Annotated in this window: 96 protein-coding genes and 6 tRNA genes (2 of these 102 only partly in view); 35 read left to right on the top strand and 67 right to left on the bottom strand. The window is 66.4% G+C overall.

Features of this window, described 5'->3' with window-relative positions; all coding sequences use genetic code 11:
- The 3 genes from ACQPZ2_RS13270 to ACQPZ2_RS13260 form a co-directional block, all read right to left on the bottom strand.
- Positions 1-13,245, bottom strand: the 5' portion of a protein-coding gene (locus ACQPZ2_RS13270) for an amino acid adenylation domain-containing protein (RefSeq protein WP_433525795.1). The gene continues 765 nt to the left of window position 1, outside the view; 13,245 of the gene's 14,010 nt are visible here — the first part of the coding sequence; the start codon lies at positions 13,243-13,245; the stop codon falls past the left edge of the window.
- A 462-nt stretch (positions 13,246-13,707) separates the two neighbouring features.
- Positions 13,708-14,412, bottom strand: coding sequence for a PIG-L deacetylase family protein (locus ACQPZ2_RS13265; protein ID WP_433525794.1), 705 nt, complete (start codon positions 14,410-14,412; stop codon positions 13,708-13,710).
- Positions 14,413-14,530: 118 nt separating this feature from the next.
- Positions 14,531-14,701, bottom strand: coding sequence for a hypothetical protein (locus ACQPZ2_RS13260; RefSeq protein ID WP_040692895.1), 171 nt, complete (start codon positions 14,699-14,701; stop codon positions 14,531-14,533).
- Positions 14,702-14,970: 269 nt separating this feature from the next.
- Between ACQPZ2_RS13260 and ACQPZ2_RS13255 the strand changes: the two genes are divergently transcribed.
- From ACQPZ2_RS13255 to ACQPZ2_RS13235, 5 genes are all read left to right on the top strand, one after another.
- Positions 14,971-16,086, top strand: a complete 1,116-nt coding sequence (locus ACQPZ2_RS13255) for a hypothetical protein (RefSeq protein WP_433525793.1) — start codon at positions 14,971-14,973, stop codon at positions 16,084-16,086.
- 613 nt (positions 16,087-16,699) lie between these two features.
- Positions 16,700-18,187 carry an NAD(P)/FAD-dependent oxidoreductase gene (locus ACQPZ2_RS13250; RefSeq protein ID WP_433525792.1) on the top strand — a complete coding sequence of 496 codons (1,488 nt, stop codon included), beginning with the start codon at positions 16,700-16,702 and terminating at the stop codon, positions 18,185-18,187.
- A 40-nt stretch (positions 18,188-18,227) separates the two neighbouring features.
- A complete protein-coding gene (locus ACQPZ2_RS13245; protein WP_433525791.1) occupies positions 18,228-19,955 on the top strand; it encodes a 3-deoxy-7-phosphoheptulonate synthase in 1,728 nt (575 codons plus the stop codon).
- Positions 19,956-19,990: 35 nt separating this feature from the next.
- Positions 19,991-21,226, top strand: a complete 1,236-nt coding sequence (locus ACQPZ2_RS13240) for a cation:proton antiporter (RefSeq protein WP_433525790.1) — start codon at positions 19,991-19,993, stop codon at positions 21,224-21,226.
- A gap of 232 nt (positions 21,227-21,458) precedes the next feature.
- Entirely contained in the window at positions 21,459-22,748 is a 1,290-nt protein-coding gene (locus tag ACQPZ2_RS13235) for a cytochrome P450 (RefSeq protein ID WP_433525789.1), read from the top strand.
- Between the two features lie 58 nt (positions 22,749-22,806).
- Here ACQPZ2_RS13235 and ACQPZ2_RS13230 read toward each other — a convergent pair whose 3' ends face one another.
- The 4 genes from ACQPZ2_RS13230 to ACQPZ2_RS13215 form a co-directional block, all read right to left on the bottom strand.
- Positions 22,807-24,081: a cytochrome P450 gene (locus ACQPZ2_RS13230; protein WP_433525788.1), complete on the bottom strand. Its 1,275-nt coding sequence runs from the start codon at positions 24,079-24,081 to the stop codon at positions 22,807-22,809.
- Between the two features lie 343 nt (positions 24,082-24,424).
- Complete coding sequence (locus tag ACQPZ2_RS13225; RefSeq protein ID WP_433525787.1) at positions 24,425-25,297, bottom strand: hypothetical protein; 873 nt, start codon at positions 25,295-25,297, stop codon at positions 24,425-24,427.
- Between the two features lie 93 nt (positions 25,298-25,390).
- Complete coding sequence (locus ACQPZ2_RS13220; protein WP_433525786.1) at positions 25,391-26,152, bottom strand: DUF4239 domain-containing protein; 762 nt, start codon at positions 26,150-26,152, stop codon at positions 25,391-25,393.
- Between the two features lie 283 nt (positions 26,153-26,435).
- Entirely contained in the window at positions 26,436-27,812 is a 1,377-nt protein-coding gene (locus ACQPZ2_RS13215; RefSeq protein WP_433525785.1) for an MFS transporter, read from the bottom strand.
- A 262-nt stretch (positions 27,813-28,074) separates the two neighbouring features.
- Between ACQPZ2_RS13215 and kdgD the strand changes: the two genes are divergently transcribed.
- A complete protein-coding gene (kdgD, locus tag ACQPZ2_RS13210; protein ID WP_433525784.1) occupies positions 28,075-28,989 on the top strand; it encodes a 5-dehydro-4-deoxyglucarate dehydratase in 915 nt (304 codons plus the stop codon).
- A 17-nt stretch (positions 28,990-29,006) separates the two neighbouring features.
- Positions 29,007-30,140 carry an L-talarate/galactarate dehydratase gene (locus ACQPZ2_RS13205; protein ID WP_433525783.1) on the top strand — a complete coding sequence of 378 codons (1,134 nt, stop codon included), beginning with the start codon at positions 29,007-29,009 and terminating at the stop codon, positions 30,138-30,140.
- Positions 30,141-30,250: 110 nt separating this feature from the next.
- On the opposite strand, the gene ACQPZ2_RS13200 is transcribed toward ACQPZ2_RS13205, so the two are convergent.
- The 9 genes from ACQPZ2_RS13200 to pgsA form a co-directional block, all read right to left on the bottom strand.
- Positions 30,251-30,694, bottom strand: coding sequence for an SRPBCC family protein (locus tag ACQPZ2_RS13200; RefSeq protein ID WP_433525782.1), 444 nt, complete (start codon positions 30,692-30,694; stop codon positions 30,251-30,253).
- Between the two features lie 29 nt (positions 30,695-30,723).
- On the bottom strand, positions 30,724-31,071 hold the full coding sequence (locus ACQPZ2_RS13195; protein WP_387296643.1) for an ArsR/SmtB family transcription factor: 348 nt from the start codon (positions 31,069-31,071) through the stop codon (positions 30,724-30,726).
- On the bottom strand, positions 31,068-31,517 hold the full coding sequence (locus ACQPZ2_RS13190) for an SRPBCC family protein (protein WP_433525781.1): 450 nt from the start codon (positions 31,515-31,517) through the stop codon (positions 31,068-31,070). The genes ACQPZ2_RS13195 and ACQPZ2_RS13190 overlap by 4 nt, the downstream gene beginning before the upstream one ends.
- Before the next feature lie 157 nt (positions 31,518-31,674).
- Complete coding sequence (locus tag ACQPZ2_RS13185; protein ID WP_433525780.1) at positions 31,675-31,806, bottom strand: hypothetical protein; 132 nt, start codon at positions 31,804-31,806, stop codon at positions 31,675-31,677.
- A gap of 676 nt (positions 31,807-32,482) precedes the next feature.
- Positions 32,483-33,373 (bottom strand): phage shock envelope stress response protein PspM, encoded by an 891-nt coding sequence (gene pspM / locus ACQPZ2_RS13180; RefSeq protein WP_433525779.1) that lies wholly within the window; start codon positions 33,371-33,373, stop codon positions 32,483-32,485.
- 166 nt (positions 33,374-33,539) lie between these two features.
- Positions 33,540-34,373, bottom strand: a complete 834-nt coding sequence (locus ACQPZ2_RS13175) for a PspA/IM30 family protein (RefSeq protein WP_063044552.1) — start codon at positions 34,371-34,373, stop codon at positions 33,540-33,542.
- A gap of 202 nt (positions 34,374-34,575) precedes the next feature.
- Complete coding sequence (locus ACQPZ2_RS13170; RefSeq protein WP_433525778.1) at positions 34,576-35,013, bottom strand: helix-turn-helix domain-containing protein; 438 nt, start codon at positions 35,011-35,013, stop codon at positions 34,576-34,578.
- Between the two features lie 129 nt (positions 35,014-35,142).
- Complete coding sequence (locus ACQPZ2_RS13165) at positions 35,143-35,637, bottom strand: CinA family protein (protein WP_433525777.1); 495 nt, start codon at positions 35,635-35,637, stop codon at positions 35,143-35,145.
- The gene (gene pgsA / locus ACQPZ2_RS13160) at positions 35,634-36,290 is read right to left on the bottom strand and encodes a CDP-diacylglycerol--glycerol-3-phosphate 3-phosphatidyltransferase (protein WP_433525776.1); all 657 of its coding nucleotides are present in this window, start codon (positions 36,288-36,290) and stop codon (positions 35,634-35,636) included. The genes ACQPZ2_RS13165 and pgsA overlap by 4 nt, the downstream gene beginning before the upstream one ends.
- A gap of 311 nt (positions 36,291-36,601) precedes the next feature.
- On the opposite strand from pgsA, the gene ACQPZ2_RS13155 reads away from it, so the two are divergent.
- The 3 genes from ACQPZ2_RS13155 to ACQPZ2_RS13145 all read left to right on the top strand — a co-directional run bounded on the left by ACQPZ2_RS13155 (position 36,602) and on the right by ACQPZ2_RS13145 (position 38,123).
- The gene (locus ACQPZ2_RS13155; RefSeq protein WP_433525775.1) at positions 36,602-37,168 is read left to right on the top strand and encodes an amino-acid N-acetyltransferase; all 567 of its coding nucleotides are present in this window, start codon (positions 36,602-36,604) and stop codon (positions 37,166-37,168) included.
- Between the two features lie 16 nt (positions 37,169-37,184).
- Entirely contained in the window at positions 37,185-37,469 is a 285-nt protein-coding gene (locus ACQPZ2_RS13150; protein WP_433525774.1) for a YciI family protein, read from the top strand.
- A gap of 114 nt (positions 37,470-37,583) precedes the next feature.
- On the top strand, positions 37,584-38,123 hold the full coding sequence (locus tag ACQPZ2_RS13145; RefSeq protein ID WP_433525773.1) for a hypothetical protein: 540 nt from the start codon (positions 37,584-37,586) through the stop codon (positions 38,121-38,123).
- Here ACQPZ2_RS13145 and ACQPZ2_RS13140 read toward each other — a convergent pair.
- Positions 38,120-39,121, bottom strand: coding sequence for a TerC family protein (locus tag ACQPZ2_RS13140; protein ID WP_433525772.1), 1,002 nt, complete (start codon positions 39,119-39,121; stop codon positions 38,120-38,122). The genes ACQPZ2_RS13145 and ACQPZ2_RS13140 overlap by 4 nt on opposite strands.
- A 262-nt stretch (positions 39,122-39,383) precedes the next feature.
- Here ACQPZ2_RS13140 and ACQPZ2_RS13135 point away from each other — a divergent pair, with 262 nt between their 5' ends.
- The 9 genes from ACQPZ2_RS13135 to ACQPZ2_RS13095 all read left to right on the top strand — a co-directional run bounded on the left by ACQPZ2_RS13135 (position 39,384) and on the right by ACQPZ2_RS13095 (position 41,757).
- Entirely contained in the window at positions 39,384-39,542 is a 159-nt protein-coding gene (locus tag ACQPZ2_RS13135) for a hypothetical protein (protein WP_433525771.1), read from the top strand.
- Positions 39,539-39,727: a hypothetical protein gene (locus tag ACQPZ2_RS13130; RefSeq protein WP_433525770.1), complete on the top strand. Its 189-nt coding sequence runs from the start codon at positions 39,539-39,541 to the stop codon at positions 39,725-39,727. Before ACQPZ2_RS13135 ends, ACQPZ2_RS13130 begins: the two co-directional genes overlap by 4 nt.
- A gap of 277 nt (positions 39,728-40,004) precedes the next feature.
- A tRNA-Trp gene (locus ACQPZ2_RS13125) sits at positions 40,005-40,080 on the top strand.
- A 77-nt stretch (positions 40,081-40,157) separates the two neighbouring features.
- Positions 40,158-40,233, top strand: a tRNA-Arg gene (locus ACQPZ2_RS13120).
- 7 nt (positions 40,234-40,240) lie between these two features.
- Positions 40,241-40,317: transfer RNA gene (locus ACQPZ2_RS13115), tRNA-Leu, on the top strand.
- A 23-nt stretch (positions 40,318-40,340) separates the two neighbouring features.
- Positions 40,341-40,413, top strand: a tRNA-Arg gene (locus ACQPZ2_RS13110).
- 4 nt (positions 40,414-40,417) lie between these two features.
- Positions 40,418-40,492, top strand: a tRNA-Lys gene (locus ACQPZ2_RS13105).
- A 153-nt stretch (positions 40,493-40,645) separates the two neighbouring features.
- Positions 40,646-41,221, top strand: coding sequence for a hypothetical protein (locus tag ACQPZ2_RS13100; protein ID WP_433525769.1), 576 nt, complete (start codon positions 40,646-40,648; stop codon positions 41,219-41,221).
- A 176-nt stretch (positions 41,222-41,397) separates the two neighbouring features.
- Positions 41,398-41,757 (top strand): hypothetical protein, encoded by a 360-nt coding sequence (locus ACQPZ2_RS13095; protein WP_433525768.1) that lies wholly within the window; start codon positions 41,398-41,400, stop codon positions 41,755-41,757.
- A gap of 220 nt (positions 41,758-41,977) precedes the next feature.
- On the opposite strand, the gene ACQPZ2_RS13090 is transcribed toward ACQPZ2_RS13095, so the two are convergent.
- From ACQPZ2_RS13090 to dapA, 5 genes are all read right to left on the bottom strand, one after another.
- Positions 41,978-43,672: a carbamoyltransferase N-terminal domain-containing protein gene (locus ACQPZ2_RS13090; protein ID WP_433527414.1), complete on the bottom strand. Its 1,695-nt coding sequence runs from the start codon at positions 43,670-43,672 to the stop codon at positions 41,978-41,980.
- A 69-nt stretch (positions 43,673-43,741) separates the two neighbouring features.
- Positions 43,742-46,327: a DNA translocase FtsK gene (locus ACQPZ2_RS13085; protein WP_433525767.1), complete on the bottom strand. Its 2,586-nt coding sequence runs from the start codon at positions 46,325-46,327 to the stop codon at positions 43,742-43,744.
- Positions 46,328-46,553: 226 nt separating this feature from the next.
- Entirely contained in the window at positions 46,554-47,180 is a 627-nt protein-coding gene (locus ACQPZ2_RS13080) for a TIGR03085 family metal-binding protein (protein ID WP_433525766.1), read from the bottom strand.
- A 59-nt stretch (positions 47,181-47,239) separates the two neighbouring features.
- The gene (locus ACQPZ2_RS13075; RefSeq protein WP_433525765.1) at positions 47,240-49,219 is read right to left on the bottom strand and encodes a ribonuclease J; all 1,980 of its coding nucleotides are present in this window, start codon (positions 49,217-49,219) and stop codon (positions 47,240-47,242) included.
- A gap of 67 nt (positions 49,220-49,286) precedes the next feature.
- Entirely contained in the window at positions 49,287-50,195 is a 909-nt protein-coding gene (gene dapA / locus ACQPZ2_RS13070; RefSeq protein WP_433525764.1) for a 4-hydroxy-tetrahydrodipicolinate synthase, read from the bottom strand.
- 147 nt (positions 50,196-50,342) lie between these two features.
- Here dapA and ACQPZ2_RS13065 point away from each other — a divergent pair, with 147 nt between their 5' ends.
- Positions 50,343-50,789 (top strand): toxin-antitoxin system HicB family antitoxin, encoded by a 447-nt coding sequence (locus ACQPZ2_RS13065; protein WP_433525763.1) that lies wholly within the window; start codon positions 50,343-50,345, stop codon positions 50,787-50,789.
- 223 nt (positions 50,790-51,012) lie between these two features.
- On the opposite strand, the gene ACQPZ2_RS13060 is transcribed toward ACQPZ2_RS13065, so the two are convergent.
- The 8 genes from ACQPZ2_RS13060 to ACQPZ2_RS13025 form a co-directional block, all read right to left on the bottom strand.
- Complete coding sequence (locus ACQPZ2_RS13060) at positions 51,013-52,212, bottom strand: winged helix-turn-helix domain-containing protein (RefSeq protein WP_433525762.1); 1,200 nt, start codon at positions 52,210-52,212, stop codon at positions 51,013-51,015.
- Positions 52,213-52,243: 31 nt separating this feature from the next.
- Positions 52,244-53,257, bottom strand: coding sequence for a hypothetical protein (locus ACQPZ2_RS13055; RefSeq protein WP_387288880.1), 1,014 nt, complete (start codon positions 53,255-53,257; stop codon positions 52,244-52,246).
- Positions 53,250-54,443, bottom strand: coding sequence for an ATP-binding protein (locus ACQPZ2_RS13050; RefSeq protein ID WP_245721134.1), 1,194 nt, complete (start codon positions 54,441-54,443; stop codon positions 53,250-53,252). The genes ACQPZ2_RS13055 and ACQPZ2_RS13050 overlap by 8 nt, the downstream gene beginning before the upstream one ends.
- 89 nt (positions 54,444-54,532) lie before the next feature.
- Positions 54,533-55,216: a response regulator transcription factor gene (locus ACQPZ2_RS13045; protein ID WP_040692955.1), complete on the bottom strand. Its 684-nt coding sequence runs from the start codon at positions 55,214-55,216 to the stop codon at positions 54,533-54,535.
- A 117-nt stretch (positions 55,217-55,333) separates the two neighbouring features.
- On the bottom strand, positions 55,334-55,786 hold the full coding sequence (locus tag ACQPZ2_RS13040) for a flavodoxin family protein (RefSeq protein ID WP_157124579.1): 453 nt from the start codon (positions 55,784-55,786) through the stop codon (positions 55,334-55,336).
- 433 nt (positions 55,787-56,219) lie between these two features.
- Positions 56,220-56,645, bottom strand: a complete 426-nt coding sequence (locus ACQPZ2_RS13035; protein WP_433527413.1) for a hypothetical protein — start codon at positions 56,643-56,645, stop codon at positions 56,220-56,222.
- A gap of 89 nt (positions 56,646-56,734) precedes the next feature.
- Complete coding sequence (dapB, locus tag ACQPZ2_RS13030; RefSeq protein ID WP_433525761.1) at positions 56,735-57,481, bottom strand: 4-hydroxy-tetrahydrodipicolinate reductase; 747 nt, start codon at positions 57,479-57,481, stop codon at positions 56,735-56,737.
- A 91-nt stretch (positions 57,482-57,572) separates the two neighbouring features.
- Entirely contained in the window at positions 57,573-57,983 is a 411-nt protein-coding gene (locus ACQPZ2_RS13025) for a MarR family winged helix-turn-helix transcriptional regulator (RefSeq protein ID WP_433525760.1), read from the bottom strand.
- A 59-nt stretch (positions 57,984-58,042) separates the two neighbouring features.
- On the opposite strand from ACQPZ2_RS13025, the gene ACQPZ2_RS13020 reads away from it, so the two are divergent.
- Positions 58,043-58,489 (top strand): MarR family winged helix-turn-helix transcriptional regulator, encoded by a 447-nt coding sequence (locus ACQPZ2_RS13020; protein WP_433525759.1) that lies wholly within the window; start codon positions 58,043-58,045, stop codon positions 58,487-58,489.
- Positions 58,490-58,531: 42 nt separating this feature from the next.
- Here the strand turns inward: ACQPZ2_RS13020 and ACQPZ2_RS13015 are convergent, their stop codons facing one another.
- A complete protein-coding gene (locus ACQPZ2_RS13015) occupies positions 58,532-59,638 on the bottom strand; it encodes a zinc-binding dehydrogenase (RefSeq protein WP_433525758.1) in 1,107 nt (368 codons plus the stop codon).
- A gap of 168 nt (positions 59,639-59,806) precedes the next feature.
- On the opposite strand from ACQPZ2_RS13015, the gene ACQPZ2_RS13010 reads away from it, so the two are divergent.
- The gene (locus ACQPZ2_RS13010) at positions 59,807-60,202 is read left to right on the top strand and encodes a VOC family protein (protein ID WP_433527412.1); all 396 of its coding nucleotides are present in this window, start codon (positions 59,807-59,809) and stop codon (positions 60,200-60,202) included.
- Between the two features lie 92 nt (positions 60,203-60,294).
- Here the strand turns inward: ACQPZ2_RS13010 and ACQPZ2_RS13005 are convergent, their stop codons facing one another.
- From ACQPZ2_RS13005 to ACQPZ2_RS12995, 3 genes are all read right to left on the bottom strand, one after another.
- The gene (locus ACQPZ2_RS13005; protein WP_433525757.1) at positions 60,295-61,698 is read right to left on the bottom strand and encodes a pentapeptide repeat-containing protein; all 1,404 of its coding nucleotides are present in this window, start codon (positions 61,696-61,698) and stop codon (positions 60,295-60,297) included.
- A gap of 46 nt (positions 61,699-61,744) precedes the next feature.
- Positions 61,745-62,944, bottom strand: a complete 1,200-nt coding sequence (locus ACQPZ2_RS13000; protein WP_433525756.1) for an RNA-guided endonuclease InsQ/TnpB family protein — start codon at positions 62,942-62,944, stop codon at positions 61,745-61,747.
- A 204-nt stretch (positions 62,945-63,148) separates the two neighbouring features.
- On the bottom strand, positions 63,149-64,384 hold the full coding sequence (locus tag ACQPZ2_RS12995) for an MFS transporter (protein WP_433527411.1): 1,236 nt from the start codon (positions 64,382-64,384) through the stop codon (positions 63,149-63,151).
- Positions 64,385-64,463: 79 nt separating this feature from the next.
- Here ACQPZ2_RS12995 and ACQPZ2_RS12990 point away from each other — a divergent pair, with 79 nt between their 5' ends.
- Positions 64,464-64,793: an ArsR/SmtB family transcription factor gene (locus ACQPZ2_RS12990; protein WP_433525755.1), complete on the top strand. Its 330-nt coding sequence runs from the start codon at positions 64,464-64,466 to the stop codon at positions 64,791-64,793.
- Position 64,794: 1 nt separating this feature from the next.
- Here the strand turns inward: ACQPZ2_RS12990 and ACQPZ2_RS12985 are convergent, their stop codons facing one another.
- From ACQPZ2_RS12985 to ACQPZ2_RS12965, 5 genes are all read right to left on the bottom strand, one after another.
- Positions 64,795-66,333: a tetratricopeptide repeat protein gene (locus tag ACQPZ2_RS12985; RefSeq protein ID WP_433525754.1), complete on the bottom strand. Its 1,539-nt coding sequence runs from the start codon at positions 66,331-66,333 to the stop codon at positions 64,795-64,797.
- Positions 66,334-66,354: 21 nt separating this feature from the next.
- Positions 66,355-67,665, bottom strand: a complete 1,311-nt coding sequence (locus ACQPZ2_RS12980) for a M16 family metallopeptidase (protein WP_433525753.1) — start codon at positions 67,663-67,665, stop codon at positions 66,355-66,357.
- 80 nt (positions 67,666-67,745) lie between these two features.
- Positions 67,746-70,019: a polyribonucleotide nucleotidyltransferase gene (locus ACQPZ2_RS12975; protein ID WP_433525752.1), complete on the bottom strand. Its 2,274-nt coding sequence runs from the start codon at positions 70,017-70,019 to the stop codon at positions 67,746-67,748.
- Positions 70,020-70,551: 532 nt separating this feature from the next.
- A complete protein-coding gene (gene rpsO, locus ACQPZ2_RS12970; protein ID WP_063044519.1) occupies positions 70,552-70,821 on the bottom strand; it encodes a 30S ribosomal protein S15 in 270 nt (89 codons plus the stop codon).
- Between the two features lie 127 nt (positions 70,822-70,948).
- Positions 70,949-71,917 (bottom strand): bifunctional riboflavin kinase/FAD synthetase, encoded by a 969-nt coding sequence (locus tag ACQPZ2_RS12965; protein WP_084509053.1) that lies wholly within the window; start codon positions 71,915-71,917, stop codon positions 70,949-70,951.
- A 149-nt stretch (positions 71,918-72,066) separates the two neighbouring features.
- On the opposite strand from ACQPZ2_RS12965, the gene ACQPZ2_RS12960 reads away from it, so the two are divergent.
- A complete protein-coding gene (locus ACQPZ2_RS12960; protein WP_433525751.1) occupies positions 72,067-72,843 on the top strand; it encodes a metal-dependent transcriptional regulator in 777 nt (258 codons plus the stop codon).
- A 159-nt stretch (positions 72,844-73,002) separates the two neighbouring features.
- Here ACQPZ2_RS12960 and ACQPZ2_RS12955 read toward each other — a convergent pair whose 3' ends face one another.
- Both ACQPZ2_RS12955 and ACQPZ2_RS12950 read right to left on the bottom strand, forming a co-directional pair.
- On the bottom strand, positions 73,003-73,410 hold the full coding sequence (locus ACQPZ2_RS12955; protein ID WP_433525750.1) for an EF-hand domain-containing protein: 408 nt from the start codon (positions 73,408-73,410) through the stop codon (positions 73,003-73,005).
- A gap of 86 nt (positions 73,411-73,496) precedes the next feature.
- The gene (locus tag ACQPZ2_RS12950; protein ID WP_433525749.1) at positions 73,497-73,910 is read right to left on the bottom strand and encodes a DUF4345 domain-containing protein; all 414 of its coding nucleotides are present in this window, start codon (positions 73,908-73,910) and stop codon (positions 73,497-73,499) included.
- An 85-nt stretch (positions 73,911-73,995) separates the two neighbouring features.
- Between ACQPZ2_RS12950 and ACQPZ2_RS12945 the strand changes: the two genes are divergently transcribed.
- Positions 73,996-74,598 carry a TetR/AcrR family transcriptional regulator gene (locus ACQPZ2_RS12945; protein ID WP_433525748.1) on the top strand — a complete coding sequence of 201 codons (603 nt, stop codon included), beginning with the start codon at positions 73,996-73,998 and terminating at the stop codon, positions 74,596-74,598.
- Here ACQPZ2_RS12945 and truB read toward each other — a convergent pair.
- The 7 genes from truB to ACQPZ2_RS12910 form a co-directional block, all read right to left on the bottom strand.
- Positions 74,570-75,475, bottom strand: a complete 906-nt coding sequence (truB, locus tag ACQPZ2_RS12940) for a tRNA pseudouridine(55) synthase TruB (protein ID WP_433525747.1) — start codon at positions 75,473-75,475, stop codon at positions 74,570-74,572. The two genes, ACQPZ2_RS12945 and truB, sit on opposite strands and share 29 nt — an antisense overlap.
- Entirely contained in the window at positions 75,475-76,146 is a 672-nt protein-coding gene (gene npt / locus ACQPZ2_RS12935) for a 4'-phosphopantetheinyl transferase Npt (RefSeq protein WP_433525746.1), read from the bottom strand. The genes truB and npt overlap by 1 nt, the downstream gene beginning before the upstream one ends.
- 35 nt (positions 76,147-76,181) lie before the next feature.
- The gene (locus ACQPZ2_RS12930) at positions 76,182-77,138 is read right to left on the bottom strand and encodes a metallophosphoesterase family protein (protein WP_433527410.1); all 957 of its coding nucleotides are present in this window, start codon (positions 77,136-77,138) and stop codon (positions 76,182-76,184) included.
- 80 nt (positions 77,139-77,218) lie between these two features.
- On the bottom strand, positions 77,219-78,217 hold the full coding sequence (locus tag ACQPZ2_RS12925) for a TIGR03943 family putative permease subunit (RefSeq protein ID WP_433525745.1): 999 nt from the start codon (positions 78,215-78,217) through the stop codon (positions 77,219-77,221).
- Positions 78,214-79,218 carry a permease gene (locus ACQPZ2_RS12920; RefSeq protein ID WP_433525744.1) on the bottom strand — a complete coding sequence of 335 codons (1,005 nt, stop codon included), beginning with the start codon at positions 79,216-79,218 and terminating at the stop codon, positions 78,214-78,216. The genes ACQPZ2_RS12925 and ACQPZ2_RS12920 overlap by 4 nt, the downstream gene beginning before the upstream one ends.
- A 255-nt stretch (positions 79,219-79,473) precedes the next feature.
- Entirely contained in the window at positions 79,474-81,564 is a 2,091-nt protein-coding gene (locus tag ACQPZ2_RS12915) for an Ig-like domain repeat protein (RefSeq protein ID WP_433527409.1), read from the bottom strand.
- A gap of 9 nt (positions 81,565-81,573) precedes the next feature.
- Complete coding sequence (locus ACQPZ2_RS12910; protein WP_433527408.1) at positions 81,574-83,388, bottom strand: Hsp70 family protein; 1,815 nt, start codon at positions 83,386-83,388, stop codon at positions 81,574-81,576.
- 111 nt (positions 83,389-83,499) lie between these two features.
- Between ACQPZ2_RS12910 and ACQPZ2_RS12905 the strand changes: the two genes are divergently transcribed.
- Complete coding sequence (locus ACQPZ2_RS12905) at positions 83,500-84,318, top strand: hypothetical protein (RefSeq protein WP_433525743.1); 819 nt, start codon at positions 83,500-83,502, stop codon at positions 84,316-84,318.
- A 258-nt stretch (positions 84,319-84,576) separates the two neighbouring features.
- Here the strand turns inward: ACQPZ2_RS12905 and ACQPZ2_RS12900 are convergent, their stop codons facing one another.
- The 8 genes from ACQPZ2_RS12900 to rimP form a co-directional block, all read right to left on the bottom strand.
- Positions 84,577-85,938 (bottom strand): MATE family efflux transporter, encoded by a 1,362-nt coding sequence (locus tag ACQPZ2_RS12900; RefSeq protein WP_433525742.1) that lies wholly within the window; start codon positions 85,936-85,938, stop codon positions 84,577-84,579.
- Positions 85,935-86,954, bottom strand: a complete 1,020-nt coding sequence (locus ACQPZ2_RS12895) for a DHH family phosphoesterase (protein WP_433525741.1) — start codon at positions 86,952-86,954, stop codon at positions 85,935-85,937. The genes ACQPZ2_RS12900 and ACQPZ2_RS12895 overlap by 4 nt, the downstream gene beginning before the upstream one ends.
- A 22-nt stretch (positions 86,955-86,976) precedes the next feature.
- Positions 86,977-87,420, bottom strand: coding sequence for a 30S ribosome-binding factor RbfA (gene rbfA / locus ACQPZ2_RS12890; protein WP_433525740.1), 444 nt, complete (start codon positions 87,418-87,420; stop codon positions 86,977-86,979).
- A gap of 101 nt (positions 87,421-87,521) precedes the next feature.
- Positions 87,522-87,812, bottom strand: coding sequence for a DUF503 domain-containing protein (locus ACQPZ2_RS12885; protein WP_063044509.1), 291 nt, complete (start codon positions 87,810-87,812; stop codon positions 87,522-87,524).
- Between the two features lie 87 nt (positions 87,813-87,899).
- Entirely contained in the window at positions 87,900-90,926 is a 3,027-nt protein-coding gene (gene infB, locus ACQPZ2_RS12880; RefSeq protein WP_433525739.1) for a translation initiation factor IF-2, read from the bottom strand.
- Positions 90,927-91,034: 108 nt separating this feature from the next.
- Positions 91,035-91,313: a YlxR family protein gene (locus ACQPZ2_RS12875; RefSeq protein ID WP_063045557.1), complete on the bottom strand. Its 279-nt coding sequence runs from the start codon at positions 91,311-91,313 to the stop codon at positions 91,035-91,037.
- Between the two features lie 176 nt (positions 91,314-91,489).
- Positions 91,490-92,521 (bottom strand): transcription termination factor NusA, encoded by a 1,032-nt coding sequence (gene nusA / locus ACQPZ2_RS12870; protein ID WP_062992797.1) that lies wholly within the window; start codon positions 92,519-92,521, stop codon positions 91,490-91,492.
- Entirely contained in the window at positions 92,518-93,186 is a 669-nt protein-coding gene (gene rimP, locus ACQPZ2_RS12865; protein WP_433525738.1) for a ribosome maturation factor RimP, read from the bottom strand. Before rimP ends, nusA begins: the two co-directional genes overlap by 4 nt.
- Positions 93,187-93,391: 205 nt before the next feature.
- Here rimP and ACQPZ2_RS12860 point away from each other — a divergent pair, with 205 nt between their 5' ends.
- Together ACQPZ2_RS12860 and ACQPZ2_RS12855 are read left to right on the top strand one after the other, a co-directional pair.
- Positions 93,392-94,018, top strand: a complete 627-nt coding sequence (locus tag ACQPZ2_RS12860; protein WP_433525737.1) for a hypothetical protein — start codon at positions 93,392-93,394, stop codon at positions 94,016-94,018.
- Positions 94,019-94,091: 73 nt separating this feature from the next.
- Positions 94,092-94,526: a ferritin-like domain-containing protein gene (locus tag ACQPZ2_RS12855; RefSeq protein WP_433525736.1), complete on the top strand. Its 435-nt coding sequence runs from the start codon at positions 94,092-94,094 to the stop codon at positions 94,524-94,526.
- A gap of 188 nt (positions 94,527-94,714) precedes the next feature.
- Here the strand turns inward: ACQPZ2_RS12855 and ACQPZ2_RS12850 are convergent, their stop codons facing one another.
- A complete protein-coding gene (locus ACQPZ2_RS12850) occupies positions 94,715-96,466 on the bottom strand; it encodes an acyl-CoA dehydrogenase family protein (protein ID WP_433525735.1) in 1,752 nt (583 codons plus the stop codon).
- 159 nt (positions 96,467-96,625) lie between these two features.
- Positions 96,626-98,380: a proline--tRNA ligase gene (locus tag ACQPZ2_RS12845; protein WP_433525734.1), complete on the bottom strand. Its 1,755-nt coding sequence runs from the start codon at positions 98,378-98,380 to the stop codon at positions 96,626-96,628.
- Between the two features lie 212 nt (positions 98,381-98,592).
- On the opposite strand from ACQPZ2_RS12845, the gene yaaA reads away from it, so the two are divergent.
- On the top strand, positions 98,593-99,339 hold the full coding sequence (gene yaaA, locus ACQPZ2_RS12840) for a peroxide stress protein YaaA (RefSeq protein ID WP_433525733.1): 747 nt from the start codon (positions 98,593-98,595) through the stop codon (positions 99,337-99,339).
- A gap of 90 nt (positions 99,340-99,429) precedes the next feature.
- Here yaaA and ACQPZ2_RS12835 read toward each other — a convergent pair whose 3' ends face one another.
- The 3 genes from ACQPZ2_RS12835 to ACQPZ2_RS12825 all read right to left on the bottom strand — a co-directional run bounded on the left by ACQPZ2_RS12835 (position 99,430) and on the right by ACQPZ2_RS12825 (position 101,615).
- Positions 99,430-100,245, bottom strand: coding sequence for a hypothetical protein (locus ACQPZ2_RS12835; protein ID WP_433525732.1), 816 nt, complete (start codon positions 100,243-100,245; stop codon positions 99,430-99,432).
- 366 nt (positions 100,246-100,611) lie between these two features.
- Positions 100,612-101,289: an NADPH-dependent F420 reductase gene (locus ACQPZ2_RS12830; RefSeq protein WP_433525731.1), complete on the bottom strand. Its 678-nt coding sequence runs from the start codon at positions 101,287-101,289 to the stop codon at positions 100,612-100,614.
- A gap of 74 nt (positions 101,290-101,363) precedes the next feature.
- Complete coding sequence (locus ACQPZ2_RS12825) at positions 101,364-101,615, bottom strand: hypothetical protein (protein ID WP_433525730.1); 252 nt, start codon at positions 101,613-101,615, stop codon at positions 101,364-101,366.
- A gap of 140 nt (positions 101,616-101,755) precedes the next feature.
- Here ACQPZ2_RS12825 and ACQPZ2_RS12820 point away from each other — a divergent pair, with 140 nt between their 5' ends.
- Positions 101,756-102,487, top strand: coding sequence for a hypothetical protein (locus ACQPZ2_RS12820; protein WP_433525729.1), 732 nt, complete (start codon positions 101,756-101,758; stop codon positions 102,485-102,487).
- Positions 102,488-102,631: 144 nt separating this feature from the next.
- A tRNA-OTHER gene (locus tag ACQPZ2_RS12815) sits at positions 102,632-102,766 on the top strand.
- A 135-nt stretch (positions 102,767-102,901) separates the two neighbouring features.
- On the opposite strand, the gene ACQPZ2_RS12810 is transcribed toward ACQPZ2_RS12815, so the two are convergent.
- Positions 102,902-104,269, bottom strand: a complete 1,368-nt coding sequence (locus ACQPZ2_RS12810; protein ID WP_433525728.1) for an aspartate aminotransferase family protein — start codon at positions 104,267-104,269, stop codon at positions 102,902-102,904.
- A 17-nt stretch (positions 104,270-104,286) separates the two neighbouring features.
- Positions 104,287-105,777 (bottom strand): CoA-acylating methylmalonate-semialdehyde dehydrogenase, encoded by a 1,491-nt coding sequence (locus tag ACQPZ2_RS12805; protein ID WP_433525727.1) that lies wholly within the window; start codon positions 105,775-105,777, stop codon positions 104,287-104,289.
- 120 nt (positions 105,778-105,897) lie between these two features.
- Between ACQPZ2_RS12805 and ACQPZ2_RS12800 the strand changes: the two genes are divergently transcribed.
- Together ACQPZ2_RS12800 and ACQPZ2_RS12795 are read left to right on the top strand one after the other, a co-directional pair.
- A complete protein-coding gene (locus tag ACQPZ2_RS12800; protein WP_433525726.1) occupies positions 105,898-107,514 on the top strand; it encodes a PucR family transcriptional regulator in 1,617 nt (538 codons plus the stop codon).
- A gap of 50 nt (positions 107,515-107,564) precedes the next feature.
- Positions 107,565-107,972 (top strand): PPOX class F420-dependent oxidoreductase, encoded by a 408-nt coding sequence (locus ACQPZ2_RS12795; RefSeq protein WP_433525725.1) that lies wholly within the window; start codon positions 107,565-107,567, stop codon positions 107,970-107,972.
- Positions 107,973-107,989: 17 nt separating this feature from the next.
- Here ACQPZ2_RS12795 and ACQPZ2_RS12790 read toward each other — a convergent pair whose 3' ends face one another.
- The 3 genes from ACQPZ2_RS12790 to cobA form a co-directional block, all read right to left on the bottom strand.
- Positions 107,990-109,471, bottom strand: coding sequence for an MFS transporter (locus ACQPZ2_RS12790; protein WP_433525724.1), 1,482 nt, complete (start codon positions 109,469-109,471; stop codon positions 107,990-107,992).
- A 2-nt stretch (positions 109,472-109,473) separates the two neighbouring features.
- Positions 109,474-111,024 (bottom strand): MFS transporter, encoded by a 1,551-nt coding sequence (locus ACQPZ2_RS12785; RefSeq protein WP_433525723.1) that lies wholly within the window; start codon positions 111,022-111,024, stop codon positions 109,474-109,476.
- A gap of 128 nt (positions 111,025-111,152) precedes the next feature.
- Positions 111,153-112,412, bottom strand: coding sequence for a uroporphyrinogen-III C-methyltransferase (cobA, locus tag ACQPZ2_RS12780; protein WP_433527407.1), 1,260 nt, complete (start codon positions 112,410-112,412; stop codon positions 111,153-111,155).
- 212 nt (positions 112,413-112,624) lie between these two features.
- Here cobA and ACQPZ2_RS12775 point away from each other — a divergent pair, with 212 nt between their 5' ends.
- Positions 112,625-113,077 (top strand): nucleoside deaminase, encoded by a 453-nt coding sequence (locus ACQPZ2_RS12775; RefSeq protein ID WP_433525722.1) that lies wholly within the window; start codon positions 112,625-112,627, stop codon positions 113,075-113,077.
- 16 nt (positions 113,078-113,093) lie between these two features.
- Here ACQPZ2_RS12775 and ACQPZ2_RS12770 read toward each other — a convergent pair whose 3' ends face one another.
- Positions 113,094-114,377, bottom strand: coding sequence for a DoxX family protein (locus ACQPZ2_RS12770; protein ID WP_433525721.1), 1,284 nt, complete (start codon positions 114,375-114,377; stop codon positions 113,094-113,096).
- 340 nt (positions 114,378-114,717) lie between these two features.
- Between ACQPZ2_RS12770 and ACQPZ2_RS12765 the strand changes: the two genes are divergently transcribed.
- Positions 114,718-115,343, top strand: partial view of a phosphotransferase family protein gene (locus tag ACQPZ2_RS12765; protein WP_433525720.1) — the 5' portion only. It continues 505 nt past the right edge of the window; the window shows 626 of its 1,131 coding nt (coding positions 1-626); it begins with the start codon at positions 114,718-114,720; its stop codon lies off the right edge, out of view.

The following is a 115,343-nucleotide window of genomic DNA, read 5'->3' as shown; positions in this document are numbered from 1 at the left end:
AGTGCCCGACACGTTGGCGGCGCGCAACCGCGCGTACGGCTCGATGTGATTGACGCGAGCGCCGTTGTGGTAGATCGCGTCGATCTGCTCGGCGAGCCGGGCCCAGTCGGACCGGTCGAGCCCGAGTCCGGGTGCGGCCAGATCACCGGCGACAGCGACGATTCGCCCCTGATAGGCATCGTCCCAGATCCGGTACAGCTGCATGGCGTCGCGAATCCGCTTGTAGGCCCGCTCGCTGTCCTCGCCGCGCACCAGGCACCAGACCGTTGCCCCGGTGCTGGACAGCAGTTCCCGCAGCAGGTGCACACCGACGAATCCGGTTGCGCCGGTGAGCAGTACATCGCGCGAGGCCTCGGCACGAGCCGGTGCTCGACCCGCACTGTCGATCTCGGGTTCGAGCACGGCGTCGGTGGTGATCGTCTCGGTGTCGGTGCCCGGCACCACGGCCGCGGGCTCGTCCGGATTGTCGAGACGGGTGGCCAGGCCGCGCACGGTGGGCGCGATGAACAGCGCCGCCATCGGCACATCGATACCGAGCCGGGTAGCCAATGCGCGCTGCAGTGTGAAGGCGAGCAGCGAGGTGCCGCCGAGATCGAAGAAATCGTCCTCGGCTCCGGCCCGGGCGATGCCGAGCACCTCGGCGAATACCTCGGCGACGGCGCGCTCGGTATCGGTCGCCGGTGCGACGAACTCGCGGGCGCGCAGGACCGGCCGCGGCAGCGCGGCCCGATCCAGTTTGCCGCTGCTGTTCACCGGGAAGGATTCCAGGATCATGATGGCCGAGGGCACCATATAGCCCGGAAGCACATGTGACAGAGATTCGCGCAGGGTATCTGCCTCGAGCTCGGTTGCGGGCACCACATAGGCGACCAACTGATCACCGGTCTCCGACTTCGCCACCACGACGACGGCCTGGGCGACGGACGGATCCGCGAGCAGCGCGGCCTCGATCTCGCCCAGCTCGACCCGGTGACCACGGATCTTCGCCTGGAAGTCCGTGCGCCCCAGATATTCCAGTACCCCGTCGGCGCGGCGACGCACCAGATCGCCGGTCCGGTACATCCGGGCACCCGCCGGGCCGTGCGGGTCGGCAACGAACCGATCCGAGGTCAGGTCGGCACGACCGAGATAGCCGCGCGCCAATTGGCTTCCTGCCAGATACAGTTCGCCGACGACACCGGCGGGCACGAGATGCAGCCGTGAATCCAGCACATAGGTGCGGGTATTCCACAGCGCCACACCGATCGGCACCGTCAACCGGTCGTCGATGGAGGCGGGCCGGTACGTCACCGAGACCGCTGCCTCGGTGGGGCCGTACAGGTTGTGCAGTCCAGCATCCGACAGTGCGGCGAAATCGGCGACAGTATTGGGCGGCAAGGCCTCACCGATAACGAAAACCGCACGCAGTGAGGCCAATTGGTCCACCCGCGCAGCGGCCAGGAAGACCTGCAGTACCGACGGAACGAAATCGGTGACCGTGACCTGGTGGGTCGCGATCAGTTCGGCGATATAGCCGGGATCGCGCTGTCCGTGCGGCGCCGCGAGCACCAGCTCCGCGCCGACCCACAGCGGGGCGAAATAACCCCACAGCGATACGTCGAAGGTCGTCGCCGTCTTCTGCAGATAGACATCCTCGGCACCGAACCCGTACTCCGCCACCATCCATTCGATCTGGTTGGTGATCGCGCCGTGCGAGACCATGACGCCCTTGGGCCGACCGGTCGAGCCGGAGGTGAACAGCACATACGCCGGATGATCGGCGTGCAGCGGCGCACGCAGCTCGCCGGACTCGACCGGCTCACCGGAGTATGCCGACAGCTCGAGGGAGTCGATATCGACAACGGGAACCCCCGTGACGGGTACCGAATTGCCTTCGGTCGTCAGCACGCAGACCGGCTCGGCCGTCGCCACCATGTACCCGATCCGGTCGGCCGGATGGTCGAGGTCCAGCGGCAGATACGCGCCGCCCGCGGCCAGCACCGCATACATCGCGGCGACCAGCTGCGGCGAACGCGGTATCGCCAGCGCCACAACGGATTCGGGACCGACGCCCTGCGCGATCAGATACCTGGCGAGGCGATTGACGCGCTCGTCGAATTCCCGATAGGTCCAGGCCGTCTCGTCGTGCACGACGGCCACCGCATCTGGTGTCGTCGCCACGGCACGGCGGTAGCCGGTCAGCAGGAAATCCGCCGAAACCGAGTGCGCGGTGTCGGCCGCATCCGAGAGCAGCGCGGCGCGTTCGGTCGCATCGGTCAGCTCGATCTCGCCGAGCACAACACCGGGATCGGCGGCGATGGCGGTGAGCAGGCGCGCGAACCGATCCACGAAACCCTGCACGGTGGCGGGATCGAACATATCGGCGGCGTAGGTGACCATGCCGCCGATACCCAGCGGCGTGCCCGCCTCGTCGTAGGCATCGCCGATATACCAGTGCAGATCGAACTGCGATACCTCGACACCGATATCCAGGCTCGCGACGGTCAGCCCCGGCAGTTCCAGTGCGACGCGGTCCAGGTTCTGGAACGACAGCCCCACCTGGTACAGCGGATGCCGCGATGGCGACCGCACCGGGTTCAGCACATTGACCAGCCGCTCGAACGGCACATCCGAGTTCGCGAAGGCCTGCAGATCGGTCTCCCGCTGCCGCGCCAGCTGTTCGGTGAAACGCGCGCCGCCGTCGTATCGGGTTCGGAATACCAAGGTATTGATGAACATGCCGATGACGTCGTCGAGCACGGCGTCGCCGCGTCCGGCGGTCGGTGTACCGATGGCGATATCGCTGGTCCCGGACAAGCGCGCCAGCAGCACGGCCAGTGCGGTGTGCACGACCATGAACACGGTCGCACCCTGGGCCCGCGCCAATTCGGCCAGCGCGCTGTGCGTTTCGGCATCGATCCGCACCGACACCTGGCCACCGGCGAAGGACCGCACCAGCGGCCGCGGCCGATCCGATGGCAGGTCGAGCTGCTCCGGCAATCCGGCCAATTCCTGCTGCCAGTACCCGATCTGCTTGGCCGCCAACGATTCCGGATCGTCCTCGGCACCGAGCAGTTCGCGCTGCCAGATGGCGTAGTCGGCGTACTGCACCGGCAGCGGGACCCAATTCGGCGCCTGTCCGGCGCTGCGCGCCACATACGCGGTCATCAGATCACGGGCCAGCGGGCCGATCGACGAACCGTCGCCCGCGATGTGGTGCACGACCATGGCCAGCACGTATTCGCGCCCATCCGCACCGTCGCCGAGGTCGAACAGGCTGACCCGGACCGGCACCTCGACGGTGAGATCGAAGGCAGTCCGCACCATGGTGGCCACCGCGTCCACGATTTCGGCCGGGTCGATGGTCTGGACCAGCATCGGCGGAATCGCCTGCGCCGCGGGCAGGATCACCTGCACCGGGCCCGCATCGATGGGCGGATAGACCGTGCGCAGGATCTCGTGGCGGGTGACCAGATCCCCGATCGCCGCCCGCAATGCCTGCGTATCGACGGCACCGGTCAAGCGCACCGCCATCGGCACGTTGTAGGCCAATGAGTTCGTATCCAAGCGGTTGAGGAACCACATGCCCTGCTGCGCCGCCGACAACGGGATCCGCTCCGGCCGCGGACCGGCGACCAGCTCCGGACGGTCGCTTCCGACCTCGTTCGCACTCAGCCTGGCCGCGAGCGCGGACACCGACGATGCCTCGAACAGCAGGCGCACCGGAACCCGGGTATCGGATGCGGCGCCCAACCGCGCCGCCAGCCGCGTGGCGATCAGCGAGTTGCCGCCCAATTCGAAGAAGTCGTCGTCGGCGCCGACCGGTGTCGCGGGCGCGAGCAATTCGGTGAATACGGTCGCGACCAGCTCTTCCCATCGCCCGGACGGGGCACGGTATGCCCTGGTGTGCAGCACCGGCACGGGCAGCGCGGCACGGTCGAGTTTGCCGACCGGGGTCAGCGGAATCTCGTCGAGCACCATGACGAGGGTCGGCACCATATGCGCGGGCAGGCTGTTCGCCGCGAATGCGGTGAGTTCGTCGGTATCGGCCACCGCACCGGCGGCGGCATGCACATAGGAGACGAGAATGGTTGCACCGCTGGCGATTTCATGTCCGATGGTGACCGCGAAGTCGACGGCTTCGTGCGCCGCGAGGACGGCGTCGATCTCGCCGAGTTCGATGCGGAAGCCGCGGACCTTGACCTGGAAGTCGTTGCGGCCCAGATATTCCAGCGCACCGTCGACCGTCCGGCGGACCAGGTCGCCGGTCCGGTACAGCCTGGCGCCGTCACGGTCGAACGGATTCGCCACGAACCGGGCGGCGGTCAGTGCGGGGCGCTCATGGTAGCCGCGGGCCACCTGCGCGCCGGTGATGTAGAGCTCGCCGACGGCGCGGTCCGGCACCGGCGAGAGCCGATCGTCCAGTACGTACTCGGTGATGGCGCGGATCGGCCCGCCGATGGTGACGGTCTCCCCCGGCACCAGCGGCGCGCTGATATTGGTCATGATCGTGGTCTCGGTCGGCCCGTACCCGTTGTAGAACTCGCGGGTGCGCCGTCCGGCGATCGGAATCGTCCAGCGCCGCACCAACTCCGGCGGACAGGCCTCGCCACCGGCGATGACGACACGGAGCTTGTCCAGGCCCGCCGGATCGACGGAAGCCAGCGCCGCGGGCGTGATGAACGCATGCGTCACCCGCTCCCGGCGCAGCAGCGCGGCCAGTTCCTCGCCGCCGTAGACCGACGGTGCGGCCACCACCATGGTCGCGGCGCCACCGATGGCCAGCAGCAGTTCCAGCACCGACGCGTCGAATGACGGCGATGCGAAATGCAATGTGCGCGAACTGCTCGTCACCCGGTAGCGCTCGCGCTGTTCCGCGCAGAAACTCGACAAACCGGCCTGCGTGACGACCACGCCCTTGGGCTTACCGGTCGATCCGGAGGTGTAGATGACATAGGCCGGATGCGTCGCGCGCAACGGCCGCACCCGATCCGCGTCCGTCACCGGATCGGCGCTGTAGTCGTCGAGCCGCCGATCGATATCGTCGGCGTCGATGGTCAGCCACTGCACCTCGCCGGGCAGGTCGGCGCCGATCTCGGTGACCGTAAGTCCCAGTACCGCATGCGAATCGGCGATCATGTGCCGGACCCGCTCGACGGGATAGTTGGGATCCACCGGGACGAATCCGGCACCGGTCTTGGCGATCGCCCACACCGCGAGCACGGACTCGGCCGAGCGCGGAATGCCGATCGCGACCAGATCCTCCGGGCCGATGCCACGATCGATCAGCAGTCGAGCCAGCCTGCTCGAGCGCTCGTCGAGGTCGACGTACTCCCATTCGGCCAGTTGCTCGGTGGCATCGGCGAAGATCACCGCGACACCGTCCGGATTGGTGTCGACGGCATCGGCCAACAGCTGCGGCAGCAGCGTGACCTCTTCGGCCGGGACCGGTTCGGCGGTCCGGACGGGCGCGGCGAGCGCCCGGCCCCGTTCGGCCTCGTCGAGGATGTCGATGGCACCGACGATCACCTGCGCGTCGGCGGCGACCGCCGTGAGGATTCGCTCGAACCGGCGGCCGAGGCCAACGATGGTGGCTTCCTCGAACAGGTCTGTCGCATAGGCGAAGCCGATGACCAGCTCGTCCGGCGTGCCATCGTCGTGCTGGCGCGCCTCGACGATCACCTGCAGGTCGAATTTCGCGACGATCTCACCGGTGTCGACGGCCGAAACCGTCAGACCGGGCAGCTCCAGTGTCGGCTGCTCGATGTTCTGGAACGACAGCATCACCTGGAACAGCGGATTAGCCGAGACGGCACGGGCGGGCAGCACCTCCTCGACCACCCGCTCGAACGGAATCTCCGCATTGGCGAAGGCGGACAGGTCGGTTTCGCGGACCTGCTGGACGAATGCCGCGAACGGGGCATCGCGATCGACATCGGTGCGCAGGGTCAGCGTATTGACGAACATGCCGACCAGATCGTCCAGTTCGGCCGAACCGCGACCCGCGATCGGCGTGCCGATCGCGATATCCGAGCCACCCGACAGCCGCGCGAGCAGCGCGGCCAGCGCGGCGTGCACGACCATGAACAGCGACGAATTGTGCTGACGCGCAAGGTCGGCCAGCCCGGCGTGCACCGGTGCGGGCACGGCGATTTCGGTCGCCGCACCGCGCATCGATGCCTGTGCCGGACGCGGGCGGTCCAGCGGCAGCCGCGCGGTTTCGCTCACACCGGCCAGCTGTCGCCGCCAGTAGGCCAATTGCTGTGCGGCAATGGAGTTCTCGTCGTCTTCGGTGCCGATGACTTCGCGCTGCCAGAGCGCGAAATCGGCGTACTGCACCGGCAGCGGAGCCCAACTCGGAGCGATCCCCGCGGTACGCGCGAGGTAGGCGGTCGCCAGATCCCGCGCCAGCGGTGCCAGCGAGACACCGTCCGCCGAAATGTGATGCGTGACGAGGACGAGCAGATGCTCCTCGCGCGCCGGGTCGGAGAACAACCGGATGCGCACGGGCGGATGTTCGGTGACATCGAATCCGGCGGACAACAGTGCCGCGACCCGGTCCGGATCGGCGGTCGTCTCGACCTCCAGTCCGTTCGGCAGCGTTTCGGCCACGGACAGGATCTCCTGGCGCGGCGTCGCGTCCGGACCGTCGACCGGGAACCGCGTGCGCAGCGCCTCGTGCCGCTCCAGGACATCCGCGACGGCCGCACGCAATGCGGGCACGTCCAGGGTGCCCGTGAGCCGGATGGCGAACGGCAGGTTGTAGGACGGGGATTCGGTGTCGACCTGGTTGAGCACCCACATCCGATGCTGTGCCAGCGAGAGCGGGATGCGCGCCGGTCGCACGGCCCGTGCCAACGGCGGACGATCCGCGTGCTCGGAATCCGGCACGATCCGCGCCGCCAGTTCGGCGACCACCGGTGCGTCGAACAGCGTGCGCACCGGCACCCGCGCGCCCAACGCCGCGCTCAGCCTGGCCACGACCTGGGTGGCGACCAGTGAGTTGCCGCCCAGGGTGAAGAAGTCGTCGTCGGCACCCACCCGGTCCACACCGAGCACCTCGGCGAACACACCGGCCACAATCTCCTCGAGCGGGGTGGACGGCGCGCGGAATTCCCGGGCGACCAGGGTCGGCCGCGGCAGCGCCTTGCGGTCCAGCTTGCCCGCGGTACTGAGCGGGAACTCGGCCAGCTCCACGATCGTGGCCGGAACCATGTACTGGGGCAGGGTGCCCGCCAGCGCGGCACGCAGCGGCTCCACCTCGAGGTGTGCGCCGGGCACCGGCACTGCATAGGCAACCAGCTGGTCGCCGAGTTCGGTGGGCACCACCAGGACAGCCGCCTGATTCACCGGCGGCTGCGCCAGCAGCGCCGCCTCGATATCGCCGAGTTCGATGCGCTGTCCGCGCAGTTTCACCTGGAAGTCGGTGCGGCCCAGGTATTTCAGAACACTCGGCGCGCTCCAAGCCACCAGGTCACCGGTCCGGTACATTCGCTCACCGGTTCCGAACGGGTTGGCGACGAACCGTTCCGCGGTCAGATCCGCGCGCCCCAGATAGCTGCGGGCCAGCTGATCACCGGCGATGTAGAGCTCACCGGTGACACCGGCGGGCACCGGCCGCAGGCGGGAATCCAGTACGTACAGTCGGCTGTTCCAGACCGGCGATCCGATCGGCAGGCCGCCCTGATCGTCGACGGTCGCGAGCCAGGTGGTGACGGCGACTGCGGTCTCGGTCGGCCCGTACACATTGAGCACCGACGCGTCGCAGACCGCGCGCACCGCGGCCACGGTCTCGGCGGGCAGCAGCTCGCCGCCGACGATGATGTGCCGCAGCGTCGGGAGCGTCCCGGCGGGCGTATGGGCGGCGAACACCGCGAGCATCGAAGGCACGAAGTCGGTGACGGTAACCTGCTGCGCCGCAATGGTTTCCGCGATATACGTGGCGTCGCGATGGCCGTCGGGCGTGGCCATCAGCAGCTTGGCGCCGAGCCGCAGCGGAATGAAGTAGCCCCACATCGAGGCGTCGAAGGTGAAGGCGGCCTTCTGCAGGTACACATCGTCGGCATGCAGCGGATACCGGGACTGCATCCAGGCCAGATGGTTGCCGATCGCCCGGTGCGAGACCGCGACGCCCTTGGGCCGTCCGGTGGAGCCGGAGGTGAACAGCACATACGCCAGGCTCTCCGGGCGCACCGGCCGCAGCAGCTCCCCGGCCGCCAGCGGGGTACCGGCGAATCCGTCCAGATCGGCGGTGTCGATGTGCAGCAACGGAATTCCGTCCGGCACCGGCACGGCGTCCGCGGTCGTGGTGAGCACGCACACCGGCCGCGCCGCGGTCAGCACGTGCTCGACGCGGTCGGCCGGATGATCCGGGTCCACGGGCACGTACGCACCGCCCGCGGTGAGGACCGCGTACATGCCGACTACCAGATCCAGCGAGCGCCGGACCGCGAGGCCGACCAGCGATTCCGCACCGACGCCCTGCGAGATCAGCAGGCGGGCAAGGCGATTCACCCGCTCGTCGAGTTCTCCATAGGTAAGTTCGGCACCCTCGTAGGACACCGCGACCCGACCCGGATGCGCCGACACAGCGCGCCGGTAGCCGTCCAGCAGCAGCTCGGGTTCGACCGCATGACCGGTATCGTTCCACTCCAACAGGATTCGATCGCGCTCGGCGTCGGTCAGCATGATGTCGATATCGCCGACCAGGGCCGCGGGTTCGCCGACCAGCGCGTCGAGCACCCGGATCAGCCGCGCGGCAAGGGTTCCCACCTCATCGGCGGTGAACCCGCCACCGGCATACCGCCACGTCAGCTCGATCGTCGAGGCCGCGATCGCCACCAGCGTCAGCGGGTAGTGCGCGCCGTCCTCCATACCGACGGCCCGCACCGACATGCCGTCGATGGAATCGGCGGCGGCGATCGCCTCGCGGTCGATCGGGTAGGACTCGAAGACCAGCAGAGTGTCGAATTGCGCTCCGGCACCGGCGATCCGCTGGATGTCGGTGAGACCCACATAGTGGTGGTCGAGCAGACCCGCCTGTTCGCGCTGCAGCGACCGCAGGAACTCGCCGACCGCGAGCCTGCCGTCGACCCGCACGCGCACCGGCAGCGTGTTGATGAACAGACCGACCATCGACTCGACGCCGGACAACTCGGCCGGACGGCCGGACACCGTGGTGCCGAACACCACGTCGTCGCGACCGGTGAACCGCCCGAGCAGGATACCCAACGCCGCCTGCAGCACGGTGTTCACGGTGACGCCGAGTTCGGCGGCCAGCTCGGTGATCCGGCGGGTGCGCTCGGTGTCGATCTCGGTGACCACCTTGCCGCTGCCCGCGGCTGCGACCGTCCGCGATTGCGGGGCGAGCAGCGTCGGCTCCGCCACACCGGACAGCGCCTGTTCCCACGCCCGCAGCGACGCCTCCCGATCCCGCCCGGCCAGCCAGCTCAGGAAGGTGCGGTAGGAGGGCACCCGCGGCAGCGCGGACCGATCACCCCGAGTCGCATAGAGCACCAGCACATCTCGCATCAGCAGCGGCATCGACCAGCCGTCGAGCAGGATGTGGTGGGTGGTGATGACCAGATGCCACTGATCGGTGCGATACAGGGTGAACCGCATCAGTGGCGCGGCCGACATATCGAAGCCGGTCTCCCGCTCCGCGGCCACCTGCCGCCGCAGTTCGGCCAACCGCTCCGATTCGGGCAGATGCGTCAGATCCACTGCCCGCCAAGGCACTTCGACCCGATCCAGGACCACCTGCACGGCGCGGCCGTCGGCACCGGCGACGAATGCGGTCCGCAGATTCGGGTAGCGGTCCAGGATGGCCTGGGCCGCGGCCCGCAGTCGCTCGGCGTCCACATCGCCGCCCAGGTCGACCGTCGCCTGCGAGGTGTAGACGTCGATACTCGACTCGGCGAGCTGCGCGTGGAACAGCAACCCGGACTGCAACGGCGAGAGCGGCCACACATCCGACAGCGCCGGGTAATTCCGTTCCCACGCTTCGATATCCGCCTGGCCGACCGTGACCAACGGCAGATCCGACGGCGTCAGCCCACCGGCATCCGGATGCCGCGCGTGCTCGGCCAGTGCGTGCAGCGCCGCGACCCACAGATCGGCGAACTCCTGCACCCGCTCCCGCGACAACAACCCGCGCGGGAAGGCGAGCGACGCACCCAGCTGCGGTCCGTCCGCACCGTCGGTGACGATCGCATTGATGTCGATCACGCCGTTCGCTGGCATATCCGGATCCATCTCGGCATCCAGCTGCCCCAGATCCGCGACCGGCACCCAGCCCAATGCACCGAGCTGCGCCGGAATCTCTCCCGTCGCCATCCGGCCCAAGTAGTTGAAGCTGATCTGTGCGGCGCCGCCCAGTTCGGTGGCGGTCTGCGGGTTCAGGTAGCGCAGCAGGCCGTAGCCGAGTCCCTTGTCCGGGACCGCGAGCAGCTGCTCCTTCACCGATTTCACGATGTCGCCCAAGGCTTTTCCGCCCGCGAACGCCTCGGCGAGGTCCGCGCCCCCGAGATCGAGCCGGACCGGGTACGCGCTGGTGAACCAGCCGACGGTCCTGGACAGATCCGCGCCGGAGACGATCTCCTCTTCGCGGCCATGGCCTTCCAGCTTGACCAGCGCGGTGCCGCCCGCGCTTTCGCCACGCCACTTGCTCACCGCCAGCGCCAGCGCCGAGAGCAGGCCGTCGTTGACACCACCGCGATACCGGCCCGGGATCGCGGTCAGCAGCGCATCGGTCACCTCGACCGGCAGCGTCACCTCGACGCGATCGACGGTGCCGAAGGTGTCTACCGCCGGATCGAACGCACGCGCACCGAACAGCGGGTCTTCGGTGGCCGAAACCTGTTGCCAGAAAGGCAGTTCCGCAAGCCGCGCCGGATCCTGCGCCGCATCGCGCAGGGCGTGCGCCCAGCGCCGCATCGAGGTTCCGTTGGCGGGCAACGCCACCTGCTGCCCCGCCGCGAGTTGCGACCAGGCCATCGCCAGGTCCGGAATAAGAATCCGCCAGGACACCCCGTCGACCACGATGTGGTGCGCGACGACCAGCAGGACATCACGACGGCGACCGCCCTGCGGGAATGCGAACCAGACGAACTGCACCATCACCGCGTTCGCCGGATCGAGGCGGCCCAGCGCGGCGTCGTATTCGGCACTCGCCCGCCGCGACAACTCGGCATCGTCGATATCGGCGGGTACCTCGACCCGATGCACCAGCGCGTCGACGTCCACCGCGCCGCGTTCCAAGGCCTCGAAGGTCCGGACGGTATCCGAGGTGGCCTCACGCAACCGAGCGCGCAGCATGTCGTGGTGATCGAAGACCGCGCCGATGGTCGCGACCAGGGTCTCCCGATCGATGCCGTCGGGCAGCCGCAGCGCCATCGTCTGCGAGAACCGCCGATACGACGAGTCGCTCGGCAGCATCGCCGCCATGATCGGCAGCAATGGCAACTCACCCACCCCGCCGCCGGGCAGCTCCGCCAGCCGCTGCTGCTCCACCGCATCGGCCGATCTGGCGATCTCGGCCAATGCCTCGACCGTGCGATGTTCGAACACCTCCGCGGCGGTGAATACGACACCGCGCGCCTTCGCCCGCGAGACCAGCTGGATCGACAGGATCGAATCGCCACCCAATGCGAAGAACGAGTCGTCCCGGCCGACGCGCTCGACACCGAGCAACCCGGCGAATACCTCGGCGATGATTTCTTCGACCGGCGTCTCGGCGGCACGGAACGCGCGCGGGGCGAAGACCGGCTCGGGCAGTGCCGCACGGTCGAGCTTGCCGACCGGGGTCAGCGGAATCTCGTCCAGCACCACGAAGGCGGCCGGAATCATGTACGCGGGCAGCGACTCTCCGAGGAATTCGGCGAGCGCGTCGGTGTCCACAACGGCCCCGGTCCTCGGCAGCACATAGGCCACCAGCGCGGTCGCACCCGACGGCAGCGTCTTGCCGAGGGTCGCCGCGAAGTCGATCTCGGGGTGGCTGGTGAGCGCGTTGTCGATCTCGCCGAGCTCGATGCGGAAGCCGCGAATCTTCACCTGGAAGTCGGAGCGACCCAGGTACTCGATGACGCCGCTTTCTTCGGTGCGCCGCACCAGATCTCCGGTCCGGTACAGCCGCGCGCCCGGGTTGCCGATATCGGCGCCGAACGGGCTGGCCACGAACCGTTCCGAGGTCAGCCCCGGCCGCCCGAGATACCCCTGTGCCAGCGCGGGACCCGACAGGTACAGCTCGCCGATCACCCCGGCGGGCACCGGGCGCAACCGCGCGTCCAGGACGAACGCACCGACACCGGCAATGGCCGTGCCGATCGTGATGGGCTCGCCCGGCACCAGCGGCGGAGTGCCGGTGGCGAGAATCGTCGCCTCGGTGGGGCCGTAGCCGTTGTGGAACGCGCGCTCGCCCGCCCAGCGGCCGACCAGCTCGGTGCCGAACTTGTCACCGGCCACCACGACGACCCGCAGCTCGTCCAGACCGTCCGGATCCACCGATTCCAGGGCGGCCGGGGTGATGAGCATGTGGCTGACGCGCTCGCGCCGCAGCAGATCCGCGAGTTCGGCCCCGCCGAACACCGAAGGCGGCGCGATCACCAAGGTCGCACCGGCGGAAAAGGCCAGCAGGAGTTCGAGCACCGAAACGTCGAAGTTGGGCGAGCAGACATGCAGGACCCGTGACTCCCCGGTCACCGCGTACTGCTCGCGCTGCGCGGTGACCAGTCCGGCCAGGCCGCCATGCGAGACCACGACGCCCTTGGGCCGCCCGGTCGATCCCGATGTGTAGATGACGTAGGCGGGGTGCCGCTCGTCCAGCCGACGGACCCGGTCGGCGTAGGAGATCGGATGAGCCGGGCGTTCGGCGATGCGCCCGGCCTGCGCCGGGTCGTCGAGTTCGATCCAGTCGACACTCGTGCCGAGCACCGAGCGGTGAGCCGTGGTGGTCAACCCGAGGACGGCACCGGAATCGGTGAGGATGTGCGCGATCCGGTCGGACGGATATCCGGGATCCACGGGCACGTATGCGGCGCCGGTCTTCGCGATCGCCCAGACGGCAAGCACGGACTCGATGCTGCGCGCGATACCGATCGCCACCACATCGCCCGCGCCCACACCGTGTTCGATGAGTTCACGCGCCAACCGCGACGACGACTCGTCGAGTTCGCGATAGGTCAGCTGTCTGTCATCGGACGGATCGCCCGAAGGGTTGAACCGGATGGCGACGGCATCGGCGGCGGACTCCACAGCGGCCGCGAGCAAATTCCCGAAGAGTAGACCGACTCGGCGACGACTACCACGTGCGGAACGACGATCCCTTGCCATTTCCGGTACTACACCTCTCACCTATTGCGCGCCTAAAGACCGCACCCGCATAATGGAACGCACGTACTTCACTACCGGACCGCTATACCGCCGCGAGCCAAGCGTTCGAGTTTACAAGAGCGAACTCGTCACATATCCCCAAGAGCGGGAATCTGTTACGACATCGCTCGAAGAAACGCGATCGGCCTCACAACGCGGGCCCGTAACAGCCTAGGTGAAGGTCGCTCACGACGTTTCCACCCTCGGCCGCAACCCCCGCGTTAATACGGTATCGCTATCACGGCAATGGCTCGCGACCACCTGCGACCGGCCCGGTTGCCACCATCGAACGTGATTTCCGCGACATTTTCGCGAAAACAGCCTCGAGACTCGTAATCGACGTGATCGCCGTCACAGCGATCAGCCGAAGTAGTAGAGCTCGAAGCCGACGGCACGCGCGGCGGGGAATCCCGGCTTCGGGGCGGTCGCCATGTCGATCACCGCGCGCACCTGGTCCGCGACCGGCTCGGGGCTGAGCACCTCGAGGTAGCGGCGGTGCTCGGCCAGCGAGGCGGCGGCCTGCTCGATGGTGTCGGTGACGTCGACGGCGTGGGTGGCGCTTGGGCCGACCACCGCGGCCAGCCGGGGCGACCACGGCGGTTCGGTGAGGTCCGGAAAAATCCACTCGTTGCCCGCATCGGATATGGCATCGAGGGCGGCGCGCCCGACCGCGCGATGGTCGGCGCTGTTGGCATAGCCGGGAGCCCAGGTGTCGCCGAAATTGAACAGCACCACGAATTCCGGACGATGACGACGAATCACGGCGGCCAGGTCACGGCGCAGCGCAAGGGTTTCTTCGACGCGACCGTCCGGATAACCGAGGAATTCCACCTCGTGCACCCCGACCACCTTGGCGGCGGCGACCTCCTCGGCCTCCCGCAGCGGTCCGGCCTCCGCCGGCGGCATGCCCGCGATCCCGGCCTCGCCGGAGGTCACCAGCACGTAGCGAATGTCCTTGCCCTGCCCCGTCCAACGCGCCACCGCGGCGGCCGCACCGTATTCGATATCGTCCGGATGCGCCACGACGACGAGGCCGCGCTGCCAATCCTCGGGAACCTGCTCCACACGGGTCATTCAAGCAGACGTCCGAACGCGGGTAGGCCGCGCGCTGCCCGGTCGGACGGCGCACGGCCCACCTCTCGAAACCGCGGCGCCCGAAGTCCCGGCGGGCCCGCGGTGGACGCTACAGCTTGCTCACCGAGTTGTCCGAGCCCGCGACCGCCTTGTACAGCAGGTACAACCCGAAGACGACGGCGCTGATCACCAGAATCGGAAACAGCCCCTTGATCAACGCACCGATGATGGCGAGCGCGATCCAGACGACCGCTACGACACCGATGATTTTCCACAACATGCCAGCCTCCAGAAGGTCTCGGGCGAACCGTCATCCGACGATCCGGCTCCTCCATGCTGGCAGCCGGATGGCGATAAATCACCAGCTCAGCACCGATATCCGGGTGAAGATCAGGGTTCACCCTGACCTCTGCTCAGCACCCTGACAGCCCGTCCGATTTCCGAAGTCACCAAGTGCGACAACGGAAAACGTCGAAGTTGTCGCACCTTGCGCACTGCGTCACTATTGGCTGTCCGCTCGCATGTATTCCGAACCTTAAGGGGCCACCCATGACCAGGTACGCACATTATGTCGGCAGTCTTCCGGCGGACCTGATGACGGGCGATCGCGCTGTCCTGCAATGGTTTGCCGACAGAACCGCGGGCAGACCGGTCACCGCGCTCCCCTGCGATCTGGACCCTGACTGGATCATGGACTATCTGCGGACGCGCAAGCAGCATTCCGATGTCTTCGAGATCGTCCGGGACGGCGGATACGCCGACTACGGCGACTTCCCCAGCTACGGCCTGCGATCCGGCCGCAAGCTGGAAACAAAGCACGTTTCGATGGACCGGGCCGAGCGCATCGATGCGGTAGTGACGGCCTTCGAGTCACTGCAGCGCGAACGACCGGAGTTGGCGCAGACGAAAGTCCAGATAAGCCTGCCGAATCCACTCGATCTCGCAATGTTCGTCTTCGCGGGCGCGGCCGTGTCCGGCGGGCTGCCGACCGGAAAGGCATTGCGGCACTACGATCTCACGGTCGCCGCGTTGCGGCAGCTGCCGGTGTTCACCGAAGCGATGGTGCAGGAGGTATCGGAAGTAGTCGCTCGGCACGGTGACCGTGTTGTGTGGCAGCTGGAGTCCCCGATCGCACTGTTGAGCATGGTCAAAGCGACACAACTGGGTTCACGATGGGCGTTGGCCCCGCTGGTGGCACGCCAGCTCGCCGGCGTCCTCGGACGGCTGCACGAGATCGGCGCGGAAACCGTTGTGCACCTGTGCTACGGCGACTATCAGCACAAGAGCATGCTGTCCCCACGGGGTCTGACGCCCGCGGTAGCACTGCTCAATCGCACTGCGCGACTGCTGGATCGGCAAGGTGTACAACTACCCCCGGTGCATGTTCCGTGCGCCCACGGTGCCGAGCCCGCACCACTGGAACCTCGCTTCTACGCTCCCCTGCGATCGCTCGCCCCCGACTGGCGAGTGATCGCGGGTGTGGTTTCCACGGATTCAGTCGAGAACAGCAACCGGGCGCGTGCGCTGTTCGAGGAGGCTTTGGGTCGCAATGCCTTCGGTGTGGCCACCGCGTGCGGTCTCGGACGATGCACCCCCGAGGTCGCCCGCCACGCCGCCGAAGCCACGGTCGCGGTGGCAGGGGCCGTCGAGCAGACATCCGAATAGGCGTCGTGATCAGGTAACGCGGGTGCACTTGACAGTTCGCGCCCGCGTTGCTGGCGTCTGCATGGGCAAATCACTTCCGCCACAGCGGAATCCGCGTGTTGATCGCTCCGCATCGGTCGCCAACCGCAGAAGTCAACTTTGCGAACGCCTCGCGCGGTATTGATTTGGGCTTTACTCTAAATTTGCCGGAAGAGCGGGGTGATGCCAACGACAACGAACAGCCTCGCCTGTCACGCCCAGGCGATTCCCTCTGATCGCGGCGCACGATCTCCACGAAAAGTGCTGCTCTGACATGCATCCGCGGACACCGCGCCGCCACATCCGACACCCACCCAGGCGTGCTTCGTAAGGGCGGGTCGGCGAGTAGGTCCGATTCCGAGTTTTCGCAACCCTTCAGCCACCGGTTACCACCTATTATCTGGACCGCCAAATCGACTCCGGTAGTTGATGATTCGATCGTTACCGCTACAATTTGACGAGGGCGTCGTCCCGCATGGCTAACTGATGGCGACGCTCGGTCCGGGTTGATCCACCACCGTGGGACCGGAGTTGGTTCGGTTATCGATGTGGACGCACAGTCCGCGTCGGTGTCCGCTGTTCCAAGGAGTGTGCAATGGCGAACGATCCGCATGTCCTCGTTGTCGGTGGCGGCCCAGCGGGGTCGACAACCGCGGCGCTGCTGGCTCGAGCAGGAATACGCGTGACGCTTCTGGAACGAGATACGTTCCCGCGGTATCACATCGGTGAATCGATGCTCGCATCGTGCCTGTCGACGCTGCGTCTTTCCGGCGCGTTCGACAAGGTCGCGGCGCATGGCTTCCAGATCAAACGAGGCGGCTATTTCCAGTGGCAGAACGATAACTGGCTGCTGGACTGGTCCCAGCTCGTCGATGCCGAAGCCTGGTCATACCAGGTCGAGCGCGACGCGTTCGACGACATTCTGCTGCGCAACGCGGCCGAACAAGGCGCGACGGTGATCGAGAACGCCAATGTCGAGAACGTGATTTTCGATGGTGACCGCCCGGTAGCCGTGGAATGGACCGGACCCGGTGACACCGGTACTCGGACCACCGAATTCGATTTCCTCGTCGACGCCTCGGGACGATACGGCCTGCTGGCCAAGCGGCGCTTCAACATGCGGCGGCAGCACCCCGCGTTCCGCAATGTCGCGGTGTGGTCGTACTGGGAGGGCGCGCGCCTGCACCCGGACAGCCCGGAAGGCGCGATCAATGTCGTGTCCACCCCCGAGGGCGGCTGGTTCTGGCATATCCCCCTGTCCAACGGCCGATTCAGCGTCGGCTACGTGGTGTCCGCACGCAAGGCGGGCGAGCGACTACGCGAGCAGGGGCGAGACGCGTACTACCTCAACACGATTCGCGACAGCAAGGCCATGAGCGCATTGCTCGAAGGCGCCAAGCAGGTCGCCGAGGTCAAGGCCGAGCAGGACTACTCCTATGTGTCGGACCGGTTCTGCGGTCCGGGTTACGCACTGGTCGGTGACTCCGCGGCCTTCCTCGATCCGCTGCTGTCCACCGGCGTGCATCTGGCGACGTATGGCGGACTCGTCGCCGCGGCCGCGATCGCAACTACGCTTCGCGGCGAAATGAGCGAGACCGACGCGATGGCCTTCTACGAGCACACTGCCCGACGGGCCTACTCGCGATTCCTCGTGTTGGTCTCGCGTATGTACGAGCAGTACATCGGCTCCGACGAATACTTCTCGCACGCAGACAAACTCACCGAGGCACACGAAGGCGACACCCCAGAGGTGTCGTTCACCCGGATCATGGCCGGGCTCACCGATGTGGACGAATCCTCGGGAGAGCAAGAGCTCACCCCGACCGACACCATCGCCTCCGAGCTCACCGAGACCGAGAAACTGCACGCGGAGTCGGCCAACCTCGAGTACATGGGCCATCTGGACATGTCGGTCGTCTGGGACCACTGGCGTGACCCGCTGGCGGACACAGTGCTCAACGATGTGCGGATCACCACCGAACCCGTACTCGGCCTGACCACGCGTCCCCGCGACGCCGCAGAGGTCGAGGCCATAGCACGTCCGGTGCTCCCCCCGAAGGCCGCCAACGTCCCCGCGCTCTAGTTCCGGCCTTCGTGAACACCACTGCGCGAAGCCGGTCACTATGACGATCACGCGCTCCGACCCCGAACCACCGGGCGATTCCCCGGTCGGTGGTTCGGGTTCCCGGACAGCCATACAACAGATCGCGCGCTTCGGCGATCCGATCACCCGGCTGCTGCTGGCCAGCGACGGCTTCACCCAGCCTCGACTCGAGGCCATCCTCGGCACGGATCTCCAGGTGCGGGTGCTGCGCCAAGACGAACTCGCCGCTGAACAGCTGCCCGCAACCGTCTCCGACGCATTGCGGTTGGCCGGTCCCGACCGCGTCATCGTCCGTCGCTCGTGTCTGATCAATTCCGACATGGTGACCGCATCGATGAACTATGTCGTCGCCGTGAGCGGGCAGGCGACCGCGGCCGGCACCGACGATCTGCATGTGCCTATCGGTCGCGGCTTGATTTCTCGGGGTCTGTCCCAGCGGCGACATGTGCTGCGGGCGGGCGTCACGAGATGGCCCGATGGTCGCCTCTGCGCGGCCAAGGCGTACGTCATCATGCTCGGAGATCATCAGCCGCTGTGCTACATCCGTGAGATATTCAATCCCAGCGTTGTGCCACCGGAGCATGCCCCCCTCTCGGCTGAAGATCTGAGTTGGGCCGATGAGCCGGATTACACCCGAGCACGACCGGCCCACCCCTCGACAACACCCCGGGGTGGCTGCGATATCGAGTCACCGCGCACCAGCGGACAGTGTTCGCGAGCGCTGCCCGCGCTGGTCCATCCACGCGAATCCGACTCGCTCACTATCGATTTGGCCGCCGCCGCGCGCGGGCGGGCATTCATAGTACATCTCGGCGCACGCACGTCGGCGGCCCTCGATGTCACGACACTGCCTGCCCGCCGTGCGCTCGCGATCAGCGCCGCCGCAGTATTGAAACACGGACTGGACACGCCGATCGTGACCATCGGCCAATTGCGTTATGACGACGAATTATGCAGTGCACCAGACGATTCCAGCATTTCGCCTGGAGATCGGCTGCCGGAGGGATACCGCCGGGCCGCGGCACTGCTCGAAAGTTGGCGCGTCTCGATTCCGCCCATCGCGCTCTGCACGAACATGCTGCGCGGCGCCGCGGACCACTACCCGGCGTCGGTGGCACGGGATCTGCTGGTCGAGGTCGCCGCAATGCTCCCCATCGCGGCAAGCGCACCGGCCGCGTCCCGCGAACTGTACAGTTCCGTTGCACGCCTGCATATCTCGCGCACGGCCCGGTCCTGTGATTCGAATGCGGCTCGACCTCGGCTGACGCGGCCGGAGTGGGACCGCTCGACCCAACTGCTCTGGATCGGCGACCGGAACCACGAATTCACTTCCCAGCACCTGTCTTTCGCCGCCCGCGTCCGCAACCCGCTGGCCGTAACCCTCGGCCCCACCGCGACGCCGGACGATGTCGAGTTCCTGTGCCGATATCTGAATCCGGAGCGTCGGCCCGGTCGGCTCACGCTCGTCCCCGCACTGTCGGGCACCCGTACCGCCGACGCACTTCCCGCGTTGTTCGAGGCGGCCGCCCGGTGCGGCACCCCGGTGGGCTGGGTGTGTGATCCGATGCAGGCCGACGATCCCGCCACCGCGATTCACACCTTCGTCAGCGCTTGCCGGACCACGGGGACCGTGCCTGCTGGCCTGCACCTGGATTGCGAACCCCGAAATCGCCTCGATACCAGACTGGATACCGGACGGGCATTGCGCTGTGTCGTCACCACACTGAGCGCGATGTGGGCAAGCTGATCGGCGCACGCCGCCGAATCGCGAGGGAGAAGTGAGTGCAAAGTAGTCAAATCGTCATGGTCCTAATGGATCTCGTCCTCATCATGGCGGCCGCTCGGATCTTGGGCCGACTGGCCGAACGCGTCGGCCAGCCCGCGGTGATCGGGGAGATCACCGCCGGAATACTCGCGGGCCCGACCGTATTGGGGACGCATCTGTCGGAGATGCTGTTTCCGCACGAGATCCGCTCGTATCTGACCCTGCTCGCCAATGTGGGCGTCGCCGTGTTCATGTTCGTCGCCGGACTGGAACTCGACCGCAGCGTATTCGCGGGCAGCCGACGGTCGATCCCGGCGGTATCGGTCGCCGCCTACGCCGTGCCGTTCGTCCTTGGCTGTGGCATCGCCGCGACCGCGCTGGCCCGCCACCGAACCGGTGACCTACCGAGCTTCACGCTGTTCATCGGCTGCGCGCTGGCGGTGACCGCATTTCCGGTGCTGGCCCGGATCCTGCACGATCGTGGACTGACACGCACCGGAATCGGTCAGCTCAGCCTCGCCTGTGCGGCGCTGGTCGACATCTTCGCCTGGACGGCGCTGGCCGTCGTGCTGGCCGTCGCGCACCCCGGAACGGGCAGCCAATGGCGACTGGCGCTGCTGGTGCCTGTGGTAGCTGTGACGTGGTGGATCGTGCGTCCGGCATTGACGCGGATCGCCGCCGCGGGCACCGAGCAGACGATGATCGTGGTCGGTGTCGGCGGCGCGCTGCTGCTCGGCGCGATCACCGAGTGGATCGGACTGCATTTGATCTTCGGTGCGTTCGCCTTCGGTGTGGTGTTCCCCCGCGCGCGACGCGAGGCGGTCGAATCCGGCGCCCGGATCCTGAGCTTGGTGTTGCTGCCCGGATTCTTCGTCGTGGCGGGGCTCGCGGTCGATCTCGGAGCGATCGACCGAGCCGCGATCGGCGAGTTGGTGGTGATCATGGTGGTGGCCGTCGCGGGGAAGCTCGGAAGTGTCTATGTGGCTGGACGACTGACAGGTCTGCCGTCGCGATCGGCGGCCGCGCTGGCGGCCTTGCTGAACACCCGCGGATTGACAGAACTCGTCATACTCAACGTCGGTCTCAGCGCGGGACTTATTGGCCCACAACTATATTCGGTGCTGGTGGTAATGGCTTTGGTGACAACGGCGATGACCGCACCGATGCTGAAGCTGATCGGTTTCCACGAGGCGCCACGGGCTGATCCGGCCACCCCGGTCGACCGCTTACCCATCCGCAGTCCGGTCGAATAGCCGTCCACGACACGCTCGAACCAACCGGGTAGCAACCAGGTTCCCCGGGCATCGTCGTCTGCCCGTTGCTATGTTGCTAGCGTGGGCGAGTCGCCAGGTTCCGGAAAGGTCCTAGGTAGGGTGTGTCGTTTCGAATGCTCGACGACACACCGCTGACCTTGTTCGAGGAATCTGCCCGCGCTCATTGATTCAGTCTTTGTCGAATTCTGTTCCACCGTTTGGAGTAACGTCTTTGACCACACCGCATCCCCCCACGTCCGATTCGCACACCACCATGACCGGAGTCTGCCCCGTTCCGCACGGATCATCGAGCACTACCGCCGAGCGGATTCCGCTGTACACACCGGAGTTCGTCGCCGATCCGCACCACGCCTATGACGAGATGCGGCGCAAGTACGGCACGCTGGTCCCGATCGAGTTGGCTCCCGGCGTCCCGGCCACACTCGTGATCGGCTACGCGACCGCAGTGCGAATCCTCAACGACCCCACCCACTTTCCCGCCGACCCCCGGACCTGGCAGAAGACGGTCCCCGATGACTGCCCGGTGCGGCCGATGATGGCCTGGCTCCCGGCCGCACGGAACAACGACGGACCGACCCACGCCCGCTATCGGGATGCCTCCGTCGTGAGCATCGACGGAATCGATGTGCACGGACTGCCCTCGATCATCGAACAGATCGCCATCCCGCTGATCAACACCTTCTGCAAGGCCGGGAACGCCAATCTGGTTACCCAGTACGCATTTCCGCTCGTGCTCGGCGTCCTGAACCAAATGGTCGGCTGCCCACCCGAGATCGGTCAGCGTGTCGCGAGCGGCATGGCGGCGCGCTTCGACACGGTCCGCAGCGCCCAGGGCATGGCGATGCTCAAAGAGGCACTGATGGAGTTGATCCAGCTCAAGCGCGAGCATCCCGGCGACGACGTCACCTCACGGCTGGCACACCACTCGGCCGCCATGGACGACATAGAAATTTTCGCGCAGCTGATGAGCTTCTACGGCGCCGGATTCGAAGCACAGCGCAACCTGATCACCAATGCGCTGCTGCTGATGATCACCGACGACCGGTTCAAGTGCGCGGATGTCCTCGGACGAAACCTCTCGACGATCACGGCGATCGACGAAGTTCTGTTCAACGACCCGCCCATGGCGAACTTCTGCACCACCTATCCGCGCCAGCCGATCATGGTCGACGATATCTGGTTGCCCGCCGACCAACCGGTCGTCATCAGCCTCACCGGCTGCAATAACGACCCGGAGATCCGTGGCAACGACGACGCCGACGGACGACGTCTGGGTAATCGCTCACACCTGGCGTGGAGCGCCGGACCACACACCTGTCCAGCCAAAGGGGTTGCGTACCTTACTGTTCAGTACGCCATCGATCAGCTCTTCGACGCACTTCCCGACATCCAGCTCGGGGTGCACCCGGATCAGCTGATCTGGCGGCCCGGTCCCTTCCACCGTGCGATGGCGGCATTCCCGGTCGTTTTCAGCCCGTCAGCGCCGATGAAAATCATGTAGCCCGCGGGCCGAGATCGTCGATGGAACGGCGATCTCGGCCCTGGGCACGATACGGTTCTCAGGGAGGCGGAAACTCCGGGAACGGAGCGGACTTCGGGAAGACGACCGGCAGCGCGGTCAACGCGCGGTGGAACGGCCCGGTGCGCCAACCGAGTTCGGCAGCCGGACCGGCCAACTCGATCTCCGGCAGTGCATCGAGCAGTTGGTCGATCGCGTCCTGGGCGATCAGGTAGGCGGCGTCCTGTGCCGGGCACATGTGTGGTCCGGCGCTGAAGGCCAGGTGTGAACGATTGCCATCGCGCTCGACGCCGTCGACGGCATTGACGGTGGGATCGCTGTTGCACGCCGCCATGCTGATGACGACCGGCTGGTGCGCGGGCAACCACACGCTATTGAGCAGAATCGGTTGCCGGGGATAGGAAATGCAGTAGTTCGCCAACGGCGGGTCGGTGAACAGCACTTCGTCCAGCGCATCCCGGGTCGACAGACTACCGCTGTGCATGCCCGCGGCGAATCGATCGTCGGTGAGCATCAGTCGCAACGCGTTGCCGATGAGGTGGACCAGCGGCTCGACCCCGATCGCGTAATGCGTCACCAATTGCTGGATCACCTCCTCATCGGTCAGACCGCTCGGGTGACGCATCAATCGAGTCGTGATGTCGTCACCGGGCTCCTCCCGCTTGCGTTCGGTGTGCAGCCGCAGCGCCTCGTGCAGCATGCGGTCGCCCGCACCGACCTCGGCCCCGGCATCGAACATGGCGTCCAGCGCCGCCGCGACCCGCGCGCCGATATCGGCGTCGACTCCCAGCATGGTGTTCACCGCGGTGAACACCAGCGGAAAAACGTAGCGTTGCAACACATCAGCGTGTCCATCGCCACAGAACGTATTGATCAGCGGAATCGCGATCTGCTCGATTACCGCGTGCATGCCGAGCAGGTCGACGTCATTGATCGCCGCGCTGGCGGAGTCGCGGTAGCGCTTATGTTCCTGCCCGTCGGTGCGCAGGGCATTCTCCCGCCGCTTCATCATGCCGAGCACCGGGCACTCAGTCGGGATGTTTCGCTCCCACGTCCGGGGATCCGCCGGGAAGTGGTCCGGATCGGTCAGAATGCGGACCGCGGTGTAGTAGCCGATCACCAAAGTGGCCGGTACGCCGGGGGCGAGATCCACCGGCACCAGCGAACCGAACTTCTTGCGCATCTGCCCGTAGGCCCGGTGCGGGTCGGCGGCGAATTCCGGGGTGTACATCACGATGCGCGGCTCGGCTCCGAAGCCCGGTGAGCCGCCGACCGAGGACCTTGATTCCGGTGGGTAATGCGTATGCGTTGCCACAGATGAACTCCGAACTTTTGAAAACTAAAGAACCTTGACAATCGAGCGGACCCAGCACTGACCTCAGTTACGTCACAGCGGCGAGCTACGGCAGGTTGATGAACAACAGATTACGAACAACTGCTCGCGCGACTTCAGTCGCGCCGATCTGCCCCACGTGGGCAGCACGTGTGGTGCGGGTCATGCGCATCCTGCCGGTGCCCATGATCCAAATCCGTTGCCCCAGACCAGTTCTTGAGTGTCCGCCGTCATGATAGCCACCGCTCATCAGACGCGCAGCCCCAACGTCCGTTCGAGCAAGCATTCGCCCGGGTTCAGTAGATCAGGGCTCCCCCGGCGGGCGTCATTCGGCTCGCCTGTTGCGACCTACAGCAATCTTGCGGACCACGGTCAGGACGGTGACCACCATGACCGTCACCAGCTCCAACAGGTTCCAGGCGATCGGATCTTCGGGGGCGGATTCGGCCGCCACGGCCGGTGGCCGGTGCGGGGTGGTGCGGCTCGGTGTTTCCGGAGCGATCGCGAGTGCCGGCGCGGCCGGTGGGAATTCCGGCGGGGCGATCAGCGCTGCCGGTGCGGGACTCACTGGAGCGGGCGGCGGTGGGCCGAGTTGGAGGGGAATGCCTGGCGCGGGCGGCTCAGGGGCCGGGAGTAGCAGCAGACAGGTCAGCAGTGCGCTGCCGGTCATCGCGCTGCCGACGACGACGCTGCCGAGGCCGGATCCGCTCGAACCGACCGAACCGGTGCCGATCAAACCGGAGCCGGTTAACCCGCTGCCGGTTATGCCGCTGCCGGTCGCAAGTCCGAGCAGTATTGTCGCGCTGCCGATTACGGCGCTGCCGGTGCAGGCGGTTCGGACGCTGCCCGGGTCGAGGCCAAGTGATTCGCCCACTCCGGCCGTCACATCCGCGTGCCCGCCGAAGGGCGGGTCATCGGCGCCGTTGTCGATGCCGCCTGTGCCGGTCGCCGCGCCGCCCCGCTTCGCATTGCCCGACATCGCCGTCCCCGGGGCCGCACTTCCGGTGGCGACACCCCTGGGTTCGAGATTCAGGATGCCGCCGTAGGCGCTGCTCCCGGAATCCGCAGCCGCACTTCCGGTCCCAGTCGCGTCGACAGCAGCACTCCCGGTGGCGATATCACCGATGACCGGCCACTCGGGGCCGGTCGAGTCCGCAGCCGCGGGTCCGCCCGCGAACAACGGCACCGCCGTTGCCACGGCCAATCCAAGTGCGGCCCTTCGTCTTTGCACAACAAGCGCCATGTTGCCGATATCCCATCCGTCGCAGCTCCGCAGGTCTCGGACGGCCCGTCAGGTGATGTGCGCGTAGCGGGACATGGCGTATTCGAAGGCGTCCTTGGGGACACTGTTTCCGCCGGAGAACGGCCGGTCGAGGTTGTAGATCGCCAGCACCGTCGTGCCGACGACGATACCGAGCAGCGAGGTCATCAGCACACTGCGCCGGGTGACCTCCACACCCGAGAGCACCGCGGTGCACAGCAGCAGGATCGTGCCGAACCACAGTGCCGCATAAAGGAATACCGGCATCCGGTAACTCGCGTCCATGGCCCGGTCCTGGCGCGCCTCGGCAGCCGCGTCGAGGCTGGCCATGGCACTCGTGCGCAGGTCCGCGACATCCGGATCCGTCGTATTCACCGACGCGACGGCATCGCGCAGGCTGTCGAACGTATCCTGGGTGGGCTGACTCAACCGCCGGTCCGCCTGCATGACCGGCCACTCCCGCGTGAGCACCTGATCGGTGTAATCCCGTACCAGGCCCTGGATCTGGCGATGTTCGGGATCCGGCATGGAATGCGCGGTCGAATAGGTATCCACCAGCGCCTTCGCCTCGGCAATGGTGTGATTGTGCGCGTTGTCGTACTCCTGCCAGCAGATCACCACCACGAAGGCGACCACCGCCAGGAAGAGCGTGTTGATCAACTCGAGCACGAGGGAACCGGCCGCGTCCTCGTCGGTCGACACCCAAGACTTCGGTCGCAGCCGATCTCCGATCACGAAGATGGCCACAGCGATAATCGCCGCAAGAACGGGCACGATGAATATCAACAGCATGTAGCGACACACCTCCCGGAACCCACCAACCGGATCTGCGCCGCATGACACGGCTCGCCGAGGTCGAGCTCGGCGAGCGTCAGCAACGTCGATCACCTGTCATTCGGAGCCGAGGCCCGGATGGATGGCGTCCCAACACATTCCGCGTGTCGCGAGATGGAATCGTCATGGAAAGCAGTGCCACTCAGTGCATATCCGATGATCTCGACCCAGTTGGGATCACGACCGAGCGTTGCGTCCAGTTCGTCGGTGGCGTAGACGTAGCGCCCGTGCGGATTTCGGATCAGGCGTCGAACTCGATACGCCGGATGGTGCCCATACCGATGAGCGCGACCACGGCGAGCAGCCCGTGCGCCGATACGAACCACAACGCGGTATCGAACGAGCCGGTCGAAGAAACCAGATAGCCGATGACGATCGGGGTGACGATGCCCGCGATATTGCCGAACGCATTCATGGTGGAGCTCACGAAGCTGACCGCCTGGGTCGGTGCGATATCCGTGGTGATCGCCCAGCCGAGCGAACCGATGCCCTTGCCGAAGAAGGCCACGATCAAGATCGCCACAATCACGGTGGTGCTGTCGCTGAAGTTGGACAGTGCGATGAGGGTGGTGAGCAACATGCCCACGGCCGCCGGGATTTTGCGCGCCGCCGTCAGTGATCGGCCGCGACGCAAAAGGGCATCGGACAGGATGCCGCCCACCAGGCCACCGATGAATGCCGCGAGCGCGGGCAGCGCGGCGACGAATCCGACATGCACCAGCGACAGGCCGCGGCCCTTGTTCAGATAGATCGGGAACCAGGTGATGAAGAAGTAGGTCAGTGCGTTCACCGCGTACTGGAAGACGTAGACGCCCCACAGCGGCCGGGTGGAGAAGACGCGCACGAGCATGCGCCGATCGAGTCGCGTGCGTCGAGTCGCGTTCTCGCCCTTGGTCGTATCGAGATCGACCAGCGCACCACCGGAAACGATCGTTTCGAGTTCGGCCGGGGTGACGCGGCGGTGCGCACGCGGCGGATAAAGCCAGCGCCACCAGAACACGGCCAAGCTGAAGCCGAGCACACCGAGCAGCACGAATACCCAGCGCCAGCCGAATTGATTGGTGATCCAAGCCATTACCGGGGCGAACATTACGGTCGCGAAATACTGTGCCGAATTGAAAACCGCTGTCGCCCGGCCACGTTCGGCGGTCGGAAACCACATGGTCGATACCCGTGCATTACCGGGGAAGGCCGGTGATTCGAATACGCCGAGCAGCAATCGCAGTCCGAATACGATCGACAATGCGACCAGCACCGGCGTAGTGATCAGGCCGACCAGGCTGGTCGCCGCGGTGACCAGCGTCCACAATGCCAGGCTCGCCGCATAGACCCGTCGTGCGCCGAATCTGTCGAGCAGCATCCCGCCGGGCAATTGCGCGACGACGTAGGCCCAGCTGAATGCCGAGAAGATGTAGCCGAGCTGGACGGTGGAAAACCCGAGATCCGCCCGCACCGCACTGCCCGTGATCGACAGGCTGCTGCGGTCGGCGTAATTCACCGCGGTGATGATGAACAAGAGCCCGAGCACCAGATAGCGCGTCGGAATGCGACGACCGCGCCGCTGTTCGGTGGGTGCCACCACGGCGCGGGTGGCAGGCATACTCTCACGTTTCAACATCACTGTCCTCCTGTGACCGGCCGGTGTGCGCCGGATCACCCTGCAATGGGTGTGAAAGGAGGCTAAAGGCCGGAAGCGATACCCGTCGAACACCAATTCGGTATTGAGCGATACCCGAACGAGCAGGTGCCGGTCGGCGAGAGCATAGTCGTATCCGATGCCATTCGAGTATCGGTTGATTTCAAAACAGTGTTGGACCGGCATCAGGTGCCGGACCTAATCTCCAGAGAAATCAGCAATTTCCGTCGCCAGGAGGATATTCGTGTCGCAGCTATCCGCCGAGGAATTGGGACCCGCGCTGGGGCGCGGATTGCTCTCGTTCCCGGTCACCCATTTCGACGCCGAACTGAACTTCGACGAGCGGGCCTACCGGGAGCACATCGGCTGGCTGTCCCGATACGAGGTCGCTGGCCTGTTCGCGGCCGGTGGCACGGGCGAAGGCTTCGCCCTGACCAGCACGGAGATCGATCGCGTGGTGCGCGCGGCGGTGGCCGAAACCGCCGGACGGGTTCCGGTGATCGCGCCCGCGACGGCGGGCACCAGGGTGGCGGTGGAGCAGGCGCGCGCGGCCGAGGCGGCAGGTGCGGACGGAATTCTGCTGCTGCCGCCGTATCTCGTGGAAGCCTCACCCGACGGGCTGGTCGAACATGTGGCCCAGGTGTGTGCGGCGACCTCGCTCGGGGTGATTTTCTACAGCCGCGCCAATGCCGCCTGCGATGACGTGACGGTGGCAAAGATGGCCGAGCGCAGCCCGAACCTCATCGGGTTCAAGGACGGCGTCGGCAATATCGAGTCGATGACGCGGATCTACGCCCGGATGGGCGCTCGGCTGACCTACATCGGCGGCCTGCCGACCGCGGAAACATTCGCACTCCCCTACACCGAAATGGGCGTGACCACGTACTCCTCGGCGATCTTCAATTTCGCGCCCGAATTCGCGCTCGATTTCTATCGCGCGGTCCGCGCTCGCGATCGCGCGACCGTCTACGCGCACCTGCGCGACTTCGTCATCCCTTACCTCGACATCCGCGACCGCCGCCCCGGTTACGCGGTTTCGATCATCAAGGCCGGGCTCACCGCGGTCGGCAGACCATCCAGCCGGGTCCGCCCGCCGCTCACCGACCTCACCGAGGCCGAACTCGCCGAGCTGACCACCCTCGTGAAGACGATCGCCTGACCCCGAAGGACCCCACCATGGATTCACCCATCCTCGACCGGATCACCAGCGTCAAGATCTCCTCGGTCACCGTGCCCCTGCCCACCGGGATCAGCGATGCGAAGGTGCTGACCGGTCGACAGAAACCGATGACCGAAGTCGCGGTGCTCTTCGCCGAGATCACCACCGAGGCCGGGCTCGACGGCATCGGCATCAGCTACTCGAAGCGCGCGGGCGGGCCCGGCCAGTTCGCACATGCCCGCGAGATAGCGCCCGTACTGCTCGGTGAGGATCCCAGCGATATCGCCAAGATCTGGGACAAACTCATGTGGGCGGGCGCCTCGGTTGGTCGCAGCGGGCTGTCGGTGCAGGCGATCGCCGCTTTCGATGTCGCTCTGTGGGATCTCAAGGCCAAACGCGCCGGGTTGCCGCTGGCGAAACTGCTGGGTGCACACCGTGATTCGGTGCGCTGTTACAACACCTCCGGTGGATTCCTGCACGCACCCGTCGAAGAAGTCCTCGACCGCGCCGCGGCATCGTTGGAACACGGCATCGGCGGCATAAAAATAAAGGTCGGACACCCCGACCACGCGGTGGATCTCGCGAGGCTCACCGCGGTGCGCGAGAAGCTCGGGGACCGGGTGCCGTTGATGGTCGACGCCAACCAGCAGTGGGACCGTCCCACCGCTCGCCGTATGTGCCGGGCTTTCGAGCCGTTCGGATTGGTGTGGATCGAAGAACCCCTCGACGCCTACGACTTCGAAGGCCATGCCCAACTCAGTGCCACCTTCGACACCGCCATCGCAACCGGTGAAATGCTCACCAGCGTCGCCGAACACACCCAACTCATCGTTGCCCATGGCGCGGACATCGTGCAGCCGGACGCACCGCGCGTCGGCGGCATAACCCAATTCCTGAAGGTGATGGCCCTCGCCGACAGCCAAAACCTGCAACTGGCACCACATTTCGCGATGGAAATCCACATCCACCTCGCCGCCGCCTACCCACGAGAGCCCTGGGTCGAACACTTCGAATGGTTCGACCCCCTCTTCGACGAACGCCTCGACATCGCCGACGGCCGCATGCACCTGTCATCGCGCCCCGGCCTCGGCGTAACCATCAGCGACCAAGCCCGCGCCTGGACCATCGCCGAGCACACCATCCACTCCTGACACCATTGATCCGGACAGATGATCACCATGCGTTGGGCGGCATCGGTCGAGAGACCTGACCCGTCGTCGCATGGTGATCGCCTGTTCGATTCGCCGGAAGGCCCGCCGCGTCAGTTCCAGTTGTCGATCTTGACGTCGTGCGGATCGGGCGCGCCTTTTCCGGTTTCCACCAGCGACTTCAGGCTCAGCAGGAAGACCGCCCACTTGGTGCTGCAGTGGTGCATGAATTCGACCGGTTCCTTCCAGCCTTCGTGTTCGAAGAGGACGACGGTGTAGTCGTCGACCTGGTCGAGCTTCCAGTCCACCTGGGTGCCGACCCATTCTTCGGGTCCCTCGACGACCTCCCAGCGCACGCGCTTGCCCGGGTCGAGCTCGAGGACCTCCATATCGAATCCACCGGCATCGAAACGGAATTGGAGCACGCCGCCGACGTCATTGCCTTTGCCCTGGGTGTTGTTCGCCCACCAGCCGGCGAGCCCCTCGACGGTGGTCAGGGCGGTATAGACCTCGGCCGTCGGCGCTTTGATTGCGACTCGGTGCAGGATATCCACCATTTTCGAATCCTCTTTCCAGTGTCGGATTTTCACTTCTGCTGCTGATCTTTTGTGCGTTGAATCGCCTCGGCGATCCGCTTGATGCGCCGGAGCCTGGCGTCCCACGCCGCCCCGACCGAGGACAACTGCGCGACCGCGCGGGCAAGTTGCGCCTCATCCACCCGATACCTCCGTTCCCGCCCCGCGGGCGTGGCGTGCACCAGGCCGACGCGGTCGAGCACGCCCAGATGCTTCGCGATGGCCTGCCGTGTCACGGGCAGCTGCTCGCTGAGACTGGTGGCCGTGCCATCGCCGGCCGCCAGGAGCAGGTCGAGCATCCGCCGACGGGTCGGATCCCCGACCGCGGACCACAGGTCGTCGTCGACGGTAGCGGTCACGGGGTCGACACCAGCCGCGCGATGTACTCGCCGAGTTGCGGAACGAACCTGTCCCAACCGGCGCTGTGGTCTTGGTAGACCTCCTCCAACTTCGCAGCCTCCCAACCCATCTCACGGAACCCGGTCTCGGTGAGGCGAATCCTGGTGCCCGCGCCCGCCGGGGTGAGCTCGAAAGTGACCAGCAGCGAGTCGGCGAGGTCCGCCGAGCCCTCCGGATAGCACCAGCGGAACGAGAACAGCCGCGGCCGCTCGACGGTCACCACTGTGATCGGGGCGACATGTTCCCGGTCGCCGAAGACCAGTTCACCGACCGCGCCGGGAGTGGCCTCGAAATCGGCCGCGTCGGACCACCATTCCGAGATGTGTTCCGGGCTGCTGACCACCTCGAAGACAACTTCGGGTGAGGCGTCGACGTGGATCTCGCGCTCGATGCTGCCGTACTCCATACTCTTCCTCCATCTGCAACGTTTGGTTGCACATCACGGTAGCCGACCACAGCTCATCGCGCAACCATTGGTTGCATATAGGGCTCGGGCCGCGTGCCGACAGCACAAAGCCCCGGCCAAACCAGCACGCGTGGTCAGCCGGGGTTTCGGTGGCGACTCAGACCTTCAACCCGTGTTTGGTGCCGTAGGCGTAATGGAACACGAAGAGCCCACCGAGGACGACAAGCCACTGCAGCGTGCTCACCAGCGGCACCGAATCGACCGGGAGGGGTAGGCGAACACGCCCCACACCACGGCGTCGAGGACGAAGCCCAGACCGCGGTCAGTACCCGCAGCTGGCTGCGAAATCGAGAGTCGTTGTCCCAGCGGGCATCCCACTGCCGATAGCCTTCCTCGCCGATCTTGACTGTCACGATCGTGCGGGCGGCACTGCGCATGAAGGGATGCGAGGTTAACAGGGGGCCAGCACCCACAGCCCGAGCGCGCCCCGCATGGCGATGACCATGACGTGGGGTCGAAATCCCGAAATACCCCGGCCCGCTGCGCTTCTCGGATGCGCTCCGCTTGGATTCGGCCGAAATCGGCGAGCTGCTCGGCCAGGCCGAATGTCTGCGGGTCGCTCGGGTACCCGTTCGCGATGATGCTCGACAGCGCCCGCAGATGGTCAGGGTACTCGTCCAGCAGCGCCAGGTTGGCGGCGGAATGCAGGCGCAGCCGGGCCGTGAGAACCGCGGCGGTGACATCGGGCCGACCGACCCCAAGCCGGTCACCTCACGATGGTGGACCACCCGCCCATCAGCCCAACCACCTAGCCCCACAGCACACCGAGCCCACGAGAATGCATGGCGGCGGGCCCTTCTCGGTATTTGCCTCCACCAGCGCTCAGTGACCATCTGACCAGCTGCGGTGCGACTGAGGGTCTTCTCCTGCCGGGCACCTCGGCCCGGCACGGCATGAGCCGCTGGTTAGTTCCCCTGCGGCGGAAGTGAAGTGGGGGCGTGCTGATCGGCCACCTCGGTGAGGGCCTGCGCCCACCCGTCCAGGCGATCGGCCGCGTCGCGCAGATCGGCGACGATGGTGTCGAAGTTATGCCGCAGCACCGCACTTTCGGGTACCGCGAGAATCCGCCCCGCCGCCGCGACTACCTGTTCGTACTCGGCGACCCCGCTGTCGAGGCGGCCGAGTGCGAATTGCATATTCTCGGTGAGGCCAACGGCGGCAACGGATTTCGAGCGCCCCATGGCGCCGAGTGCCTGTTCCATCGCGGTGATGTCGGCGGCCAGCGCGTGCAGCGCGGCAGCACCCGAACCTGCGGTTTCGATCATGTCGGCGAGCTCGTCCTCGGGTAGCCGGTTCGAGCGGGCGATCTGCGTGCCGAGGCCGTGTAGCGCCTTCTCCGCCCGAACCAGGCGGGAAATAGGCCCGCGCGCGGATGACCACGGGGGTGGCTGTTTGCGCGGCACGAAAGCTGCCTGCGGTAGCGGTGAGCTGCGCAATTGGAGGTAGCGGCGGGCACTGAGCGCGGTACCGGTGACCAGCGCCACCGCTCCTCCGCCGACCACGACAACCGCCCATACCGGTGCCGAAAGCACCATCAGCCCAACGGTTCCCGCGGTGGTGAGACCGCCGACCGTGCCCAGTTGGAAGCTGCGGCGGCGGGCCCTGCGGCGCTTGCGCAACTCCCGCTCGCGCGGATCCGCCCAGCGCCGCACCGCGACCAGCGCATGTTCGCCCACCTCGCGCAGACTGTCGGGCAGGCTCCCCGGCTGCGGTGCGAGTGCCGCCTGTGCGCGCACAAGCGCGGCACCGCGACGACGACCACTCCTACCTTGTTCGCGAGGTCCCTGCGGGCTCATCGGTCTCCTCCAGGGCACGCGTTCGGCGCGACCCGCGGTGGCCGGACAGGCAGGGCCCGAGCATGACCGACGGCCGACCCGCCAGGTACCCGTGCCATGTCTTCCACCGAACCAGTCCTCGCCGAACTGTATTTATTCGAACGCCGTATGTATTTCGAACGACGGGCTACTGCTGCGCGGTCTGGCCCTTGTTCATCTGCGGCTGCGGCTGTGCCGGATTCGCCTGCGCGGCACCCGGATTGATCGCCGGAGTCGCTCCGCCTGCGGGCAGCGCATCGCCGCGCATCGAGGCGCGGATCTGCTCCAGCTTGCTGTGTCCGGCCATCTGAATGCTGGCCTGCTGTACCTCGAGCATCCGGCCCTGCACCGAATTGCCCGCGAGTTCGGCGGCGCCCAGCGCATTCGCGTAGCGGCGCTCGATCTTCTCACGCACGGCATCCAGGCTCGGCGTCGTGCCGGGCGCGGACAGCGTCGAATCCATCCGCTGCAGCGATGCCGAGACCTGCTCCTGCATCTTGGCCTGCTCCAGCTGGCTGAGCAGTTTGGTGCGCTCGGCGACCTTCTGCTGCAACAGCATCGCGTTCTGCTCGACCGCCTTCTTGGCTTGCGCGGCCGCCTGCAGCGACTGGTCGTGCAGCACCTTGAGGTCCTCGACGGCCTGCTCGGCGGTGACCAACTGCGCGGCGAAGGCCTCGGCGGCGTTGGTGTACTGGATCGCCTTCTCGGTATCGCCGGCCGCGGCGGCCTGATCGGCCAGCATGACGGCCTGGCGCGCATTGGCATTGAGCTTCTCGACATCGTCGAGCTGACGGTTCAGCTTCATCTCCAGCTGACGCTGGTTGCCGATGACCGACGCGGCCTGCTGCGAGAGGGCCTGATGCTGACGCTGAGCTTCCTCGATAGCCTGCTGAATCTGGACCTTCGGATCCGCATGCTCCTCGATCTTCGAATCGAAGAGGGCCATCATGTACTTCCAGGCCTTGACGAACGGATTAGCCATCGATTGATCCCGCCTCCATAAGATGCGCCGCGCTTCACCGCGACTCTAGTGCGCGACCGTCACGCACCCGATATGTGCCTATCCTCCACCATGTGGCACCCGGGCCGGGCGAACCCGGCCCAACTGACGCCTAGAACAGAATCTATCCGCTTTCGGCACCGGTTCGCAGCGTCGGCCGCGGACGCCACCTCTCGTCTATTGATCAGTTGCTTTTCACCAGGACCAGCATGTCGGCCCGCGGGGCCGGAATGACGATCCGGGTGTCCTCGGCGATCTGCGGCCGGGCGCCGGCCACCGACATCGTGGCGGTCGCGGGCTCCGCGGCGGCCTCGGCGGGTTCGGCCGCGGCGGTCCGCTCCGCCTCGGGTGCATCGGCGGTCTGAGCGGGCGCGTCGGCGGGCAGACCGTCGGCGCCTGCCATGATCGTGCTCACATCCCAGAGCACCCGCGACAGCGGCACATCCAAAGCCGCGCAGATGGCGGCGAGCAGTTCGCTGGAGGCCTCTTTACGGCCCCGCTCGACTTCCGACAGATATCCCAGGCTCACGCGCGCCGAGGTAGAGACCTCACGCAGGGTCCGGCTCTGGGCGAGACGAGCACGCCGCAGACTGTCCCCGATCGCCTCTCGCAGCAGCGTCATGTCGTTCTCCTTAGCTCCCAGTAACCGGGTCCGCGGGCGCCTACCAGCGCTGCGCACGCCGTCCTTTCTGGCACAACGTCGAACAGGGCCCGGTTGGTTCCCACGGTGGCAAACCAGGCGCGGCAGCACCTAGTGGCCGCCTCCCACGATACGACGCAACTCCCGTACCGCGCTGTGCGTAGCGCCGATTCGGATCGCCCACCGGTCGCCGTCCAGTTTCAGCCGCATGACCTCGGTATGCCTGGGCCCGGCCAGTCCGAGGAAGACAGTGCCGACGGCATGTCCGCCCTGAGATTCGGGTCCGGCTACCCCGGTCAATCCGATACCCCAGTCCGCGCCGCAGCGCAGCCGCGCACCGACGGCCAACTCTTCGGCAGTGCTCGCGGCGACCGGTCCCTCGGTCGCGAGCACTTCGTCACTGACACCGGCCAGGCTGTGTTTGAGTTCCGTCGCGTAGACGACCAGCCCGCCACGTAGCACCGCACTGGCACCCGGCACCCCGGCGATGGTCGCCGCGAGCAGGCCCGCGGTCAGCGATTCGGCGGTCGCCACGGTCTGCCGGGCGACACCCAGCTCGCGCACCAATTCGACGACGGGCGCTCCGGTTGTCAGCGGATCGGTCATGCGCCGCGTGTCCGGCCCGTACCTCCCGCGAGCCACACCCGCGCCGCCTGCCCCACATAGTCGAGGCCGGTGATGACCGTCAGCGCGACGGCCACATACATCAATGTCATACCGGCGGTGGCGAATCCGCCGTGCAGCGGCAACAGCAGTACCGCGATCGCGACGGACTGCACCAGCGTCTTCAACTTGCCGCCGCGTCCGGCCGGAATCACGCCGCGCCGCACCACCACCAGCCGCAGCAGCGTGATCCCGATCTCGCGACCACAGATGACCAGGGTGATCCACCACGGCAGATCGCCGAGTATCGAAAGTCCGATCACCGCGGAACCGATCAGCGCCTTATCCGCGATGGGATCGGCGAGTTTGCCGAAATCGGTGACCAGACCGTATTTGCGTGCCAATTGCCCGTCGAAGCGATCGGTGATCGCGGCGATGCCGAACAGCGCGGCGGCCGCGATCCGCCAGCCGGTCTGGTGGCCGCCGCCCGCGAACAGCGCCAGCACGAACAGCGGCACCAGCGCGATCCGCAGCATGGTGAGCACATTCGCGATATTCATCAGCGGAACGACGGGATCGGCCTGGGCGGGTGGGAATCCGGCGCGGACCGCGGGTTCGACCCAGCGTCGATCGATCTCTTCGGGCTGCACGCTCACGCCTCCGCCTCGCTGGCGCTCGGCTCCGGCGCGTGCGTGCACGGCTGTGACATGGTTCGCTCGCTACGCTCCCTCACGGCCTCCGCCTCGCTGGCACTCAGCTCCGGCGCGTGCGTGCACGGCTGTGACATGGTTCGCTCGCTACGCTCCCTCACGGCCTCCGCCTCGCTGGCGTAAGAACCCGGCGCACAGACCACAACACCCACCGCGACGAGGCTCGGACGCATGCCGACGCGATGCGGTGAGCGGAGCGGGTGGATGTGCGGCACACGTTCAGAGTATCGGTAACCGGGCCGACTACTGTGCACCACATGACCTCTCGGGGACCACTAGGTGGTTCGACCAGCGACGCGTATCCGGGCGCGGCACCTGCCGCGAACAAATCTGTCCCCGTCGTGCGACGCGCCCGAACCTCCGATGTGCCCCAGATCAAGAACCTCGTCGATGAATACGCCGGTCGGATCCTGCTGGAAAAGAACCTGGTCACACTGTACGAGGCGGTGCAGGAATTCTGGGTGGCCGAACTCGACGGCCGGGTGGTCGGCTGCGGTGCACTGCATGTGCTGTGGGCGGACCTCGGCGAGGTGCGCACGGTCGCGGTGCATCCCGATGTCAAGGGGCATGGTGTCGGTCGGCTCATCGTGGAACGGCTGGTCACGGTGGCCAGGGAACTCGAGCTCGGACGGCTGTTCGTACTCACCTTCGAGGTGGACTTCTTCGGCAGGCACGGATTCGTGGAAATCGACGGCACTCCGGTGACCGCCGAGGTGTACGCGGAGATGTGCCGGACTTTCGATCCGGGTGTCGCGGAATTCCTCGACCTCAGCTATGTGAAACCGAACACCCTCGGCAATACTCGAATGCTGCTGAACCTCTGACCAGAACGGATCGATCGTGCCCATCTTCGCCGTGCACTACACCTACTCCGATGCCACCGTCGAGGCGCGCGACAGCTTCCGCCCGGAACATCGGGCCTGGCTCAACGGCCTGATCGATGCGGGTTCGCTGCTGACCAGCGGTCCCTACCCGGACGGTTCCGGCGCACTGCTGCTGTTCCAGGTCGCTGACGAGGCGGACCTCGAGAAACTGCTGCCGCAGGATCCGTTCGCCCGCGAGAACCTCATCGACGAGGTACGGGCGGTCGAGTGGCTGCCGGTGATGGGCACATTCGCTTCCTGACCGTCCGGCTGACCGCCGCGTGTCGCCGCTCGACACTCGGCAGTCAGCAAACTTACGGCGACACGCCGTGCCAGGTGCGGAAGAATCCGCGCCTGCCGACGCAGACTCCCCCGTATGCGCATATCCGTCGCGATTTTCGCGTCGATGTCGGTCGCAGGCCTCGCACTCACCATCTGCTCGACGGCCGCCGATTTCGACACCACGGCAAACTTGACGGTCGGGGATCGTCCATTGCTACGACCGGGTTCGGTCGACGAGTCGATGTACCGCGCCGCCGACGGCTACTACTTCCGGACCGCGGACGGCGGCATCGCATGCGGCTTCCTCGATGAGCCGTTCGGACAGCCGAAACGACCGGTGGGCTGCCAGGGCACGACCCAGCCCACTCCACCGGCAATGCAGGCCTGCTGGGGTATCGACCCGAGCGCGGCCGCATTGGCCGTCGGCGAGAGCGCCGGATATCTCTGCGTGAACCGTGGTTACTTCGTCGGAACCACATCCGGAGCGGATGCCGACGCACCGGTGCTGCCGGTCGGGTCGAGCCTGAGCGTGGCCGGCTTCACCTGCCTGGCCCAGCCTGTCGGGGTGACCTGCCGCAATGACGCGACCGGGCGCGGCTTCGAGATCACGCCGGAAAACAACCGGGTCTTCTAATCGGCTACCCGGCTCTCGGCGGACCGGGCCGCGCCGCGGGTTTTGATCAGGCTCGCGACGGTCGCGATGAGCAGAATCCCGATGATCACGCTCAGCGAGACCGGCGTGGAAATCTCCGGTACCTTGACGTGCCGACCACCGTTGACGAAAGGCAAGGTGTTCTCGTGCAATGCGTGCAGCACCAGTTTGACGCCGATGAACGCGAGAATCGCCGAAAGGCCGTAGGACAGGTAGACCAGGCGATCCAGCAGGCCGCCGATGAGGAAATACAGCTGCCGTAAACCCATGAGTGCGAAGGCATTCGCGGTGAACACGATGTAGGGCTGCTCGGTCAGGCCGTAGATGGCGGGGATGGAGTCCAGCGCGAACAGCAGATCCGCGAAGCCGATTGCCAACAACGCCAACAACAACGGGGTGATCACGCGCCGCCCGTCGATCCGGGTGAGCAGTTTGTCGCCGTCGTATTCGTCGGTGGTCGGGAGCACCCGTTTGGCCAGCGCCACGATCCGGCTGTCGCGCTTTTCCTCCTGCTCGACCTCGTGTCCGCTCTCACGCAACAGTTTCACGGCGGTATAGACCAGGAACAGGCCGAACAGATAGAACACCCAGCTGAACGCGCTGATCGCCGCCGCACCGACGGCGATGAACACACCCCGCATGACCAGCGCCAGCACAATGCCGATCAGCAGCACCTTCTGCTGGTAGATCCGCGGCACCGCGAAGCTCGACATGATGATGACGAAGATGAACAGGTTGTCCACCGAGAGGGCCTTCTCGGTGACGAAGCCCGCGTAGTACTCGCCCGCGAAGGTCGAGCCCCACTTCCAGGCGACGAATCCACCGAAGGCCAGGGCCAGGCCGATGTAGATCGCCGACCAGGAACCGGATTCCTTGAAGGTCGGATCGTGTGGCGTGCGGACATGGGCGAAGAAGTCGAAGACGAACAGACCCAGTATCACCACGATCGTCAGGGTCCATTCGAGTGCGGTTACCTGCATGCGGGCTCCGGGGCGTAAACGCGCTTCATGACAGCAATCATGCCCGATTTGTCCGTTCTGTCGAGCTAGCGGAAGAGTTGCTGACCATAATTTCACATGCGGGTCCGGCGGCCGACATGTCACCCTCGCGAGCATGACCGACTACTACCGCATCCCGAACAGAGCGAATTGAGACGAGCGCGTGCCAACGCACGCCGCATCGCGCGACTGCGCGGATGCCGACCCTTTCGAGCGACCTGCAAGCAGTCGCCAGCCGCGGTCCATGGACGAAACCCGCACCGGCCGAACGACTGTCGGCTATCCCTACTTCGAAATGCCTGAGCTCACCGTGTTTTCGTCTGGAACGACTTATGTCGAGGCCGATACGGAATTCACACAGTTCACGACGCACGAGTGGAACGAGGACTCGGTGGTGTGGTGACCGCGCTTCTCGATCACGGCATGACGATCACCGGACTGGTGGAGCACCGCAGCGTTCCCCGGAAGGCATTGCCCGGACAGATGGTGCGCGAGGCGAATGGCGAGTGGCGGCTCGGCGAGCATCCGGAACGTCTTCCACCGACTTACACACCGCGGGCACGCCGACAACTCGCCGGTGGGGAATAAATGGGTTCCTCATCGCGTCGGTCGGTGTTAGCGTTATCCATAACGTAATCGATCGATAATCGGAACCACGAAAGGCAAAGGCAATGACCAGCACCCAGGACCAGGGACTACGCTCCCTCGCCGGTGCCTGGCAATTGCGTTCCGGCACCCGGCGGCCGATGTCGCAGCTGCAACAGGCGAGTATGCGGAGCCGCCCCTGAGGTCTCGATTCGAGAAGGCCTGAGCAGGGGCCGCTCCCGGCGAAATACTCGCCACGGAGCGGCCCTTTTTCTGTCCAGCGGATGTAGCTCAACTGGAAGAGCGACGATCTCCAAAGTCGTCGGCTGGGGGTTCGAGTCCCTCCATCCGCGCCATAACTTCACAGTGAATATACGACAGTAGGCATTTCGTATTACTGGATATGAACAACCCTGCTGCATACCAGTTTTGAACCCGTGTAGCTCAGTGGACAGAGCGGCATCCTCCGACGGTGCAGGTCGGTGGTTCGATCCCACCCACGGGTACCAAAACCATTCCCTCGTAGCCCAATTGGCAGAGGCACCGGACTTAGAATCCGGACGGTGCGAGTTCGAATCTCGCCGAGGGAACCAGTCCGCGCGGTTTGCGTGGATCAGCGCTCGTAGCTCAACGGACGGAGCACCTGAATACGACTCAGGCGGATGGAGGTTCGAATCCTTCCGAGCGCACCGATGGAGTGTGGTGTAAACGGCTAGCACGACGGACTTTTTGACTCCGCCGGTTCAGGTTCGAATCCTGGCACTCCAGCGCACACCGACCCAGGCTCATGCAGGTTCGCCCCGGGGCTCTCATAAGGCCCTGCCGCGTGGTTCGACTCCACGATGAGCTACCACCGCACCGCGTCGTCACCGATGGGAAGGACGCACGAGTCAAGCGTCCCCTCGTGCATAGTGTCGTGAAATGCGAATTGCCTCTTCACTTCTCGTCGCCGCGCTGGTCACTCTGGCCGGTCCGGTCGGCACCACCGCACTGGCTGCGCCGCCGTCCGGTTCGGCATTGCTGCAACCGAGGTGGGACCTGCCGACGGATACCGCCGCCGCCGTGCACGCCGCTGGTCTGCCGCTGCTGAGCACGATGTCGACGACGTACCACTATCACGCGCATCTCGATGTCATCGTGTACGGACAGCCGGTCGTCGTTCCGGCCCTGGTCGGCATCGACGACGCCAGGCGAATGGGTTCGCCCATGCACACCCATGATGCGACCGGGATCCTGCACCTCGAGTCGGAGGAGGACATCCCCTTCACCCTCGGGCAGTTCTTCACCCAGTGGGGCCAGCCGCTCACCGGCGACCAGGTCGGCCCGATTCACCTCACACCCGTCGAGACCGTCCAGCTCTATATCAACGGCACCCGGTTTCCCGGAGATCCGGGATCGTATCGCTTTGCGCCACATGACGAAGTCGCGCTGGTAGTCGGCACCCGCGCGATGACGCCGACGGTGCCCGACCATTACGACTTCCCCGCCGACCTCTGACAGAGTAAAGCAAACCTTTTGCAGCACAACTAGTTTCGACTTCACCGACCCCCAAGGCTGGGGACGGTGTGATCGTTGACACTGTTCGGGCGGTTGCCGAAACTCGTAGTTCTCCAGCACTTCTGGAGCCTTGTTGGCCGACACGGTGAGTTCTCAGCGAATCGAGGAACCAGGCTATGACGACTACGACCGCCCCGGTGTCGACCGAAATCGATGTCCCCCCTGCCGAATTCGACACCACGCACCTCGAGGAGAACCTGCGGTGGGGCCACCTGTTCTGGCCGGGCTCCACGGCGCTGACCGAAGCGCAGATCAAGGACCGGGTCACCCGCTATCAGCGGTCGCTGGAGCGTTTCCGGGCCAGCGGCATGCAGGGCAACTACCTGCCCGACGACCTCGAGGTCGATTCGGCCTGGCACGCGCACCAGTGCGATCCGATCGGCTACGCGGAGTTCTGCAAGAGCTATTTCGGCGGCATTCTCGCGCACACCGTGACCCTGTGTGTCTGCAAGTTGGTCGATCTCGACGAGCAGTAGGCGCCACACCGCCCACGAAGCCCAGCCGTTCGGGCACGCCCGGCTCCCGTCGGGTCCGGGGTCGAACGACGACCGAGAGGAGGTAGTTCCGTGGACGCACTGTTGAATATGATCGCCGCGATGTTCGCATCGCAAGGACAGGTCGACATGCCGCAGGTTCCGTCGAACCGCTGCTGACCCGAGCGCGGTCCGGCCGGAGATCCCGGCCGGGCTGTGCCGGTCATCCCCCGAAGGTCTGATTCGTGTAGAGATATCCTTCGGACCAGATGTATCGAGTGCCGGCCCATCGGGCCGCGGCGGCCACATCCGGAAAGAATCCGCGCCCTTCGAAATTCGCGCTCGTATTGCACAACACCGGAATCCCACTGATTGCCTCGTACGACGCCAGAATCCGCGCGGTCGCGCAATTGGCCGAGGCATCGATGGTCTGCAACCGCGCGGTACCGTCCACATGCAGCACAGCGGGAATGCGATCGGTCCACTCCGGACGGGTCCGGTGCTCGAAGAGCATGTACGGATCGCGACCGCCGGGCTGGAAGACCTCCGCTGCCCGCTCGGTCAGACACACCGGCGCGACCGGCCGATAGGCGGCCCGGTTCTTGATGTCATTGAGAAGGTCCTTCGTCGCCGAATCCGTTGCGGGCGCGAGGATGCTGCGATTGCCGAGCGCCCGCGGACCGATCTCCGCACGACCCGACAGCACCACCACCGGCTCACCTTCCCGGTGCAGCAACTCGGCCACCCCCGACTCGTCACAGGGCCGCCTGCGCCAGTTGTCCGGCACACCACAGACACCGACCCGCGGACCGGAGTACACATCCCACCGCAATGCCGGACTATGCCCCTTTCGGAACATTTCACAGCACGCGGCGCCGATGGCCGCGCCGGAGTCGTTGGGAAACGGCGGAATCCAGATCTCCTCGACAATCCCCTGCGCCCGCAGCAGCGAGTTCCACTTGATGTTGAGCGCGCATCCCCCGGTAACCACCAGCTTCGACGGCAACGAAGGATGCTGGCGCACAAGTGAATTCAGTCCTCGCGCCAACCGATCCCCCAGATAGCCCTGGAAAGTGGCGATGAGATCGGCCTCGGACAATCCGGGAAACAGCTCGCCGCGATCGGCCGCTACCTTAGCCCCGACCAGCCGGGCCGCATCTTGCGATGCCCGAGGTTCGGCGGCCGCGATGATCTCGTCGAATACCGGATACACCGACTCCATCACGGTGCCGAGCCCGGCATAGGCCATGGCCTTACCCGGAATGGCCAGGTGCTGACGCAGAATCCGATCCCGCGACCGACCCTCGACATTCGGAATGAACGGCTCGAAACGCGCGCTGAAGTACGTGAAACTGTTGCCGACGATCGGCAGCACGACCGCGACCGAGCGGACCTTTCGAGCCGCCGCCGCGACGTGGTAAACCCGCGCGACAGTCCCGCCGTCCCAGACCAGCACGAGCGCATCCTCCCCGCGCTCCGCGAACGGACTCGTGCAGTAGCCACCCATGATGTGCTGGTCCACATGGTGATAGCTGACGTATTCCGCAGCGGCGGAACCGAATCCGTGCGCATGGAAGCGATGCCGCGCGAGCGGAACCGTGTGTCCCGGCCGATCCTGATACGGCGCGACCGCGAGTTCGATCGGACGACCACCGGATAGCGTCGCAATGCTCGTGGGCTCCGTCGAATCCGTGTCCGGCACTGCACCATTCGCGAACCAGCCATCGACGACGAACCGGTCGACATCGGCGGGCCGCAACCCCTCCGAGCGCAAGATCTCGGCGACCCGGTCGAGATCACCCAGCGGGCTGTACCGGAGTCCGTTGTCCAGCTTCTCCATCTCGATGCTGAACACCAACCGGTCGTCCTCGACAATCGCGACACCGCCGTCGTGCGACACTTTGATTCCGCAGATCATCACGTCGCGCCACTGTACCGACGACACCGCGCCCCACCGACGGTGAGAATAGTTGCCGCCGAGGCATTTTCACTCTTCCCCGGTACCCGGCTCCGCGTCCCCGCCGCCGCGGATCATCCACAGCAGCCCCTCGAGCTCGTCGGGTTTGATGAGCACATCGCGCGCCTTCGACCCCTCGCTGGGGCCGACGACACCGCGGGTTTCCATCAGATCCATCAGGCGACCGGCCTTGGCGAAGCCGACGCGCAGCTTGCGCTGCAGCATGGAGGTCGAGCCGAATTGTGAAGTGACGACCAGTTCCACGGCCTGGACGAAGACATCCAGATCGTCGCCGATATCGGGATCGACATCCTTCTTCTCACCGGCCTTGGCGGCGGTGACGCCCTCCTGGTATTCGGGTTCGGCCTGGTTCTTGGTGAAGTCGACGACCCCGTGGATCTCCTCATCGGAGATGAACGCGCCCTGCAGCCGGGTCGGCTTGTTCGCGCCCATCGGCAGGAACAGCCCGTCACCCATACCGATCAGCTTTTCCGCGCCGGGCTGATCCAGGATGACTCGTGAATCCGTCAGTGACGAGGTGGCGAAGGCCAATCGGGACGGCACATTGGTCTTGATCAGACCGGTGACCACGTCCACCGAGGGGCGCTGCGTCGCAAGTACCAGGTGGATGCCTGCGGCGCGGGCCTTTTGGGTGATGCGCACGATCGCGTCCTCGACATCGCGCGGCGCGGTCATCATGAGGTCGGCGAGCTCGTCGACGATGGCGAGAATGTACGGATAGGGCCGATAGACCCGTTCGCTGCCCAGCGGGGCGGTAATGGCACCCGACTTGACCTTCTTGTTGAAGTCGTCGATGTGGCGCACCTTATTGGCCTGCATGTCCTGGTAGCGCTGTTCCATCTCCTCCACCAGCCAGGCCAGCGCGGCGGCGGCCTTCTTCGGCTGGGTGATGATGGGGGTGATGAGGTGCGGAATGCCCTCGTACGGAGTGAGTTCCACCATCTTGGGGTCGATGAGGATCATCCGGACCTCGTCCGGAGTCGAGCGCGCCAGCAGCGATACCAGCATCGAGTTCACGAAACTCGACTTACCGGAACCGGTCGAACCCGCGACCAGCAGATGCGGCATTTTCGCGAGATTCGCCGAGACGAAATCGCCCTCGATATTCTTGCCGAGCCCGATCACCAATGGGTGGTGGTCATTTCGGGTCGATGGGGCCTTGAGCACATCGGCCAGGCGCACCAGTTCGCGATCGGAGTTGGGCACCTCGATACCGACGGCGGACTTACCCGGAATCGGGGCCAGCAGCCGAACATTCTCGGTGGCAACGGCATAGGCGATATTGCGGGCCAGCGCGGTGATCTTCTCGACCTTCACGCCGGGCCCGAGTTCCACCTCGTACCGGGTGACCGTCGGGCCGCGCACGAAACCGGTGACCGCCGCGTCGATCTTGAACTGCACCAGCACCTCGGTGATCGCCTCGATCATCGACTCATTGGCGGCACTGCGTTTCTTGGGCGGATCGCCGTCGGTGAGCAGCGTCAATGGCGGGAGGGTGTAATCACCCTCGACCTCACGGTCGTTGATGAACTCCAGTTGCTTCGGCGGCGGTGGGGTCTGGTCCTCGACCTTCGGTGCGCGCTTCTTCGGCTTGGGCTTCTCTTCGGGCGCCGCCTCGGTCGCAATCGGTTTCGCATCGCGCAGCGGCGGTTCGCCCATGACCTCGGTGACCGCATCGGAGCCGCCGAATTCGTCGGGCGGGTAGTTCTCCTCCGGGGTGCGACCGCGCCGTTTCGACTTGCTACTGCGATGCAGCGGGAATCCGTCGGCATCGTAATTGGCCGGATCGAAATCGGATTCGCCGTCGTAGTCACCGTATTCGTCGCCGCCGCTGCCGGTGCCGAAGTACTCGCGCAACCGCTGCGGTACCTCGCGCACAGTGGTTCCGGTTACCAGCAGCACACCGAAAATGATGGCCAGCAACAGAATCGGCACCGAAAGCCAGGCGGTGAGCCCGCTGGTCAGCGGGCCGCCGACCACGAATCCGACGAAACCCGCTGCGCGCGAACGCCCGTGCGCATCGGTCGGCGATCCGGCGGCGATATGCCAGAGGCCCAGGACCGGCAGTCCGATCAGCAATCCGCCGAGTACCAGCCGCGGGCGGATCTCCGGACGTGCCTCGGTCCGCATCAGGACAATGGCGATTCCGGTGGCCACGAACGGCAATCCGGCCGATGCCGACCCGGACACCGCACGAATCGCCTCCTCGACCCAGTGCCCGATCGGGCCGCCCGCCGAGAGCCATACCGCGGCCGCGATCACCGCGCTGAGGGCGATGAGGGCCAGTGCGATACCGTCGCGGCGATGCCCGTGTTCGATTTCGCCCGCCCGGCTCACGGCCCTGGTGGTGGCGCCGAGTCCGCGCGCGAGCATATTCCAGCCGCTGCTGATGCCGCGGCTGATGACCGCGAGCGGTGCGGTATCGGACTTGCGACGGACCGGGCGGCGCGCCGGTGTGGTGCGGGCGCGCGGTGCGGGCGAGCGGCGTTGAGCGGTGGTGCGAGCCTGGCCCGAACGAGATGCCGCCGTGGTCCTCCCCCGAGCCGATCCCGCCCGCGCACGAGTGGTCGTGGAGCTGCGGGACTTACCTGCCATGGACTCAGGCTAGCCGCAAACGCCCCATCCAGACCATCAACCACACACGTATCGCACGTCTCTCCCCCGCCTCCCCGAGTATTTTGCCGGTCGTGAGTGCCACCGGAGTACCCGACCGGGCCGGAAGTAAAGAGCTAGGCGGCTTTTGGGCGTATCCGATGAGTTACCCATGTGCGTACGAAATCAGCCGTCACGAAATCGGTCGTTCTTGGCGTGTCGGCCCTGATTACAAAGAGCGATCTGCCTCGAGGACAGCCCGCACATCCGCCGGATCACCCGCGGTTTCGATCCGGACCTCATCGCGGCCGAAGGCGTGCAGCAGCAGTTCCGAGGGCTTGCCGGTCAGTGTCACCTGCGCCGTTCCGGACTTCGTATGCACCACGGCCCGCCTGCCGTCGGGGGTGGCCAGTTCGACGGTGACCGGCGCTTTGCGGTAGGCCATCCGGCCCATGCGACGCAGCGCCGACCACAGCTTGTCCTCCTCGGCGGCGGAGAAGTCACGCGGCTCCCAGCCGGGTTCGCCGCGGCGTACGTCCTCGTGATGGACGAACATCTCGGTCAGATTGACGAAGGCATCGAACGGTTTGAGCGGTGACCACCACGGCGGGCCGGAGCGCACATCCGCCAGCAGTTCCGGGAATGGCCGCCGCGCCGCCTTGGCCTGCACCGACTCCAGATATCCGGCGAACGAATTCAGCATGATGCCGGGCGACGCGTCCGGGCGGCGTTCCCGAACTACCAAGTGCGCGGCCAGATCTCGCACCGTCCAGCTGCCGCACAGCGTGGGCGCGTCCGGCCCCACCGCGGACATCGTGTCCACCAGTGCCCGACGTTCCCGTTGCGCCATGCTCATCTGCCGAACATATCGGATGCGGAGTCGGCGTGGCAGTCCGACTCCGACGGACGTAGGTGTCAGACGCCGATGACCGTCGGCACGATCATCGGGCGGCGGCGGTAGGTTTCGGCCACCCAGCGACCGACCACCCGCCGCACACTCTGTGCGATGCGGTGGGTATCGGTGACGCCCTCACCGGCCAGTCGCAGCAATTCGGCCTCGACGAGTTCCGCAGCATCGACGAGGGCGGTCGGATCATCGGAGAACCCGCGCCCGCTGATCTCGGGCGTGCTGACAGCCTTGCCGGTGGTCGAGTCGACCGCGAGGGTGATCGAGATGAACCCGCCCTCACCGAGCACCAGCCGATCCGAGAGCGTCGATTCACCGACATCACCGACCGAGAGTCCGTCGACATACACATGTCCGACCGGCACGCGCCCCACGATCGAGGCGATCCCGTCGACCAGGTCCACCACCACGCCGTCCTCGGCGAGCACCACCCGATCCTCCGCCACGCCGGTCGCCACGGCCAGCGCGGCATTGGCGCGCAGATGCCGCCATTCGCCGTGCACCGGCATGGCATTGGTGGGCCGCACCGCGTTGTAGAGATACAGCAATTCACCCGCGGACGCATGTCCGGAGACGTGCACCTTCGCATTCTGCTGGGTGATCACCGTGGCGCCAAGCCGCGACAGACCGTTCACCACCGCGAATACCGAATTCTCATTGCCCGGGATCAGTGAGGAGGCCAGCACCACGAGATCGTCGGAGCGGATATTGATCTGGCGGTGTTCACCGCGCGCCATCCGCGACAGCGCCGACAGCGGTTCGCCCTGCGAGCCGGTCGAGATGAGCACCAGCCGATCGCCAGGCAGAGTCGCGGCGACATCGAGATCGACGACCACACTGTCGGGCACCGTCAGATAGCCCAGTTCCTGCGCGATCTCCATATTGCGCACCATCGAGCGACCGATGAAACACACTCGCCGCCCGTATTTCTGGGCGACATCGACCACCTGCTGGATGCGATGCACATGGCTGGCGAACGAGGCGACGATCACCCGGTGCCTGGCCTTGCCGATCACCGTATCCAGAACGCCGCCGATTTCGCGTTCCGGCGTGACGAAGCCCGGCACCTCGGCATTGGTGGAGTCCACCAGGAACAGATCGACGCCCTCGTCACCGAGGCGGGAGAAACCGGCCAGGTCGGTGAGGCGACCGTCCAGGGGCAGCTGATCGAGTTTGATATCGCCGGTGTGCAGCGCGACACCGGCGGGCGTGCGGATGGCGACGGCAATGGCATCGGGAATCGAGTGGTTGACCGCGAAGTACTCGCAGCCGAACGGGCCGTGCGTGGTGTGCTGGCCCTCGATCACCTCGACGAGCTTGGGACGCTGCCGGTGCTCGCGGCATTTCGCGGCCACCAGCGCGAGGGTGAATTTCGAACCGACGACCGGAATATCGGCCCGCAGGCGCAGCAGGAACGGCACCGCGCCGATGTGGTCCTCGTGGCCGTGGGTGAGCACGATGGCTTCGACATCGTCCATCCGGTCCTCGATGGGCCGGAAGTCGGGCAGGATCAGGTCGACGCCGGGCTGCTGATCCTCCGGGAACAGCACGCCGCAGTCGACGATGAGCAGTTTGCCGCCGTATTCGAAAACGGTCATATTGCGGCCGATTTCGCCGATGCCGCCCAGGGCGAAGACACGCAGACCGTTCTTGGGCAGCTTCGGCGGGGCACCGAGCCGGTCGGCTGCTGCCCGCTCGACGGGAGCCGACACGGGTTGCTCACCGCGGCCGCGTCCGCGCTGCTGACGGCCGCGCGCCGGTCTGCGGGGCTGCTCGGCCGGGGCCTTCAGCGCGGCCTTTTTCGCGGGGGCCTGCTCCGGCGCGGTCTGTCTGGACGCGGTATCGGACTGCGCTGGATCGCCGACGTCGGATTGCGCTGTCCGATCGGACTTTTCGGTCCCGGCCGGTGGACGCTGCGCGGCGGGTTCGGGTGCGCCCGCGGGCCGCGTCGCGGTCCGGCGGGGGCGACGACCTGCTGCTTCAGTCATGACTGCACCTCACTACTGGTCGGTTCGATCATGTCTGACAATGCGGTGATTCTGATTCGCTCACTCCTCATGAAAGCACCCCTGCCAGCCGGAGGTCGGCGGCGAGGGCATCGAGTTGTTCGGTGGTCGGCATCAATTGCGGCAGGCGCGGCTCGCCGGCATCCACACCGAGCAGACGCAGCCCGCCCTTGCTCATCGCGACGCCACCAAGTCGCGACATCGCGGCGTTCAACGGCAACATGCCAGCATTGATCTCGCGGGCGCGCACCACGTCACCCGCGGTGTAGGCCTCGAGCAGGGCGCGCAGCCGCTCGGGCACGAGATGTCCGATGACACTGATGAATCCGGTCGCGCCGACCGACAGCCACGGCAGGTTCAGCGCGTCGTCACCGGAGTAGAAGGCCAGATCGGTATTCGCGATGAGATCCGCGCCCGCGTTCAGATCCCCCTTGGCATCCTTGACCGCGACGATGCGCGGATGCTCGGCGAGTTTGCGAATGGTGTCGCTGGCAATGGGAACCACCGAGCGCGGCGGAATGTCGTACAGGGTGACCGGCAGGTCGGTGGCATCCGCGACGGCGGTGAAATGCGCGAGCAGACCGTCCTGGGTGGGCCGGGAGTAGTACGGCGTCACCACGAGCAGGCCGTGCGCGCCCGCACGCTGGGCATTGCGCGCGAGTTCGATCGAATGCGCGGTGTCATAGGTGCCCGCGCCCGCGATCACGGTGGCGCGAGCGCCGACGGCGTCGACGACAGCGCGCAGCAGATCCGCCTTCTCCGATTCGGTGGTGGTCGGCGATTCCCCGGTGGTACCGGAAATCGCCAGCAAATCGACGCCGCGGTCGACCAGGCGGGCCGCGAGCGCGACCCCGGCATCGACATTGAGCTTGCCGTCGGCACCGAAGGGAGTCACCATCGCGACACCTACTGTGCCGGACGCACGCAGCTCCGTAGGCGTCGATTCACCGTTCGTCATGGTCAGAAAGGCTACCCGCTCCCGGGAAGAGCCTCGACACCCTCATCGCCGAACGGCCTGCCACGGCGAGTGATTCACCTCGCAGTACTCGATCATGATGTCAAATCCACCCTTGAATGACGCCATCATTGGCGTCACACTGATGTCATGGATTTGAACAAATACACCGCACAGCTACGCGAGGACCTCATCGCGGCCGCCGCGCTCGGCGACGAAAAGACCCAGGCCACCGCCGCCGCCCTGGCCGCTGCGACCGAGAGTTCGGCACGATTGGCGCTGCTCGCGGCGCTATCGGACCTCGCCGCGGAGGTCAGTGCGGAGCTCGGCGACCGCTCAGTTCACGTCTCGGTGAACGGCACCGATGCGACCATCGACGTCCGAAAGAATCCGGCGGCGGAAAACGAGCATCCTACGATCGAGGAGATGACCGGCGATATCAGCCGAGTCACCCTGCGGATGGTCGAGCAATTGAAGTCCAAGGCCGAGGAAGCCGCTGCGGCCAGCGGGGTTTCGCTGAACTCGTGGCTGTCGAATGCCGTCAGCGGTGCACTGCGCGACCAGATGCGCGGATACGGACCCAAGCGCGACATCTGACTTGGATACCACTTCGGTACCGCTAACTATTGCAAGCAGACCCCGTGGCTGATTCACTCGCGGACCGACCGCTCTTCAGCCTGGACTATCCGGCTCGGACCACTTCGACGACCCGCGGCTGAATGTGCTGGGTGCGGTCGGGCCGGATCTGCCGCCGATCCTGTTGCAGGCAGGCGCCGCCGAGATCGCAGTCCACGCGGAAACCGAAATCGGCCTGAGCAGTTCACAACAGCGGCGCGAGATCGCCGCGATCGCCGATCACCACCTCGTCGAGTTCGAGCCAGTCGGCCATCTCACGCAGCGCATCGGTGAGTGCCCGCGCCGTCTCCGGCGTGCTGTGGCCCGGTTCGGCGAAGGCACCCGGCACCAGCAGCCTGCCTGACGCACGCTCGGCACGTAGATCGACCCGTCCGACGAGTTCTCCGTTCAGGAGAAACGGAAAGACGTAATACCCGTGCACTCGTTTGGGTTCCGGCGTGTAGATCTCGATTCGGTAGTGGAAATCGAAGATCCGCTCGGTGCGGGTTCGGAAGAAGATGAGCGGATCGAAGGGGCACAGCAAGGCCGCGCCCTCGATTCGGCGCGGTGTCGATGCACCGGCGCGCAGATAGGCGGGTTTCCCCCAGCCCACCACCTCGACCGGTTCCAGCTCTCCCGCACCGACCAACTCCGCGATGGCCGGTTCGGTTTGTGAGCGATGCAGGCGGTAGTAGTCGCGCAGGTCGGTCTCGGTCGCGACGCCGAGTGCGGTGGCCGCGCGCAGCACCAATTCCCGTACCGCCTCGGCCTCGGATACGTTGCGCGCCAAGATCTCCGGCGGGATCACTCGCTCGGCCAAGTTGTAGTGGCGGGTGAACCCGACCCGCTTGTCGACCGACAGCGCACCTGCCGCGAACAGCGCCTCGCAGATCATCTTGGTGTCGCTGAGATTCCACCAGGAGCCCTTGGGACGCGGCTTGTCCAGCTCGAGGTGGCGCTCCACTTCACCGGCGGTGGCGGCGCCGACCTCGGTGATGACGTCGAGAATGTCCTTGCCGAGGGTGGGATTGCGTTCGGTTACCCGGCGCATGCCGCTCCAGCGCCCGTGTTCGTATTTCCGCATCCGCCAGCGCATGAGCGGCCAATCCTCGACCGGGATCAGTGCGGCCTCGTGCGCCCAGTATTCGACCAGCCGCCGCGGGCGGCGCACACCATTGCTCCAGGCGGCATCGTCGAGCACCGTTCGGTCGTAGCCGCCGATCCGGCTGAAGACCGGCGCGTAGTGCGCGCGCACCACCGCCGATACCGAATCCAATTGCAGCAATTGGGTTCTGCCGAGCACATCGAGGATCGTCCGCCGGGTCGGCGCGGCCGGTTTGCGCCGCCCGAAACCCTGCGCGGCCAGCGCCGTCCGACGCGCCGCGACCGCACTCATCGTCCGCATGATCGCGACAATGCCATGGGGGTACGACAAGTTACGTCGAGACCGAGACCTCGCCCGCGGTATCGATCTCGGTGCGCCGATCCCGATCCGGTGCGTTCGCGAGCACCGTGGCCAGTACCCGTCGGCCCATCGGCAATACCCGAACGGTCACCGAACCGGCATTGGCGGCATCCAATTCCCGGGTCGCCGACTCGATCACCTGCTGGCGCACCCACTTCGGCACCCCGGCGAATCCGCCGTCGTCGAGCAGCACCACCTCGACCCCCCGCGAACGTGCGCCGCGGGCGGCACTGCTCAATTCGTCGGTCACCAATTGCGGTGCGCGCAGACCGTCCCGGAGTTCGGCCTCCAGCAGCCTGCACTCTTCGCGTTCGCCCGCGGTGAGTTCGGCGCCGTCGGCGATGCGTTCCAGAATCGGCCGCGCCACCTTGTCGAGCCGGGCCAGCTGCCGATCCCGTTCGCCGTTCTGCGCGGCCATGGTCGCCTCGGCGGCCGCGCGCATGGTGGCCTCCTCGCGCAGCAGCCGCAGCGAGCGCTGCATCGGCCGCATGACCGCCGCGCCGATCGAGACCCCGGCAACCGTGGCGATCGGCACGATGGATCCGACCACCACCCGCAGGCCGTTCGTCGCACCGACCACCGCGATCACCGCCGCAATGCCCGCGACACCGCACCACGCCGCACCCAACCGGCCACGGACCACCAGCACCGCGAGCACATAGGACGAGGCGAATGCGGTCCAGACCTGCTTGGACATGCCGTGGTCGATACTCACGGTGGTCAGCGCCGCCGCGATCGGACCGGCGGCGGCCACCGCGATGGCGGCGGGCAGCGGCAGCGGATCGACCGGGATCACCAGGACCAGCACTCCGGCGCCGGCCACCAACACCAGTGCGGTCGCGGCCAGCAGCAGCGGCGATTCGGCGAAATTGCGCACCATGTACAGCAGGATCGTGGCCTCGAAGATGACCAGGAAGAGCCAGGCGGACCGGTCCCGCAGCCCGAGCAGATCGCGCAAGCCGAATTCGTTGTCGGTATCAGCCATCGCCACCCCAGACCAAGGTCACCGTGGTTCCCTCCCCCGGTTGGGATTCCACGAATCCGGCGCCGCCGGCCAGCTGACGCATCCGGCCGAGGATGCTGACCGAGACGCCGAGCCGATCGGCGGGCACCCGGTCCAAATCGAAACCCGCGCCGTCATCGCGGAATACGACACGGATACCGCCCGCACTGATCGTCACGGTGACGGTGCGCTGCACGGTGCGGCCCGCAACGGTGGCGTGGCGCAGACTATTTCGCGCCGCCTCGGCCAGGGCGGCGGCGATTGTGCCCGCCGCGTGTACCGGCAGGCGCAGGTCGTCGAGTCCGGCCCAGCGGCGCGCGGTGAATCGGATGCCCGGATTCACCTCGTGGATAGCCGAGCGCAGGAAGCCGATCGCCGATTGCGCGTCCAGTCGGTCGGGTTCGGTGTTGGTGCCGCGACATTCGTCGAGTTGTTCCAGCGTGCGTTCGGCCTGACCACGCAGCACCGGCGATTCGGCGCCCGCCCGCGAGGCGTCGAGCAGGGTCGACAGCACCGCGTCGTGGATCAACGCGGCGAAGCGGGCGCGCTCACGATCGCGTGCCGCGGCACCGGCCACGGCGGCCGCGCGGCGGCTCGCGATCACCGATTCCCGGTCCACCCGCGCGGCCGCCGCGAGTGCGTAGACGCAGCACCACAGGAACAGTGCGCACAGGCCGGCGGCCCTGGCGAAATCGCCGATCAGCGACCAGACCGTCGCATCGGGCAGCACATACCGGTTCGCCACTGCGGCGGTAGCAGCGCCCACCAGGAGATAGCAGGTTGCCAGCGCCGGACGCCAGGCCAATACGGCCGCGAGCACGCCGAGCGCGATCACCCGATACATCCACACCGATGTGGTGTCGGTCAACGGCACGGCATAGATGAACGGCATGGTGGTGAGCGCCGCAAGATAACTCAGCGCGGCCGCACCGGCCACCACGCGAATCGCCCTGCGGCCCATAGTGAACGAGACGACCGCGAGCACCGGGAACCAGCCGAGCGCCACGCCGACCACCAGGCTCGCCCACGGGCCGGAGACGAATTTGGCCTGATCGGCGATGTCGGGTAATTCGACGATCGCGACGATCACACCGGCGATTCCGACGGCCAGGCCCATCCGGCGCAGAATGCGATCCGAGGCCGCTTCGATAATTTTCTCCCTGGACACCGCGGTCCGCCCACGGCGCCACCGACTCGCCCGGAACGGGTCGGCGGAGCTCGCAGTGGTTATCGAGGTGTCCAGCGCGCTGGACGCGGTCATCCGCGGGGATGCCGCTCGGGAACCGGTAGCCATCCGTCCTCGACCGCCCGCTTGTAGAGGTCGGTCTTGGTGGGAGCCGGACGACCCGCATCGGCGTACTTCTGCCGGATGCGCCCCAGGTAATCGTTGACAGTCTGTTCGGACAGACCGGTCAGCCGCGCGACGCGAGAGGCCTTCTCACCGGAGGCGTAGAGGGTGAGCACCTCTTCCTGGCGCGGGCTCAGACCGACGTCGGACAGTTGCGGATCGCCGTCGATGGCGGCGGCCCAGTCGGTGGTCACCACCTGCTCACCCGAGGCGGCGCGGCGCACCGCCGCGACCACCGTCGGCACGTCCTCGGATTTGCGCACCACGCCGAGCACACCGGCCTTCGCCGCCGCGCGCACCAGGAACGCGTTGTCCGCGCCGGTGAATACCAGGACCTCGACGCCGCGGTTGCGCAGCGCGCGCACATTGTCTTCGGGCGAGGATCCGTCGGCCAGTCGAAGATCGAGCACGACCAGATCCAGCGGAGCGCTATTCGCCGCCGCCGCAAGCAGCTCCGGTACGGTCCCCGCTGTCAGCACCAGATCGAGATCGGGTTCCGGCGCCAGCATCGCGGCGAGCCCGATAGCCACTGATTCGTGGTCTTCGACCAGCCCGATCCGGCGCGGTGCTGTTTCGCCCCCTTCGGCCCACATCACCTCGATACTCCGTTCCCGAGCAAACTCGTCACATCCCCGCCGCTACAACGTCGCCTCGTAGTATGCCCGGATCCGCCGGATACCGGTCAGACACCAAAATTCGGGGGACGCGCATTACCCCATGAGCTGCGCCGCCACGGTCGCGCCGAGTTCCCAGCACTGCTGGATCTCCTCCTTACCGGGCGCGCCCATCACGATGACCGGCGCGGCAACCTGCTCCCAGCCGAGTCCGGTGGTCACGCTTCGCACGCCCCGTTCGGCCCCCTCGGTGCCTTCATTGCCGTGCAGATAGAAGCCGAACGGCCGACCACGCGTCGAATCGAGGCACGGGTAGTAGAACGTGTCGAACGCATGCTTGAGCGCGCCTGACATGTAACCGAGGTTCGCCGGGCTACCGAGCAGGTAACCATCGGCAGCCAACACATCGCTCGCGGTGACCGCGAGCGCAGCCCTGCGCTCGACCTCCACCCCCTCGATCTCCGGATCCGTCGCTCCCGAGACCACCGCCTCGAACATCGCCTGCATATGCGGTGACGGAGTGTGATGAATGATCAGCAGCCGTGGCACATCCAGCAGCGTACTGCCGCCTTGAACTCGAGTCGGATCTAAGGGCCTTCAGCTATTGACTGGCGGCAAAATAGGAGGAAAATAAAGGTTTACACCAGAAAACCGGAAGTGCCGAACTGTCGGCGGAGACGTCCAAAAACATGGGAGACACTTTCGAGGATCTGGCCAGGCCCCCGGCAAGCCAGTCGAATATCGGAGCTGTCAGCGACGACTGAAACTCACGAATTCGATGGAGACTACCGGGGACTGATCTGTGTGGGGGTTCTTTTGTTCCACTCTCCGAGTTGCATGCCGACAGGCTGATGCGGACGCATGGGCACGGCATCGCCGGACACATCGAGCCGACGAGAATGCGCTGGTGGCCCGGCTTTCTCGACGTTTACCTGCACCAATACATGGTGATCGTCTGACCACACTCAGGTGGGGCGATGGGTCAGGGGGCGTGGTCCAGTTTCTCCAAAGCTACTGCGCGGCGCATGGTTTCGCGGGCTCGGGTGCGGTCGCCGGCGTAGTCGTAGGCGCGGGCCAGGCGGTAGGAGACGCGCCAGTTGTCGGGGTCGGCCTCCCATTCCTGTTTGACCTTGTTGAAGAGCTCATCCGCGGCGGCTCGCTCGATGCGGCCGGACGGGCGGCGCGGGAGGTTCGAGGTGTCGAGTTCGAGGCCCTCGTCGTGGATGCGGCGGGCCAGGTGTTGGTGCGCCAGGGCCGCGCGGACGGTTGCGACGACGATCCAGACGCCCAGCAGCGGCAGGATCAGGACGCCGATGCCGATGACGATGGCCGCGAGGTCGCCGGAAGCGATGAGGCTGAGCGCGATGCGGCCGAGCAACACGAAGTAGAAGCCGAGCACGACGACCAGGGCGGCGACGAATGCGACGACCTTGCGGACGTCGGTGCCGCGCGCGTCGGTGTCCGAGCCCTGGTCTTCCGGCTGGACCGGTTCCTGTGTCACAGATCCAGGAACGGGTCGAGCCCGACGGTCAGGCCTGGGCGATTGGCGATCTCGCGGACGCCGAGCAATACGCCGGGGGCGAAGGAGGAGCGGTCGATGGAATCGTGGCGGATGGTGAGGGTTTCGCCCTGGGTGCCGAAGAGCACCTCCTGATGTGCGACGAGTCCGGCCAGGCGCACCGAATGCACCCGCACGCCGTCGACATCGGCGCCGCGCGCGCCCTCGAGTTCCTGGGTCGTGGCGTCGGGGCTGCGGCCGACTCCGGCTTTGTCCCGCGCGGCGGCGATCAGGCCCGCGGTGCGATATGCGGTGCCCGAGGGCGCGTCGACCTTGTGCGGGTGATGCAGTTCGATGACCTCGACCGAATCGAAGAACCGCGCCGCCTGCTCGGCGAACCGCATGGACAGCACGGCGCCGATGGCGAAGTTCGGGGCGATGAGCACACCGGTCTCCGGCCGCCCGGCCAACCAGCCGCGCACCTCGTCCAGGCGCCCCTCATCGAATCCGGTGGTCCCGACGACCGCGTGAATTCCGCGTTCCACCAGGAACTTCAGATTCCCCATCACCACATCGGGATTGGTGAAGTCGACGACCACCTGCGTACCCGACTCGGTGAACGACTCGAGCGAATCGTCCTTGTCGACGGTCGCGACCAACTCCAGATCGTCGGCCGCCTGCACCGCCGCACAGATCGCCTGACCGACTTTCCCCCGCGCACCGAGCACTCCGACCCGAATGGTCACCGCACCTCCTAATTCCACCAACGACCCCGCCAGCCTATCGACCCCGCTCCCCTTCCGGTCCGCTGACCTCCGGTGATCGGCGACACGCAGCTCAGGCGCCGGCCATATTCCCGGCCATCCGCTCCAGCAGGCGAACGGTCTCGACGTACTGGTCGTCGGTGATGCCGTCGAGCATGGCGCGGCGGCGCTTGCCGATCAGGGTGAAGGCTTGGTGGTGGGTGGTGCGGCCGGTGTCGGTCAGGGCGAGGGTGCCCGAATCGTCGCTGATGTCACCGCGATCCACCAGCTGCGCCAGTTGGACGCCCCACTCCGAAGGGTCGTTCCAGAAGGGGGCGAGGCCGTCGCGGACGTCGGCGGCGGGGCGGGGACCTTCGGCGAGTGAGTTGAGGATCTGCCAGTGGCGGCGGGTCAGACCGGACGCGGCGAGATCGTCCTCGAAGCGGGCGTCGATCCGGCGATCCAGTTCCTTGAGCCAGTAGCCGATCGGACGTAGTGCTGCCATCGTTTCTCCAAAGAATGTAGAATTACAACTACATGTAATATGACATGAAAGTAGGCCCGATGGAAGAGCGCGATGCGGTGACCGCGGCCGTCGAGGCGGCGATGGTGCGGATCCGGCGGCGGCAGACCCGCGGGGCACTCGGCAAAGATTCGCCGGTGCCGATCGCGGTGTTCCGGGTGCTGGACGCGGTAGCAGGCGCGAATGCGGACACCGTCGGCACCCTGGCCCCGGTATTGGGCGTCGATCAGCCACGCGCGAGTCGTCTTGTCGCCCAGGCAGTTTCATCCGGCCACCTGGAGCGGGTGGCGGATCAGCAGGACGGCAGGCGAGCCGTCCTACGACTGACCCCCGCCGGACGTGCCGCCGTAACCGCGGCGCGCGACGGCCGCCGCGGCGCCATGGCGGCCGCGATGGCGGACTGGACCGACCGTGAGCGCACCGAATTCGCCCGCCTGCTCGGACGATTCGTCGACGCACTCGACGAACACCGGGATCCGCGCAACTGAAAAACCCTGCACAGACCCCGCGAGAGATGAAACACTGCCGCGCTAATCGAACACAATGACCTGCCGCAGCGCATGCCCGGCAGCGAGCTCGTCCATAGCGCGGTTGATTTCGTCCAATCCGACGTGCGAGGAAACCAGCTTCTCGACGGGCAACCGACCCTCGCGCCACATCCGAACGTACTCCGGGATATCGCGGGAGGGCACCGCCGAGCCCAGGTAGCTGCCGACGATGGTGCGACCCTGCGCGACCAGTGCAAGGGGCGAAACGCTCGCACGGGCATCGGGGGCAGGCAGTCCGACGGTAACGGTCGTGCCACCGGGTCCTGTTGCGGCCACGGCGGTTTCGAAGGCGCGCACATTGCCCGCCGCCTCGACCACGACATCAGCCCGGATGCCAGCTTCCGCGAGTTCGGCCGGTGTATATGCGGCGCTCGCACCGAGTTCCTTTGCGAGAGCGAGCTTTTTCGGCACGGTATCGACCGCGATCACCTCGTGCGCACCGAGCGACACCGCGACGAGTACCGCCGCCATGCCGACGCCGCCGAGCCCCACGACCATGATCCGGTCTGCCGCACCGGGTTTCGCGGAGTTGAGCAGCGCACCACCACCGGTGAGCACCGCGCAGCCCAGTACCGCGGCAACCTCCGGCGGGACATCGGCATCGACCGGAACCACCGATCGGCGATCGACGACGGCGTGCGTCGCGAAAGCGGACACACCGAGGTGATGATGCACCTGCGCACCCTCGCGGTGCAGCCGCCGTCCACCGTTCAACAGCTCACCCGCATTGTTGGCAACGCTGCCCGGCCCACACGGCGTGCGGCCGTCACTGGCACAGCCCGCGCACTCACCGCAGCGCGGCAGGAAGGTCATCACCACGCGCTGCCCCACCGCGAGATCACTCCCACCGGGCCCGATCGCTTCGACGATGCCCGACGCTTCGTGCCCGAGCAGCATCGGCACCGGTCGCACCCGGTTTCCGTCCACCACCGACAGGTCGGAATGACACAGCCCGGCGGCCTCGATCCGCACCATCAGCTCACCTGGACCCGGCTCCCCCAGATCCAGCTCACAGACGGTGATCGGCACCGACTCGGCGAACGGCGTGGGCGCTGCGATCCGCTCCAGGACCGCCCCTCGAATCTTCATTCCACGACGCTACCGCGCAGCGTCACAGACAGGGCAACATGGCCCACATCACTCGGGGGTGGCACCATGCAGCGCGATTGGCTAATCTCGACGCCCGTGACGGTGCTCCCGTAGGCCGCCTTGTACCGAGCCCGGGGTCGGGACCGTCACGACACAAGGAGAAATCCCCTGTCAGTTCAGTTCAATCACACCATTGTCGGTTGCCACGACAATCGGGTGTCCGCCGAATTCTGGTCGGACATCCTGGATTTGGAACTAGGAAAAGAGTGGGGCCCGTTCATCCCGTTGCCGACGGGTAACGGAGTTACTTTCGACTTCGCGAACGTGCCGCCGCACATCACCGAAATCCAGCCCCAGCACTACGCATTCCTGATCTCCGAGGCCGAGTTCGACGCGGCCTACGCCAAGATCCAGCGCTACGAACTCGAGCATTGGGCCGACCCCCGGCAACAGGGCGTCAACGAGATCAACCACAACGATGGCGGTCGCGGCGTCTATTTCCTCGACCCGAGTGGTCACTTCATGGAACTTATCACCGTTCCCTATGGCGGGTGGCCGACGTAGTGCGCGCCGTCGGGGCAGCCGTCAACCGTGGATGCCCCGACGGGCTCGTTTTGCGGAGCCCTGCTGGCCTGTTCGCGCGGGTCGGCTGAGCGTCACCCTGCGGCAGACGGTGGCCAGGGATTGGGTTTGACGCTGGTCGGTTTGCGGGTCGGCACATCATCCCAATCGAAGTGGATGCCCACCCAGGCCTTCGGACGATCGAAGTTGATTTCCTGGGCGGCGAAACGGGTGCCGACGAAGGAGATGTCGCCGAAGAAGTCGCCTTCGGTGAAATCGACCATGCGCCCGCCGAGCACCGTCTGCGGGAATCTGACGCCACCGTGGAACTCGGCGCGCGCAAAGTCCGTTTCGCGAGTGCCCCTGTTTCGCAGTCGATTCGACGCACCTACTCTGGCCTCGTCGAAGGCCGTGAGCGTGGCGTAGAACTGCGCGCGTCCGAATGTGACACGGGCACTCACGAATTCAGCGCGATCGAAGGCGATGTGGTCACCGTCGAAGGCGGCACGCTCGAACAAGGTCAGCTCCGCCCGGAACTTCGCGTCCTGGAACGAGGTTCGCGCGCCGAGGAAGCGGGCACCGCTGAAGTTTGTGCGCGGACCTTTGAAAGTCGCACTCTCGAATGACACCGAACTTTCGAAAGTGACGTCAGCGAAGGTCGTACCATAGCCTGCTAGTTCCCGCTTCTCGATGAGGCTGGTATCGAACGTCGCGCGGTCGAACAGCGCCGGGCCGTCCCGGAAGGTCGCGCCACGGAAGGTGACATGGTGACCGTCGAACCGCGCGCGCTCGAAGGTCGAGGGTCCAATGAACCTCGCCCCGGCGAACGCCGTGTGCCGCCCCGAGAACACCGCGTCTCGGAAATCAGCCGTCTCCAGCACCGCACCTCGGAAAGACATGCTGCACGCCGACCACGAGATGTCCGCCGAGGGTCTCAGATGCTGTGCAATCACACGGACGATGGCGCGGCGCACCTCGCGATCGTTCTGCCGGAACTGGTAGACCAGCTCGACCTTGATCCCCGCTTCGTCCGTCGATTCGGCCCGCGAGACAAGATGATTCGCGCCATCGGCCGGTTCGTACGGCAACTGCAGATACCCACACAGCACGTCGACACACTGCTGTCTTCGACTCGGTGCGGAGAACTCATCGGCCACCCCCGCCATCGCATAAACCCCGGCGATCCGCACCGCCACATCAGCATCCCCCAACTGCCGCGCCGCCGCCCCGAACAACTCCGCGAACCGCCCACGCTCCAAATCCCGCTGCCGCCGATACGCCACCACCAGCGCGACCGCTCCGCCAACCCCGGCAGCCACCGACAGCGCGATCTTGGTGAGATCCAACTGATTCGGCGTCTCGGCCTTCGCACCCAGGAGCCACCACAACAACCACCAGGTCAGCCCGGCAATCACCAATCCACCGACAACCGCACCCAACACCGCGAGCAACAGTGCCGCGCGGTGTAGTCGGTTGCCCATTCTGCCCCCCAATCGCATCACCGCATGTTGACATCCTCGCCTCCCTGAACGGAGACGATTCCTACTAGACCGTTACGGCCTCTCTGCGGGTTCCTGCTTCACCGCGCAGCGCCGGAACAGGTTCCGGTCTTACCCGCACTCCACAAGCGTTTCGTCTCTCCGCCTGCCCAGCGGCGAGAATATTGTTCGCGGCATTGTGATCCCGGTCGTGGACCGCACCGCACCGGCATGTCCAGGTCCGCACCGACAAAGGCTTGGGGCCGTCGATCACCCCGCACACCGAACAGAGCCTCGACGACGGGAAGAACCGGTCCACCCGGGCGAAGTACCGCCCGTAACGCACGGCCTTCTCCTCCAACAGCCGAGCGAACATACCCCACCCGGCGTCCTGCACAGACTTCGCCAACCAGGTACGTGCCATGCCGTTGACGCACAAGTCTTCGACATACACCGCTTGGTTATCACGGATGATCATCGTGGACTGTTTATGCGCCCGATCCCGGCGCGTGTCAGCGACCTTCGCGTGGGCCCGCGCTACCCGTAGACGTGCCTTCGCCCTGTTCTGGCTGCCTTTCCGCTTCCGCGACAGCGCCTGTTGCGCCTTGCGGAGTCTGCGTTCGGCGCGGCGGAAGAACTTCGGGGACTCGATCACCTTCCCGTCGGAGAGGACAGCAAAGGTGGTCAGGCCCAAATCAATACCGACCTCACCGTCCGCCACCGGTAGAGGCTCGCTGTCGACCCGCACGACGAACGGCGCGAAATATCGTCCGGCAGCATCGCGGATGATCGTGACCGACGACGGAACCGAGGGCAACTCCCGCGACCACCGCACCGCGACATCACCAATCTTCGGCAACCGCAAGTTGCCACCATCAGTTACCGCGAAGCGGGCATTGGCGGTGAAACGGATACTCTGCCGATGATCCTTGCGGGACCGGTAGCGGGGTGGGGAAACCTTGCGGCCCTTTCGCTTTCCGCTGAGTGAGGCGAAGAAGTTGCGGTAGGCGGTGTTCAGGTCCGCCAGCGCCTGCTGCAACACCACCGCCGACACCTCACCCAGCCAGGCCCGCTCCGGGGTCTTCTTCGCAGCGGTCAAAGCCCGCGACAGTTCACTGTCGCTCACATACGGGTCTCCACAGGCTCGTGCGTCCTGGCGGGCACGTAACGCATCGTTGAACGCCACCCGTGCACACCCGAACGCCCGCGACAACGCTTGCCGCTGTCCCGGCGTCGGATAGATGCGAAAGGTGTACCGCAACTGCACATCCCACACGTTACAGTTTGTTCAGTCCGGGACGCGCCGTTATCGGTGGTAGAGCAAGTCCTCGAGGGACAGGATCGCCTGTTCTTGGGCACGCTCAGGCCTTGGCCCTCCCCCGTGGGCCTTGCCCACCGCCCTGAAGGGGCACAGCACCAGCCCATATCCAGGTAGCCGGGTAGTCACTCTTCGACCACCGCACAGGATCGGCTACCCCTGCGCCCCTTGCGTTTTCGCTTTCTGATTCCGGCGCAGTCCGAGCCCCGCCGCCACCAGGCACGCGGAGGCGACCGCACCGACGAACCAAGGGAACACCTCGCTCAGACCCCATTCGGTGGCCGCCCAGCCGGCGAGGATGGTCGGCAGCGCCATGGCGGTGTACGCAAGCAAGTAGTACGCCGACATGGTCTCGCCGCGCTTGTGTTGCGGCACAACCTCGGACAGATGCCGTAGCGAACCGCCGAAGCCGAGTCCGAAGGTCGCGCCGAGCAATACTCCGGCCAGCAGCACCACACCCCAGTTGCCGGTGTGCAATGCGGGCACGGTGAGCACCAGCGCCACCGCCATACCGGTATCGCCCCCGATTGCCGCGCGCCGCGCCGGAATTCCGGTCGCGAAGAGCTGAGCGGTGGCACCGGCCACCGCGGTCGACGCGACGACCGCGCCACCGAAGACCAGATTGTGGATGCCGGTCTCCGCCGAGGCGAGCGACGGATACAGCGACAGCAGCACGCCCAGCACCGACCAGGCCGCCATCACACCCAGCGCGGAGAACCAGAAGTCACCGCGAATCTCCTGCGGCACCGCTGGTTTCGCGATCGTGATGCGGCTGGCGATCCGAGCGGTGTGCGGTTCCCGCAACGCGATGACACCGACGCCGATGAGCAGGCACACCACCGTGATGACGACATACGGCATGCGCAGCGGATGTGGGGCGTACTGCGCCAGCAATGCCGAGCCCAGAATCGCCACAGCCATACCGACATTGAAGGCAACACCACTGAGCTGACCGGACCGCGCACCGTTCTTCGGCCGCAGATCCAGCAGTGCCGCGGCACCGGCGACCACCGTCGAGCCGACCGCCAGCCCGTGCAGCGCCCGCGCGACCAACAGCATCGCCACATTGTCGGCCAACAGGAACACCACCAGCCCGATGATCATGGTGGCGAATGCGCCGAGCAGCACCGGCTTGCGACCGACCACATCGGAGATGCGACCGGAGACCAACACCGCGGCCAGCGCCGCGAATGCGTACACCGCGAAGACAAACGTCGTCGTGAGCGGCGTGAAATGCCATTCCTTCTGGTACATGCCGTACAGCGGCGCCGGCACCCCGGAGACGCCGAGCGCCACCCCGCTCGCCGCCAGAATCAGCGCATAGGCCCAGCGCTGAGAGGTCTGCTGGTCGGCCGCCACCGTCATTGTCGCTGCCATCGGAACCCCGATCAGGTAAGTTTGATGATGATCGAACTTCAATAGACGATACAGCCGGTACGATAACCATCAAACCACTGTGAGGTAGATCATGACCGAAACTAAGGAATCGGCCACCGAGGCGCCACCGGTCGCCTCGTTACCCGCCGTGCTCGGCGCCCTGCAGGATCCGGTGCGGCTGGAGATGGTGCGAAGGCTGAGCAATGCGGGTGCCGCGGTGCGTTGCGGCGCGCTCTATGAAGTGATCAACAAGTCGACCGCCACCCATCACTTCAAGATTCTGCGCGAAGCCGGTGTCATCGAGCGACTGATTATCGACGGGCAGACCTGCCAGCGCCTGCGCTCCGAGGACCTCGACAATGCCCTGCCCGGATTGCTGCCCTCGATCGTCGAGGCGGCGAACCGCGCCCACAGCGACTGAGTCAACCCGTGGGCGTCGGCAGCACCGGCGGCGTGAAATGGAACGTCGGAACGGGCGGCGGTGTGAAGTGGAAGGTCGGAACGGGCGGAGGTGATTTCGGAGCGGTCGGCACCGGAGTCCGCTCATCGCTGTGGAAGGTCTGCGTCGCGGTCTGGTGCAAACCCCACCAAATCGCGAGCGCCATCAACGCGGCGACCAACAGCACGCCCCCGACGTACGCGTCGAACATCCGCCACCGGTACTCCAGTGCCTGCACCAGCAGAATCTCGAGCAGCAACGTCACAACCACAATGCCCACGATGGCGACGAACACCCCGAACGCCGCGGGCTGACGAGCCCAATGCCGCAGCGCGGCAAGCATTCCGACGAATAGCAGCCCCCCAACGATCACGACGATCACGATCAACAGCGCGAACTCCTCCCCCGCACTGCGATCCGACTCACCATCGCGCCGCACGACCCACGCCCCGAACAGCAGCAGATGCGCCAGCGCGGCGCCCACCACCCCGACCAGCACCACGATGTACCCGCCGCGCACATCCTCGGCCGACCAATCCGATCGCAATACCAGCGCACCGAGATCGGCGACGAGACTCGAGAGCAGCCCGATCACCAACGCCGACAACGCTTCCGGACGCCCTATCAGCCGCTTACGCATATATCCCGGCGGCAGCCGACTACTCAGTTTCCGGAACACGCCGAACCACGCACCGAGGACACCCACGAACAGCGCCGGTGTCAGCACCCGCATGCCACCCGTGGGAATCCACATCGATAGGGCAACCACGGCGGCCGCGAAGAACCACACCCAGGCGGCCAGCCGGATCAGCGCCCGCCACATGATTTCGGCGAGCAGCCGACGTGCGCCCGCATTGCCCGGATTCGAGCCGAGCAGTCCACGCAGCGTCGCGACCGCCTTATCCCTGGTCGCGATGTTCTCGAAGTCCAGCCGCGCGCGGGTCTGCAGCAGTTCGGCGTGCGCCGGGTCCTCGGCGAGACCGGCCTCGACGTGGCGTCGGGCCGCATCCGAATCATGTAGTCGCCGATAGGTTTCCGCCGCGTGAGCATGTGTGCCCGCATGTGCGGGGGCGAGTTGGATAGCCCGTTCGAGAGCATCGCGGGCTTCGGCTCGTGGTTTATCGGAGGTCGCCGCATCGGCGACGACTCGCGCAAGCACCAGCAGGGCGGCGACATTGTCGGGTGCCAACCGAGTCGCCATGCGGGCGTGCCGTAGCGCTTCGTCACGCATGGTGTAGGCGTCGTAGGCCAGGGCCGCGGTCAGGTACGCGTCGATGCGCGCCGGATCGGCGGCGATCGCCGCGGTCGCATAGCGCAGCGCCTCGTCGGTCCGATCGAGTCGATAGGCGATGTCGGCCATGCGTTCCAGCAACACCGGATCGTCCGGTTGCTCGACCAATGCCTCGCCGATGATCCGGCGCGCCTCGTCGAGCCGTCCGAGTTCGACCGCCACCTCGGCACGCCCCAGCGCCGATCCCGTCATATCCACCCCGATCGGATCGGTGGCCGGAGCGAATCGCACCGGCCACCTTGTTGATCTACCTCAGTCCTCGACCAATCGCCGCACCGCGGCGGGCAAGTCCCGGGTGCGCCGGTACGGTCCGGCCACCGAGGCCGCGAACGGTCGCGCCAGCAGGGTACGGGCGATCGCGGAAACCTCATCTGTGGTCACCGCATCGATGCGCGTCAACGTCTCCGAGACGCTGCGGTGGTTGCCGTAACTCAGTTCGCTGCGCCCGATCCGGTTCATCCGCGATGCCGAATCCTCCAGGCCGAGCACAAGTCCGCCACGCAACGAACCCTTGGCGCGCGCGCATTCCGCGTCGGTGATGCCATTGGCCGCGATCTCTTCCAACACCCCGCGCGCCAATGTCGCCACCTTGCCGAGGTTTTCCGGCTGACAGCCGATGTACACCGAGAACGCGCCGGTATCGGCGAAGGTGTCGACGCTGGAATACACCGAGTACGCCAGTCCGCGTTCCTCCCGAATGCGTTGGAACAGTCGCGAACTCAGGCCACCACCGACCACGGTATTGAGCACCGACAGCGGCCAGCGCCGCTCCCCCTCGTGCCGCCCGAAGGCGCGCACGCCGAAAGCCAGATGCGCCTGTTCGCTGTCGCGATGGCACCAGTGCAGCTCAGGTGCGCTGTGCGGCCGGAAGCGGCCCTCGCGACGGCGGGCCGGCTCGGCGGTCGGGTCGAGCCGGGGCGCGAATGCGCGCTGCACCAATTCCACGGTGTGGTCGTGCTCCACATTGCCCGCGACCGCGACGACCATCCGATCCGGCCGGTAGCGCCGCAGATGGAACCCGCGCAACTGCGCGGCATTCATCGCCTCGATGGTTTCGACGGAGCCGATCACCGGCCGCCCGATCGGATGATCACCGAAGAGCGCGGACAGGAAGGCGTCGCCGACCAGATCCTCCGGATCGTCGTCGCGCATGGCGATCTCCTCGAGCACCACCTGCCGCTCGACGTCCACGTCCTCGGCCCGGCACAGGCCGTTGAGCACCACATCGGAGACCATATCGACGGCCAGCGGCAGATCCTCGTCGAGGACATGGGCGTAGTAGCAGGTCTGCTCCTTCGCGGTGAACGCGTTGAGCTCGCCGCCGACCGCGTCCATCGCCTGTGCGATATCCAGCGCCGAACGCGTCGGAGTCGCCTTGAACAGCAGGTGTTCCAGGAAATGCGCGGCACCCGCGACGGTCGGTCCCTCGTCGCGCGAGCCGACCCCCACCCAAACCCCGATCGACGCCGAACGCACGCCGGGCACATGTTCGGTGACCACGCGCAGCCCGCCGGGTAGTACGGTGCGCCGTACCCCCGCATCGGTGCCCCGCATCTGGTCCATCCGCAGCTCCAGAGACGAACCCCCCTGCTCGCCGCGGAGCAGAGGGGTTGTCGTCTTCTTCTTCGTCACAGAGACAAGTACTACTCGGTCTCCGCCTGGCCCGCATCAACGGATTCGGCGGCCTCCGGCTCGTCGGCGCTCTCGTCGACCGGCACCAGCGAAATCTTGCCGCGGTTGTCGATATCGGCGATCTCCACGCGCAGCTTGTCGCCGACGTTCACCACGTCCTCGACCTTGGCCACGCGCTTGCCGTTGCCCAGCTTGGAGATGTGCACCAGGCCGTCGCGACCGGGCAGCAGCGAGACGAACGCGCCGAAGGCGGTGGTCTTGACGACCGTGCCGAGGAAGCGCTCGCCGACCTTCGGCAGCTGCGGGTTGGCGATGGCGTTGATCTGGTCGATCGCCGCCTGCGCCGCCGGGCCGTTGGTCGCACCGACGTAGACCGTGCCGTCGTCCTCGATGGAGATATTGGCGCCGGTCTCCTCGGTGATCTGGTTGATCACCTTGCCCTTCGGGCCGATGACCTCACCGATCTTGTCGACCGGGATCTTGATCGCGGTGACGCGCGGAGCGTAGGGGCTCATCTCGTCCGGGGTGGTGATGGCCTCGGCCATGACCTCCAGGATGGTGGTGCGGGCATCGTGCGCCTGGCTCAGCGCACCGGCCAGCACCTGCGAGGGGATGCCGTCCAGCTTGGTGTCCAGCTGCAGCGCGGTGACGAAGTCCGGGGTGCCCGCGACCTTGAAATCCATGTCGCCGAAGGCATCCTCGGCGCCGAGGATGTCGGTCAGCGCGACGTAGCGGACCTCGTCCTCGCCCTTGTCGTTCTTGATGGTGTCCGACACCAGGCCCATGGCGATACCGGCGACCGGCGCCTTCAGCGGCACACCAGCGTTCAGCAGCGACAGGGTCGAGGCGCAGACCGAACCCATCGAGGTGGAACCGTTGGAGCCCAACGCTTCCGAGACCTGACGGATGGCGTAGGGGAACTCCTCCTGGCTCGGGAGAACCGGGATGAGCGCCCGCTCGGCCAGCGCGCCGTGGCCGATCTCGCGACGCTTCGGCGAACCGACGCGACCGGTCTCACCGGTGGAGAACGGCGGGAAGTTGTAGTGGTGCATGTAGCGCTTGGAGGTCTCCGGGCCGAGCGAGTCGACCTGCTGGGCCATCTTCACCATGTCGAGGGTGGTGACGCCCATGATCTGGGTCTCGCCACGCTCGAACAGCGCCGAGCCGTGGGCGCGCGGGATCACGGCGACCTCGGCGGACAGGGCACGGATATCGGCCAGACCGCGACCGTCGATGCGGAAGCCGTCGGACAGGATGCGCTGGCGCACCAGCTTCTTGGTGACCGAGCGGAATGCCGCGCCCAGTTCCTTCTCGCGACCGCTGAAGTCGTCGGCCAGCCGGTCCAGCACGGCGAGCTTGATCTCGTCGATCTTCGCCTCGCGCTCCTGCTTGTCGGCGATGCTCAGCGCCTCGCCCAGCTCGCGCTTGGCGGTGCCCTCGACGGCCTCGTAGACATCGGCCTCGTACGGCGGGAAGAGCGGGAACTCCTCGGTCGGCTTGGCAGCCAGCGACGCCAGATCCTGCTGCGCCTTGCACAGGCGGGCGATGAACGGTTTGGCGGCCTCGAGACCCTGCGCCACCACGGCCTCGGTCGGCGCCTGCGCGCCGCCCTCGACCAGTGCGATGACCTTCTCGGTGGCCTCGGCCTCGACCATCATGATGGCCACGTCACCGGATTCGACAACGCGACCCGCGACGACCATGTCGAAGACCGCGCCCTCGAGCTGCTCGACCGTCGGGAACGCGACCCACTGGCCGTCGATCAGCGCGACGCGCACGCCGCCGACCGGGCCGGAGAACGGCAGGCCCGAGATCTGGGTGGACGCGGAGGCGGCGTTGATGGCCACGACGTCGTACAGGTCGTTCGGGTCCAGGCTCAGCACGGTGACCACGACCTGGATCTCGTTGCGCAGACCGTCCACGAAGGACGGACGCAGCGGACGATCGATCAGGCGGCAGGTCAGGATCGCGTCGGTGGAGGGGCGGCCCTCACGACGGAAGAACGACCCCGGGATGCGCCCTGCGGCGTACATGCGCTCTTCGACATCGACCGTCAGCGGGAAGAAGTCGAACTGATCCTTGGGGTGCTTGCCCGCGGTGGTCGCGGAAAGCAGCATGGTCTCGTCGTCCAGGTAGGCGACGACCGAACCGGCGGCCTGGCGGGCCAGACGGCCGGTCTCGAAGCGGACGGTGCGGGTTCCGTAGGTGCCGTTATCGATCAGCGCGACGGATTCGAACACACCGGGTTCGACCTCGATGGCCGAAGATGTAGTTGTTTCAGACATTTTTCTGCTCTCAACCTCTCGTCTTCGCTGGATCGAGCGCCGGGTGGGCGCGATCCAGCTCTCGTCAGCCGTACCGGATACGGACGCGCGGCAACCCTCCTGGCTGCGACGCGCACACCCGGCCGAATCCCCTTGGAAACGGCGACGCGGAGGCGGTCATCGATCGAAGCCCGCCGGCGACTGCTCGCCTGCCGGGAGGCCACTACCGAAGACCGACGCCACGCGGGCGGGTGCATACGGCTGTGCAATGTTGTCGTGCAAACGGGGAGTAAATACCCCTCATACACATATAGCCAACGGGGAGATTGTACTTCTCCCCGTTGGCCACCTGATCGACCGCCTCCGGTAGTCAGCGTGTCGAGACCGTCCGTTCCCGACCCGACCACCACAGAGCGAGTCTTACGAGCGACGTTCGCGGCCCGTCTCGCGGCCGAGTCGTCGAAGCGCATGCGCCGTAGGCGCGAGTCTCGACGGCTCGGCCGCGAGACAGAAGGGGGCCGCGAACACGCCGCGCCGCAGGCGCGGCAAAAAATTACCTCCGCAGACCCAGGCGCTCGATCAGCGAACGGTAGCGCTGGATGTCCTTGTCGGCGAGGTACTTCGACAGGCGCTTGCGACGACCGATCAGCGCCATCAGGCCGTGGCGGGTGTGGTGGTCGTGCTTGTGCTTCTTCAGGTGCTCGGTGATGTCGGCGATCCGCTTGGACAGCAGCGCGATCTGCGCCTCCGGGGAACCGGTGTCCTTCTCGTGCACGCCGTACTCGGCGAGAATGGCCGACTTCTGCTCGGTGGTCAGCGCCATGGGGCATCCACTCCTATTTCTCAGTTCCGCGCTCGAGGATTCCGGTTACCCGGCCGGGCGCCACCGCGGACCGCAGCAAACCCGAGGAGCCACCTTACCCGACACCCCCGCGCCGAACCGAATCCGGTCAGGAGTCGGCGGCGGTGAGGACCTTGCGGGAGTTCTCGACGTCGCGGGCCATGGCCTCGAGGAGTTCGTCGATGGAATCGAATTTGCGCATACCGCGCAGATGCTCGACGAAATCCACCGCGACGTGCTGGCCGTACAGGTCGGCCTCACTGTCGAGCACATAGGCCTCGACGGTGCGGGCGCGCCCGGAGAAGGTGGGGTTGGTGCCGATCGAAATCGCGGCCATCGCGCGCTGCCCCGGCGTCACGGTGCCGATGGTCGGGCCGGGACCGAGCACGGTGAACCAGCCCGCGTAGACGCCGTCGGCCGGAATCGCGGCGTACATGGGCGGTGCGATATTCGCGGTCGGGAAGCCGAGCTCACGGCCGCGGCCGTCGCCGTGCACGACCACGCCCTCGACCCGATGCGGACGGCCGAGCGCCTCGGCGGCCGCGGCCATATCTCCCGCGTCGACGCAGGCGCGGATATAGGTGGAGGAGAAGGTGACCGCGTGCTCGCCGAGCAGTTTCACGCCGTCGACCTCGAAGCCGAAGCGCTCACCCAGCTCACGCATGGTCTCGATGGTGCCCGCGGCCTTCTTGCCGAAGGTGAAGTTGTCACCGACCACGACCTCGGTCACATGTAGCCGCTCGACCAGCAGATCGTGGACGTAGCGCCCCGGCGTCAGCTTCATGAATTCTTGGGTGAAGGGCATGACGCAGAACACGTCGACGCCGAGTTCCTCGGCCAATTCCGCGCGCCGGGTCAGCGTGGTCAACTGCGCCGGATGCGAGCCGGGGCGCACCACTTCCATCGGGTGCGGGTCGAAGGTCATCAACACCGCCGGAACACCCCGCGCGGCAGCGGACTTCACGGCCCTGCTGATCAGCTGCGCGTGGCCGCGATGCACACCGTCGAATACGCCGATCGTGAGCACGCACCGCCCCCAGTCCGCGGGTACGTCATCGAGGCTCCGCCATCTCTGCACAATCCGCAGCCTACGCAAAACGAGGGGCGAACAGTATTCGGAGGTGTCGATCCGCACTCCGGCCCGAGTCCCGTGTGTACATGGGGTGAATTGCGGGTTCAGCCGGGTGAGGAGTGTTCAAGTGTCTGAATGTGTGAATCGGGAGCCCAATGCATAAGCTCGAAGATGTGCCCGGTAAACGAGACATCGCAACCCGACGCGAGCTGGCCGACACCGCAGCGCAGCCGACCGAGACCACAGGCCCCCACGGCAGCACCGCGACGATTGCGCCGGAGCTCACCTCGGTCGCCCAGGACTATTTGAAAGTGATCTGGACCGCTCAGGAGTGGTCGCAGGAAAAGGTATCGACGAAACTGCTCGCCGAACGGATCGGCGTCTCGGCCTCCACCGTCTCCGAGGCGGTACGCAAGCTCGCCGATCAAGGCCTTGTCGAACACGCCCGGTACGGATCCATCACCCTCACCGAACACGGGCGTCGCGCGGCGGTCGCCATGGTGCGCCGGCATCGGCTGATCGAGACATTCCTGGTCAACGAACTCGGCTACGGCTGGGATGAGGTGCACGACGAGGCCGAGGTGCTCGAGCACGCGGTCTCGGAGCTGCTGATGGCGCGCATCGACGCGAAACTCGGCTATCCGGACCGGGATCCGCACGGCGATCCCATTCCCTCGGTGGACGGTGCGGTGCCGACGCCGCCCGCCCGCCAGCTCAGCGACTTCCGCGCGAACGAATCCGGCCATGTCGCACGGATTTCCGATGCCGATCCGGATATGCTGCGCTACTTCGATTCGGTCGGTATCGCGCTCGATACGCCGATCGTCGTGGTGGAACGCCGCGACTTCGCGGGCACCATCGCGATTCGCATCGGGGACCGCACCATCGATCTCGGCCGCCCTGCGGCCGAAGCCATCTGGCTCAGCGACTGACGATCGCGTGCCAGTGGTGACGATTCGTTGTCACCACCGCACGCCGCCGCGGCCACCGCGTCCGCGGCAAGAACAAACTCCGATACCCACCTATCGCATCGTTGGGCCCTGGAGTTACCACAGGTCAAGCCCCGTAGAAATTTCGCCGCGTCGAATCGGTCAGCGCGACAGGAAGTTCAGCAGCGCACGGAATTCCGACGGCGACAGGTAGCCGTCCCCGTCGGTATCCGCCGCCGCAAGCAGTGATTCGGCGGGCTCGTCGATCAGCCCGGCGCCGACGTGGCGGATCAGGGATTCGAGTTCTTCGACCGAGATCTTGCCGTCGCCATTGATATCGAAGACCGTGAAGGCCGCATCGGCATCGGTGACCTCGATACGGCCGCCGATCAGTGCGGCATCGAATTCGGCTCGGGAGACCAGGAAGTCGCCATTGGTATCGGCGGCGGCGACCATCCGTTCGACGGCCTCGTCATCGACTTCCAGTCCGAGCGAACGGATTCCGGTGATTATGTCCTCGACGGACACCAGACCGTCGCCGTCCCGGTCCCAGAGCTCGAACGTGTCCACCGGTTGTCCACTCATCGCCCCAACTGCCTTCGTCGCACTGTCTACTGCGCCCACTGTACGGATCGCTGGCCCAGTTGACGCACCGGTCAGCCAGCGGCGGGCACGCGGGCGGTGGCGAGGACAGTGCGCTTTTCGTGGGTGGCGGCTAGCCGGAAGAAGATCGGGGGGAGGGCGAATTCTATTGCGGTGAGGACGATTTGGAACCAGTGCGGCCAGCCGTAGACGGCGACCGAGATCAAGCGGGCGACGCCGCTCAGTAGGAAGATTCCGGCGAGCCAGCGCACCGCGGGCACGGAGATCGGATTTTGGCGGGCTGCCCAGATCCAGGCGAGGCCGTAGCCGAGGAAGATGCCACCGAAGAAGCGAGTCTGACTGTCGGCGGTGACGCCGGAGGAGCCCATATCGGGGATGCCGTCGATTCCGGCGGCCATGTGGAATATGCCGATCCCGACGATGACAACGCCCATCGCCATCGACAGCCATTTGAGTGCCGAGGTCATGAATTCCTCCTTTCGCTAGTAGACGTATGTCTACTAAGCTCGACCCTACGACGCTTAGTAGACATACGTCAACTAAGCTTGCAGGGTGACCCGCCGCCGCCTCGCCCCCGGTGAACGCCGCCGCCTACTGCTGGACGCGGGCGCGAAACTGTTCGCCGAGCGCGCCTACGACGCGGTGCTGATGGAGGATGTCGCCGCGGCGGCCGATGTTTCGCGCGCCCTGCTCTACCGCCACTTCCCGACCAAACGCGACCTCTTCGCGGGCGTCTATCAGCTGGCCGCCGATCGCCTGCTGGTCGCCACGAAACTCGACACCGAAACCCCGCTGCCCGAACAGCTCGCGGCCGGACTCGACGAGCACTTCGACTATTTCGAGGCCAACGCCAATACGGTGGTGGCCGCCAACCGCCTGCTCTCGGGCGATCCGACCATCCAGGCGATCATCTCGGGCGAACTCGGCGAACTCCGGGTGCGTCTGCTCGACATCATGGGCGTCGAAGGCCAAATCCGCGAGCTCACCTCATCGGTGCTGATGGGCTGGCTGACCTTCGTCCGGGTGCTATCGGTCGACTGGCTGGAAAACCGCACCTGCACCCGCGGCGAACTCCGCGATATCTGCGTCGGCGCGCTGCTCGGCGCGCTGGAACCGCTCGGCGCGGTTAAAGATTCGACGGACGCACGACCATGACCGAGGCCGCGCGCTTACCGCTCTCCCGCAATAGCGCGATCGCACGGCCGAACGGGTCGACGGCTGCATAGACACCGGATATGCCGACCGGCTCGAGCCAGCGGCCGTTGCGCAGATCGTCGGCCTGCTTGTCATCGATATCGCGGTGCGGGAACGCGGTTCGGATGGCGTCGTCGATATCCAGACTCAACGGCGCGTCCTCGGATTCGGCCAATTGATCAAGGGTTCTGGCGTGTTCGAGGGTGAACGGACCGACCCTGGTGCGGCGCAAGGCGGTCAGATGGCCGCCGACCCCGAGTGCGGCGCCCAGATCGCGTGCCAAGGCGCGAATGTAGGTGCCGGACGAACATTCGACGACCACATCCAGATCGACGAAGTCCGAAATATCACGGCGAGCAAGGATATCGAAGTGCGAGACGGTGACCGTGCGAGCGGCGAGCTGCACGTCTTCACCGGCCCGGTGCCGGGCATAGGCGCGTTCGCCGTTCACCTTGATGGCGCTGACCGTGGCAGGCACCTGCTCGATATCACCGGTCAGTTTCGCAGTCTGCGTGGCGATTTCGGCATCGGTGAGATGGGTCGCAGACGCGGTCGAGAGCACTTCACCCTCGGCATCGTCGGTGGTGGTGGCCTGGCCGAGACGAATGGTCGCGGTGTAGGCCTTGGTGGTCAGTGTGAGCAGGCCGAGCAGTTTGGTGGCGCGCTCGACGCCGAGCACCAGCACGCCGGTGGCCATCGGATCGAGCGTCCCGGCATGGCCGATCTTCTTGGTGCGCAATAGTTTTCGACATTTCGCGACGACGTCGTGGCTGGTCCAGCCGCCGTCCTTGTCGACGATGAGCAGACCGCCGAGTGCGTCGATCCGGGCGTCGGCCATCAGTCGTGCACGATCGCGGTCAGGATGAGTCCGTCGCCGATCATCCAGCGGCCGTCGAAGGCAATCAACGGCGCGCCACCGTCGGTGACCTGTCCCGGCACCAGGATCTGGCTGTGGAAGGTACCCGAACCCGCGCCGTCGGAGCTCTCATCGATGGTGAAGGTGATGTGGGCGTCCTCGAAGCCGAGCCAGCGCGCGGTCAATGGCCACCACGCCTTGTAGGTGGCCTCCTTCGCACAGAAAAGCAAGCGGTCCAGGTGCAGACCGGAACCGTCGACCCGCGCCAACCAGTCCCGCTCGGGGGGCAGGCTCACCGAATCCAGCACGCCCTCGGGGAGTGTGCCGTGCGGTTCGGCGTCGATGCCGATCGAGCGGAACCGCAGTTTGTGGCCCAAGGCCGCCGCCCGGTAGCCGTCACAGTGCGTCAGGCTGCCGACGATGCCGCGCGGCCACACCGGCGCACCCCGCTCGCCCTTGCCGATCGCGACCGGAGTCTCACCCAGTTCCACCAGCGCCAGCCGGGCACAGTGCCGAGCACCGATGAAGTCCCGGCGACGCTTCTCCACCGACTTCTCGATGAGGTGCGCCTCGGCCGGATGCGGCTGCAGATCCTCGGGATAGTCCAGGAGCTCTGCCGAAGCCACGCCAGCGGGAAGAATTTTCTCGATCATCGCGGTCGAGCCTAGTCGAGGACCAGGTACCCGCCTCAAACGCCGCGGCGACGCTCGGCTTTTGCGCGCATCTCGGCTGCGGCGGCCTCCATCTCGGGGGTGACCTTGAAGTGGCCGCCCCATTTGTTCAGCGAACCCGGCGGGTAATCCGGGGTAGGGAGGATTTGGCGCAGCAACTGGTCGGGCAGTCCGCGACGCTGCCATTCGCGCGGGTAGCCGAGCGACACCTCTTCGAAGCGCACGCCGTCGTAGTAGGAGGTGCGCGGGATGTGCAGGTGGCCGTAGACCGAGCAGACCACGTTGTAGCTGGTGTGCCAGTCGGCGGTCAGATCGGTGCCGCACCAGAGCGCGAATTCCGGGTACCACAGCACCTCGGTGGGCTGGCGGACCAGCGGGAAGTGGTTGATCATCACGATCGGCGTCTCGGGTGGCAGCGCGTCCAGTTTCCGCTTGGTGACCTGTACTCGGGCGTGACACCAGGCATCACGGGTCAGGTACGGATCCGGCGACAACAGGAATTCGTCGGTGGCCACCACATTGCGTTCCCGGGCCAGGGCAAGGCCCTCGGCCTTCGTCTTCGTGCCCTTCGGCAGGAACGAGTAGTCGTACAGCACGAACATCGGAACCAGCGTCACCTGACCGCCGTACTGTTCGGACCCCGCGCCGGTCCAGACCGGGAACGGATCCTCCGGTGTGATGACATCGAGGTCCCGGCAGATCGACACCAGGTAGTCGTAGCGGGCGACACCGTGCATCTGCACCGGATCCTTCGCCGTGGTCCACAATTCGTGGTTGCCCGGCACCCAGATCACCTTGGCGAAGCGGCCGCGCAGCAGCTCCAGTGCCCAGCGAATATCGTCGGACTTCTCCCCGACGTCCCCGGCCACGATGAGCCAGTCCTCGGGCGAATCCGCCCGAATCTGCTCGACGACCGGACGATTCCCCTGGTGCCCGACGTGAATGTCGCTCACCGCCATCAACTTGGGTATCACCACACCTACATTGGCATATCCGCGGGAGTTACCGCCGTTCGGCTCGATGATCATGGGCGACACCAGTGCGTGTGCGCCCGCTAACGGCCGCGTTCGTAGGGCCGGTCCGGAGCCTCGATCCGCTGGTAGCCGGTGACGACAAGAGTGGGCGTGTGATCCGGATCCCGCTGAGCACTACCGGTTTCGACGACACCCCTGACCTCGAGCCAGGCATCGTCCTCGATCACCTCCGGCATCCCCGACAGGTGCACGAGTACATACCGGGCATCAGCGACACAGCAGGTGATGACCACTCGCGCGAGATCCGCATCGGGCGTATCCGGATGCTGCTGCTCGAGATCCTTGGGCCGAATAATGAACCCACTGATCGTGACCTCACGACCGTCCAGCGAGTGACTGGAGTCCTGAAACGCCCGATCCACCAGGTCCACAATCGGCAAACGCGGCGCCTGCTCAGCCGGCAGCGGCGGAAAGGCCCAGAGCTTCGGCTGCTCCGCGGCGATGTCGCGCGGGACGACCTGGACGGGCGAACTGGTTACCGCCGCGCCCGCGCCCAGTGCGGGAGGTGCGATGAGCAGGAGGGCAGCGACGGGGGCGAGCAACAACCATTGCGCGCGGCCAGAACCGTGCTCATGGTCACCCTGCGCAGCGCCGTGCCCGAATGCATCGTCGTGGCTCCGTGCGTTGGCGTGGCTCAGTGCGTCCTCGCCGCCGAATGCTCCCTCGAGCATGTCACCGTCGCCGTGCGAATTCGCCTGGCCGAGTATGTCGCTGCGACCGTGCACGCTGGCATGGCCCAGCACATCGTCGCCGCCGTGCTTGTCGCTGGGGCTGCTCGTGTTCATGTGGCCGTGCCGGTCACTGTGGCCGTGCACGTTGGCGTGTTCGTCGGATGCGGTGCTGCGGCGAATATCTCGGAAGATTGCTACCAGGGCGAGCAGGATGAAGCCGATGCTGCTGATCAGCAGGAAGGGGTAAAGGCTCGGTTTTACATAGCGTAGGTAGTTGCCGTCGAGAGTTGTCCAGAGCACTGCGCTGCCGATGAGGAGCAACAGGAGGTTTTGTGTTTCTCGTTTCATCGGGCACCTCCCAGGAAGATGTATCCGGCGATCGTGCCGCAGGCCACGGCGACGGCGAAGGTCATGGGGGCGAAGCGCATTGCGAAGCGGCGGCCGAAGCTGCCTGCCTGCATGGCGAAGAGCTTCACGTCGACGGCGGGGCCGACGACCAGGAATACCAGCCGCGGCAGCAGGGGCAGCGTCGACATGCTCGCCGCGACGAATGCATCGGCCTCCGAACACAGCGCGAGCACGATCGCCAGCACCGCCATGATCAGGATCGCGACCACCATTTGCCCGGCCAACCGCTCGTACCAGGTGGGCGGAACCAGTACATGCAACGCGGCGGCGGCCGCGGCGCCGAGTACCAGAAATGCGCTGGCCTGCAAGAGATCGTGGCGCGCGGCCTCGGTGAAGACCTCCCACCGGGTTCGCCCCGTCACACAGTGGTCACGTCCGGTGCCACGTGGCAGCAGCCAAGCCGGGCGTCCGATTCGCGACCAGATCAGCCCCATCACCACTGCGGTCGCCAGTGAGCCGGTGAACCGCGCCGCCACCATTCCCGGCTCGCCGGGAAACGCCACCGCCGTGGCGATCAACACCACCGGGTTGATCGCGGGGGCCGACAGCATGAAGGCCAAGGCCACCGATCCGGGCGCACCCTGATCGGTCAGTCGTCGCGCCACCGGCACGACACCGCATTCACAGCCGGGCAGCGCCATCCCGGCCAACCCGGCGACGCCGATCGCGGCAGGTTCGTTGCGCGGCAATATCTTTCGCAGCACCGCAGGCGAGACGAAGGCCGCGATACCACCGCTCACCAACACCCCGAGCGCCAGAAACGGCACCGCCTGCACGAAGACACCCACGAAGATCGTCACCGCGGTCTGCAATCGCGCGGACGCACCCACCGCACGCACCAGCGGTGCCTGCAGAACCAGGCCGAGGGCGATCAGCGCGGCGAGCGCATATGTCGAGGACACTCGCGTCCGTACCGAATTCACAGCGTTCTGTGCGAGCACGTTCCCATCCTGCCTTGTGCTGTCCCGAAATCCCGCTTGCGGGCGGATCACCCCGCATTGCGCCGCCCATTTCGCGGCGAGCCGGTTGGCGCGCAACCTGGCACGCCCGCTCACAATCTCGCGCAGGGTCCGGATGCGAATCGAGAATCCACACACCAAAGGACGGCGCGGGCGCCCGCAGCGTTATCGAGGTGCCGACGCTCCGGCCGCGGATAGTCTGTATCTCGGGATCGACGGCACGCGGACCGGTCTCGGCTATCCGAGCCAGCGGATCCGCGCCGTCGGTGCGAAACCCGCAGCGACAGTGAGCTTTCCATTCAGTTCGCGGCGGCAGGATGCGATAGCGATGTGACATGGTCGCGGGATATCAGGCGGTATCCGGACACCACCGTCGATTTCGTAGCGCATATTGGTGACCTTCCAGGAGCGGGCCTCGGGGTCGTCCGGGGTGCTCGGCGGTTGGTCGGGTCGCACAACGGCCATGACTTCGGTGACGCCGATGGGCCAGGTGAAGACCAGTAGCCCCGCCTGTTCGTCCAGTCCGGTCACGGTCGGAATACCATTCGGCGACGGATCGTCCCGCGGTTGTTCCTGTCTGTCTTGCGGTTTCGCGACCTGGCCGGTATCGGATCGGGTGATCTCGGAGTATCTGCCCGCGACAGCGGCGGCCACCGCGTACACCGGCTGGCCGACGGCGGGTGCGCCACCGTCCTCGAGTTCGGTCGCCTGTGTGCGGCCGACCACGCGCCACGATCCGTCCGGCTGCAACCTGGTCACCCGGTAGGCGACGCTATCCGTCGCGGTCGGCGACCACACCACGAGCACCGACCCATTCGCCAATCGGGTGGCCTCGACGCGCTGCGGAGCCTCGATCGGCGACTCCGCGAGCGCGGCGGCCGCACCGGCGTGATCGGCGCATACCTCGACCGCGGCGAGCAACCCGCGCATCCTGGCATCGGCCGATCCCGCTTGGGCCTCGGCGACGAGCCGGTCCGCCTCGGCAACGGCCGCTCGGGCCTCGGCGAGCAACTGGTCGATACTCGGCACCTGATTCGGCGGCAGCAGATCGGATGCGGTGCGGCGCACCTGGTCCAGATGGGGCAACGCCTCGACATACCGCTTTGCCGCACACGCGACCGTGGCATCACGCCAGTGCGCCTGTGCCTCGTTCAGCACCCGTTCGACCTCATCGGCTACCGAACGGATCGGAGTGAGCCCGTCCCCGTCGGGCCCGACCAGTCGGCGCGCCTCCTCGACATGCCGTGCGGCTTCCTGTGGGCGACCCCCGCGTAGCGCCGCCCTGGCGGCCTTGAGCGGTGCTTCCCAGAGTCTGGGCGCAGGCGGTTGCGATATGGGTCGCGGTGGCGCGGTAGGTGCCGAATTCCCTACTCGCGCACCGAGTTCCGCCGCAATATCGGTGAGCACGCGGGTTGCATCGGCCCGATCGAGACCCAACCGCATCGCCTCGTCGAGCAGATACTGGAAGTCGTCGCCGACCAGTTCGTCCTCGACCAGCACCGCCGCCCTGACCTTCGGCCGCAATTCCTTGGCGACATCCTCGGCCACCGTCCGCAGATACTCCCGCAGCGCCGCCTCACCCGATTCGAGCACATCATGGATGTGAATCAGCAACTCGTCCAACACAACTCGGATGCGACCGGGCGGCAGCTCCCGGGACCGCGCGCGCAATGCCTCGGCGCGCAGTCGAATCTCCTGGGTCTGACCGGCCTTCGCCGGATCCACCCGGAGCAGCGCGAACAACGTCGGCGTCGGTTCACCGTCGATCAGCCGTTCCCATTCGCTGAGCAACTGCCGAATCTGTTGTCTGCGTTGGTCGGTGAGCACACCGGCGGGCGCGGGAGCATCCTCCACAACGCGATGCCTGCGCAAACGAGTCGCGACCTCGGCGGAACTGAGCCCGCCCATCGCGCCGATCTCCTCCAGCCCGGGAACCTTCCCTGCCGGAACCCCGCCGTGACGCTGGACCAATCGCGAGATCGCCGCGTCGAGCATCTCGTAGCGGTCCGCATCCCGGCGCTCGCGCGTCTCCCGGATCCGCGCCGCTTCTGCCCGGCGGACCGCCGAATCCAGCAGTACGCGAGACAGCTTCGGATGCGCGTCGACCAGCAGCCCCACCAGCACCCGGTATTTCGGATGGTCGCGCTGGCGTTGCCAGAAACCCCAGACCTCCGCCACCCGGGCGGCGATCTCGGCATCGCTCAGCGACTCCGCCTCCTCCAGCGGAATGTCGTAGAGCTCGAACGGATCCGACTCCTCGAGCCCGCCGCGGCGCTCGACGTCGGCGAGCACCCGCTTGCGGTAGTCGTTCGGATCGAACGCCTGCATGGTCACGGCTCAGCTGTCGCGGCGGCGGGTGCGCTGGACCTGATCGAGTTCGCGCGCCACATCCGCTTGCGACAGGGTCGCACCGGTCTGCGCGGTCAGAACCAACGGAATGTCGGCATCGACGTGATGGCAGGTGACGCGCAGGACGCCGTCGAAGCCCATCTCGAAGGTCACCCGTACCTCGCTGCCCTCGGGATAGCCCGCGGGGATGCCGCGAATGCGCCCCTCCACCAGCACCTTCGTATCCTCGGGGCGCGCCGATGCCGCCTGGCCCTGCTGTTCCACGATGGTCAGCGCGATTTCGTCCTGATCGGCCCGCACGGTGCCGAAGGAACGACGCACCTTCACCGGCAGCGTCGAATTGCGATGCACCAACCAGGTCGCCGCCAGCCCGTACTGATAGTCGAGCGCGAGCACACCGAATCCGCGCGAAACAACGGTATCGACCTGGATTTCGAGCATCCGGCGCACCAGTCCGACCGGTTGTCCGAAGGAGGCGGCGACGCGGGCGATCGACTGGTCCAGATCGGCCGGTGCGGCGTCCGCGATATTCGCGCCGTCGCGCAGTCGGCCGCGCGTGGTGAGGTCGGCGCGAACGAGACGTTCCATTTCCAGCTTCTCGCCGTAGAGCGCCGCGCCGCGCGCCACCGAAAGGTCGGGATCGCGCAGTTCACCGGCGAGGCCGAGTTCCTCGAGCAGTTCGCGCTCGACCATCGGCATGCGCGAAGAGCCCCCGACGAGCAGCAGACGGTCGACGGATGCGACGCCGCGCTTGCTCGCCGCGGTCAGGCAGTCGCGGGTCAGGTCGATGGTGCGGCGCATGAGCGAGGCGGTCATCGCGTCGACTTCGGCGCGCGTCAGCGGGATCACCGCGCGGGCGCCGTCGTGCGCGATCACCACATCGGTGCGCTCGGCATCGGTCAACTCGCACTTGGCGCGTTCGGCGGCCAGCACCAGCATCTGCGAACCCGCCGAATCGTCCAGCGGGTCTTCGGCATCCGGATTCGCCTCGCAGAACTTCTGCGAAAGGTACAGCGCGATGCGCTCATCCCAGTCGGCGCCGCCGAGTTGGTGATCACCCTCGACCGCGAGCACCGAAATGCGGCGGTCGGCGAGTTCGATGACCGTGGCGTCGAACGTGCCGCCGCCGAGGTCGTAGACGAGAACCGTCTCGCGCGGGCCCGGCATGCCGACGTCGGTGTTCGATTCGCGGTGCTCCCGGCCCCCTGCGTGAGCCCGCCCGTCACCCACCGCCACCCTCAACGGGCGCCCTTCGGCCGACTGTGCCTGTCCGGGCGCTACCGCCTCCGGGCCCGTCGCTCGCACCACGGGGCTGCCGTCGAGTCTGCCGAAACCGTAGGACAATGCCGCGGCGATCGGCTCGGAGAGAACGCCCGCCACATCGAAGCCCGCATACGTGCCCGCCTGGATGGTCGCGCGCCGCTCCTCGTCACCGAAGTAGGCGGGCACGGTGATGACCGCGCGCTTCACCGGTTCGCCACCGCTGAACTCGGCATCCGCGGCAAGGCTTTTCAGGATCAGCGCCGAAACCGCTGGCGCGGACCAGGTTTGCCCGTGCGCGGCGAAACGCCAATCCGTATCGCCCATCCGCCGCTTCACCAGCGCGCACACATGCTCCGGATCGAGCCTGGCCTGCCGCCGCGCACCCTCGCCCACCAGGTGATCGAATGCCGACGCGAACAAAACGACCGAAGGCACTGTCGCCTCGCCGTTCAAACCGATCATGACTTCGGGCCGACCATCGGCGTCTATCCGCGCGATCGCCGAATTCGTCGTACCAAGGTCGATGCCGTAGACCCCCATGAGACGCGATGGTAGCAGCCACATCCGACACCAGCCCAGTTCCCAATAGTGGATCCCGATGCCGCCCAAAACAATCGCCGCACCCCGGCGAACTCGCGTTAAAGTGCGAACATGACCGACCCCGCCGCGCCGCACCCCGAGGACCCCACCGCACCCGCCGCGCCGCAGGTAGAGGCCCCGACCACAGCACAGGTCAGTCACCCCAGCAGTCCTCTCGCGCCACCGCCCGAAAACCTCACCGCCTCAACCCCACCGCAGACTGGTCACCCCGCCAAATCCCGCACTCCGTGGGCCGAGACCACCCCGGCGACACCACCGTCTGGTCACCTCACCAACCCACCCGCAGCGCAGGCCGAGACTTCCACCGACCACGCACCACGGGCCGATCACACCGCCGATCCCCTTACGCCACAGGTCGAGGCCCTGAACGCGCCGCAGACCGGCTTCCCTGTCAACTCCCACACACCACAGCTCGAATCCACCGACTCGCTCGCCCACTTGGCGGAACGTATCGAAGACCTCACCCGAGTAGTCGCCCGCCAAGCCACCACCATCGACCGCTTGGCCGACGAGGCCAAGGCCCGCGACCGGCGCGACCGCGCAGGCGCCGACCTCCCGCTCGTCCTGGAACTCTTCGCCCTCCACACCGACACCACCGCCTGCGCCGACACCGCCGAATCCCCGCGCGAGCGAACAGCATTCGAAGCTGTCGCCACCCGCATCGAACGCCTGATCGTCGGCCGGGGCGGCACACTGGTCACCCCGCGCACCGATGACGCCTTCGATTCACTCACCATGGAAGCGGCGGATGTCGCGAAGACAGACGATCCCGCATTGGACCGCACAGTTGAATCGGTCGTCCGAGCCGGGCTGACGGTCTCCGGCCGCTCGGTGCGTCCGGCAGGAGTGGTCGTCCGCCGACACCACTGACAACCCGCCACCTGCCGCAAACAAGTTCGTCCGGCAGGGTCGTCGCCCGCCGACACCGCTGACGACGCGCCATCCACCGCGCACGAACTCACCCGGCAGGTGAGTTGTCCGCCGACATCACCGACGACCCGTTGCCGCCGCAAACAGGTTCGCCGAGCAGGAGTGGTCAACCGCTGACACCACTGCAACCCGCCAGCCGCCGGGCACGTTCACTCGGCAAAACATGCGTGGAATGCAACCCGTGCGCCGCGCACCGGGCTAGGCACTCACACGCGGGACCTCGGCACCGATTTGTGCCCAGCTGCCGGATTCTGCGCGCCAGACTACGGCGACGAGACGTAGGAGCATGAAGGCTACGAGGCCGGTCCAGATGCCCGCTATGCCCCAGTTGAAGATGAGGGAGAGCCAGATGGCGGGGAGAAAGCCGAGGAGGGCGGCGCCGAGGGTGGTGTTGCGGAGGTAGGCGGCGTCGCCCGCGCCGAGCAGGACGCCGTCCAGGGCGAAGACGATGCCTGCGATCGGGATGATGGCGACGAAGAACCACCAGGCGACGTGGGTGCGGTCGAGGACGGCCGGGTCGTCGGTGAAAAGTTCGGGGATGACGGTCGCGCCTGCCGCGAAGGCCGCCGCAAGGACCAGCGCGAATCCACCCGACCAGCGGGTGATGCGGCGCGCCAGACCGCGCGCTCCGGTGGCGTTGCCCGCGCCGAGTGCCGCACCGATCAGGGTTTGCGCGGCGATGGCGAGCGAATCCAGGGTCAGGGCAAGGAAATTCCAGAGCTGCAGGACCAGTTGGTGTGCGGCCACCGATGCCGCCCCGAATCGGGAGGCGACGGCCGCCGCCGACACGAAGCTGGCTTGGAATGCGAGACTGCGGGCGATCAGATCACGACCGAGTACCAGCTGTGCCCGCATCACCGACCAGTTCGGCGCCAGCGGAATACGCGCGCGCACCAGCGCGGTCAGGAACAGCCCGGCCGTCACGGACTGGCCCGCCGCATTCGCGACCGCCGAACCCGCCAACTCCAGCCGCGGCGCACCCAGCAACCCGTGCACCAGCGTCGGGCACAGCACGCCCGAAACCAGCAGTCCCGCAACGACGAACAACAGTGGCCTGCGCGTCTCCTGCACCCCGCGCAACCACCCGTTACCCGCCATCGCGATCAGAATCAGCGGCACTCCGAACAACGCGATCCGCACCCAGACCAACGCCTCCCCCGCGATATCCCCACCACCCGCGATCACATTCGTCAGCGGAATCGCAATCGCCTGCCCCACGACAAGAACCAGCATCCCGACGATCACGGCGACCCAGGTCGCCTGCACCCCTTCCCCGATCGCACCGCGCTCATCCCCCGCCCCATGCCGCCGCGCCGCCCGCGCCGTGGTCCCATACGACAGGAACGTCAGCTGCGAACTGACCTGCGCCAGAATCAATCCGCCGACCGCAAGCCCGGCCAATGCCAACGCCCCCAGCCGCCCCACCACCGCCAGGTCGAAGAGCAGATAGATGGGCTCGGCCACCAGCACACCCAAGGTCGGCAAGGCGAGCCCGAGAATCCGTCGCGGCCCCACCGCGCCGATCGGATTCGACGCGACCCCGCCGACTTCCGAACTCACCCGAGTTCGGCCAACAGCGCCGCGACGACCGATTCGGACGTGCCATGAGTGGTGTATCCGGCCGCGAACCGATGGCCCCCGCCGCCCAAAGACGTTGCGACAGTGGCCACATCGACACCATCCTGCGCCCCCGGCGCACTGTCGCGCGACCGCAGCGACACCGTCCACCGATCCGGAATCGTGCGCGATTCCTTGAACACCGCGGCAACCCCGGCCTCGGAGGTGGTACGGACGATATCGACCACACTCTCCACCTCTTCCGAGCGCACACCATCGACATCCTCGCGCCGCACAATGGCGTACACCAGTCCGGTCCCACCACCGGCCTGCGGCTCCAGCCGAGCCGAGCCGAGCACCCGCGACAGCATCGGCAACCAGCCGAACGGATGCGTATCCATCAGCGAGCGCGTGATTTCGGCACCGTCGATGCCGGTGGCCAGTAGCCGCTCGGCCAGGTGATGGGTACCGGGGCGCACCCAGCGGAAGGATCCGGTATCGGTGACCAATCCGGCGTAAAGGCAATGTGCCACTTCGGCATCGATCGGCTCCTGCCAGGAATCGAGCAGCCGCGCGATCAGACTCGTCGTCGATTCCGCACTCGCATCGATCACATTGATCGTCCCGAACCGGGTGTTGGAGCGGTGATGATCGAACACCACAGTCGTTCGGGCCCCGGCCAATCGATCGGCGAGCGCACCCAGCCGACCGGCACTGCCGCAATCCACGGAAACCAGCAGATCAACCTCGGCGGGTACATCGGCGGGCGGCACCAGGTGCTGCACACCGGGCAGCGTCCGCATCGTTGCGGGCAGTTCGGCGGGCTCGGCGAACGATACCCACACCGGGACACCGCGCCGATGCAACACCAATGCCAAAGCGAGCCCGCTGCCGATGGTGTCGGCATCGGGCTGCACATGACACAGGACGGTGACCGAACGCGCCGCGTTCAATGCGGCAAGGGCCGGTCCGAAATCGACCGCATCGACAGCGACCCCCCTACCCGGGTCGACGGGCATCGTCGTCATGGTCTACCGCACGTCACTCGTCGGATTCGCGTTCGACCTTGTACGGGTCGGCCTCGCCGGCATGGGTGGCGGTGGCCGCCACCTTCGCGACCGCGTCATCGGCAGCCCGCGCCCTGGCCAGCAGCTCTTCCATATCCCGTGCCGCGTCGGGCACCTTGTCCAGCACGAACGCCAGCGTCGGGGTGAATTTCACGCCGGTGCCCGCGCCCACCTTCGAGCGCAGCACACCCTTCGCCTTGTCCAGACCTGCGGCCGCGGCCGCGTAATCCGGTTCCACGTCGAGGGTTTCGCCCATCACCGTGTAGTACACCGTCGCCTCGCGCAGATCGCCGGTGACCTTCGCATCGGTCACGGTCACGAAATTCAGACGCGGATCCTTCACCTCGTATTCGATCGCGGTCGCCACGATCGCGGAAATCCGCTTGGCGAGTCGGCGTGCCCTGGCTTGATCCACCATGGCTGAACCCTCCTCACTTGCTGTGTTCATTTTGCGGCGGGACCGGGGCCCTGCGTGGTTACGCAAGCTACGGCCTCCGGGCCCGTCATTCCCGCCGCGGATCAGTCTTCGGGTCCGAAGATCCTGCGGCGCACTGCCAGCAACTCTAACTCCGGACGAGCCGCGACGTGACGCTCACATTTGTCGAGTACCTCGGTCAGGTGATCCATACCGGAACTGACCATGGCGACTCCGAGCAATGAGCGACGGTAGCGGTCTTGTTCCCCACCCTCGGCGGCACTCACGCCGAAACGCTGCAATTCGGCCAGCACGGGCCGGATCACCGAGCGCTTCTGCTTCAGCGAGTGCACGTCTCCGAGCAGGATGTCGAACTCCAGTGCACCCAGGTACACCCAAGCCTCCTGTATCGGCGCCTACGAAAGATTGTCTCGGTGGTCCGGTCCAGCGCTGATGGCCGGACCGGACCACCGACGAACAAATCAGTCGCGCGGCTTCTCGCGCAGCTCGTAGGCCTCGATCACGTCGCCTTCCTTGATGTCGTTGTAGGTCAACGTCATACCGCATTCGAAGCCCTCGCGGACCTCGGTGACGTCGTCCTTTTCCCGCCGCAAGGTGGAGATCGTGACCGTCTCCGCGACCACCACGTTGTCGCGGAGCAGGCGCGCCTTGGCGTTGCGCTTGACCGAACCCGAGGTGACCATGCAACCGGCGATATTGCCGACCTTCGACGAACGGAAGATCGCGCGGATCTCCGCCCGGCCCAGCTCGACCTCTTCGTAGATCGGCTTGAGCATGCCCTTGAGGGCCTTCTCGATTTCGTCGATGGCCTGGTAGATCACCGAGTAGTACCGGATGTCCACACCTTCGCGGTTGGCCAGCTCGGTCGCCTTGCCCTCGGCCCGGACGTTGAACCCGATGATGATCGCGTTCGACGCCGACGCCAGGTTGACGTTGGTCTCGGTGACGCCACCGACACCGCGGTCGATGACCCGCAGGCGCACCTCGTCGTCGATCTCGATACCGAGCAGCGCCTCCTCGAGGGCCTCGACGGTACCGGAGTTGTCGCCCTTGAGGATCAGGTTGAGCTCCGAAGTCTCCTTCAGCGCGGCATCCAGATCTTCCAGGCTGATCCGCTTGCGGCTGCGCGCGGCCAGTGCGTTGCGCTTGCGCGCATTGCGGCGGTCGGCGATCTGGCGAGCGATCCGGTCCTCGTCGACGACGAGCAGGTTGTCACCGGCGCCCGGCACCGACGTGAAGCCGATGACCTGAACCGGCCGCGACGGCAGCGCCGCGACGACATCGTCGCCGTGCTCGTCGACCATGCGGCGGACGCGACCGTAGGCGTCGCCCGCCACGATCGAATCTCCGACGCGCAGCGTGCCGCGCTGGATGAGCACGGTCGCCACCGGGCCTCGGCCGCGGTCGAGGTGCGCCTCGATGGCGACACCCTGTGCGTCCATGTCCGGGTTGGCCCGCAGATCCAGCGCCGCGTCCGCGGTCAGCAGGACTGCCTCGAGCAGTTGCTCGATATTGGTCCCCTGCTTGGCGGAGATGTCGACGAACATGGTGTCGCCACCGTATTCCTCGGCAACCAGGTTGTATTCGGTCAGCTGCTGCCGGATCTTGTCCGGGTTCGCGCCTTCCTTGTCGATCTTGTTGACCGCGACCACGATCGGCACATCGGCCGCCTGCGCGTGGTTGATGGCCTCCACCGTCTGCGGCATGACGCCGTCGTCGGCGGCGACCACCAGGATCGCGATATCGGTGGCCTTCGCACCACGGGCACGCATGGCGGTGAACGCCTCGTGACCCGGGGTGTCGATGAAGGTGATGAGCCGGTCGTTGTCGCCCAGATGGGTGAGCACCTGGTAGGCGCCGATGTGCTGGGTGATGCCACCGGCCTCGCCCTCACGGACGTTGGCCTTACGGATGGTGTCGAGCAGTCGGGTTTTACCGTGGTCGACGTGACCCATGACGGTCACCACCGGCGGCCGCTGTTCGAGGTCTTCCTCGCCGCCCTCGTCCTCACCGTAGGTCAGGTCGAACGATTCCAGCAGCTCGCGGTCCTCGTCCTCGGGGCTGACCACGTGCACGACGTAGTTCATCTCGCTGCCGAGCAGCTCGAGGGTCTCGTCGTTCACCGACTGGGTCGCGGTGACCATCTCGCCGAGGTTGAACAAGGCTTGCACCAAGGCGGCCGGGTTCGCATCGATCTTCTCCGCGAAGTCCGACAGCGAAGCGCCGCGGGCGAGCCGGATGATCTCGCCGTTACCGCGCGGCAGCCGCACGCCACCGATGGCGGGGGCTTGCATGCTTTCGTACTCGGCGCGCTTCGCCCGCTTCGACTTACGGCCACGACGCGGGGCGCCACCGGGACGACCGAACGCACCGGCCGCACCGCCACGGCCACCGGGACCACCCGGACGACCGCCGCCACCGCCACCGGGACGACCGCGGAAACCACCGGCCGCGGGAGCACCGGCGCCTGCACCGGGCGCACCCGTGCCGCCGCCGCCACCACCGCCGCCGCGGTAGCCACCGCCACCGCCGCCACCACCGGGACGACCGCCGCCGCCACCCGGGCCACCGCCCGGGCGACCCGGACGACCTGCACCGGCGCCGCCGCCCGGACCCGGACGGGCCGAACGCGCGGGCATGGCACCCGGATTCGGGCGCGGCGGCATCGAGCCGGGGCTCGGACGCGGCCCACCGGGACGCGGACCACCCTGGCCGGGAGACGGACGCCGCTCACCCTGGGTACCACCCGGACGGGGACCACTCTGGGCCGGACCCGGACGCGGTCCCTGGCCGGGACCCGGACGCGGTCCACCCTGGCTCGGGGCCGGACGCGGCGCGGGACGCTCACGGTCGGGTGCGGATGAGAAGGGGTTGTTGCCGACGCGTGGAGTCTTCGGACCCGGCTTGGGGCCGGCGCCCGGACCTCCGGGACGCGGACCACCGTGTGCCGAAGCACCGGGACGCTGCTGCTGACCGGGACGTGCGCCACCCGGGGTCGGGCGAGGGCCGCTCTGCGCCGGAGTGCTCGGCGCCGGGGTGGCCTTCGCGGCCGGAGCCGCCGGGGTCTCCTGGACCGGACCGGTCTCCCGGGCGGCGGGCTTGGCCGGGCCGGGACGTGCGGCCGGACCGGGACGCACTGCGTCGGACGGACGCGCGGCCGGAGCCGCCGTCTCACGGGCGGCCGGAGCCGCCGGGGTCGCCGCCTGCGCGGGCGACGGGGTACGTGGACCCGGCCGCGGACCGCCGCCTGCGGCGGGCTTCGCGGCCGGAGTGGATGCCGGTCCCGGACGGGCCCCGGACTTCGCGGTGCCGTTCGACGGGGCGGACTTCCCCGCGATCGACTCGCGCAGTCGACGTGCGACGGGTGCTTCCACCGTCGAGGACGCCGACTTCACGAACTCGCCCTGCTCCTTGAGCGTTGCGAGTAGTTCTTTGCTCGTGACACCGAGTTCTTTGGCCAACTCGTGCACGCGGGCCTTGCCTGCCACTGCTCTCCTCACTGAGAGGTCGAGCAGTGCCTCCGCCTAGGGGTGGCGGGCCCGCACGACCTCGGGTTATCTCCGATGGACGTTCATCGTTGGTGCTTCACGGTGTGCTCATGAGTGCTCGTGCCTGTTCTCGAGGTACTTCTCCAGGGCTGAGATATCCAGTTTTCCGGACACTCGTAGTGCTCTGCCGAATGCTCGGCGTCGTTCTGCGGTGCGCAAACAAACCGAAACGGGGTGCAGCCAGGCACCCCGTCCGGGAAGTCTGCGCTGCGGATCGGGAACTATCGCAACAACCTCGGAACCGTCACCGGTTTCACAGTCCTGCGCCACGATCCGCAACAGATCGACGGCCAACTCGCGCTTTCGGCACCCGATGCACGTCCGCATCGGAGCCGCTCGGCGTCGGTGCGCCGGGGTCAGCTCGGTGATGCGTTCGGGCAAAGAAACCGAAGACTCGCGTTGAACCTGAGACCACTCTACCGCTGTCCCGCTCGGAACACCGAACCCCGCCCCTTCGGACGTTACGAACATGTCATCCGGCGGGCTCGATTCGCGGGAATCGATCAACTCCGATGCGCCTCCGTCCGCACACTGCCGCTGCCCGCATCCGGGGTGGCATCGCTGCGGATATCGATCCGCCAACCGGTCAGACGGGCCGCCAGCCTGGCGTTCTGCCCTTCCTTGCCGATGGCGAGCGAGAGCTGGAAGTCGGGGACGACCACGCGTGCGGCGCGGGCCTCGGGATCCACGATCGTGACCGAGACAACTTTCGACGGCGACAACGCATTCCCGACGAAGGTCGCCGGATCATCGGCGTAATCGATGATGTCGATCTTCTCCCCCGCCAGTTCGCTCATCACATTGCGCACACGCTGACCCATCGGGCCGATACACGCGCCCTTGGCATTGACGCCGGGCACGGTGGTGCGCACCGCGATCTTGGAACGGTGTCCGGCCTCGCGGGCGACCGCGACGATCTCCACCGAACCGTCGGCGATCTCGGGCACCTCGAGCGCGAACAGTCGGCGCACCAGATTCGGATGGGTGCGCGACAGGGTGATCTGCGGGCCGCGCGGGCCGCGGGAGACACCGACGACGTAGCACTTGATCCGGTCGCCGTGCTCATAACTCTCGCCGGGCACCTGCTCGGCGGGCGGGATCAGTCCCTCGGTGCCGTGCAGTTCGCTGCCGATACGCACCACGACGGTGCCGCGGGCATTGGCGCGGGCATCGCGCTGCACCACGCCGCCGACGATGTCGCCCTCATGGGTGGAGAATTCGCCGAAGGACTTCTCGTTCTCGGCATCGCGCAGCCGCTGCAGCACTACCTGGCGCGCGGTGGTCGCCGCGATCCGGCCGAAACCCTCTGGGGTGTCGTCCCATTCGGAGATCACATTGCCGTCGGCATCGAGTTCGCGCGCCATCACCCGGACCACGCCGGTCTTCTGGTTGATATCGATGCGCGCGTTGGGCTGGTGGCCCTCGGTGTGGCGGTAGGCCGTGAGCAGTGCCGACTCGATCGCGGAGATCACGGTCTCGATCGAGATCCCTTTATCGGCGACAATCGCGCGCAGGGCTTCGATTTCGATGTTCATTCCACGATCCCTTCGGTCGGCGAATCGGACGCTTCTAATGATTCGGTTGGTACATCGGTTGTTCCTCGGACGTCAGCGGTGGGATCCACCGCTTCCTCTTGCCCCGGCCGCGGACGGCCGGGCGCGACTCCGCCCGCGAGTTCCAGTTCCCGCGCGCCGGGCGGGTTGAATTCCACCTGGACGACGGCCTCGGCGATATCGGCCAGCGGAATCGTCACCCGGTGTGGCTTGTTCTTCCCGCCGAGCACCAGCGCCACCGTGTCATCGGTGAGAACACCGACCCTGGCCTCGAACTTGTCCGATGACTTCGGATCCGGCGACGGCGCGCCGGTATGTAGCTTGATCCGCACCTTGCGTCCTTGGGCGCGGCGCCAGTGGCGGTCGGCGGTGAGCGGGCGGTCGATGCCGGGGCTGGTCACCTCGAGCAGATACGGCGTCTCGCCGAAATCGCCCGCATTGTCGAGGGCCTCGGAGAGTTCCGTACTCAGTCCGGCAATGGCATCGAGATCGGAAGCGGCATCGCTGTCGACGATTACCTGCACCCGAGCCTGGGCATCCACATGCTTACCCGCCGTCGAGATCTCGACACCCTCGAGGTCGAATCCTCGGCGCTCGACGAGCCCAGCAACGAGCTGGCTCACCCTTTCCTCGGTCGGCATGGGCATGTGGGGCGGCTCCTGGTTCAGTTGTCATACGGCGGGAAAATTCTCTACCGGAGATCTAGCGTAACGCGCCTCGAGAGTGTAAAGGACCAGCGGCCTCGAGCAAGTTTCCTGGCCACGCGCCCGCCATACAGCGCGCCGGGCCTCGCACCGACCGCACGGTAGACGCTCGGTCGGCCGTGCCGCGCGAATCTGGCACGATGGTGCCGTGCCAATCCGTCTCCCCGCCCCGCCGCGCGCCGGGTGCACTTCCGGCATCCCCGTCGACCGGCATCAATCCCAGCACGGCAGCGCCGGTGTCGGCCGCATCGGCATCGTCGACCGCCGCACCGCGTTGCGGCTGGCCGGCGGCACGACCGTGGGTGCGCTAGCCGTCGGCGCGGTGGCCGGATGTACGGACAAGACGGTGTATCAGCCCGATCCGCTTGCCGCACAAGAGAACCTGGCACGCGCCGACGCAGCGGCCGCGACGGCGGCGATCGCGGTGACGCCGCAGCGGCATGCCGCGTTGACCGCGATCGCGGACGAACGCACCGCACACGCGGATGCGCTGCGTGCCGAAATCAACCGTGTGATCGGCGTTTACGGTGACGGCACCACTCCGACGCACCGTACCCGCGAAGTCTCCCCGTCCGCTTCCGGCACTTCCCCCGCGGCATCGGGCGGATCCGGATCGCCCACCACACCGCCGAGCATCGACGAGTTGCGCACCCGGCTGGCCAAGTCGCAGCAGTTCGCGGGTGACCTCGCCCGCACACAATCCGGTTATCGGGCAGGGCTATTGGCCTCGATCAGCGCATCGTGCGCGGCGCAGGCGGGGGTGTTGCTGGCATGAGTCGCACCGCCTCGACCTACCTCGCACGCCATGCCGTGCGCACCGCTCAACTGATCCGGACAGGGATGCGCACATGACCGAAGCCGAACGCCAAGCCCTGCTCGACGCGTTGCGCGCCGAATACGCGGCGGTGTACGCCTACGGTGTGATCGCGGCCTACGCCTCCGCCGAGCGAGTCCGCTTGGTCGCGCAGAACACCGCCGCCCACCGTGCCCGCCGCGACACCACCATCGATGCGTTGAAGGCGTCCGGAATCGCGGTACCGCCGCCGGACGCCGCCTACACCACGCCGTTCCCGGTGAACGATCCGATTCCGGCGGCGAATTTGGCCGTCACGGTGGAAACCGATACCGCCGTCGCCTGGCGCGCGGTCGTCGAGAACGGCAGCTCCGAATCCATCCGCCGGACAGGTGTCGACGCTCTCACCGAATGCGCGCTGCGCCTGGCAAGCTGGCAAGCCATCCTCGGCGCCAACCCACCGACGGTCGCCTTCCCCGGCAAGGCCTGACTGCGCGCTCCGTGCCGAATTTCTCGAACGCGACACCCACTGCCAGACCTGGACTACGAACAGCTCGTGGCCTGCTGTCCGACGATGGCGACCACCACCGCGGATCTCGACACCGGCAGCGACCGGTCGGCAGATTTCGCGCCGCGCACGGATTCGTCAGCGAATTCGTGCGCGGCGGGTGCGAATGACTACGGGCGCATTTGGTAGGTGCCGTCGTAGGCGGCGACTTCGGCCCAGACGCGGTCGAAGCGGGGACGGTCGGCGACCGGCGGGCGCAGGGCGGAGGCGGCCCAGGCCTGCTGGTCGGGGGTAGCGGAGGGCTTGCCGTAGAGGGTGGTGGCGTGGCCGTTGAAGTCGCGGATCTGGAAGTCGAAGATCTGCTCGATGATGTCGCGGTCCAGGCCGGTGACGGCGGCCTGCTCCAGGATCAGCTGACCGTAGACCACCAGGGAGAACAGGTGGCCGATGGTCAGCATGAAGTCGAGGTCCTTCTGCTGATCGGCATCGGGTGCCGCCGTGGTCAGCAGGGTGCGCAAGGCCTGGGCCTGCTCGTAGAAGCGCGCGACATTCGGCAGATCGGCGTGCTTTTCGTACACCGGAGTCCAGTCGGCGAACTGCACCTTACCCGCGCCACGAGCCGGGCCCTGCCGGAAGAAGAACTCGTCGTCGGCCGCATCGACACGGGTGCCGATCTCCGGGTAGTCCTTCGGGTTGAACAGGTAGTTCGGCATGAACTTCAGGATCTGGCCGACATTGACGTGCACCGTGCCCTCGAGCCGGGGCAGCGTCCCGATATAGCGGGCGACCTGCGCGAAGTAGGTGTTCTTCTCGAATCCCTTGGCGGCGAGCACATCCAGCAGCAGCGTCATGACGGTCTCGCCCTCGGAGGTCACCTTGGACTTGGTCATCGGGTTGAACAGCAGGTAGCGGCGGTCCTCCAGGCCGGCGCTGCGGAAATAGTCGACGGCGCGGTCGCTGAACAGCTTCATCGCGACGATGCGCGCGTACGCATCCACGAAATTCGTTCGCACATGCGGGAATTCGGTGACGGACCGGCCGTAGAGGATGCGGTTGTTGGAGTGCGTGATGGCCTCGTAGAACGAGTGCTCGACCATGCCGATGCTGCCGTGGCACAGGTTGAACTTGCCGACATTGACGGTGTTGAGCGCGGCGGAGAAGGCCTCCGGACCGGTGGACAGGATGTCGGCGGCGGTCACCGGGTAGTCGTGCAGCGCGAAGGTGCTGACATACAGCTGACCGTGGATGACGTTGTCGATGAGCTCGTAGTCGTCGTGGCGGCTGTCCGCGGCGAACCACACATAGCCGTCCGCGCCCTCGATATCGGCGCGGCGGGAGAACACCGACACCATCGATGCGACATTCCCATTGCCGATGTAGTACTTGACGCCATTGGCGCGGAACAGGATACCGGCCTCAGCATCGGCACTGCCCGGCTCGGTCGGCGTCAGGATCAGGTCGGTGTTGTAGATGTCGGCACCGTGATCGCGCTCGGACAGACCGAATGCCATCACCTGGCCGTCGGCGAGATCGGCGGCCGCGCGCTTCTTGGCGTCCTCGTTAGCGCTCTGCCAGATCGGCCCGAGCCCCAGGATGGTGACCTGCTCGGCGTACCAGTACGCGAGACCGTAGAAGCCGAAGATCTCCGACAGCGCCGCGTTGCGCGCACCGTCCCACCGCCGGTTCGCGTCACCGTCGGCGTAGGCGGCCGGGGTCAGGAAGGTCGCGAACAGACGCTCCTTCTTGACGAACTCGAGGAAGTCCGACACCCACACCGCATCCGCGTCATCGGCCAGCAGCTGCCGCTTGCCCCGCGACTCGAACCACTCGATGGTGGCTTTCAGCAGCCGCCGTGTCTCGGCGTCGAACTGCTTCGGGTCATAGCTGGTGGGGTTGAACAACAACGCGTCGGTGCTCGTCATGCCGCTAACTTACCAGCGGGTAACAGCAGTAAGAAGCGGGTCCGGGATTACCGCGCGCCACGAATCGTGCCTACGGAACCGTAGGTCCGGACGAATGCGAGAAGCCCGGCCGACCGGGCTCGGTCGACCGGGCCGCCCTACCGGTTGCCGAAGGCCGACCTACCGCCCGCCACGGACCTGCGCGAGCACCGATTCGACTACCGAATCGGCCGGGACCTCGGTGGATTCTCCGGTGAAGCGGTCGCGGATCTCGACCTTGCCCTCGGCCCAGCCGCGGCCGACGACCACGACCAGCGGAACGCCGATCAGCTCGGAATCCTTGAACTTCACACCGGGCGAGGCCTTCCGGTCGTCCAGGACGACCTCGAGTCCGGCCGTGTCCAGCAGCGCCGCAACCTGTTCGCCGCCCTCGCGCGAGGAATCGTCCTTGTTCGCGATCACCACGTGCACGTCGAACGGGGCGACCTCGCGCGGCCAGCGCAGCCCCTTCTCGTCGTGCTGCTGTTCGGCGATCACCGCGACCATGCGGGAGACGCCGACGCCGTAGGAGCCCATGGTGAGCCGCACCGGCTTGCCGTTCTCGCCGAGCACATCGACCTCGAACGCGTCGGTGTACTTGTTGCCGAGCTGGAAGATGTGGCCGATCTCGATCCCGCGCGCGGATACCAGGACGCCGCGCCCGTCGGGCGAAGGATCGCCGTCGCGCACCTCGGCGGCCTCGATGGTGCCGTCGGGGGTGAAATCGCGGCCCGCGACCAGGCCGACGACGTGCTTGCCCGGCTCGTCGGCGCCGGTGATCCAACTGGTTCCGGTGCCGATGCGCGGGTCGACGAGGTAGCGAACACCGTTGGCCTGCAATGCCTTCGGGCCGATGTAGCCCTTGACCAGGAACGGGTTGGCGGCGAAATCGGCCTCGGTGAGCAGTTCCACCTCGGCGGGTTCGACCGCGGCGCCGAGGCGCTTGTCGTCGACCTCGCGGTCGCCCGGAATGCCGATGCCGAGCAGTTCGGTCTTGCCGTCCGGGTGGCGCAGCTTGACCATGATGTTCTTCAGGGTGTCGGCCGCGGTGACCGGTTGCGCGGAGAAGCCCGCACCGTTCGCCCAATCCACCAGCGTCGCGATGGTCGGGGTGTTCGGGGTGTCGTGTACGACGGCCGCGGGCAGGCCCTCGATGGGCTGCGGTTCGGCAGCGGGCGTGACCACCGCTTCCACATTCGCGGCGTAGCCGGACTCGCGGCACACCACGTAGGTGTCCTCGCCGACCGGGCTGTCCGCGAGGAATTCCTCCGACGCGCTGCCGCCCATCGCACCCGAGGTGGCCGCGACGATGACGTACTTGACCATGAGCCGGTTGAAAATGCGCTGGTAGGCCTCGCGATGGGCGTTGTAGCTTGCCTTCAGTCCGTCCTCGTCGAGATCGAAGGAATAGGAGTCCTTCATGATGAATTCGCGGCCGCGCAGAATGCCCGCGCGAGGCCGCTCCTCGTCGCGGTACTTGGTCTGGATCTGGTAGAGCGTGACCGGCAGATCCTTGTACGAGCTGTATTCACCCTTCACCGTGAGCGCGAACAGCTCCTCGTGCGTAGGCCCCAGCAGATAGTCCGCACCCTTGCGGTCCTGCAGCCGGAACAGTCCGTCGCCGTATTCGGTCCACCGGTTGGTGGTCTCGTACGGTTCGCGCGGCAGCAGCGCGGGCAGCGAGATCTCCTGTGCGCCGATGGCGTTCATTTCCTCCCGCACGACCTGCTCGACCCGCCGCAGCACCCGCAGGCCCAGCGGCAGCCACGAGTACACGCCCGGGGCGATACGCCGCACATATCCGGCGCGGACGAGGAGTTTGTGACTGGGCACCTCGGCGTCGGCGGGATCGTCGCGCAGGGTACGCAGGAACAGGTGGGAGAGGCGGGTGATCACGGAACGACAGGGTAGTCCCTGGCCCGACGATGTCTGCAACGCATTGGCCCATTTCGGCATGAGCGGGCTCTCCGTGGTTACGCAAGCTACCGCCTCCGAGCCCTGACCGCTCACGACTGCGCCTCGCTGACGCTCGGCTCCGTCGTGCGCGGAGCGCGCGGTGCTATTGGTTCGCTCGCTGACGCTCGCTCACGCCGGTACCCTATCCGCTCGTGCTGGTGCTGCTGCCCCCTTCCGAAACCAAGTCCGATGGCGGAACCGATGTGCCGCTGGAGCTGGCGTCGCTGGCGATGCCGCAGCTCACGGCGGTGCGCGATCGGCTCATCGACGAGGTCGTCAAGCTGGCCGCCGACCCGGACGCTTCGCGCGCGGTGCTCGGGCTCGGCAAGGGGGCTGATACCGAGATCGCGCGCAATGCGACGCTGCGCACGTCAGCCACCCGGCCCGCACTGGAGCGCTACACCGGCGTGCTCTACGACGCCCTCGATGCCCGCTCCTTCACCAAGGTCCAACGCGCCAAGGCCTATGCCCGCCTCGGCATCGGCTCCGCTCTGTTCGGCGCGGTCCGCGCCGATGACCTCATCCCCGCCTACCGGCTCTCCGGCGGTGCCAAACTTCCCGGCCTCCGGACCCTTTCCGCCATCTGGCGCGATGTCCTGCCCGACGCGCTGGTCGCCGAGGCCGCCGGTGAACTCGTCATCGACCTGCGCTCGGGCACCTACCAGCAGCTCGGCCGCATCCCCGACGCCATCACCGCCAATGTCCTCACCGAACATCCGGACGGCTCTCGAACCGTGGTGAGCCACTTCAACAAACACCACAAGGGCCTACTCGCCCGCGCCCTCGTCCTCACCCGCGCCGACCCCACCGACATCCGCGCCGTAGCCCGCATAGCCACCAAATCCGGCCTCCGCGCCGAAATAGCCTCCCCTACCGAACTCCTCATCATCACCAGCTGAGGTACGGCCCGCGTCCTGCCTACCTTCTGCGAGGTAACGCGCTGGCTCGGTGTGAGCGCTTCACTGGCTGAAGTCGGTGGGTTGCGTCGGTCATCCACGCTCGGTGGCACGCCAGGTACCGGCTCGGTGGATCCGATGAGCGAAGGCGGCGGCACGAGCCAGTCGGGTCAGCCAGCGGTCCGGGGTGTCCAGGTCAGGCCAGGTCCAGCGGACAACGGCCCAACCCAGGGCGCGCAGGGCGTCCTCGCGGAGCTTTTCGGCGATCACGGTGGATTCTGGCAAGCCGTGGCAGGAGTTGTTGCGGTACTTGATCATTCCCTCGAACTCGCCGATGACGCCCAGCGTCGGGAACAGGAAATCGACTCGGGCGACGAATCCGCCGTTGATACCCAGGATGGTCGACTGGAGTTCCGGTGCGGGCAGTCCCGCACTGCGCAAGACAACCCTGCTCCGCGATTCACCGGGGCTCTCGGCGCGGCCGTCGAGGAAGTCGATGACGCGGCGCGCGGCCGGACAGCCCGGGCGGCCGTTCGCGCGCAGTAGTTGTTCCGCCAGTTCGGCACCGCTGGTACGCCCGAGGCGCAGTGCGGCATCACCTATTACGACAGCTTGTTCAAACGGCACGGTTCTGGCCAGGTCGACGATCGTGCGCGCCGCTGTCGTCACCCGCAGATCGCCGATCCGCACCACCTCGTCCGACTCGATGGACGCGGCGTGCATCATGACCCGCCTACCCGTGCGTGCCCCGGTTCTTCGATTGCGGGTCAAATGAACCCGTGCCAACGGGATCGACCACACCGGCAGACCGTGCACGACAGCCGCGGAGATATGACTGACGACGGCAGCTGAACTGGAGCCCGCGGCGACAGCACTGGTCAGCACCAGATGCCTTTGTTCAGTAGTCATTTCGCCGATATCGGCCGCACTCACGTACTGCCCCCGACACACCCGCTGCCAAGGCCGCCTGCTCAGCTCACGTCCGGTGAATCCAGCTTCCAGCGCATTCCGCCGGGAAATAGTTCGAGGTATGTCCACCCCCTGATGTTCCCGACCACCCCCACCGAGCCGAAAGCCCCAACCCTCGGACTGTGGATAACTCGCACCCTGTGCATAACTCCACGCCGCTCCCCCTGCCTGGCCACGCGAACCACAGTGACAGAGGTTGGCGCAGAACAGGGCAACGCCGCGCACAAGCTGCAACCTATGCGCGACGTCCAGTGGATATGCGACACCACCTGTGGCGTGCTCGGGGTGGTGCCGTCCAGAGCGCTGTCAGCGCTGCGCGGCGGTGAGGGCGGCGCGGATCCTTTCGGCGGGAGCGGGGGCAGCGGGGTGCTCCCAGAACGGGAGGTCCGCGGCATAGGGGTCGCCGTAGACGGGGGTGTCGGGCTGGGAGCGCCAACTCTCCTTCACAGAGCCCGCGTCGACAATGTCGTAGCCGAGGATGTCGAGTAGTTCGGCGGCGGCCTGCTTCGCAGCGGCGTCGTCGCCTGCGATGGGTAGGGCCGAGCGGTCGGGGTCACCGGAGGGGCGGGCGAGGGTGGCCAAGTGGGGATAGAAAATATTGTTGAAGGCCTTGACGACCTTCGAGGTCGGCAGGTGGCGTTGCAGCAGTTCACTGCTGGTGGTGGTGCCGTCCTCGAGTTCGGGAAAGGTGCCGTCGCGGTCCGGGTAGTAGTTGTTGGTATCGATGACGACTTTGCCTGCCAGCGGCTCCACCGGGACCTGCCGGTAGTTCTTCAACGGCACTGTGACCACGACGATGTCACCGGCCGCGGCCGCCTCCGCGGCGGTGGCGGCGCGCGCCCGCGGCCCGAGCTCGGCCACCAGTTCCGCCAGCGTTTCCGGGCCACGTGAATTACTGACCACGACATCGAGTCCGGCCGCGACGGCCAACCGTGCCAGCGTGCCGCCGATATTCCCGCTACCGATCAATCCAAGCGTTGTCATGCCCGGTCCCAACCGAGTTGAGGCCGCGATTGTTCCGACATGCCATCGGTGCGCCCCGATGTCGCGGCTGACGGTTACACCGGCTTCGACGACGGTTCCGCGGCGATGAACAGCGCCGCCACCAGCACGCGCGGGCGGCAATCCGACGCACTCGCCGCATCGGAGCCGGCCGAGGCGGCCGACGAACCGAATTCGGTGTCGAGGTCGACTCTGACGACCGCTGCAAGGCGCCGACACCAGGCCCCTTGGGCGCGCAGCCGATGACGGGTGGTCGACGGGGCGCGAAGCCCGGTTCGGCTGTCCTCCGGCGTGATGACCTCGACCACCTTCAGCCGTCCCGCACGCGAAAAACTCGGATGCGCGCAAAATGATCGGTCTGTAGTGTTCGACGAGCGGCGGGGGAAATCCGAAATGTAGGGCCGCACAAGGAATGTGACGGCGTCGAGGGCGCCCGGGGAGGTAATCGATGACGAAGTTGAATCAGATCATCGCGGTGGAGAAGGGCGTCAAGAGCGGCGCACTGCGCGAATTGGCGGAGACCCAGGGGCAGCTGCAGAAGCCGGGGTTGCTGTCTGGTATCGCGCGCACCTATCAGCCGAAAGATGAAGAGGGCGAACAGCTTCCACCGGAGTCGACGCGGGTGCAGGTGAAGTCGGAGGAGGTGTTGCGCCAGACGGCCGCGACGCTGACCCGGCTCTTCGATGTGACGGCGACCAAGGACTGGGCGAACTGCGAGGCCAGGGCCGACGTGCGCGTCGACGAGGAGACCCTGCTGACCGCCGTACCGGTGTCGTACCTGCTGTTCCTGGAGAAGCAGCTGGCCGACCTGCACACCTTCGTCAAGAAGCTGCCGGTGCTCGACGCCGCCGAGGCCTGGGCATTCGACGATTCGTCCGACACCTGGCGCACCGACGCCGTGCGTACCATCCGCACCAAAAAGGTGCCGCGCAACCACGTCAAGGCCGAGGCGACCGAGAAGCACCCGGCGCAGGTCGAGGTGTACTACGAGGACATCGCCATCGGTTACTGGACCACGGTGAAGTTCTCTGGTGCGCTGCCTGCCCGCCGGGTCAACGAGTTGATCGAGCGCATCGAAAAGCTCCAGCAGGCAGTCAAATTCGCCCGCGAAGAGGCCAACGGAAGCCAGGTCACCGACCGCAAGACCGGTGATGTGATCTTCCGCTACCTCTTCCGCTGAGCCGGTCGGGTGCGAACAATCGCCCCCGACTCCACAGACTCCCCCGCCGCGTGCGGGGGAAGCGCAAGAGCGCAAACTCAAACTGAAGATAAGCCTGAAGACACGGTGACAGTGCGGGTTCGAATCCCGCTCCGGGCACAGGCCCGGATAGCCCAAGCGGTAGAGGCAGCCGGAACCTCAGACTCTCGCTCCAGATTGAGCATTCGCCGCCGAACACCCGATCACGAGGAAGGACACAATCGCGACGAGATACGGGTTCAAATCCCGTTCTTCCAGCCACAATGGAAGATGGTCTAATCGTATGACACGTCGTATCAGTCTGATCCGATCCCACCGACCCGGTGCGCGAATTTGGGTGGCACCAAGGAACCCGAGGGCAGGCTACGCCCTCGGGTTCCCTTGCGTTGGAACAGGTCAGAGCGTGTGCTCGTCGGCGAGTGCGAGTACGTGGTCGAGAATGTCCAGCCCCTCCTTGGCCTCGGCCTCGTTGATGATGCACGGCGGAACGACGTGCAGTCGGTTGAAGTTGACGAACAGCAGCAGGCCCGCCGCCTTGGCCGCGGCGACCGTTTCGGTCATGGCCGCGCTGGTCCCGCCGTACGGGGCGAGCGGTTCGCGAGTTCGCTTGTCCCGCACCAGTTCCAGTGCCCAGAACACACCCGCCCCGCGCACATCGCCGATGCTGGGGTGACGTTCGGCGAGTTGACGCAGGCCGGGTCCGAGGACGCGGGTACCGATATCGGCGGCGTTCTCCACGATGCGCTCGTCCCGCATCGCGTTGATGGTCGCGACCGCGGCGGCCGTCGCCAGCGGATGGCCTGAATAGGTCAGCCCGCCGGGGTACGGACGATCATCGAAGGTCGCCGCGATGGCGGGACTGATCGCGACACCGCCGAGCGGCACATAACCGGAGTTCACCCCTTTGGCGAAGGTCAGCAGGTCGGGGACGACGCCCTCGAAATGCTCTATGGCGAACCACTTTCCGGTGCGCCCGAACCCCGACATCACTTCATCGGCGATGAAGACGATGCCGTATTTGTCGCACAGCGCCCGGACACCCGCCATATACCCGGGCGGCGGGACCATGATTCCCGCCGTGCCGGGGATGGATTCGAGCACGACCGCCGCGATCGTATTCGGCCCCTCGAACACAATGGTCTGCTCGAGATGCGCCAAAGCCCTTTCGGCTTCTTCGGTTTCGGTGCCCGCATGGAATTGCGAGCGATACCGGAACGGACCGAAGAAGTGGACGACACCGCTGTTGCCGTGGTCGTTGGGCCAGCGCCGCGGGTCGCCGGTGAGGTTGATCGCGGTGTCGGTGCCGCCGTGATAGGACCGGTAGCGTGAAAGCACCTTGTAGCGGCCGGTATGCAGGCGCGCCAGCCGAACCGCGTGTTCGACGGCATCGGCGCCGCCATTGGTGAAGAAGATCTTGTCGAGTTCGCCCGGGGTTCGCTCGGCGATCAGCCGGGCGGCCTCGGAGCGGGCATCGTTGACGTGCTGCGGTGCGACGGTGCACAGCTTTGCGGCCTGCTCCTGCACCGCGGCAACGACTTTCGGATGCTGGTGACCGATATTGGTGTTCACCATCTGCGACGAGAAATCGAGCAGCCGGTTACCGTCGCCGTCCCATACGTAGCAGCCCTGAGCGGCCGTAATGGCCATCGGCGTCCGGTGCGCCTGCGCGGACCACGAGTGGAATACATGGCGGCGGTCGAGCTCGTCGGCGCGGGCGGCGGCCTGCCGGGCGAGTTCGGGTGCCGATCCATTCGGAAGGGTCATCGAATTCTCCTGCGTAGCTACTTGTTCTGCGGGAATCCGAGTTCGAGACCGCCGTGGCTCGGATCGAGCCAACGCGTCGTGACCGCCTTACCACGGGTGAAGAAATGCACGCCCTCTACGCCGTGCGCATGCGAATCGCCGAACAGCGAATTCTTCCAGCCGCCGAAGCTGTAGTAGGCCATCGGAACCGGGATCGGCACATTGATACCGACCATGCCGACCTCCACCTCATTGTGGAAGCGCCGGGCCGCACCGCCGTCATTGGTGAAAATGGCGGTTCCGTTGCCATAGGGATTGTCGTTGACCAGTGCCAGCGCCTCGTCGTAGCCGTCGACGCGCACGACCGACAGGACCGGACCGAAGATTTCGTCGGTATAGACGCTCATCTCGGTGCCCACATGATCGAGAATCGTCGGGCCGAGCCAGAATCCATCCGCTGCACCATCGGCTTCGACGCCGCGACCGTCGAGAACGACACTGGCACCGGCGGATTCCCCCGCATCGATATAGGCGGCGACGCGATCGCGATGCTCGCGGGTCACCAACGGACCCATATCGGTATCGCGGGTGCCGTCACCGGTCTTGATGGTCTTCGCGCGCTCGGCGATCTTGGCGACCAGTTCGTCGCCGACCGCACCGACCGCCAGCACCACACTGATCGCCATGCAGCGCTCCCCGGCGGACCCGAATCCGGCATTCACCGCGGCATCGGCCGCCAGATCCAGATCGGCATCGGGCAGCACCACCATGTGGTTCTTCGCGCCGCCGAGCGCCTGCACGCGCTTACCGGCGGCGGTGCCGCGCTGGTAGACGTACTTCGCGACGGGTGTGGAACCGACGAACGAGACGGCCTTGATGTGCGGATTGTCGAGCAGTTCGTCGACCGCGACCTTATCGCCCTGCAGCACATTGAAAACCCCGGCGGGCAAACCGGCTTCGTGCCACAGCTCGGCCAGCCACAGCGATGATGACGGATCCTTCTCGCTCGGCTTGAGCACCACGGTATTCCCGGCGGCGATCGCGATCGGGAAGAACCACATCGGCACCATCGCCGGAAAGTTGAACGGTGATATCACCGCGACCGGACCCAGCGGCTGGCGGATCGAGAAGATATCCACCTTCGTCGAGGCGTTCTCGGTGAAACCGCCCTTGATCAAATGCGGTACACCACAGGCGAATTCGACCACTTCGAGACCGCGGTTCACTTCGCCGAGCGCATCGGAGTGCACCTTGCCGTGTTCGGCGGTGATCAGCTTGGCGAGTTCTTCCTTGCGCTCGTTGAGCAGTTCGCGGAAGCGGAACAGGATCTGTGTGCGCCGCGCCAGCGAGGTATCGCGCCATTCCGGGAACGCCGCCTTCGCCGATGCGATCACCGCCCTGGCATCCTCGACACCGGCCAGTGCGAGCTGCCCGGTCACCACCCCGGTCGCCGGATTCGTCACCGGCGCGGTCGCCGAGCTCGTGCCCGCGAAGGGTTTGCCGTCGAGCCAGTGCGCGATTGTCTGCATATCTCCTCGATTCGATCCCGAGCGCCGGATGGTGTCGTGGTTTCGACTCTGCACCATCGATGCCCGATTTCGGCCCGACGTTCTGTATGCGATTTCGGATTTCCTATTACGATTTGTCGGATGCTGCTCTCTGTCGCCGATGTGCTGGCAATGCCGGTTGTGCGCGCGGGCGAGCCAGAGGTCGTCGGTGCGGCGGCCCTGGATCGGCCGGTGCGGTGGGTGCACGTGAGCGACCTGCCGGAGGTCGCCGAATTGCTGGTCGGCGGCGAGCTGATGCTGACTACGGGCTTGGCATTGACCGGCAGCGACGAGTCGACGGTCACGTATCTGAATTCGCTGGCCGCCGCGGGGGTCGCCGGACTGGTCGTCGAGCTCGGCGAGGCCGTGCCGCGGTTATCGTCGATCGTCGCCGAGACGGCCGACGCACTCGGACTCCCGGTCATCGCGCTGCATCGCATCACGCGCTTCGTGGAGATCACCGAGGCGGTGCACCGGGTGATCGTGGCCGACCAGTACGCCGAACTCGAATTCGCGCGCACCGTGCACGAGACGTTCACCGAGCTCAGCGTGCGCCGCGCCGCGCTGGCCGAAATCGTCGAGACTGCCGCGGACATGCTCGATTCCTCGGTCGTACTGGAAGATCTGGCGCACCGGGTGCTGGCGCTGACCGCCCGGCATACCAGCACTTCAGCGATTCTGGAGAACTGGGAGACCACCTCGCGACTGCTGCCCGAGGGCTGGGATGTGGTGCAGGTCGGCCCGCATACCCAGCGCTGGGGTCGGCTGATCCTGCGTTCGAGCGGGCTGGCGACGCCGCGCGCCCGCATGGTACTCGAGCGTGCCGCACAGACGCTGACGCTGCATCGGATGATCGATAGGGATCGCTTCGGCCTGCATCGCCAAGCGCAGACCGGACTCATCGACGATATGGTCAACGGCCGCGTCCTCGACGAACGCGACGCGCAGGCCAGGGCGGCCGCATTGGGCCTGTCGACCCGACGCGCGCACTACGTTCCGCTCGCGATAGACGTTGCCGCCCTTGCTGAATCCGATCAGGTCGCCAGGCAGCGCCGCAGCGCGGGCGTGCTCGACGCGGTCACGCACGGTCTCGGACTGTCGAAGGCCACCGCATTGACCGCGGCCGAGCACGGCGACCGCGTCGGCATGGTGCTCGCGATCCCGCGCAGCGCCGATCTCGATGACACGCTCCGCACCGTGTGCTCGGCGATCATCGCCGAGGTGCGGCGGGTGGATGGGGTGCGGCGGGTGGTCATAGGCGTTGGCGCGCAAGCGGATTCACTGCTCGACACCGCACGCGAATTGGCGCAGGCGGCGCACATCGCCGAGGTCGCGTTATCGCTGGACGCGGCATCTGATCGGCCGCGACCGTTCTATCGCAGCGGCGACATCCGGCTGCGCGGACTGCTCTCGCTGATCCGCAATGAACCCGGTGTACAGAGCTTCGCCGAAACGGAGCTGAGTGCATTGCTGCGCTACGACATTCGGCATGCGGCCGATCTGACCCGCACGCTGCGGCAGTTCCTCGACGTCGCGGGCAATAAGACCGAACTCGCCAAACGGCTCAATATCAGCAGACCGACCCTCTACGACCGGCTCGCCCGCATCGAGCGGATTCTCCACGTCGACCTCGAGGACGGCGAATCCCGCACCTCACTGCATACCGCACTGCTCATCCGCGATCTGACCGCCGACTCGAACTCCAGGACCGACAGGTGATTTCGACCGGACCGGGAATGTTCTCGAGTCGGCAATCGTTTCATCAACGCATGACAGCTGTGCTCTCCGACGAGTTGAAGAAGTACCTGGACGAGTCGAAGGTCTTCGCGACCGCGGCGACGATCGGACCGAACGGACAACCGCACTTGACCGTCATCTGGCTCGAGCGCGATGGCGACGATCTGCTGTTCTCCACGACGGTGGATCGGCAGCAGGGCAAGAATCTCGCCCGCGATCCACGGATCACGGTGATGATCAATCCGCCGGATAATCCGTACGCGTACGCGGAGATTCGCGGCACCGCCACAATCACCCCAGATCCCGACAAGACGCTGCCGAACAAGCTGTCGCACCACTACACCGGGCTGCCGTACGTCGAATTCAACCCCGCCTCCGTCAATGACGGACCCCGTGTAATCGTGCGGGTGACCCCGCGCAAGGTCGCCGGTCGCCTGTGAGCTCACGGCCGGGCGGCTCAGCCCTGCCCGGCCTCTTCCCTTGCGTGCTGCGCCTGGCCGACCTCGGCCGCCGTGTAGCGCAGTGTCAGTGCCACCAGCCCCACCAGCAGTGCGCCGAAGGCGGTGACGAAAAGCACCAGCGTGTAACCACTTCCGAGCGCATCCAACTCCGCGGGCGTCATACCGGCGGGCTTACCCGTCCGCCCGCCGAGCGACACCGTGCGGGAAGCGGCAACCGGCGCGAGCAGACCGATCGCGACGGGTGTGCCGAGGTTCATGAACATCTGGCCGACCGCGGAGAGCGGGCCGATATTCTCCGGCGCGACACCGACCAATACGCACAGCGGGACGATCACCACGGCCATACCGATGCCGAATCCGATCATGATGAACAGCCCCAACAGGGTCGGCCAGTACGGTACGCCCCGTTCGAGCGTCGAGCCGAACAACAGCCCGACGACCAGAATCGCCGCGGCACCGCTCAACAGCCAGCGCGGCGCGACCGTCATCGCCAGCTGCGAAGCCGTTGCGGTGCCCATACCCGCGCCGATGGTGAACGGGATGAACGCGACTCCGGCGACCAGTGGGCTGTAACCGACGACATTCTGCACGAACAATCCCGCGAAATAGGTTGTCGCGGCCAATACTCCGCTGGCCAGGAAGATAGCGCCGAAGGTGGCGACCCGATCGCGCTTGTCGAACAGCGACCAGGGCAGCAGCGGGTTGTCCACCCACCGTTCGGCGAGCACGAAGACGATCAACAACACCAGACCGGCGACAATCGAACCGATGATGACCGGACTGTCCCAGCCGAATTCGGGCGCTTCGGTCGCGCCGAACACCAGGCCCGCGCAGGCGAGGGTGCCGAGTACCGCCCCGCGCACGTCCAGGGGTAGTCGGTGGTGGGTGGTGTCGCGCAGCCGCAGCACCGCGCCCACGAGGATCAGCGCACCGATCGGCACATTGATCAGGAAGATCCAGCGCCAGCTCACCTCGGTGAGCGCGCCGCCGATCACCAATCCGCCGACCGAGCCGACCGCCATCATGGAGCCGAAGATCGCGATCGCCTGATTGCGCACCCGGCCGGGTGCGAACGTGGTCGCCACCAGGGCAAGTGCGGTCGGAGCCGCGAGCGCGGCGCCGGTGCCCTGGATCGCGCGGGCCGCGATCAGCATGCCCTCGTTCTGCGCGAGTCCGCACAGCAGCGAGGCCAGCGTGAACAGTGCGACGCCGACGATGAACATGCGTTTGCGGCCGAAGGAGTCGCCGATCCGGCCGCCGAGCAACATCAGACCCGCGAACGGCAGACCGTAGGCGGTGACCATCCAGGCGCTACCGGAGCTCGATAGACCCAGTTCGTCCTGTAGGCGGGGCAGGGCGAGAATCACCACCGTGCCGTCGAGGACGACCATCAGTTGTAGCCCGCTCAGCACCAGGATCGCCAGGCCGAAGGCCCGCCGCGTCACCGGATACGGCGTCGTAGCGGGATTGTCTGGCACAGTCAGCCACTGTAGTCAGAGCGACGGATGACAGGTAGCGGCCCCGTCCGCGGCACCACCGGCATGGAGCCGGTCCGCTGCGATTCCTCTTGCGCGTGCTGTGCCTCGGCCAGTTGTCTCGGCGAATAGCGCAATGTCAGCGCGATGAAACCCGCCAGCACCGCGACCAGCGAGCAGACCGCGAGCACCAGCGTGTATCCGCTGCCGAGCGCGAAGATCTCGGCATCGTTCATATCGGCCGCCTTACCGGTGCGCCCGCCCATCGACATGGTGCGCGATGCCGCGATGGGAGTGAGCAGACCGATGAATACCGGCGTCGCCAGGTTCATGAACATCTGCCCCACCGCGGACAGCGGACCGATATCGGACGCAGGCACCCCGACGAGTACGCACAGCGGCGCGAGCACCATTGCCACGCCGACACCGAAGCCGATCACGATCAACAACGGCAGCAGCGTGGTCAGGTAATTCACGCCGCCGTCGAGCTGCGAGCCGACCAGCAGTCCGGCGGCCAGCACGAATGCCGCGCCGCACACCAACCAGCGCGGCGCGACGAACAACGCGGCTTTGGAGGCCACCGCGCCGCCGATGCCGATGCCGATGGTGAACGGGATCGAAGCGATACCCGCGACCAGCGGTCCGTAGCCGAGCACATTCTGCAGGAACTGCGCGACGAAGAAGGTCATCGCGCCGAGCACGCCACCGGCCAGGAAGATCAGCATGAAGGTGGTGACCCGATCGCGGCTGTCGAACAGCGACCACGGCAGCAGCGGGTCTTCGACGGTGCGCTCGACGACCACGAAGACGATCAGCAGCACCGCACCCGCCACCAGCGCGCCGATAACGGCCGGACTCCCCCAACCCAACTCGGGCCCCTCGGTCGCGCCGAACACGATCGACGCGCAGGCCACGGTGCCGAGCACCGCGCCACGGATATCCAGTGGCGATCGATGGTGTTCGGTATCCGCGAGCTGGGACAGCGCACCGAGAATGATCAATACGCCGATGGGCACATTGATCAGGAATATCCACCGCCAGGACAACTGGGTCAGCGCACCGCCGACCACCAGACCGCCGACCGAGCCGATACCGACCATCGAGCCGACGATCGCAATAGCTTGATTACGCGCCTTTCCCGGCGCGAAAGTGGTTGCCACCAGTGCGAATGCCGTCGGCGCCGCAATCGCCGCGCCCGCGCCCTGCACGGCTCGGGCCGCGATCAACATGGCCTGGCTCTGCGCCAACCCGCACAGCAGCGAGGCGATGGTGAACATCCCGACGCCCAGGATCAGCATGCGCTTGCGACCGAACGCATCCCCGAGTCGCCCGCCGAGCAGCATCAGCCCCGCGAAGGTCAGACCGTAGGAGGTCACCGTCCACGCGCCGCCCGCGCTGGACATGCCCATTTCTTCCTGCAGTCGGGGCAGCGCGAAAATGACCACGGTGCCGTCGAGCACAACCATCAGCTGCAGCCCGCTCAGCACGAGAATGGCGAGCCCGAAGGCCCGCTGCGTCACCGGGTACTGCGTCTTCGCAGGGGGGTTATCGAGCACGGTGAGCCACTGTAATTGATCCGGAACCCGGGTCTCCGCTCCCGCGGGTGCGATTCACCTAGTCATAGCGAAAGTCACTGGGCGGTTGTGAGACCCTCCAGTTGCGGGAGTCCAGCGGTTGTGCAGCATCACCCGGCGGAGGACTCGGCTCGCGGTGCGGCGGATTCGGTGGAGAAGCCCGCTGTGGGGCCGATCACAACGATCGCGGGCGGGCGGATGGCTTCTTCGCGAACGCGAGCGGCGACAGTGCCGAGGTCCGCGCGCAGCACGCGTTGGGTGCGCAGGGTGCCCTCCTGGATCACCGTGGCCGGGGTGTCGGCCGGTCGGCCGCCCTCGATGAGAGCCGTGGCGAATTGTTCGATGCGCTCGACCGCCATCATGAGCACGATGGTGCCGCGCAGGCGGGCCAGCGCGGGCCAGTCGACGAGGGAATCCGGATGGTCGGGTGCGACGTGGCCGCTGACCACCACGAATTCATGGGTGACGCCGCGATGGGTCACCGGAATGCCCGCGGCGGCGGGGACGGAGATGGGGCTGGTGATGCCGGGGACCACGGTCACCGGAATGCCCGCCTCGACGCAGGCCTCGAGCTCCTCGTAGCCGCGTCCGAACACATATGGGTCGCCGCCCTTGAGCCGCACCACGAACTTCCCCGCCTTGGCGCCCTCGATCAGCGCGGAATTGATCGCCTCCTGCGCCATCGCCCGCCCGTACGGAATCTTGGCCGCGTCGATCACCTCGACGTCCGAGCCGAGTTCGGCGAGCAGCTCCGGCGGTGCGAGCCGGTCGGCGACAACGAGATTCGCGCGGGCCAGCAGGCGGCGGCCGCGCACCGTGATCAGATCCGGATCGCCGGGACCGCCGCCGACCAGCGCGACACCCGGGGTGATCGGCGTCGAATCGTCGGTCACCACACCTGATTGCAGCGCCTCGAGCAATGCGTTGCGCACCGTCGCGGATCGCCGGTGCTGACCACCGGCGAGCACGCCGAGCGTGAGACCATCGTGCCGAGCTGTCGCCGGAGTTACCGCGGTGCCCAGCCGCGCGACGTCGGCGCGCACACAGAAGATCCGTCGCCGCGTGGCCTCCTCGACGACCGCCGCATTGGTCTCGGGTTCGTCGGTGCATGCGATCGCATACCAGGCGCCGTCCAGATCGCCCTCGGCGTAGGCGCGCAATGTCAGCGTGAGTTGCCCCGACGTAGCCATTCCCTCCACGGCCGGGGTGACTTCGCGACTGATGACGTGCACGTCCGCCCCGGAGGCGATCAATAGGCCGAGCCTGCGCTGCGCGACCGTCCCCCCGCCGACCACGACGACGCGTCGCCCATTGAGATCGAGCCCGACCAGGTAGTTCGGATCACTCGCGGGACGGTCGGCCGGGTTGATTTCCGGCTGGTCATCGATAGGTACTGACGTGTTCGGCACAATGTTCGAGCCTACGTCCTGTGTGCGCGTGCCCGGCAATCACCCGCCGCGGACGGCCTCCCTATACTTCTGCGCATGAATCGCTGGGGTCGGGCGGCGGTATCGGCAGCGCTGATCGGGCGGCTCGCGACGAGCGGTGCCGCACAGGCGGATCCGGGGTGCAGGTTGGAGCCATGACGCAGGCAGAGCAACTGATGGAGGTCGCGTACCAGGAGGCACTGCGCGGCCAGGCCGAAGGCGGGATTCCGATCGGCGCGGCCTTGTTCGCGACCGATGGCACCCTGCTCGGACGCGGGCACAACCGGCGGGTGCAGTCCGGCGATCCCAGCATGCACGCCGAAACCGATGCGTTCCGCAATGCGGGCCGTCGCCGCGACTACGGCTCGACCATCATGGTGACCACCCTGTCACCGTGCTGGTACTGCAGCGGGCTGGTGCGCCAGTTCGGGATCGGTGCGGTGATCATCGGGGAAGCGCAGACCTTCTACGGCGGGCATGACTGGCTGGCCGAGCACGGCATCGCGGTGACCGTGCTCGAGGACCAGCGCTGCATCGACCTGATGGCCGAATTCATCGCCGACCAACCGCTGCTCTGGCACGAGGACATCGGGGTAGCTGAGGATTGATGCCGGACAAACGGTTTCAGCGGAAGTACGGATAGTCCTGCACCCAGCTGAATCCACGGCCGCGCAGCGGGAAGCCGTTCAGATCGACCTGTTGCAAGGTGATGGTCACCGGCCGACCGTTCAGCTGCCCGTTCAGCGTCAGACGGTCGGGCGCGGGCTGTTCGAAGGTGAAGTCGGCGATCTGGGCGGGTTGCGCGTCTGGCCGCTCCGGCGGCGTGGACACCGAGATCTTATGGGCGGCGGCATCGACGGAGGGGACGGCGGGCACCAGGCTGCCGTCCATCTTCTGGTAGGTCATCCCGGCTACATCGAAAACGACTCGCTGCCAACGCTTTTCGTCGGTGGTCAGCGGCGGTACCGGCACACCGTCCTGGGTGAATTCCGATACCGCCCAGATCCCGTACAGCGGCGGCTTCGGGCTGCCACCGCCACCTTCGTTCCAGTATTTCAGGCCGGTGTGCACGAAGCCCGCTGCCATCCACAGACCAAGAGCGACTTGCAGCGCCATCGCAATCCGGCGGGTTCGGTTGCCGCGGAACGGATCCGGTTGCGTGGCTGGTTCGGACGGCCGATTCAGCACCAGCATATTCGCCAACCGCCGCGCCTGCGGCGCGAGCAGCACCATGCTCAGCAGCATGAGGTGGAAGGCCAGGATCTTGACCGGGACGTCGAAGGTCATATTGAGCACGAACACCTGCGCCAAGCTGACCAGGCTCAGCATTGCGCCGAGCGTCGCGGTCCTCGGCAGGAACAGCAGCAGTCCGCCCAGCACTTCGGCACAGCCGAGCAGGATCTCGTAGGTGGGTGAACTCCCGACCTGGTTCCACAACACCGAGGCGGGGCTGAACTCACCGTAGGGCTGCAGCAGTTTCGCCAGCGTCGGCTCCGGCATCTGCGTCGGAATCGCCTTGGCGAACCCGTAGAGCAGCATCTGACCGCCCAGGCACATACGGATGAAGAGCAGGAACCAGGCCTGTAGCTGCCGATAGTTCGGCCTGCGCCGGTCCAGCGCGGTCCAGACGAGGGTCGCTACGGCGGCGGCGATCAGCACACAGAAGACGAATGTCCAGATGAAGTATTGGTCGCCGCTGCCCGAATCCTCGCGCAGCACGACATCGGTATCGAAGAACAGCCGTCCGGCCGGCTCGATGATCGGGCGCAAAGCGCGAAATTCCCAGAGCACCGCGCTCTCCGACAGCGAACCGGCGAGCAGCCCGGCGAAGGCGAACGGAATCTGGGTGAACAGCAGGCAGAACAGTCCGAAATAGCCGAAGGAGAACCGGAAAGCGATCCTGGTCAACGGATTCCACCGCACGGGCCGCTCGGGTGATGTAAGGCTATCTTCCCGATCGAGAACCTCTGCACCGACCGCACTCACACCGATCCCTCCCTCTCACGACTCCACGTCAGCCGACGGTATCGGCGACGAAGGCCCGACCGCTTCCAGGAAAACCCCGATTCGCACCCCCATCCATCGGTGTACGCGACTCCGCCGGAAGTATGACCCCCACCTGGTGCGGTGGATTGTCAATACCGAATATCACCCAGTGAGGGTCGCTCGATTTCTTCGAATTTCTGCGGTAAGCACCGACTAGAACGCGTTACAGTTTCCGCAGGCACATGCGTCAGGAGGACAAAGAATGGCCGACGATCCCGATCCCACCGCGCGACGGCAGTTGACCGTCAGCGCGCGGGACCTCGACACCCTCGCCGAGGACCTGTCCCGGTGGCTGGACGGCAAGGTCCACGCGGATCACCCGCCCAAGATTTCGGCGCTGTCGCGGCCGCAGGGTGCGGGGATGTCGAGTCCGACGGTGCTCTTCGATGCCGAATGGAGTGTGGACGGGCGCGCGGACGGTGGTTCGTTCGTGGCCAGGATGACACCGGAGGCCGACTCGTTCCCGGTCTTCGAGAACTACGACCTGGAGCTGCAATACCAGATCATGGCCGGGGTCACGGCCGCCTCGGCGGTGCCGGTCCCCGAGCTGTGCTGGCTGGAGACCGACGAGAAGCCGCTCGGCACAAAGTTTTTCGTAATGCGGCGCGTCGATGGGCGGGTGCCGTCGGACAATCCGCCGTATGTGTTCATCGGCTGGCTCTTCGACGCCAGTCCCGAGGAGCGGGCGGAATTGACCGCCAAGACCGTCGAGATCATTGCGAAGGTGCACGAAATCCCCGATCCGGCAACGCGATTCCCGATGCTGGACGGCCCTGGTCAGGCGCTGCGCCGACATGTCGAATGGCACCGCAACTGGTACCGCTGGGC

This window comes from Nocardia pseudovaccinii, assembly GCF_050942345.1.
In the GTDB taxonomy this organism is placed as follows: Bacteria; Actinomycetota; Actinomycetes; order Mycobacteriales; family Mycobacteriaceae; genus Nocardia; species Nocardia pseudovaccinii.
The sequence above is the reverse complement of the archived record's forward strand: the minus strand, read 5'-3'. Positions and strand labels throughout refer to the sequence as shown.

Excerpts from the sequence above, each read along its gene's own strand:
- ACQPZ2_RS12795 (WP_433525725.1), top strand. The coding sequence starts at position 107,565 with ATGACAGCTGTGCTCTCCGACGAGTTGAAGAAGTACCTGGACGAGTCG.
- ACQPZ2_RS13025 (WP_433525760.1), bottom strand. The coding sequence starts at position 57,983 with ATGGCAGCACTACGTCCGATCGGCTACTGGCTCAAGGAACTGGATCGC.
- ACQPZ2_RS13155 (WP_433525775.1), top strand. The coding sequence starts at position 36,602 with ATGACCTCTCGGGGACCACTAGGTGGTTCGACCAGCGACGCGTATCCG.
- ACQPZ2_RS13015 (WP_433525758.1), bottom strand. The coding sequence starts at position 59,638 with ATGAAGATTCGAGGGGCGGTCCTGGAGCGGATCGCAGCGCCCACGCCG.
- ACQPZ2_RS12875 (WP_063045557.1), bottom strand. The coding sequence starts at position 91,313 with ATGCGGACGTGCATCGGGTGCCGAAAGCGCGAGTTGGCCGTCGATCTG.
- npt (WP_433525746.1), bottom strand. The coding sequence starts at position 76,146 with ATGATCGAGAAAATTCTTCCCGCTGGCGTGGCTTCGGCAGAGCTCCTG.
- ACQPZ2_RS12990 (WP_433525755.1), top strand. The coding sequence starts at position 64,464 with ATGACCGAAACTAAGGAATCGGCCACCGAGGCGCCACCGGTCGCCTCG.
- truB (WP_433525747.1), bottom strand. The coding sequence starts at position 75,475 with ATGGCCGACGCCCGGATCGACGCACTCGGCGGTCTGCTCATCGTCGAC.
- ACQPZ2_RS13215 (WP_433525785.1), bottom strand. The coding sequence starts at position 27,812 with ATGTTGAAACGTGAGAGTATGCCTGCCACCCGCGCCGTGGTGGCACCC.
- ACQPZ2_RS12950 (WP_433525749.1), bottom strand. The coding sequence starts at position 73,910 with ATGACCTCGGCACTCAAATGGCTGTCGATGGCGATGGGCGTTGTCATC.
- ACQPZ2_RS13055 (WP_387288880.1), bottom strand. The coding sequence starts at position 53,257 with ATGGCTGATACCGACAACGAATTCGGCTTGCGCGATCTGCTCGGGCTG.
- ACQPZ2_RS13255 (WP_433525793.1), top strand. The coding sequence starts at position 14,971 with ATGACCAGGTACGCACATTATGTCGGCAGTCTTCCGGCGGACCTGATG.
- ACQPZ2_RS13205 (WP_433525783.1), top strand. The coding sequence starts at position 29,007 with ATGGATTCACCCATCCTCGACCGGATCACCAGCGTCAAGATCTCCTCG.
- ACQPZ2_RS12805 (WP_433525727.1), bottom strand. The coding sequence starts at position 105,777 with ATGCAGACAATCGCGCACTGGCTCGACGGCAAACCCTTCGCGGGCACG.
- ACQPZ2_RS13245 (WP_433525791.1), top strand. The coding sequence starts at position 18,228 with ATGACGATCACGCGCTCCGACCCCGAACCACCGGGCGATTCCCCGGTC.
- ACQPZ2_RS13190 (WP_433525781.1), bottom strand. The coding sequence starts at position 31,517 with ATGGAGTACGGCAGCATCGAGCGCGAGATCCACGTCGACGCCTCACCC.
- ACQPZ2_RS12925 (WP_433525745.1), bottom strand. The coding sequence starts at position 78,217 with ATGAAACGAGAAACACAAAACCTCCTGTTGCTCCTCATCGGCAGCGCA.
- ACQPZ2_RS13175 (WP_063044552.1), bottom strand. The coding sequence starts at position 34,373 with ATGGCTAATCCGTTCGTCAAGGCCTGGAAGTACATGATGGCCCTCTTC.
- rpsO (WP_063044519.1), bottom strand. The coding sequence starts at position 70,821 with ATGGCGCTGACCACCGAGCAGAAGTCGGCCATTCTCGCCGAGTACGGC.
- rbfA (WP_433525740.1), bottom strand. The coding sequence starts at position 87,420 with ATGGTGGATCAAGCCAGGGCACGCCGACTCGCCAAGCGGATTTCCGCG.
- ACQPZ2_RS13095 (WP_433525768.1), top strand. The coding sequence starts at position 41,398 with ATGACGACTACGACCGCCCCGGTGTCGACCGAAATCGATGTCCCCCCT.
- ACQPZ2_RS13250 (WP_433525792.1), top strand. The coding sequence starts at position 16,700 with ATGGCGAACGATCCGCATGTCCTCGTTGTCGGTGGCGGCCCAGCGGGG.
- ACQPZ2_RS13085 (WP_433525767.1), bottom strand. The coding sequence starts at position 46,327 with ATGGCAGGTAAGTCCCGCAGCTCCACGACCACTCGTGCGCGGGCGGGA.
- ACQPZ2_RS12775 (WP_433525722.1), top strand. The coding sequence starts at position 112,625 with ATGACGCAGGCAGAGCAACTGATGGAGGTCGCGTACCAGGAGGCACTG.
- ACQPZ2_RS12895 (WP_433525741.1), bottom strand. The coding sequence starts at position 86,954 with ATGCCCGTCGACCCGGGTAGGGGGGTCGCTGTCGATGCGGTCGATTTC.
- ACQPZ2_RS13140 (WP_433525772.1), bottom strand. The coding sequence starts at position 39,121 with ATGCAGGTAACCGCACTCGAATGGACCCTGACGATCGTGGTGATACTG.
- ACQPZ2_RS13080 (WP_433525766.1), bottom strand. The coding sequence starts at position 47,180 with ATGAGCATGGCGCAACGGGAACGTCGGGCACTGGTGGACACGATGTCC.
- ACQPZ2_RS13100 (WP_433525769.1), top strand. The coding sequence starts at position 40,646 with ATGCGAATTGCCTCTTCACTTCTCGTCGCCGCGCTGGTCACTCTGGCC.
- ACQPZ2_RS13020 (WP_433525759.1), top strand. The coding sequence starts at position 58,043 with ATGGAAGAGCGCGATGCGGTGACCGCGGCCGTCGAGGCGGCGATGGTG.
- ACQPZ2_RS13075 (WP_433525765.1), bottom strand. The coding sequence starts at position 49,219 with ATGACTGAAGCAGCAGGTCGTCGCCCCCGCCGGACCGCGACGCGGCCC.
- ACQPZ2_RS13200 (WP_433525782.1), bottom strand. The coding sequence starts at position 30,694 with ATGGTGGATATCCTGCACCGAGTCGCAATCAAAGCGCCGACGGCCGAG.
- ACQPZ2_RS13060 (WP_433525762.1), bottom strand. The coding sequence starts at position 52,212 with ATGCGGACGATGAGTGCGGTCGCGGCGCGTCGGACGGCGCTGGCCGCG.
- dapA (WP_433525764.1), bottom strand. The coding sequence starts at position 50,195 with ATGACGAACGGTGAATCGACGCCTACGGAGCTGCGTGCGTCCGGCACA.
- ACQPZ2_RS13260 (WP_040692895.1), bottom strand. The coding sequence starts at position 14,701 with ATGTTGTGGAAAATCATCGGTGTCGTAGCGGTCGTCTGGATCGCGCTC.
- ACQPZ2_RS13065 (WP_433525763.1), top strand. The coding sequence starts at position 50,343 with ATGGATTTGAACAAATACACCGCACAGCTACGCGAGGACCTCATCGCG.
- ACQPZ2_RS13145 (WP_433525773.1), top strand. The coding sequence starts at position 37,584 with ATGCGCATATCCGTCGCGATTTTCGCGTCGATGTCGGTCGCAGGCCTC.
- ACQPZ2_RS12820 (WP_433525729.1), top strand. The coding sequence starts at position 101,756 with ATGACGAAGTTGAATCAGATCATCGCGGTGGAGAAGGGCGTCAAGAGC.
- pspM (WP_433525779.1), bottom strand. The coding sequence starts at position 33,373 with ATGAGCCCGCAGGGACCTCGCGAACAAGGTAGGAGTGGTCGTCGTCGC.
- ACQPZ2_RS13170 (WP_433525778.1), bottom strand. The coding sequence starts at position 35,013 with ATGACGCTGCTGCGAGAGGCGATCGGGGACAGTCTGCGGCGTGCTCGT.
- ACQPZ2_RS12980 (WP_433525753.1), bottom strand. The coding sequence starts at position 67,665 with ATGGACCAGATGCGGGGCACCGATGCGGGGGTACGGCGCACCGTACTA.
- ACQPZ2_RS12855 (WP_433525736.1), top strand. The coding sequence starts at position 94,092 with ATGACCGAAGCCGAACGCCAAGCCCTGCTCGACGCGTTGCGCGCCGAA.
- ACQPZ2_RS13045 (WP_040692955.1), bottom strand. The coding sequence starts at position 55,216 with ATGTGGGCCGAAGGGGGCGAAACAGCACCGCGCCGGATCGGGCTGGTC.
- ACQPZ2_RS13005 (WP_433525757.1), bottom strand. The coding sequence starts at position 61,698 with ATGCGATTGGGGGGCAGAATGGGCAACCGACTACACCGCGCGGCACTG.
- ACQPZ2_RS13165 (WP_433525777.1), bottom strand. The coding sequence starts at position 35,637 with ATGACCGATCCGCTGACAACCGGAGCGCCCGTCGTCGAATTGGTGCGC.
- ACQPZ2_RS12830 (WP_433525731.1), bottom strand. The coding sequence starts at position 101,289 with ATGACAACGCTTGGATTGATCGGTAGCGGGAATATCGGCGGCACGCTG.
- ACQPZ2_RS12910 (WP_433527408.1), bottom strand. The coding sequence starts at position 83,388 with ATGGGGGTCTACGGCATCGACCTTGGTACGACGAATTCGGCGATCGCG.
- ACQPZ2_RS13135 (WP_433525771.1), top strand. The coding sequence starts at position 39,384 with ATGGACGAAACCCGCACCGGCCGAACGACTGTCGGCTATCCCTACTTC.
- rimP (WP_433525738.1), bottom strand. The coding sequence starts at position 93,186 with ATGCCCATGCCGACCGAGGAAAGGGTGAGCCAGCTCGTTGCTGGGCTC.
- ACQPZ2_RS12960 (WP_433525751.1), top strand. The coding sequence starts at position 72,067 with ATGCATAAGCTCGAAGATGTGCCCGGTAAACGAGACATCGCAACCCGA.
- ACQPZ2_RS12810 (WP_433525728.1), bottom strand. The coding sequence starts at position 104,269 with ATGACCCTTCCGAATGGATCGGCACCCGAACTCGCCCGGCAGGCCGCC.
- ACQPZ2_RS12850 (WP_433525735.1), bottom strand. The coding sequence starts at position 96,466 with ATGACGAGCACCGACGCGTTGTTGTTCAACCCCACCAGCTATGACCCG.
- ACQPZ2_RS13220 (WP_433525786.1), bottom strand. The coding sequence starts at position 26,152 with ATGCTGTTGATATTCATCGTGCCCGTTCTTGCGGCGATTATCGCTGTG.
- ACQPZ2_RS12835 (WP_433525732.1), bottom strand. The coding sequence starts at position 100,245 with ATGACTACTGAACAAAGGCATCTGGTGCTGACCAGTGCTGTCGCCGCG.
- ACQPZ2_RS12915 (WP_433527409.1), bottom strand. The coding sequence starts at position 81,564 with ATGCAGGCGTTCGATCCGAACGACTACCGCAAGCGGGTGCTCGCCGAC.
- ACQPZ2_RS12800 (WP_433525726.1), top strand. The coding sequence starts at position 105,898 with ATGCTGCTCTCTGTCGCCGATGTGCTGGCAATGCCGGTTGTGCGCGCG.
- ACQPZ2_RS13090 (WP_433527414.1), bottom strand. The coding sequence starts at position 43,672 with ATGATCTGCGGAATCAAAGTGTCGCACGACGGCGGTGTCGCGATTGTC.
- nusA (WP_062992797.1), bottom strand. The coding sequence starts at position 92,521 with ATGAACATCGAAATCGAAGCCCTGCGCGCGATTGTCGCCGATAAAGGG.
- ACQPZ2_RS12905 (WP_433525743.1), top strand. The coding sequence starts at position 83,500 with ATGACCGACCCCGCCGCGCCGCACCCCGAGGACCCCACCGCACCCGCC.
- ACQPZ2_RS12975 (WP_433525752.1), bottom strand. The coding sequence starts at position 70,019 with ATGTCTGAAACAACTACATCTTCGGCCATCGAGGTCGAACCCGGTGTG.